Annotated in this window: 75 protein-coding genes, 4 tRNA genes, 6 pseudogenes and 1 other annotated feature; of the genes and pseudogenes, 37 read left to right on the top strand and 48 right to left on the bottom strand. The window is 62.4% G+C overall.

The window, feature by feature from the left end:
- Window positions 1–455, bottom strand: a pseudogene (locus J9893_RS13080) (IS1595-like element ISKpn3 family transposase); the annotation flags it as partial.
- A gap of 133 nt (window positions 456–588) precedes the next feature.
- On the opposite strand from J9893_RS13080, the pseudogene J9893_RS13085 reads away from it, so the two are divergent.
- Window positions 589–1,749 (top strand): annotated as a pseudogene (locus tag J9893_RS13085) (SEL1-like repeat protein); the annotation flags it as partial.
- 200 nt (window positions 1,750–1,949) lie between these two features.
- Window positions 1,950–4,595 (top strand): AAA family ATPase, encoded by a 2,646-nt coding sequence (locus tag J9893_RS13090; RefSeq protein WP_210600570.1) that lies wholly within the window; start codon window positions 1,950–1,952, stop codon window positions 4,593–4,595.
- Between the two features lie 128 nt (window positions 4,596–4,723).
- Here the strand turns inward: J9893_RS13090 and J9893_RS13095 are convergent, their stop codons facing one another.
- Window positions 4,724–5,932 (bottom strand): tyrosine-type recombinase/integrase, encoded by a 1,209-nt coding sequence (locus J9893_RS13095; protein ID WP_210600571.1) that lies wholly within the window; start codon window positions 5,930–5,932, stop codon window positions 4,724–4,726.
- Window positions 5,933–6,497: 565 nt separating this feature from the next.
- Window positions 6,498–9,935 carry an ATP-binding protein gene (locus tag J9893_RS13100; protein ID WP_210600572.1) on the bottom strand — a complete coding sequence of 1,146 codons (3,438 nt, stop codon included), beginning with the start codon at window positions 9,933–9,935 and terminating at the stop codon, window positions 6,498–6,500.
- Between the two features lie 249 nt (window positions 9,936–10,184).
- Between J9893_RS13100 and J9893_RS13105 the strand changes: the two genes are divergently transcribed.
- Together J9893_RS13105 and J9893_RS13110 are read left to right on the top strand one after the other, a co-directional pair.
- A tRNA-Gly gene (locus tag J9893_RS13105) sits at window positions 10,185–10,260 on the top strand.
- Between the two features lie 55 nt (window positions 10,261–10,315).
- A tRNA-Cys gene (locus J9893_RS13110) sits at window positions 10,316–10,389 on the top strand.
- Window positions 10,390–10,452: 63 nt separating this feature from the next.
- On the opposite strand, the gene J9893_RS13115 is transcribed toward J9893_RS13110, so the two are convergent.
- Window positions 10,453–10,740: a hypothetical protein gene (locus J9893_RS13115; protein WP_210600573.1), complete on the bottom strand. Its 288-nt coding sequence runs from the start codon at window positions 10,738–10,740 to the stop codon at window positions 10,453–10,455.
- A gap of 214 nt (window positions 10,741–10,954) precedes the next feature.
- Between J9893_RS13115 and J9893_RS13120 the strand changes: the two genes are divergently transcribed.
- Entirely contained in the window at window positions 10,955–11,155 is a 201-nt protein-coding gene (locus J9893_RS13120) for a YbfA family protein (protein ID WP_010673543.1), read from the top strand.
- A 253-nt stretch (window positions 11,156–11,408) separates the two neighbouring features.
- Here the strand turns inward: J9893_RS13120 and J9893_RS21720 are convergent, their stop codons facing one another.
- The 7 genes and pseudogenes from J9893_RS21720 to J9893_RS13140 form a co-directional block, all read right to left on the bottom strand.
- Window positions 11,409–11,927: a response regulator gene (locus J9893_RS21720; RefSeq protein ID WP_328222956.1), complete on the bottom strand. Its 519-nt coding sequence runs from the start codon at window positions 11,925–11,927 to the stop codon at window positions 11,409–11,411.
- Window positions 11,921–12,268 (bottom strand): HAMP domain-containing sensor histidine kinase, encoded by a 348-nt coding sequence (locus J9893_RS21725; protein WP_246875591.1) that lies wholly within the window; start codon window positions 12,266–12,268, stop codon window positions 11,921–11,923. The genes J9893_RS21720 and J9893_RS21725 overlap by 7 nt, the downstream gene beginning before the upstream one ends.
- Window positions 12,269–12,331: 63 nt before the next feature.
- A pseudogene (locus tag J9893_RS21730) lies at window positions 12,332–12,448 on the bottom strand (histidine kinase dimerization/phospho-acceptor domain-containing protein); the annotation flags it as partial.
- Window positions 12,449–12,557: 109 nt separating this feature from the next.
- Window positions 12,558–14,567, bottom strand: a pseudogene (locus J9893_RS21735) (transporter substrate-binding domain-containing protein); the annotation flags it as partial.
- 143 nt (window positions 14,568–14,710) lie between these two features.
- Window positions 14,711–15,478: a class III extradiol ring-cleavage dioxygenase gene (locus J9893_RS13130; RefSeq protein ID WP_134997292.1), complete on the bottom strand. Its 768-nt coding sequence runs from the start codon at window positions 15,476–15,478 to the stop codon at window positions 14,711–14,713.
- 298 nt (window positions 15,479–15,776) lie between these two features.
- Window positions 15,777–16,247 (bottom strand): FKBP-type peptidyl-prolyl cis-trans isomerase, encoded by a 471-nt coding sequence (locus J9893_RS13135; protein WP_010673545.1) that lies wholly within the window; start codon window positions 16,245–16,247, stop codon window positions 15,777–15,779.
- A gap of 141 nt (window positions 16,248–16,388) precedes the next feature.
- Complete coding sequence (locus tag J9893_RS13140; protein WP_049636607.1) at window positions 16,389–17,543, bottom strand: Na/Pi symporter; 1,155 nt, start codon at window positions 17,541–17,543, stop codon at window positions 16,389–16,391.
- Window positions 17,544–17,794: 251 nt separating this feature from the next.
- On the opposite strand from J9893_RS13140, the gene J9893_RS13145 reads away from it, so the two are divergent.
- Entirely contained in the window at window positions 17,795–18,187 is a 393-nt protein-coding gene (locus J9893_RS13145) for a hypothetical protein (RefSeq protein ID WP_210600574.1), read from the top strand.
- A gap of 75 nt (window positions 18,188–18,262) precedes the next feature.
- Here J9893_RS13145 and J9893_RS13150 read toward each other — a convergent pair whose 3' ends face one another.
- From J9893_RS13150 to J9893_RS13170, 5 genes are all read right to left on the bottom strand, one after another.
- Window positions 18,263–19,606, bottom strand: a complete 1,344-nt coding sequence (locus J9893_RS13150) for an APC family permease (protein ID WP_039039328.1) — start codon at window positions 19,604–19,606, stop codon at window positions 18,263–18,265.
- Between the two features lie 471 nt (window positions 19,607–20,077).
- On the bottom strand, window positions 20,078–21,421 hold the full coding sequence (locus J9893_RS13155) for an APC family permease (protein WP_039039329.1): 1,344 nt from the start codon (window positions 21,419–21,421) through the stop codon (window positions 20,078–20,080).
- Complete coding sequence (locus J9893_RS13160) at window positions 21,421–21,558, bottom strand: hypothetical protein (RefSeq protein ID WP_010673549.1); 138 nt, start codon at window positions 21,556–21,558, stop codon at window positions 21,421–21,423. Before J9893_RS13160 ends, J9893_RS13155 begins: the two co-directional genes overlap by 1 nt.
- A 233-nt stretch (window positions 21,559–21,791) precedes the next feature.
- Window positions 21,792–23,081, bottom strand: a complete 1,290-nt coding sequence (gabT, locus tag J9893_RS13165) for a 4-aminobutyrate--2-oxoglutarate transaminase (RefSeq protein ID WP_039039330.1) — start codon at window positions 23,079–23,081, stop codon at window positions 21,792–21,794.
- Window positions 23,082–23,313: 232 nt separating this feature from the next.
- Window positions 23,314–24,777 (bottom strand): NAD-dependent succinate-semialdehyde dehydrogenase, encoded by a 1,464-nt coding sequence (locus J9893_RS13170; protein WP_210600575.1) that lies wholly within the window; start codon window positions 24,775–24,777, stop codon window positions 23,314–23,316.
- Between the two features lie 309 nt (window positions 24,778–25,086).
- Here J9893_RS13170 and puuR point away from each other — a divergent pair, with 309 nt between their 5' ends.
- Window positions 25,087–25,695, top strand: coding sequence for an HTH-type transcriptional regulator PuuR (gene puuR, locus J9893_RS13175; protein WP_029314011.1), 609 nt, complete (start codon window positions 25,087–25,089; stop codon window positions 25,693–25,695).
- A 49-nt stretch (window positions 25,696–25,744) separates the two neighbouring features.
- Entirely contained in the window at window positions 25,745–27,022 is a 1,278-nt protein-coding gene (locus tag J9893_RS13180) for an FAD-binding oxidoreductase (protein WP_210600576.1), read from the top strand.
- A 100-nt stretch (window positions 27,023–27,122) separates the two neighbouring features.
- Here J9893_RS13180 and J9893_RS13185 read toward each other — a convergent pair whose 3' ends face one another.
- The 5 genes from J9893_RS13185 to J9893_RS13205 all read right to left on the bottom strand — a co-directional run bounded on the left by J9893_RS13185 (window position 27,123) and on the right by J9893_RS13205 (window position 31,502).
- Window positions 27,123–28,316, bottom strand: coding sequence for a transporter (locus J9893_RS13185; RefSeq protein ID WP_042864210.1), 1,194 nt, complete (start codon window positions 28,314–28,316; stop codon window positions 27,123–27,125).
- 63 nt (window positions 28,317–28,379) lie between these two features.
- Window positions 28,380–29,039, bottom strand: a complete 660-nt coding sequence (locus J9893_RS13190) for a hypothetical protein (RefSeq protein WP_010673556.1) — start codon at window positions 29,037–29,039, stop codon at window positions 28,380–28,382.
- A gap of 7 nt (window positions 29,040–29,046) precedes the next feature.
- Window positions 29,047–29,724, bottom strand: a complete 678-nt coding sequence (locus J9893_RS13195) for a C39 family peptidase (RefSeq protein WP_039039335.1) — start codon at window positions 29,722–29,724, stop codon at window positions 29,047–29,049.
- A 52-nt stretch (window positions 29,725–29,776) separates the two neighbouring features.
- Window positions 29,777–30,736 (bottom strand): hypothetical protein, encoded by a 960-nt coding sequence (locus J9893_RS13200; protein WP_010673558.1) that lies wholly within the window; start codon window positions 30,734–30,736, stop codon window positions 29,777–29,779.
- A gap of 187 nt (window positions 30,737–30,923) precedes the next feature.
- Complete coding sequence (locus J9893_RS13205) at window positions 30,924–31,502, bottom strand: hypothetical protein (protein WP_234929129.1); 579 nt, start codon at window positions 31,500–31,502, stop codon at window positions 30,924–30,926.
- A 346-nt stretch (window positions 31,503–31,848) separates the two neighbouring features.
- On the opposite strand from J9893_RS13205, the gene J9893_RS13210 reads away from it, so the two are divergent.
- On the top strand, window positions 31,849–33,150 hold the full coding sequence (locus J9893_RS13210; protein WP_210600577.1) for a sigma-54 dependent transcriptional regulator: 1,302 nt from the start codon (window positions 31,849–31,851) through the stop codon (window positions 33,148–33,150).
- Window positions 33,151–33,248: 98 nt separating this feature from the next.
- Here the strand turns inward: J9893_RS13210 and ybaL are convergent, their stop codons facing one another.
- Together ybaL and ggt are read right to left on the bottom strand one after the other, a co-directional pair.
- Complete coding sequence (ybaL, locus tag J9893_RS13215) at window positions 33,249–34,880, bottom strand: YbaL family putative K(+) efflux transporter (protein WP_139737264.1); 1,632 nt, start codon at window positions 34,878–34,880, stop codon at window positions 33,249–33,251.
- Window positions 34,881–35,254: 374 nt separating this feature from the next.
- Window positions 35,255–37,036 (bottom strand): gamma-glutamyltransferase, encoded by a 1,782-nt coding sequence (gene ggt / locus J9893_RS13220; protein WP_210600578.1) that lies wholly within the window; start codon window positions 37,034–37,036, stop codon window positions 35,255–35,257.
- A 112-nt stretch (window positions 37,037–37,148) separates the two neighbouring features.
- Between ggt and J9893_RS13225 the strand changes: the two genes are divergently transcribed.
- A complete protein-coding gene (locus J9893_RS13225; RefSeq protein WP_210600579.1) occupies window positions 37,149–37,766 on the top strand; it encodes a GDSL-type esterase/lipase family protein in 618 nt (205 codons plus the stop codon).
- 168 nt (window positions 37,767–37,934) lie between these two features.
- Here J9893_RS13225 and rdgC read toward each other — a convergent pair whose 3' ends face one another.
- Window positions 37,935–38,846 (bottom strand): recombination-associated protein RdgC, encoded by a 912-nt coding sequence (gene rdgC, locus J9893_RS13230; protein WP_210600580.1) that lies wholly within the window; start codon window positions 38,844–38,846, stop codon window positions 37,935–37,937.
- A gap of 179 nt (window positions 38,847–39,025) precedes the next feature.
- On the opposite strand from rdgC, the gene J9893_RS13235 reads away from it, so the two are divergent.
- The 3 genes from J9893_RS13235 (at window position 39,026) to J9893_RS13245 (ending at window position 44,543) form a co-directional block, all read left to right on the top strand.
- Window positions 39,026–39,454, top strand: a complete 429-nt coding sequence (locus J9893_RS13235) for a GNAT family N-acetyltransferase (RefSeq protein ID WP_010673565.1) — start codon at window positions 39,026–39,028, stop codon at window positions 39,452–39,454.
- A 110-nt stretch (window positions 39,455–39,564) separates the two neighbouring features.
- A complete protein-coding gene (locus tag J9893_RS13240; RefSeq protein WP_161470657.1) occupies window positions 39,565–40,791 on the top strand; it encodes an exonuclease SbcCD subunit D C-terminal domain-containing protein in 1,227 nt (408 codons plus the stop codon).
- Entirely contained in the window at window positions 40,788–44,543 is a 3,756-nt protein-coding gene (locus J9893_RS13245; RefSeq protein ID WP_210600581.1) for an AAA family ATPase, read from the top strand. Before J9893_RS13240 ends, J9893_RS13245 begins: the two co-directional genes overlap by 4 nt.
- Window positions 44,544–44,625: 82 nt before the next feature.
- On the opposite strand, the gene J9893_RS13250 is transcribed toward J9893_RS13245, so the two are convergent.
- The 5 genes from J9893_RS13250 to cysK all read right to left on the bottom strand — a co-directional run bounded on the left by J9893_RS13250 (window position 44,626) and on the right by cysK (window position 49,420).
- On the bottom strand, window positions 44,626–45,171 hold the full coding sequence (locus J9893_RS13250) for a cytochrome b (RefSeq protein WP_053288243.1): 546 nt from the start codon (window positions 45,169–45,171) through the stop codon (window positions 44,626–44,628).
- A gap of 254 nt (window positions 45,172–45,425) precedes the next feature.
- Window positions 45,426–45,935, bottom strand: coding sequence for a PTS glucose transporter subunit IIA (gene crr, locus J9893_RS13255; protein ID WP_010673569.1), 510 nt, complete (start codon window positions 45,933–45,935; stop codon window positions 45,426–45,428).
- A 43-nt stretch (window positions 45,936–45,978) separates the two neighbouring features.
- On the bottom strand, window positions 45,979–47,706 hold the full coding sequence (gene ptsI / locus J9893_RS13260) for a phosphoenolpyruvate-protein phosphotransferase PtsI (protein ID WP_041213301.1): 1,728 nt from the start codon (window positions 47,704–47,706) through the stop codon (window positions 45,979–45,981).
- Between the two features lie 44 nt (window positions 47,707–47,750).
- A complete protein-coding gene (locus tag J9893_RS13265; RefSeq protein WP_005303128.1) occupies window positions 47,751–48,008 on the bottom strand; it encodes an HPr family phosphocarrier protein in 258 nt (85 codons plus the stop codon).
- 443 nt (window positions 48,009–48,451) lie between these two features.
- A complete protein-coding gene (gene cysK / locus J9893_RS13270) occupies window positions 48,452–49,420 on the bottom strand; it encodes a cysteine synthase A (RefSeq protein ID WP_041213300.1) in 969 nt (322 codons plus the stop codon).
- Between the two features lie 163 nt (window positions 49,421–49,583).
- On the opposite strand from cysK, the gene J9893_RS13275 reads away from it, so the two are divergent.
- Genes J9893_RS13275 through J9893_RS13285 form a run of 3 tightly spaced genes read left to right on the top strand, consistent with a single transcriptional unit; the run spans window position 49,584 to window position 52,764 of the window.
- On the top strand, window positions 49,584–50,426 hold the full coding sequence (locus J9893_RS13275) for a MoxR family ATPase (protein ID WP_210600582.1): 843 nt from the start codon (window positions 49,584–49,586) through the stop codon (window positions 50,424–50,426).
- Window positions 50,427–50,429: 3 nt separating this feature from the next.
- Entirely contained in the window at window positions 50,430–51,587 is a 1,158-nt protein-coding gene (locus tag J9893_RS13280) for a VWA domain-containing protein (RefSeq protein WP_210600583.1), read from the top strand.
- Window positions 51,588–51,642: 55 nt separating this feature from the next.
- Window positions 51,643–52,764 carry a beta-ketoacyl-ACP synthase III gene (locus J9893_RS13285; RefSeq protein ID WP_128273873.1) on the top strand — a complete coding sequence of 374 codons (1,122 nt, stop codon included), beginning with the start codon at window positions 51,643–51,645 and terminating at the stop codon, window positions 52,762–52,764.
- Window positions 52,765–52,833: 69 nt separating this feature from the next.
- Here J9893_RS13285 and tsaA read toward each other — a convergent pair whose 3' ends face one another.
- Entirely contained in the window at window positions 52,834–53,538 is a 705-nt protein-coding gene (tsaA, locus tag J9893_RS13290; RefSeq protein ID WP_201936433.1) for a tRNA (N6-threonylcarbamoyladenosine(37)-N6)-methyltransferase TrmO, read from the bottom strand.
- A gap of 316 nt (window positions 53,539–53,854) precedes the next feature.
- On the opposite strand from tsaA, the gene J9893_RS13295 reads away from it, so the two are divergent.
- Complete coding sequence (locus tag J9893_RS13295; protein WP_210600584.1) at window positions 53,855–54,850, top strand: NAD-dependent epimerase/dehydratase family protein; 996 nt, start codon at window positions 53,855–53,857, stop codon at window positions 54,848–54,850.
- A gap of 70 nt (window positions 54,851–54,920) precedes the next feature.
- Here J9893_RS13295 and J9893_RS13300 read toward each other — a convergent pair whose 3' ends face one another.
- From J9893_RS13300 to cydD, 4 genes are all read right to left on the bottom strand, one after another.
- Entirely contained in the window at window positions 54,921–55,307 is a 387-nt protein-coding gene (locus J9893_RS13300) for a DUF488 family protein (RefSeq protein WP_125117404.1), read from the bottom strand.
- Window positions 55,308–55,315: 8 nt separating this feature from the next.
- Window positions 55,316–55,687 carry an Rcs stress response system protein RcsF gene (rcsF, locus tag J9893_RS13305; RefSeq protein ID WP_010673578.1) on the bottom strand — a complete coding sequence of 124 codons (372 nt, stop codon included), beginning with the start codon at window positions 55,685–55,687 and terminating at the stop codon, window positions 55,316–55,318.
- Window positions 55,688–55,794: 107 nt separating this feature from the next.
- The gene (gene cydC, locus J9893_RS13310; RefSeq protein WP_182957638.1) at window positions 55,795–57,540 is read right to left on the bottom strand and encodes a cysteine/glutathione ABC transporter ATP-binding protein/permease CydC; all 1,746 of its coding nucleotides are present in this window, start codon (window positions 57,538–57,540) and stop codon (window positions 55,795–55,797) included.
- Window positions 57,533–59,308 (bottom strand): cysteine/glutathione ABC transporter permease/ATP-binding protein CydD, encoded by a 1,776-nt coding sequence (cydD, locus tag J9893_RS13315; RefSeq protein WP_210600585.1) that lies wholly within the window; start codon window positions 59,306–59,308, stop codon window positions 57,533–57,535. The genes cydC and cydD overlap by 8 nt, the downstream gene beginning before the upstream one ends.
- A gap of 201 nt (window positions 59,309–59,509) precedes the next feature.
- Between cydD and J9893_RS13320 the strand changes: the two genes are divergently transcribed.
- Together J9893_RS13320 and J9893_RS13325 are read left to right on the top strand one after the other, a co-directional pair.
- Window positions 59,510–59,583: transfer RNA gene (locus J9893_RS13320), tRNA-Gly, on the top strand.
- Window positions 59,584–59,677: 94 nt separating this feature from the next.
- A tRNA-Gly gene (locus tag J9893_RS13325) sits at window positions 59,678–59,752 on the top strand.
- A gap of 136 nt (window positions 59,753–59,888) precedes the next feature.
- On the opposite strand, the gene arcA is transcribed toward J9893_RS13325, so the two are convergent.
- Window positions 59,889–60,608, bottom strand: coding sequence for a two-component system response regulator ArcA (arcA, locus tag J9893_RS13330; protein ID WP_010673581.1), 720 nt, complete (start codon window positions 60,606–60,608; stop codon window positions 59,889–59,891).
- A gap of 385 nt (window positions 60,609–60,993) precedes the next feature.
- Between arcA and J9893_RS13335 the strand changes: the two genes are divergently transcribed.
- Together J9893_RS13335 and J9893_RS13340 are read left to right on the top strand one after the other, a co-directional pair.
- A complete protein-coding gene (locus tag J9893_RS13335; protein WP_201985009.1) occupies window positions 60,994–61,392 on the top strand; it encodes a DUF3293 domain-containing protein in 399 nt (132 codons plus the stop codon).
- 107 nt (window positions 61,393–61,499) lie between these two features.
- Window positions 61,500–61,979 carry a putative 4-hydroxy-4-methyl-2-oxoglutarate aldolase gene (locus J9893_RS13340; RefSeq protein WP_182957642.1) on the top strand — a complete coding sequence of 160 codons (480 nt, stop codon included), beginning with the start codon at window positions 61,500–61,502 and terminating at the stop codon, window positions 61,977–61,979.
- 3 nt (window positions 61,980–61,982) lie between these two features.
- On the opposite strand, the gene J9893_RS13345 is transcribed toward J9893_RS13340, so the two are convergent.
- Complete coding sequence (locus J9893_RS13345; protein ID WP_039039355.1) at window positions 61,983–62,459, bottom strand: hypothetical protein; 477 nt, start codon at window positions 62,457–62,459, stop codon at window positions 61,983–61,985.
- A 166-nt stretch (window positions 62,460–62,625) separates the two neighbouring features.
- On the opposite strand from J9893_RS13345, the gene J9893_RS13350 reads away from it, so the two are divergent.
- Window positions 62,626–63,015, top strand: coding sequence for an META domain-containing protein (locus J9893_RS13350; protein WP_039039356.1), 390 nt, complete (start codon window positions 62,626–62,628; stop codon window positions 63,013–63,015).
- A gap of 102 nt (window positions 63,016–63,117) precedes the next feature.
- Here J9893_RS13350 and aceK read toward each other — a convergent pair whose 3' ends face one another.
- A complete protein-coding gene (gene aceK / locus J9893_RS13355) occupies window positions 63,118–64,845 on the bottom strand; it encodes a bifunctional isocitrate dehydrogenase kinase/phosphatase (RefSeq protein ID WP_210600587.1) in 1,728 nt (575 codons plus the stop codon).
- Between the two features lie 195 nt (window positions 64,846–65,040).
- Between aceK and J9893_RS13360 the strand changes: the two genes are divergently transcribed.
- From J9893_RS13360 to J9893_RS13380, 5 genes are all read left to right on the top strand, one after another.
- A complete protein-coding gene (locus J9893_RS13360; RefSeq protein ID WP_010673587.1) occupies window positions 65,041–65,748 on the top strand; it encodes a tRNA/rRNA methyltransferase in 708 nt (235 codons plus the stop codon).
- Between the two features lie 72 nt (window positions 65,749–65,820).
- Window positions 65,821–65,951 (top strand) — a sequence feature (Thr leader region).
- A gap of 57 nt (window positions 65,952–66,008) precedes the next feature.
- Complete coding sequence (gene thrA / locus J9893_RS13365) at window positions 66,009–68,468, top strand: bifunctional aspartate kinase/homoserine dehydrogenase I (RefSeq protein ID WP_041214768.1); 2,460 nt, start codon at window positions 66,009–66,011, stop codon at window positions 68,466–68,468.
- 1 nt (window position 68,469) lies between these two features.
- On the top strand, window positions 68,470–69,462 hold the full coding sequence (thrB, locus tag J9893_RS13370) for a homoserine kinase (RefSeq protein ID WP_029314022.1): 993 nt from the start codon (window positions 68,470–68,472) through the stop codon (window positions 69,460–69,462).
- The gene (gene thrC / locus J9893_RS13375) at window positions 69,459–70,733 is read left to right on the top strand and encodes a threonine synthase (RefSeq protein WP_049636630.1); all 1,275 of its coding nucleotides are present in this window, start codon (window positions 69,459–69,461) and stop codon (window positions 70,731–70,733) included. The genes thrB and thrC overlap by 4 nt, the downstream gene beginning before the upstream one ends.
- Before the next feature lie 124 nt (window positions 70,734–70,857).
- On the top strand, window positions 70,858–71,256 hold the full coding sequence (locus J9893_RS13380) for an SgcJ/EcaC family oxidoreductase (RefSeq protein WP_210600589.1): 399 nt from the start codon (window positions 70,858–70,860) through the stop codon (window positions 71,254–71,256).
- 264 nt (window positions 71,257–71,520) lie between these two features.
- Here J9893_RS13380 and J9893_RS13385 read toward each other — a convergent pair whose 3' ends face one another.
- Both J9893_RS13385 and J9893_RS13390 read right to left on the bottom strand, forming a co-directional pair.
- Window positions 71,521–72,087 carry a hypothetical protein gene (locus J9893_RS13385; protein WP_210621923.1) on the bottom strand — a complete coding sequence of 189 codons (567 nt, stop codon included), beginning with the start codon at window positions 72,085–72,087 and terminating at the stop codon, window positions 71,521–71,523.
- A gap of 23 nt (window positions 72,088–72,110) precedes the next feature.
- On the bottom strand, window positions 72,111–73,007 hold the full coding sequence (locus J9893_RS13390; RefSeq protein ID WP_210600593.1) for an RNA-directed DNA polymerase: 897 nt from the start codon (window positions 73,005–73,007) through the stop codon (window positions 72,111–72,113).
- A gap of 854 nt (window positions 73,008–73,861) precedes the next feature.
- Here J9893_RS13390 and J9893_RS13395 point away from each other — a divergent pair.
- Window positions 73,862–74,203, top strand: coding sequence for a hypothetical protein (locus J9893_RS13395; protein ID WP_244813003.1), 342 nt, complete (start codon window positions 73,862–73,864; stop codon window positions 74,201–74,203).
- A 160-nt stretch (window positions 74,204–74,363) separates the two neighbouring features.
- On the opposite strand, the gene J9893_RS13400 is transcribed toward J9893_RS13395, so the two are convergent.
- Entirely contained in the window at window positions 74,364–75,512 is a 1,149-nt protein-coding gene (locus J9893_RS13400; RefSeq protein ID WP_244812999.1) for a BCCT family transporter, read from the bottom strand.
- On the opposite strand from J9893_RS13400, the pseudogene J9893_RS13405 reads away from it, so the two are divergent.
- The 6 genes and pseudogenes from J9893_RS13405 to J9893_RS13430 form a co-directional block, all read left to right on the top strand.
- A pseudogene (locus tag J9893_RS13405) lies at window positions 75,454–75,846 on the top strand (DUF2063 domain-containing protein); the annotation flags it as partial. The gene J9893_RS13400 and the pseudogene J9893_RS13405 sit on opposite strands and share 59 nt — an antisense overlap.
- Window positions 75,843–76,298, top strand: coding sequence for a DoxX family protein (locus J9893_RS13410; RefSeq protein ID WP_041213281.1), 456 nt, complete (start codon window positions 75,843–75,845; stop codon window positions 76,296–76,298). The pseudogene J9893_RS13405 and the gene J9893_RS13410, both read left to right, overlap by 4 nt.
- Before the next feature lie 60 nt (window positions 76,299–76,358).
- On the top strand, window positions 76,359–76,823 hold the full coding sequence (locus tag J9893_RS13415; protein ID WP_210600597.1) for a GNAT family N-acetyltransferase: 465 nt from the start codon (window positions 76,359–76,361) through the stop codon (window positions 76,821–76,823).
- A 202-nt stretch (window positions 76,824–77,025) separates the two neighbouring features.
- Window positions 77,026–78,321, top strand: coding sequence for a PAS domain-containing methyl-accepting chemotaxis protein (locus J9893_RS13420; protein ID WP_210600599.1), 1,296 nt, complete (start codon window positions 77,026–77,028; stop codon window positions 78,319–78,321).
- A 144-nt stretch (window positions 78,322–78,465) separates the two neighbouring features.
- Window positions 78,466–79,023 (top strand): DUF3332 domain-containing protein, encoded by a 558-nt coding sequence (locus J9893_RS13425; RefSeq protein ID WP_041213278.1) that lies wholly within the window; start codon window positions 78,466–78,468, stop codon window positions 79,021–79,023.
- An 84-nt stretch (window positions 79,024–79,107) separates the two neighbouring features.
- Complete coding sequence (locus J9893_RS13430) at window positions 79,108–80,481, top strand: HD domain-containing protein (protein ID WP_210600601.1); 1,374 nt, start codon at window positions 79,108–79,110, stop codon at window positions 80,479–80,481.
- Window positions 80,482–80,550: 69 nt separating this feature from the next.
- Here J9893_RS13430 and J9893_RS13435 read toward each other — a convergent pair whose 3' ends face one another.
- From J9893_RS13435 to mobA, 3 genes and pseudogenes are all read right to left on the bottom strand, one after another.
- The gene (locus J9893_RS13435) at window positions 80,551–81,630 is read right to left on the bottom strand and encodes an FUSC family protein (RefSeq protein ID WP_198497489.1); all 1,080 of its coding nucleotides are present in this window, start codon (window positions 81,628–81,630) and stop codon (window positions 80,551–80,553) included.
- 345 nt (window positions 81,631–81,975) lie between these two features.
- Window positions 81,976–82,461 (bottom strand): annotated as a pseudogene (gene mobB, locus J9893_RS22075) (molybdopterin-guanine dinucleotide biosynthesis protein B); the annotation flags it as partial.
- Window positions 82,458–83,072 (bottom strand): molybdenum cofactor guanylyltransferase MobA, encoded by a 615-nt coding sequence (mobA, locus tag J9893_RS13445; protein ID WP_198497516.1) that lies wholly within the window; start codon window positions 83,070–83,072, stop codon window positions 82,458–82,460. The pseudogene mobB and the gene mobA, both read right to left, overlap by 4 nt.
- Window positions 83,073–83,293: 221 nt before the next feature.
- Here mobA and J9893_RS13450 point away from each other — a divergent pair, with 221 nt between their 5' ends.
- Window positions 83,294–85,003, top strand: a complete 1,710-nt coding sequence (locus J9893_RS13450) for an NAD-dependent malic enzyme (protein ID WP_042016259.1) — start codon at window positions 83,294–83,296, stop codon at window positions 85,001–85,003.
- A gap of 117 nt (window positions 85,004–85,120) precedes the next feature.
- Here J9893_RS13450 and J9893_RS13455 read toward each other — a convergent pair whose 3' ends face one another.
- The gene (locus J9893_RS13455) at window positions 85,121–86,290 is read right to left on the bottom strand and encodes a Hint domain-containing homing endonuclease (RefSeq protein WP_198497514.1); all 1,170 of its coding nucleotides are present in this window, start codon (window positions 86,288–86,290) and stop codon (window positions 85,121–85,123) included.
- 317 nt (window positions 86,291–86,607) lie between these two features.
- On the opposite strand from J9893_RS13455, the gene J9893_RS13460 reads away from it, so the two are divergent.
- On the top strand, window positions 86,608–87,846 hold the full coding sequence (locus J9893_RS13460) for a uracil-xanthine permease family protein (protein ID WP_041213272.1): 1,239 nt from the start codon (window positions 86,608–86,610) through the stop codon (window positions 87,844–87,846).
- Window positions 87,847–87,990: 144 nt separating this feature from the next.
- Complete coding sequence (locus J9893_RS13465) at window positions 87,991–88,731, top strand: dienelactone hydrolase family protein (RefSeq protein ID WP_210600604.1); 741 nt, start codon at window positions 87,991–87,993, stop codon at window positions 88,729–88,731.
- Window positions 88,732–88,794: 63 nt separating this feature from the next.
- Here the strand turns inward: J9893_RS13465 and J9893_RS13470 are convergent, their stop codons facing one another.
- From J9893_RS13470 to J9893_RS21740, 4 genes are all read right to left on the bottom strand, one after another.
- A complete protein-coding gene (locus J9893_RS13470; RefSeq protein ID WP_160838014.1) occupies window positions 88,795–89,793 on the bottom strand; it encodes a beta-propeller fold lactonase family protein in 999 nt (332 codons plus the stop codon).
- Between the two features lie 57 nt (window positions 89,794–89,850).
- Window positions 89,851–90,459: a LysE family translocator gene (locus tag J9893_RS13475; protein WP_160838016.1), complete on the bottom strand. Its 609-nt coding sequence runs from the start codon at window positions 90,457–90,459 to the stop codon at window positions 89,851–89,853.
- 120 nt (window positions 90,460–90,579) lie between these two features.
- Window positions 90,580–93,897, bottom strand: coding sequence for a mechanosensitive channel MscK (gene mscK, locus J9893_RS13480; RefSeq protein ID WP_053288265.1), 3,318 nt, complete (start codon window positions 93,895–93,897; stop codon window positions 90,580–90,582).
- 149 nt (window positions 93,898–94,046) lie between these two features.
- The coding region (locus J9893_RS21740) for a pyruvate kinase (RefSeq protein ID WP_246875587.1) at window positions 94,047–94,679 on the bottom strand (633 nt) is incomplete at its 5' end.

A 94,679-nucleotide genomic window follows, 5' to 3' on the forward strand; every position in this document is an offset into this window, starting at 1 on the left:
CGCTCGCCACCCCAGTAGACATCATCGAGCTGAATGATGCCGCTGATGGGCTGCTTGTCATCGGACTCTTTCATGGCTTGCAGCAGCTTGTGCTTGAGCATCCAGGCGGTGTCATATTTGACGCCCAACTGGCGCTTTAGCTCCATCGCTGACAAGCCTGTTTTGGTTTGTGACAACAGGTGCATTGCCAGAAACCACTTGGTCAGTGGGAGCTTGGTGTTTGCGAAAATCGTGTTTCCAGTCAATGACATCTGGTGACGGCAGTGATTGCATTGCCACACACGTGGCCGCCTTCTCAGGCGACAACAGGTCTTGTTGGCACATTCAGGGCAGACAAAGCCGTTAGGAAAACGCCAAGTGAACAGCGCGTTTTCGCACTGAGCCTCAGTGCCATAGTCCTTGAGAAACTCAAACAGGCTGTAGCCTTTCTGGAATTGGATTTTGCTTTTGGCCATGATCTCGCACCTCGATAACTGTACGTAAGATCAGTATAGTTCGTGGTAACTGACTGCTAATCATGGGTAATCAGGAAAGACTTAGACGCAGAACGTACCGATTTGGATGCGCGATTACGTGAAGCCATTGTGACCTTTGGCCGCCGATCAGCAGATCCGTGCTAATGCAGCGTGGCAAGTGGGTGACTGGTATCAGGCTGGGCTCGGTGAGCCAAAGAATCCAGCACTTGCTGCTCAGTGGTGGCAGCGCTCTGCTCGCCTTGGCAACACCCATGCCAGCTATCGGTTGGGATTGATGTGCCAGGAGCAGCATCAGGGCAAGTTGGTCAGTGAATGCCTCGACTGGTTCGAGAAAGCCGCCAAACAGGATCATGCAGAGGCGCAATTGATCCTTGGGCAGTGGTATGCCAAGCAGCAGGGGGCGGATGAGGATGCCGTCAAATGGTTGGAAAAAGCGGCAGAGCTGGGCAATCGAGACGCTCAGTACCAGCTGGGCAAGCGCTATGAGCAGGGGAGAGGGGTGAGCAAACGCCAGGATATTGCCCAGCGCTGGTTTGAGAAGGCTGCCGCCCAGCAGCAGCCGGATGCTTTGCTACAGCAAGCCAGACAGGCCGCCCCTATCTATGCGTTCGCCGCCTATCAACGGGCGGCCAATGCCGGTTCTGCTGACGCCGAACTCTGGCTTGGCAAGGCTTATCTGGCTGGGGAGTGGGTATCTGCAGACCCTGCTTTGGGTCGCTACTGGCTGGAGCTGGCCGCCGCACACGGTTCCCATGAGGCCGAATATCAATTGAGTTTGCAGCAGGTAGACCGGGAGCAGCAGATCCACTGGTTAACGCGTGCTGCTGACGGTGGCGTGACCAAGGCATGGTTCGATCTGGCAGTGCTACAGCAGGGGCAAGGTGAACTGGAGCAGGCCAGAACTAGCTATGCCAAGGCCGCTCGGCAAGGGAATAGGGCTGCACTCTATGCCTATGGTGAAATGCTGCGTTTGGGGCAAGGGGGCAAAGAAGATTACGCACTGGCACTCAAACAGTATCGCTTAGCGGCACAGCAAGGTGACCGCCAGGCCCAATACCGGATGGGAACACTGCGAGAGGAAGGCCTGGGGGCTCCGCGCAACCGGATACATGCCTATGCCTGGCTCTCATTGGCTGCCACAGAAGGGATGCCGGAGGCTATGCAGGCCCGTGATGAACTCGAGGCCACGATGACCAAGCCTGAAGTCAAACAAGCACAGAAACTCTCTGAGCACTGGTTTGGCAAGATGTCATCAACGGCTAAGAAAAGCTAAAAAAGAACATAGGAAAGAAGCGGCCTTGGTGGGCCGCTTCTTTCCTATTTAGTTGGCAAATTGCCAACCACAAATTCAGCCTACACCTACATCAGGCTCTCGAGTGAACGAGCAGGTAATGTCCGAGGATAGTCCCAAATGAGGTGCGATAGGGTAGCGTCGACGATATATTAATCGCTCAATAGATTCAGGGAGGAATTATGACGATATTGCAGGAAATCTTGATCTGGACTCAGGGTCTTCCAGCGTGGCAAAGCGATGCCGTAGCTCGCTTGCTGGCGAAACAAACGCTGACACCACAAGACTATGAGGATTTATATGCTTTGCTCAAACTTGCCCATGGCATCCCAGATCCAAGGAATCGCCAACCCAAGCCGCTAACTGCCGAACAGGTTCCTGCTTCGGTCGAGGCAAACACACATATTGAGCTGCGGTCCATCAAAAATCTGCGTAACGTCAACGCGATTGCAGAAAACCAGCAGTTGGCGGTAGGTCCTGCGGGCATGACTGTCATTTATGGCGATAACGGATCCGGCAAGTCTGGATATTCGCGTGTACTCAAACGTGCCTGTCGTGCCCGCGATCAGTCGGAACCCATTCACCCCAATGCTAATTTACCGGGAGCCAAGACCGGCAATGCTCAGGCGTCCTTCGACATAGGGATTGACGGCACAGTCAAGGAAGTGACTTGGTACCAAGGAAAAGAGCCGCCACCAGAGCTTTCTTCATTCGCTATCTTCGACGCGCATTGCGCGCGTGCCTATCTGGATCGTGAGGATGACTTTTCCTACGTGCCGTACGGCCTAGAAGTATTCGAGGCTCTTGCTAGGGTCTGTCAACAACTAAAAACCTCAGTTGAGATCGAGCAAAAACAGTCGGCGGTGGATCTTACTGCATTCGCGCACCTACAGGGGGAAACTGTTGTCGGCAAGTTGATCGCGGAGCTCTCTGCGAAAACCAACACCGCACATATTGAAGCTCTCGCCACCCTCAAGCCGGAAGAGCTTGAGCTGCGGGAAACGCTGGAGAAAAGCCTTAAGGAAAATAACCCGAAGGAAAAAGCTGGCCTCTTGCGCCTGCGCACGCGACGTGTCGCTGCGATCGCCAAAAATGCTGTAGAGAAAGGACTTGTTGTCGGTCCCGAAGCAGTAGCCAAGTTGAAGGTTCTAGTCGATAGTTTCCGAACAGCTCAGGCTGCTGCTGCTCTTGCAGCGAAGAGTTTCAAGGAAGGTGAAAATCTACTGCCGGGAACCGGTGGAGAAGCGTGGCGGGAATTGTTTGACGCTGCACGAAAGTTCGCTCTTGAAGCTTATTCAGACAAACAGTTTCCTGATTTGGGGATAGGCACTGCATGCCCACTTTGCCAGCAGCCGCTGGCTGCTGGCGCGGAACGGTTATTGCGATTCGAGGTGTTCATACAAGAGGAAGCGGAAAAAACGGCTCAAGCACGCCGCCAGGCGCTTGCCACCGAGTATCGTCCATTCGCTGCCTCTGTCATGATGTTGAACCTAGATGAGGTTACGCAGGCAGAGATAGCTGAAATTGACCCATCGTTAGTGATCGAGACTAAGGCGTTCGAGGCTGCATTGACGGTTCGACACGAAGCGATCAAGGCTGCAATTGTCTCCCATGATTGGACGGGGTTGGATCAGGCTCTAGTCAGCCCTGCAGATCGCCTACAGGCGCTCGCGGACAAGCTGAATGCAGAAGCTGAGTCTTTAGAAAAAGCCTCGAATGAGGATTTTCGCACTGCATTACAGAAGCAACTTAACGAGTTGGATGCACGAGTTAAACTCAGCCAAATCAAAGAGGCCGTGCTTACAGCGGTGACGAAGCTTGGGTATCTGGGAAAGTTGAAAAAATGTCTAACCGCAATTAGGACAAACTCCATATCACTCAAATCATCGGAGCTCACAGAAAAGGTCGTCTCCAAGGAACTGGCTGATGCGCTAAATCGGGAGTTCAAGACCCTTGGGGTGGGGGGGTTGAGTGTTTCTCTCCAAAGCCGTGCCGACCGTGGGAAAGCATTGCACAAGCTGAAGCTACAATTGCCACAGGTCCGTAGCCCTGGTGAAATCCTGAGCGAAGGCGAGCAACGAGCCATCGCAATTGGCTCGTTCCTAGCCGAAGTGAGTCTGAGTGGCAGTAAAGGGGGTATCGTCTTCGACGATCCTGTTTCCTCGCTAGATCATCGGCGGCGCGAGCGAGTGGCCAAGCGTCTTGCTGATGAAGCTGTGCAGCGGCAAGTCATCATTTTCACTCACGACATCTACTTCCTCTGCCTGCTGGCTGAGGAAGCGAAGAAAATCGGGGCAGAAATGGTTACGCAAAGCCTAACGCGGCGTGCAGAAGGCTTCGGTATTGCTGACCCAGAATTGCCGTTCGAAGGGAAAAACGCCAGCAAGCGCATAGGCGCGCTAAAGGCGCAGCATCAGGTGATTACCAAGCTATACAAAGAAGGCAATGAAAAGGACCATCATCACCAGACTATTGATGCGTACTTCCGTCTGCGTATGGCGTGGGAACGAGCAGTGGAAGAAGTCCTCCTGCGCGAAGTCATTCTCCGTTTCCGCAAGGGTGTGGAGACACAGCGACTTGTCGGTGTGAGTGTTGATGATGAGGACTATGCACAGGTCAACGCAGGAATGAGCAAGTGCTCCAACTATGCCCATGACAAAGCTATGATAGGTGGCGTTGCCGTGCCAGACCCGGACGAACTGCTAGCAGACATCCTCGCACTGGAGAACTGGCGCGCACAGGTGCACAAACGTTCTGAAGAGACTGCGAAGAAGCGCAAGGCTGGAAACGTCGCTGTAAGGACTCAAGCACAAGGAACTCCAGTTTGACCCAACTCGAGAGGCTCAACTAAACCGAGTTTATGCGGTCTTATGTAATCTGCAGGATGTTTCGCTCGATAGTAGTTCGTCATCGGCACAAAAAAATAGAAAAGCGGCCTTCGTGGGCCGCTTCCTTCTTATTTAGTTGGCAAATTGCCAACCACAAACTCAGCCCAAGCATCCATCATGGGTCGACGCTGGTCCAGCAAGTCTGTGCGGTGGTATGCAGCTTCGACCTTGTTCTGAACTGTATGGGCTAACGCTCGTTCAGCGAGATCCCGCGCATAGCCCTGCTCGCTGCACCAGTCTCGAAAGCTGGAACGAAAGCCATGGGCAGTCGCCATTCTGCCAGGAGTACAGCTCTCCGCTTTGGCCCTTCTCAGAAACATCGTCAGCACTGTGTCTGAGAGTGGTACTTGGTCTCTGGGAGAAGGGAATACCAATTCGTCATGTAATCCCCTTAACCCCTTCAGGATCTTGACAGCACGAAGAGATAACGGAACACGATGTTGTTGCTTGGCTTTCATACGCTCGGCAGGCAAGGTCCAGATCTTTGCCTCCAAGTCTACTTCTGACCACTTCATGGCTCTGACTTCACCTGAGCGGCATGCGGTCAGGATCAAGAACTCCAGCATTGAGCGGGTTACATCGTACTGTTGCGTTGTTCTCAGATGTTTTTGCACAAATGCAGGGATATCACGCCAAGGCATCGCAGGCTGGTGTTCTACCCGCACAGACTTGCTGGGTTGTGCCGGTAGTAAATGACCCACCACATCTACTGGGTTTGCAGAGGTATAGCCGTGAGCCCATGCCCAAGCCATCACTGCGTGTAGGCGCTGCTTAACACGGCTTGCTGTTTCCGGGATCGTCAGCCATATCGGTTGCAGAACTGAAGCGATATGAGCTGGGGTTATCGCATCAATGGAGATAGCGCCAATGGTAGGAAAGGCATATTGCTCCAATGTGGTGATCCATTGCTTACCGTGTTTGGGGTTCTTCCAACCTGGTAGCAAGCTTTCGTAGACCAATCTGGCAGATGCTTCCAACGTCGGGATCTTCGGCTTGTTCTGCTCCTGCAGTCGGACCTCTAGCGGATCCAGGTTATTCGCCAGCTGTTCCCGCATTGCCTGTGCGTCTCGAGCTGCATCAGCGATGGATATCTCGGGGTAAGTCCCGAGGCCTGCATTCCGCCGTTTCTTTGTCAGTGGGCTGACATAGCGGAATACCCACTTGCCTCTGCCCTTGGCGGTAGAAGGGTGTAGCGTCAAGCCTGTAACGCCACCGTGAGCAAGGGGTTTATCTTCCGGCTTGATGTTACGAGCTTTAGTATCGGTGAGGATTGCCATCAGGGAACCTCCTTGAGAATTGAATATGCCACGCAGTATGCCACCAAGCATGCGCAGTGGTAATATGTGATTGGGATGGATTGGACAATGCTTGGCTCTAACTTACTGATAGTAAATGGCGTGTTGGGTTTGCGTGGAGTTGATTGGACTTGATTGCGGCGGGCTGTCTCTCCGCCATTTATTCCCCTCAAGCCCGCGTCCGTCGCGGGTTTGTCATTTCTATCTCATCTCTGTCCATCCCCCGCCTCAGCCATCTCCCAATGTCTTTTCCGATTTGGGGCCTGTGGTCACGGGGTCGCGAAGTCTCACCCCATTCTCTCGAATGTCCATTCACCTGATTAGCCACTTGCCGGCCCAGACAGGTCTCCCGGGGTCATCACCAACATGGTGATGGGGAATGGGCCCGCACCTGCAGGGTCATCTGGGCGACCCCGCGAGCTCAGCCATCGCGATCCCCCTGATAGGCGCAGAAAGCCTGCTAGTAGATGTGTCCAGAGCTCGCTATTGGTGCTTGGTTTTCTATCCCGCAGCCATCATCAAAGCAACGTGGCTGCGGGTTGGAGACTCATGCCTTGCGGCTGGCGAGCTGGCGAAGGCGCTGGGTGCTCTGGTGCAGACTCTGGTGCTGCACCTCGTTCAGGGCGCAGTGCTTGAGCACGTACTCGGCGCTGGCCACCACCGTCTTCCAGCGCGGTGCCTTGGGCAGGGTGTCGAGGTTCAGGTACTTGTCGAGGGTGCGGGTCTGGGGACTGGATCTGTCCATGTAGACCCGCCACAGCTTGCTCTTCTCCGCCAGCACTATCTTGCCCTTGCCGGTGCTCTGCTGCCAGGCATCCAGGGTGAGGCGCATGGTGTCCACCAGGGCGCGGCGCAGGGGCTCGTCATCCTGCTGGCGAATGAGGTTGTCGGCGAGCGATCTGAATTCGCCGCCGAGCCGGCTCAGTTCCCCCAGCAGATGACCATCCTCGATGATGGCCTGGCGCGACAGGCTCTTGAGGGCGTTCTCCAGTGCAGCCATGCGATTGTCGTCCTGGCGCGGTTCGGTGCCAAGGGTCAGCGCATAGGCGTGCTGCCCCCCCAGGTTGATGGGCAGGGCGCGGGCGTTGAGGGTGTCTCGCTGGCCCGCCACCAGGAAGTCCAGCTCCCGCTCCGGCTGCGCGGTCATGTCGGGCCACTGGCTTGCCAGCGGGGCGGCCAGCCACTCGTCCAGCATCTGCCCCTCCATGGCTTCCGGCTCCTGACCCAGCAGGCGCGCCAGGGCCCGGGAGGCAAACAGCACTCCTCCTTGCTCATCGAGGAAGACCATGGGGTCGGCCCCCTCGCCAAGCAGGGCGAGGAGCCGCTCCTGATCCTGGTGCAGTTGTTCCTGGAGCAGCAGACGGTGCTCTATCTCCTGTTTGAGCAGGCGGTTCTCCACCAGGGAGGCGCGCCCGGCGCTGGCCTCCAGCAGGGCCCTCACCCGGGCGAACAGCTCCTCCTTGCAGAAGGGTTTCACCAGATAGTCGTTGGCCCCGGCGTTGAAACCCTCTTCAATCTCCTTGGGCTGGTTGAGGGCGGTGAGCAGCAGCACCGGCAGCTTCTCCTTGGGGTGCTGCTGGCGCAGACGGCGGCAGACGTCGAAGCCCGAGAGGGTGGGCATCATCACATCAAGCAGGATGAGATCCACCGGCTCCTGAGCCAGCTTGGTCAGGGCGTCGTGGCCGTCGCTGCTGGGCAGGATGCGATAACCGCAGGGCTGCAGCAGGTGGCGCAGTATGTGCAAATTGATGGGCTCGTCATCCACCACCAGGATGACGGGGGCATCTTGCGGCGGGGGCGGCAGATCCTCGCTCTTCCAGTCCGGCAGGATGACGGGCTGCTGGCGCACCAGCTGGTGCTCTATCTGGCGGCTGTCTAGGGTCAGACTGCCTGCCTTGCCGCTGGCCAGCGGCAGGGTGAAGGCGAAGGTGGAGCCGACGCTCGGCTCGCTCTCCACGAACAGCTCCCCCCCCATCAGGTGTACCAGCTGGCGGGTGATGGAGAGACCGAGGCCCGCTCCCTGCTTGCTCACTTCCGGGCTCATCTGCACCAGGGGCTCGAAGATGTGCTCCAGGTGATCCCTGGCGATGCCGATGCCGGTGTCGGTCACCTTGATGCGCAGGAAGTTGCCCTCCACCAGGGCGCTCAGCACCACCTTGCCCTGGGGGGTGTACTTGATGGCGTTGCCCACCAGGTTGTAGAGCACCTGCTCGAGGCGCTGCTCGTCCGCCAGCACAGGGGGCAGCTCGGCGGGGCTCTTGTCCACCAGGGTGAGGGGCTTGGCCTGTACCAGATGCTGGCAGAGATCCAGCACCAGCCGGATGACCCCCTTGGAGGAGACCGGCTGGGGGTGGATCTCCAGCTGGCCGTAGCGCATCTGGTGGTAGTCGAGCAAGTCGTCCACGAGGCGCGCCAGACCGTCGGCGCTCTTGATGATGAGGCCGAGTTGTTTCTGCTGCCCTTCGGTCAGGTCCTGCTGGCTGGCGAGCATGGACTCGGCCATCCCCTTGATGCCGTGGATGGGGGTGCGCAGCTCGTGGGAGGTGTTGGCCAGGAGCTCGTCTTTGAGCTTGTCCGCCTGTTGCAGGCTGAGGTTCTGCTTGTGGGTCAGCTTGACCTGCTGTTGCAGCTCCTGGGTCTGGCGTTCGATGAGCTCGATCTTGTCCTTCACCGAGCGCTGCATGTGGCGAAACGCCTGGGCCAGCCGGTCGATGTCGTCGTCGGTGCGGGGGATGGTGATGGGGTGATCCAGGGCGCCGTCAGCCACCTGTTCGGCGGCGGCGGTGAGGGATCGCAGGGGCGCCGTGATGGAGTGGGAGAGCCAGCGGGAGAAGAGGATCAGCAGCAGCAGTGAGCCTGCCCCCAGCAGGATCACCAGGGTCTCGAGCTGGCGGATGGGGGCATAGGCCTCGCTGGTGGAGATCTCGGCGATGAAGGCCCACTCGGTATCGAACACCTTCACCTGGGTATAGGCGGCCAGCACCTCGTCATCGTGGTAGGAGAGGAAGGGGCCGACCCCCTGCTCCCCGGAGAGGGCCTTGATGATGAGGGGGGTCTGCAGCGGTCGGAAGTCGGGGCTGAAGCTGTTCTCCACGCTGAATTCGGGGGCGAGCCAGGCGTTGGCGCGCATCCGCTTGTCCGGGCCGATGAGAATGGTCTCGCCGGTTGCGCCGAGCCCCTCCCGCTCCGCCATGATCTGGTTGAGCTTGTCCGGCAGCAGCTCGAAGATGACCACGCCGCGCACATAGTCGTACTGCATCACGGGAGCGGCGAGGTAGGCGACCACCTGGCCGGTCAGCTCGTTGCGGCCAAAATCGGTGAACTCGAAGATCTGCTGGGGCTTCTGGCCGCCATCGAGGCGGCGCTTGATCTTGGCGAAGGTGTTGCCAAGACCGCTGGACTGGTAGGGGCCCGAGAGCAGGTTGGTGGCGAAGTTGGCCTGCTTGGTGACCGAGTAGACCACGTCACCGTTCAGATCCACCAGGAAGATGTCGCTGTAGTTGGATTTGCGCACCATGTCGGCGTAGCCGCGATGGAAGCGCTGGTGGACGCGGCCATACATCTCGTCTGCCAGGATGAGGGCGCTGATGGAGGGCTCTATCTCCACCTGACTGTCAGGTTGTTGCAGCTTGTCCCAGGAGCCCGGCACATAGCGGGCCTGGGCGCGGGCACGGGCCTCCTGCGGCGTGGTGCCGAGCTTCTCGAAGGCACCGGTGAAACCGTAGAAGCGACCGATACTGTTGCCGGCAAAGTCCTGCTGGGAGAAGTTGATGATCTGCTCCTTGAGGTTGCCGAAGTAGTCTTGCAGCTGGTTTTTCTTGATGTTGCGCACCGAGACCAGATGGTTGGAGGTCTGGGTGGTGAGATCCTTGCCGTGGCTATAGAGGAAAAACAGGGTGACGACCAGGAAGGGCACCAGGCCCAACATGAAAAAAGCCAGCATCAGCTGCGGTCTGAGCCCCCGAGGCCTGAAGTTCCATTTCATCGCATGATTTTCAATTGAGAATCCAGTTACTAAGCGCGATGAGTTTCTGACTAAAGGCTAACTATTTCAATGGCTTTATCTTAAATTCGCTCGTCGGGTCACAGGGAGCGGTGGGATTTTCGACCAAGGCGTCTAAAGGGTGAGCAAACAGCACGGGAAAGGGCTTAAAGTGAGAAAAAAGGGTTGTGCCCGAGCTCGGGGTACGTATAATGCGCCTCGTTGTCAGGCAACTGGCACGCAAGCAGTCATGCGGGAATAGCTCAGTTGGTAGAGCACGACCTTGCCAAGGTCGGGGTCGCGAGTTCGAGTCTCGTTTCCCGCTCCAATACTCCATGGCACCAACCATGGACATCACTCTCAAGGCAATGCCTTGTCAGCATGGCGCGTTAGCAAAGCGGTTATGCAGCGGATTGCAAATCCGTTTAGTCCGGTTCGACTCCGGAACGTGCCTCCATCTTCTCCCTGTTATCCACGTCACTGACGTTGTCCATCCGCCATGGCGGCACAGGATGATGCTTCATTGCATGTCAGTCAGCCGTGAACAACCCTCCCGTTGCCACGTCTTGTGCAGATGCAGATCCATCTCGGCCAATGCCTCGCCCCTGGATCCGGACCTCTCTTCGCCCCCCTGTTCTGCCAGCGCGGCCATCTCCTTTATCAGCAAACCGCATTGCCACAGGCTGGCGGTGGGGACCCCGTGATAGGGGATGTCGATGGCATCGTCACGATTGAGCCGCCACTCCTGCCACTGGCCCCAGGCGAGCACGCCCAATGCCCCCAGCAGCGCTGCATCTGCAAGTTTCATCCTGTGTTCCTCCGTTCTGGCCCAGTCCTCGTTAACTCTGGAACAGGGGCCGCGTTTTGCCACCTTTGTTGTTTTTTAGTTAAAGAATGTAACCCGGTTTCATTTTTAGGCTTTTAGCCCCATTTTTTATCAAAAAATGGCGCAGTCGGTGTAGTAATCCTACAATGATTGGCGTAATATTTGTTCAGTGGTCTTACCAGTGAGGCGTTACATCATGTTTCATCCCTTCTCCCTGACTCAGATAATCCTTCGCCGCATCTTCGTCCTGATGGCGGGTCTGCTCGCCTTCCCGGTGATGCTGTTTCGCCGGGATCGCGCCCGTTTCTACAGTTACCTGCACCGCATCTGGAGCAAGACCAGCACCAAGCCGGTCTGGCTCAAGATGAGCGAGCGAGGGGAGCGGATCTTCTACTGATCCTCCCCGTGACGCCCGTTTCACCCGGCGCCAGACTGGCGTGACAGGCAGGGCGCACCTCCCGATATAAAAAAACCGACACCCTGGTGTCGGTTTTTTTATGGGGCTCGAACCGCCACCGGCCTTGTATCCATGGCTGGTCCACGTTGTCTCTTGTCTCTGTGGGCGACCCTTTATGCCGCAAACGCGGCGCACTCTCAGCCGCATTCTCAGCCGCGCCCGTGCGACATGACGGGAGGAAGGGTGGCGGTACTCAGGGCGCTGGCCCCAGGGTGGCCAGCGCCGCGCGCAGACGGGCGAGGCCGATGGGCTTGAACAGGCAGTCGTTCATGCCGGCGGCGAGGCAAAGCTCCCGCTCGCGAGGCTGGGCATGGGCGGTGAAGCCCCAGACGGGCAGGTCATAGCCGAGGGCTCGCAGGCTGCGGGTCAGCTCGAAGCCGTCCATCACCGGCATCTGGCAGTCGGTGATGACCAGATCGAAGGGGTGGCTGGCGAGGGCGCGCAGGGCCTCCAGGCCATTGCTGCGTACACTGACGTCGTGTCCCAGGTGCTTGAGCTGCTGGCGCAGCAGGATCTGGTTGGCGTGATTGTCATCGACCACCAGGATATGCAGCCGATGGGGGAGGGGTTGAGCCTGGTGGGGCTGGGGCGCCGGCATTGCCGTGATCGGGGCGGGGGGTTGCTGGGCGAGCGTGAGGGGCAGCCTTATCTCGAGCCGGGTGCCTTCGCCGACCTGGCTGTGAACGGCTATCTCCCCCCCATCATCTAGCACAGGATGCGGGCTATATTGAGGCCCAGCCCGCTGCCGGGGAACTGGCCCTGGCCGTGGGCGCGATAGAAGGGGGTGAAGAGCCGGGGCAGCTTGTCCGCGGGAATGCCGGCTCCGGTGTCGGTGATGGCGACCCGGCCCTGCTCGGTGAACTTGATGGCGTTGCCGATGAGATTGAAGAGGATCTGGCGCAGGCGAAGGGGATCGATCAGCACCCTTGGCATGGGGGTGTCGGGCAGCCTGACCTCATAGATCAGCCCCTTCTGCTCGGCCATGCCCGCAAAGACCCGGGTGACGGACGAGAGCAGGGGGGCGAGATCGCAGGGGGTGGGCGTCAGGGTCATCTGGCCCGCCTCTATGGAGGCGATATCCAGGCTGTCCCCCAGCAGATCCAGCAGGCCGTTGGCGGAGTCGGCGGCGATGCGCAGCAGCTCGCCGCTGTGACGGCTGAGGGCGGGATCCTCGGTGGCCAGCTCCAGCATGCCGAGGATGGCGTTCATGGGGGTGCGGATCTCGTGGCTCATGGTGGCGAGGAAGTCGCTCTTGGCTCGCGGCCTGCTGTTTGGCCTCGCGCAGCGCCTCTTCCAGCCGCTTGCGGTCCGTGATGTCTATCCAGCCGTCGATCACCCCGCTGATGGCCCCCTCCCCGTCGAAATAGGGCACCATCCAGTGATAGATGTCGCTCTGGGTTCCCCTGTGATGGAAGAGGCGATCCGCAAAGATGGGCTGCCCCTCCTGCAATACCCTGGCAAAGTCCTGCTCCAGCACGGCGATGCTGCCTGCATCGAGCACCCCTGACAGCCCCTGGGCGAAGGGCTGACCCAGGATGGCCTTTGGCTCGGCGCCGAGCTGGGTCAGGTATTTGCTGTTGCACAGCAGCACCTTGCCGCTCTTGTCCCGCACGACGATGGGGTGGGGCAGGCTCTCCCCCAGTGCCCGGATGAACCTGACATGGGCCTCCAGTTGCTGGCGGGAAGCCTGCTCGGCGCTGGCCATCCGCTTGAACATGCGGTTGCGATAGAGCAGCACCAGCGCCAGGGTGAGGAGCCCCACGAACACCAGGTAGACGATGTGGGCGTGGCGGTCCATGAAGCCGGGCATCGGCAGTTTGCGGTTGCGCCACTCGTAACTCATCATGGCGAGCTCGTTGGGGGGGATGGCGAGGATGGTCTTGTCGAGGATCCCCATCAGCATCCCCTGTCCGGGCAGGCTGGCAAACCCCATCCGGATTGGCTCCTCATCGGCGGGGCCGGCGATGCGCAGCGGGCTCAGGGGATCATTGTCCAGTGCATGGCGGGCAAAATAGAGGGGCACGATGGCGGCATCCACCCGTCCCTGGGCGAGCACCTCCATCGCTTCTGCGGCACTCTCCACCTGGGTGATGCGGCTGCCCTCCAGTCTCTGTGCGAGGGGCACATGGTGCGTCATCGCCACCGTCTTGCCCGCCAGACTCCGGATGGTGTCGATCCCTTGTTCCTCCTGGCGGGTGAGGATCACATAGATGTTGTCGGTGGCGTAGGGCACCGAGGTGCGCAGCCCGTAGTGTTCGGCCACCTGCTGGGAGATGGCGCCGATGAGGTCGATGGCGCCTGACTGCATGGCTTTTGCCAACTGGCGCTCGGAGTCTGCCCGCACGAACTCGAAGGTGAGGCCGGTGCGTGTGCGGATCTTGTCCAGCATGTCCACCGTCATGCCGACCAGCTGGCCGTCATGATCCAGGGCGCCATAGGGGTAGAGGTTGTCCATCAGCCACACCCTGATGGGGGGTGCTTGCCGCATCCAGGCCCGCTCGGCGGCATCATAGAGATCGGCGCTTCGCTCGTTCATGTCGCGGATGGGCCCGTTCCACTGGGTGAAGAGGGTGTTGCGCGCCCGGTCGTCGATGGCCGCCAGCCCCCGGTTGACCAGGCTGAGCAGGGCGGGCTCGGTGGCCGGGACGGCAAAGCGGAACTCGGCAGGCGCCAGATCGGGCGGGGCCTCGCCCCGCTGGCGAAGGTTGTCGAAGCGCTCGCTGTTGAGGTAGTGGGTGGCGTGGGCATCCCCCAGCAGGATGTCGTCGCGGCCGAAGAAGACTGCATCGAACGCCTCCATGTTGGAGGGATAGGTCACCAGGGTGAGGGTGGGGTAGTAGCGGCCAAAGCGCACCCTGTCTATCTGATCCCGGACGGCGGCCACCCGCTGTCCCGGTGTGAGCAGTGCCCCCCGATAACGTCTGGGCACGGAGAAGACGAGGGGGCTGCTGAAATAGGGGGTGCTCAGGCGGATCGCCCGGGTGTCACTGTCCGCCAGGGTGAGATTGCCGAGGCTGGCGAGGTGTATCTCCCCCCGTGCCAGAGCACGGAGCAGGTGCGCCTTGTCGGGGAAGGCGTTCAGGGCAACGGGTTTGTCCAGCATCCGGGCCAGCAGGTCGATGTAGTCGGCACTGAGCCCCTCGACGCGCTGGCGAGCGATCATGGTGAAGGGGCGGTAGTCCTCTTGCAGGATGCCGACCCGCAGTTGGGACTGCTGGCGCAGCCATCCGAGCTCCGCCTCCGACCAGCGGGGAGGCAGCGGGGCGGGATCGTAGCGGCTGTGCAGGGTCAGGGCCTGCACAGGTTGAAGGCAGAGCAGACAGAGCAGGATCAGTGTTCGATATAGGTTCATCTAGCCACCCGACGCGACAGCCATCCCTGCCAAGCCTCATCCAATGGCGGCCATTCTACCGGAAAATGGCTATAACGAGTCCGCTATTTCTCCACGCGCGTCGGCGAGAGCACGTCAAGCAGGGCGGCCTGGCCGCCCCGCCCTCAACCGAACTGGTAGGCCCCCATGTAGAGGCTGCCGTAATCCCAGCTGTCGTGCAGCTTTCGGGGTCTGTCGGTCCCCGCCGCGCCGAGCGCCACAAACAGGGGGCGCAGGTGATCGTCATGGGGATGGGATTCCACCGCGCCCGGCGCCCGGGCCCGGTAATCTTCCAGCGCCCCCCTGTCTCCCTCTGCCATGGTCTGCTCCAGCCAGCGGGCAAACTGACTGGCCCACTGGGGAACCGGCGAGCCGTCCGGCCCGAGGGCACGCAGGTTGTGGGTGATGGCGCCGGAGGCGAGGATGCCGATCCCTTGCTCGCGCAGCCCCTGCAATGCCTCCCCCAGTTGCCACAGCTGGGCCGGGGTGAAGCTGGCCGGGATGGCGATCTGCACCAGGGGGAGTTCACTGTCCGGATCCATCAGGGAGAGGGGGGACCAGACTCCGTGATCCAGCTCGCGGCGCACCGGGGTGGCGGGCAGGCCGGCCAGCAGCAGCTGATCGCTCACCGCTTCCTGCAACCATTGCGGGCTCGTCGCGGGCCAGCGGATCTGGTAGAGGGGCTCGGGGAAGCCGTAGAAGTCGTACATCAGGGCCGGGCTGGGCTCGACGTTGATCTGCAGCTCGCTTCGGCTGAACCAGTGGGCCGAGATCACCACCAGCCCTCTGGCACCCTCGAGGCGCAGTTGCTTCAGGAACCGGGTCGCGGGCTGATCGCGCAGGACCAGATCCGGGGCGCCGTGGGAGATGAACCAGACAGGGGCGATAGACATGACAGACTCCATATGCGTTGTGCCGATGCGCGCGGCGCACCGACAACCCGAGGCCAGGGCGACATGCCGCTGACGATGTGGTCATTATCTGCCCCTATTTATGGGTTAACAATCAGGCTTTAAGGATAAGCACTCTTCACTTTTGGTTGATAGTCTGGCATCAGGGCGAGGGAGACCGGGGCAGAAACGACAACGCCGGCGCAGTGCGCCGGCGTTGTGATCAGGGTCCGTCGGACGTGGCCTCTGACGGGATGCCCCGCAGCGCCGCCGCCAAGATCAACGCGGGCCCAGGGCGGGTTTATTGAATGCCCAGCAGCTCCACGTCGAAGATGAGGACTGAGCCCGGCGGGATCTTGCCGGCGGCGCGATCGCCATAGGCCAGGTTGGCGGGGATGTAGAAGCGGGTCTTCTCCCCTTCCACCATCAGTTGCACCCCTTCGGTCCAGCCCTTGATCACCTGGTTGAGGCCGAACTCGATGGGTTCGCCACGGGCGACGGAGCTGTCGAACACGGTGCCATCCAGCAGCTTGCCCTCGTAGTGCACCTTCACCTTGCTGGTGGCGGTGGGGTGAACGGTACCGGTGCCCGGGGTCAGCACTTCGTACTGCAGGCCGGAGGCGGTGGTGGTCACCAGGGGTTTTTCCTGGTTGCTGGCGAGGAACTCGGCCCCCTTGCGCACGTTCTCTTCCGCCAGCTTCCGGTTGTTGCTGCTGGAGTAGAAGTAGTAGGCGGCGCCGGCGATAAGAAGGGCTATCAGAATGAATTTCATCGGGTTTTCCTGTTCCTTGAAATCAGAGTGCGAGTGAGGGGGCATCTTATCCCAGCCAGGGGGAGAGGGCGAGGGGAGGCGCCCCGGGATGTGACCTGGCGGGCAAGGGGGCGGGGGCAGCTGAGTGCCCCCGCCGCGGGGTTACTTGACGGCCACCATCATCAGGGCGGGCAGGGCGAAGAAGAGCCCGGCCACGTAACCCAGCGCCAGAAGCTTGTTCTCGCTGCCGACCCGGGCCAGGGCTTCGGCGGCCTTGATGGGCAGCTCCCGCAGGAAGGGTACCCCGTAGATGAGCACCACGGCGAAGAGGTTGAACAGCACGTGGACCAGGGCGATGGTCAGGGCGAGCTGGGCACCGGCACCGCTGATGGCGGTGGCGGCCAGCAGGGCGGTGATGGTGGTGCCGATGTTGGCCCCCAGGGTGAAGGGATAGAGCTGGCGGGTGTTGAACACGCCGCCTCCCGCCAGGGGGATCATCAGGCTGGTGGTGGTGGAGGAGGACTGCACCATCACGGTGACCAGGGTGCCGGAGGCGATGCCGGTGAGCGGGCCACGGCCCAGGGCCTTGTGCAGCAGCTCCTTGGCACGGCCCACCATGACCTGTTGCAGCACCTTGCCAAGGGCGGTGACGCAGAACAGGATGAGCAGAATCCCGATGAGAATGGTGGCGATGGCGCCCCCCTTGCCCGGCAGGAAGGCGACGGCACCGTCGATGAGATCCAGGGACGGGGAGATGAGGGGCTTCATGAAATCCATCCCCTTCATCGACATGTCGGCGGAGCCCAGCAGCAGGCTGGCAATCCCTTCCGCACTCTTTTGCAGCAGACCGAACATCAGCTCCAGGGGCAGGAAGATGAAGACCGCCAGCAGGTTGAAGAAGTCGTGCACGGTGGCGGCGGCGAAGGCGCGGCGAAACTCGCCTCTGTCCCGGATGTGCCCCAGGGAGACGATGGTGTTGGTGATGGTGGTGCCGAGGTTAGCCCCCATCACCATGGGGATGGCCATGGCCATGGGCAGGCCCCCTGCCACCAGGCCGACGATCACCGAGGTGACGGTGCTGGAGGATTGCACCAGGGCGGTGGCCAGGATGCCGAGCAGCAGCGCGACGAAGGGGTTGTTGGCAAAGGCGAAGATCTGGGCCGCGCCCTCGGCGCCGCCGGAGAAGCCCTTGAAGCCGTGGGAGACGGCGCCAACGGCGACCAGGATCAGGTAGATCAGCGTGATCACCGCGAGCCAGTTGAACAGGGGGCCGGGACGACGGATCTGCTGGGGTGCGGAAGATGCGGTGCTGTGCATATGGCCTCTTGGGGTCGTTCTGCGTTGAAAATGGACGGGCGCATTACAACAAGGCCCCATGACAGAAATATGACAACGTGACACTTTTATGATGCTTTGGTGACAGGGCGGCAGGGGGCGTCGCAGACAAAAGGTGTCGGAGCAAACGCCGATATGACGCCATCCGGCTCATCACCGGCCCCCGCCCTTGCACTGGGATCCCAGGGTTATATGCTGCCGGACTTTCCTGTCTTGAAACTGAGGAAGTGATGATGCGTGCATGGGTTTTGTGCCTCTCCCTGGGTCTGCTGTCTGCCGGTGCGCAGGCCAGCGTGTTCAAGTCCGAGTGCAACCTCGACAAGGCGGTCAGGAACGAGGCGATGAACGCCACCCTGGGGGTCAAGGGCAACTGCGATGCCGACAAGCTGGTGCGCAAGCAGAAGGAGAAGGCCAATGCCGAGGTGAAGAAACACACCACGGACGTGCTGGAGAAGAAGACGGCGGGACTGAAAGAGACCAGCCAGAACACCAATGCGGCCCTGAACAAGCAGAGTGCCGGTATGAAGCAGGCGCAGGACAAGGTCAACCAGACCCGCAAGGATGTCAACGCCGTGACCAGGGCTCCGGTCAAGGCGGCCGCCACGGCCGTGCTCAATCAGGGGTGAGGGTCCGCGCACCGGACGTCTGAATGCAAGAAGGGGAGCCATGGGCTCCCCTTCTGTTTGGGCGTGTGTGCCGCCTTACTGGCCGTCGGCCGCTTCCTCGTACTGACGGAAGGGGATGCGGAACACGGCGAGGCGCAGGAAGAGGTAGGTGACCCCGATCCCCGCCCAGATGAGGCCAAGCTCCAGGGAGCTCTGCTCCAGGTTGATCCACAGCGCCCCTATGGTGGCGGCCCCCAGCAGCGGCAGCACCAGGAACAGCAGGTGCTCCTTGAGGCTCTTGTTGCGCTTCTCGCGCACCCAGAACTGGCCGATCACCGAGAGGTTGACGAAGGTGAAGGCCACCAGGGCGCCGAAGTTCACCAGCGCCAGGGCCATGTCCAGATCGAAGGAGACTGCGGAGAGGGCCAGGGCCCCCACCAGCAGCACGTTGATGGCCGGGGTGCGCCAGGTGGGGTGGATATAGCCGAACACCCGCTCCGGGATCATGCGATCGCGCCCCATCACGTAGAGGATGCGCGACACGCCGGCGTGGGCCGCCATGCCGGAGGCGAGCACGGCCGCGGTGGTGCACACCAGCACCACGCTCTGGAACAGGGTGCCACCCACGTAGAGGGCGATCTCCGGCAGCACGGCGTCCGGTTCCTTGAAGCGGGCCAGATCCGGGAAGAAGAGCTGCAGGCTGTAGGAGACGGTGACGAAGATGATGCCGCCGATGAGGGCCGTCAGCACGATGGCGCGGGGGATAACCTTGCCGGCATTCGGGGTCTCTTCGGAGAGAGAGCTCAGGCCGTCGAAGCCCAGGAACGAGAAGCAGAGGATGGTGGCGCCGGTGAACAGCGGCAGCATGCTGGCAGACTCCACATGGAACGGACGGCTGCTCATCAGGGTGCCGGCCCCTTCACCGTGACTCAGGCCCCAGGCGATGAGGCCGAGGAAGGTGACGATGATGGCGATCTGGATGAAGACGATGAAGCCGTTGAGGTTCGCCACCAGCTTGATGCCGCGCAGGTTCAGGAAGGTCATCACGGTCACCAGACCGAAGATGAAGATCCAGGGCTCCACGGTGGGGAACATGGCGGTCAGGTAGATCTTGGCCAGCAGGATGTTGATCATCGGCATGAACATGTAGTCCAGCAGGGAAGACCAGCCCACCATGAAGCCCACGTAGGGGTGGAACACCTTCTGGGCATAGGTGTAGGCGGAGCCTGCAGACGGGAAGCGGCGCACCAGGTGGCCGTAGCTGAACGCGGTCAGCAGGATGCCGCCGAGCGCCAGCAGGTAGGCGGTGGCCACGCGACCATCCGTGATGTCACCGACGATGGCGAAGGTATCGAATACCGCCATGGGCGTGAGGTAAGCCAGACCCATCACCACGACCTGGAACAGGGTGAGGGTCTTGAGCAGCTTGGCACCGGCCATCACGCTTTCTCCTCTGCACAGGCCCCGTGGGCGAGATGGGACGGGATCAGGGACGCGGAAACGCGTCGCTGGACACAGGGGGCGCCCATCTGTGGCACAGATGCGTGGCGCACGCCGGCGGGGACCGGCAGGAAAGCAGTGAAATGCCCCATGTTTTTCCTCACAACGTCGGGAGATTGCTTGGCAATCTGGGTATCAATTCCGGCACATGGCCGGCCTCTTGGTGAATGGTGGTGTGCCCCAGAAAAGCAAAGAACCGATGTTGTTGAAACATCGGCTCTCAAGGGGCGCCGTATTGTGCCCTCAGGGGGGGGGAGGAGACAAGTGAAAAAGGCCGTCAGCGGGGAATTTGTTCCCCCCGTGAGCGATCACTTCGCCACCGCAGCCGGAAAGTCGATGACAACCTTGTCATCAGGCGGGACCCTGCTTTGCCGCCATGTGAAACCGGCGCCCTGAGGGCGCCGGTTTCGCTCAGGAGGCGTCCTGCTCGGGGCGGCCGAGGCGGACCCGGAACACGGTGAGGCGCAGCAGCAGGTAGATGGCACCGAGGGCGGCCCAGATCAGCCCCAGCTCGAAGGAGGCGGGCTCCAGGTTGAGCCAGAGCACCCCGATGCAGGCGGCGCCGCACAGGGGCAGGGCGAGGAACAGCAGGTGATCCTTCAGGGTCTTGTTGTGACCCAGCCTGAGATAGAAGTGGGCAATCACCGCCAGGTTGACGAAGGTGAAGGCCACCAGGGCGCCGAAGTTGATCAGCGCCAGCGCCATCTCCAGATCGAAGACCACCGCCGAGAGGGCCAGCATGCCCACCAGCAGCACGTTGAGAGCCGGGGTCTGCCAGGTGGGGTGGATGTAGCCGAAGACGCGGCTCGGCAGGGCGCGATCCCGGCCCATCACGTAGAGCAGGCGCGACACCCCGGCGTGGGAGGCGAGCCCCGAGGCCAGCACCGCCACCGTGGTGCAGACCAGCACCACCGCCTGGAACAGCTTGCCGCCCACATAGAGGGCGATCTCCGGCAGCACCGCATCCGGCTGCTGGAAGCGGGAGATGTCCGGGAAGAAGAGCTGCAGGAAGTAGGAGACGGAGATGAAGAGCACGCCGCCGATGAGGGCGGTGAGCACGATGGCCCGGGGGATCACCCGATCCGCGTTCGGGGTCTCCTCCGACAGGGTGGTGATGGCGTCAAACCCGAGGAACGACAGGCAGAGGATGGAGGCGCCGGTCAGCAGGGGATTGATGTGCATCTGCTCGGAGAAGAAGGGGCGGCTGCTCGCCACCGTGCCGAGCCCCTCGCCGTGGCTCACGCCCCAGGCGATGAGGCCGATGAAGACGGCGATGATGCTGAACTGCATGATGACGATCAGGCTGTTGAAGTTCGCCACCAGCTTGATGCCCCGCAGGTTCAGGAAGGTCATGACGGCGGCCAGGGCCAGGATGTAGGTCCAGGGGGCCACGCCGGGGAAGAGGGCCTCCATGTAGATCTTGGCCAGCAGCATGTTGATCATGGGCATGAACATGTAGTCGAGCAGGGAGACCCAGCCCACCATGAAACCCACATAGGGGTGGAACACCTTCTGGGCATAGGTGTAGGCGGAGCCTGCCGAGGGGAACTTGCGCACCAGGTGGCCGTAGCTCATGGCGGTGAACAGCATGCCGATGAGGGCGAGCAGGTAGGCGGTCGGCACATGGCCTTCGGTGATCTCGGTGACGATGCCGAAGGTGTCGAACACCGCCATGGGGGTGAGATAGGCCAGCCCCATGATGACCACGTGCCAGAGTTTCAGGCTTTTTTTCAGACCGGCGGGGTGCGGGTGCATCAGGCGATCCCCCGCAGGCAGGCTGACGGGATCAGGCTGACGGTGAGGTCATCCTGCACGGTGGGGGCGCCAGTCCGGGATGCGGACGGATGGCGCAGACCGGCGCGGGCCGGCAGGAAAGCGATGATATGCCCCATGGAGTTCCTCACTAAGAAGCGGGTGTCGTGAGATGGCGTGCCACCTCGTTATCATTTCCGGTCTGTTCCGGCCTCGTTATGGATTTGTTTGGCGCAAAAAAAGAACCGGGCTCCGATGAGCGGACGGTCCTTGAATACGGCGGCGCATTGTGCATTCGTGATGCCCCCTTGACAAGCATATCAAGGGAGCAAAAACGCATTTTTTTGCACGTGGGCGAACGCGGTCTTCCGGATCAGGCCAGGGAGGCGGACAGGGCCTGCTCCAGCAGGTCGAGCCCCTCGTCGACGATGGCTGCCGGGGCGGTCAGGGGGGCGAGGAAACGGATCACGTTGCCACGCACGCCGCAGGCCAGCAGCACCAGCCCCCGCTTGCCCGCCTCGGCCACCAGCCGCTTGGTGAGATCCGGGTCCGGTCTTTCGGCATCCCCCTCCTTCACCAGCTCCATGGCCACCATGGCGCCGGGGCCGCGGATGTTGCCGATGCAGTCAAACCGTGTCGCCAGCTGGTGCAGGCGTGCCTTGATCTGCTCCCCCTGGGCCAGGGCCTTCTGGTTCAGGCGCTCCTCCTCGATCACCTCCAGCACCGCCAGGGCGGCGGCGCAGGCGATGGGGGAGCCCGCATAGGTGCCCCCCAGGCCACCGGGCTTGGCGGCATTCATCACCTCGCTTTTGCCCACCACGGCAGAGAGCGGGAAGCCGCCGGCCAGGCTCTTGGCGAGCGTCATGATGTCGGGTTCGACACCGCTGTATTCGGTGGCGAAGGTCTTGCCGGTGCGACAGAAACCGGTCTGGATCTCGTCGCAGATGAGCAGGATGCCGTGCTGGTCGCACACCTGGCGCAGGCGCTGCATGAAGCTGGCGGAGGCGGGGTAGAAGCCCCCTTCCCCCTGCACCGGCTCGATGATGATGGCGGCCACCCGGGTGGGTTCGATGTCGGCGCTGAAGCAGAGATCCAGCGCGGCCAGGGCATCGTCTTCACTCACTCCCAGGTAGTCGGCGGGGAAGGGGAGGTGATAGACCTCCCCCGGGAAGGGGCCGAAGCCGGTCTTGTAGGGCACCACCTTGCCGGTGAGGGCCATGCCCATCATGGTGCGGCCGTGGAAGCCCCCCTTGAAGGCGATGGTGCCGCTGCGACCGGTGTGGGCGCGGGCGATCTTGATGGCGTTCTCCACCGCCTCGGCGCCGGTGGAGAGGAAGAGGGTGCGCTTGGGGGTGGGGCCGGGCACCAGGGCATTCAACTTCTCCGCCAGCTCGATATAGCCGGAGTAGGGGGTGACCTGGAAGCAGGTGTGGCTGAACTTCTCGAGCTGCTCGCGCACCGCCGCCACCACCTTGGGGTGGTTGTGGCCGGTGTTGAGCACGGCGATGCCGGAGGCAAAGTCGATGTAGCGGTTGCCCTCCACGTCCCACAGCTCGGCGTTGTGCGCCCGGTCGATGAAGACCGGCAGCAGGGTGCCGACCCCCTGGACCACGGCCGCTTCGCGGCGGGCCTGCCACTGCTGGTTGTTGCTTGAATGACTCATCTTTCCTCCCTGAGGGGCATGGGCCCCCGCTGTTCCTGTGCCATCTGGCCATATGTGTGCCGCCAACTGCCCTCGGGCAGGGCGGCCTGTTCGCAAAAGGGGGCCCCGGGCGTGCCCTCAGGGCCCACAAGGCGCTCGGTCGTGACCGGCGACCCCCTCTTTCTATCTGTAAAAGCGATGGGCTGTGTCATAACGCATCTGTTTTAACGATGCTATTGCCCTTTCATTTCCCTCAGCGAATGCAGCCAAAGCAGAGGTATTTGGTCTCCAGGTACTCCTCCAGCCCTTCGGCCGCCCCTTCCCGGCCCAGTCCCGACTCCTTGATCCCGCCAAAGGGGGCCAGTTCGGTGGAGATGATCCCCTCGTTGATCCCCACCATGCCGTATTCGAGCCCCTCGGCCACTCGCCACACCCGGGCGATGTCGCGGCCATAGAAGTAGGCGGCCAGGCCATAGGGGGTGTCGTTGGCAAGCGCAATGGCCTCGGCTTCCGTCTCGAAGCGCACCAGAGGGGCGACGGGCCCGAAGATCTCCTCGTCCAGAATGGGGTTGCCCCGGGTGACCCCGGTCAGGATGGTGGGGTGATAGAAGAGGGGACCGGCGGGGTGGGCGTCGCCCCCCACCAGCACCCGGGCACCGGCGGCGACCGATTGCTGCACCAGCTCGGCCACCTTGCTGGCGGCGGCCGGGTTGATGAGGGGCCCGATCTGGACGCCCTCGCCCATGCCGTCCCCCACCTTGAAGGCCTTGACCGCGGCGGCGAGCTTCTCGGCGAAGGCGTCATAGACGCTGGCCTGCACCAGGATGCGGTTGGCGCAGACGCAGGTCTGGCCGGCGTTGCGGTATTTGGACGCCAGGGCCCCGGCCACGGCGGCGTCGAGGTCGGCGTCGTCAAAGACGATGAAGGGGGCGTTGCCGCCAAGCTCCAGGGAGAGGCGCTTCATGGTGTCGGCGCACTGGCGCATCAGCAGTTTGCCGATGCGGGTGGAGCCGGTGAAGGAGAGCTTGCGCACCACGGGGTTGCTGCACAGCTCGTTGCCCACCGCGCTCGCCTGATGGGAGGTGACGATGTTGATGACCCCGGCGGGAATGCCCGCCTGCTCCGCCAGTACCGCCAACGCCAGGGCGCAGAGGGGCGTTTCGGCGGCGGGCTTGATGACGATGGTACAACCGGCGGCCAGCGCCGGACCCGCCTTGCGGGTGATCATGGCGATGGGGAAGTTCCAGGGGGTGATGGCGGCCACGACCCCCACCGGCTGCTTGATGGTGGCCAGGCGCCGATCGGCGGAGAAGCCGGGGATGGTGCGGCCATAAGCACGCTTGCCCTCTTCCGCGAACCACTGGATGAAGCTGGCGCCGTAGGCCACCTCTCCTTTGGCTTCCGCCAGCGGCTTGCCCTGTTCGCAGGTCATGATATGGGCGAGCTCCTCCTGGTTGGCCATGATGCGCTCGAACCAGGCGTAGAGTTTGCTGCTGCGCTCCTTGGCGGTGAGGGCCGCCCAGGCGGGTTGCGCCGCGTGGGCGGCCGCGATGGCGAGGCGGGTATCCTCCCCGTCCATGTCGGGCACCTGGGTGATGACCTGGCCGGTGGCCGGGTTCAGGACCTTGAACCGGCGCCCGCCCAGGGACTCGCACCAGCGGCCGTCGACATAGGCCAGGGATTTGATCAGGGAGAGAGCAGATTGTGATGCTGACATAAGTAAGGGGCCTCGATAGTGGGTCTGGGTGGCGCGTTTATGTGGGCACCGCCGTATAGAATAATAAGCACGTAACGACCATAAAATGAGCCGAAATGTTTTTCAAGTGTTAAATATATTTGAGTGGACGGGGCGTCACATGCTAGAAATGGGGCTGTGAGCGCGATTGTAGCGGTTTTCATCGCGCAGAGTGTGCAAAATAATGAACGCTCTGGGTTGTGCAGGATAGTGAACGGGGCTGACGTGCCTGACTCACTATATTGACCAGGCTGCACCAGGTATTCGAATGACCATGGAAGGAGATGGGCGATGGAGCAATCCCGTGGCGAGGTCCGGTGGCGGACCATGACGGACAACCCCCTGGCGGAGCACGAGAGAAACATGGGGGAGCGGCTCGCCCGGATCCGCAGGGAGCTCGGGCTCTCCCAGCGCCGGGTGGCGGAGCTGAGCGGCCTGACCCACGGCGCCATCTGCATGATAGAGCAGAACAAGGTGAGCCCCTCGGTGGCCTCCCTGCAAAAGCTGCTGAGCGTCTACGAGCTGCCGTTGTCGCGCTTCTTCGCCGAAGAGGAGGTGGCGAGCACGCCCAGCGTGGTGATCAAGGCGGAGCAGCTCATTGAGCTCGGCAGCCAGGGGGTCTCCATGAAGCTGGTGCACAACGGCAACAATCGGCGCCAGCTCGGCTTCATGCTGGAGACCTATGCCCCCGGCACCGACACCGGCGGCGTGGTGAAGCATCAGGGGGAGGAGGTGGGCACCGTGCTGGAAGGGTCGGTGCTGCTGACCCTGGCCGGCCAGACCTATGAACTGTGCGCCGGGGACAGCTATGTCATCGACACCGGCGAGCCCCACAGTTTCAGCAATCCCTCGGGGCAGGTCTGCCGCATCGTCAGCGCCCACACCCCGGCCAGCTTTTAATGTGAACAACCCGTTGTGTTGGAAACGAACCGGTAAGGAAACAGGGATCATGACCGAACATGTAAACAGTTACTACGCAGCCAGTGCCAACAAACACGCGCCCTATCCCACGCTCACCGAGCAGCTGGAGTGCGACGTCTGTGTCATAGGCGCAGGCTACACCGGCCTCTCCAGTGCGCTGCATCTGGTGGAGAAGGGGTACAAGGTGGTGGTGCTGGAGGCGGCCAGGGTCGGCTTTGGCGCCAGCGGCCGCAACGGCGGCCAGATCGTCAACTCCTACAGCCGCGACATCGACACCATCGAAGCGAACTGCCCGCCGGATCAGGCCAGGCTGCTCGGCTCCATGTTGTTTGAGGGGGGCCAGATCATCCGCGAGCGGATCAAACGCTACAACATCCAGTGCGATCTGCAGGAGGGCGGGGTGTTCGCCGCCGAGACCGAGAAGCAGCTGCACGAGCTCAAGGCGCAGAAGGCGCGCTGGGAGAAGTGGGGCAACGACCAGCTGGAGCTGCTCGATGCCGACGGGGTGCGCGAGGTGGTCGCAAGCGATCGCTACGTCGGCGCCCTGCTGGACAAGAGCGGCGGCCATATTCACCCTCTCAATCTGGCGCTGGGGGAGGCGGAAGCCATCCGCATGCAGGGGGGGCTTATCTTCGAGCAGTCCGCCGTCACCAGCATTACTCCGGGTCAGCCGGCGTTGGTCAAGACCGCCAAAGGGGCGGTGAAGGCACGCTTTATCGTGGTGGCCGGCAACGCCTACCTCGGCAATCTGGTGCCGGAACTGGCCAGCAAGAGCATGCCTTGCGGCACCCAGGTGATCGCCACCGAAGTGCTGGGAGAGGAGCGGGCCCGTTCACTCTTGCCACAGAACTACTGTCTGGAGGATTGCAACTACCTGCTCGACTACTACCGTACCTCCGGCGATCACCGGTTGATCTATGGCGGCGGCGTGGTCTATGGCGCGCGGGATCCGGCGGACATCGAGCGGCTGATCATCCCCAAGATGCTCAAGACTTTCCCGCAGCTGGCCGACGTCAAGGTGGAGTACACCTGGACCGGCAACTTCCTGCTCACCCTGTCGCGCCTGCCGCAGTTTGGCCGCATCGGTCACAACATCTACTACATGCAGGGCTACAGCGGCCACGGCGTCACCTGTACCCATCTGGCGGGCAAGCTGCTCTCCGAGGTGCTGAGCGGTCAGGCGGAGCGCTTCGATGCGTTCGCCAGGCTGCCGCACTACCCCTTCCCGGGTGGCCGCCTGCTGCGCATCCCCTTCACCGCCGCCGGCGCCGCCTGGTACACCCTGCGCGATCGACTGGGGGTGTGATGACAAGGTGGCCCGCCAGGCAGGCTGGCGGCAACAAGAAGAGGGAGGCGTTATGCCTCCCTCGTTTTTTTGCCGTCAACCTGCCGGGGTCCTGACGGGGCTAGAAGCGGTAGGGGAAGCGGATCCCGATGGTGTAGTCCGGTGCGTCCGTGGTGAGCCCGGCAGACCAGTTGACCGCCATGGAGAGGTTGTCGGTGATGGCCCAGGTCGACCCCATGCCAAAGCTGGCGGCGTTGGCATCGGAGCCGGTGACCTTCTCCATGGCAAAGCCTTCGGACCCCTGCTCGGACTCCATGGTGACGCGCTGGTTGATGTTGAAGGAGAGGCTGAAGCGTTCGTTGAGGGCGAATGCGACCCCCAGGCCATATTCATACCAGTCCCCCAGCTGGATGCTGCCGGGCTGGTTGCCGGGCTGGTAGGAGATATCGTCAAAGTCCTGCTTGAGGCTGTGGCCATAGTTGAGGCTGGCAAACAGGATGGCGGGATCCATGGTCTTGACCAGGGAGAAGCCGGTAGAGAGCTGCCAGAGCCCGTTGCCGGTGGCGAGCTCCTTGGGGGTCACCAGGTTGCCCGATTCCGAGGTGTTGATCTCGATGCCGTAAGGATCCTTGCCGGTCGGCGCCTTGGCCCGGAAGTTCCACACCAGATCTGGCCAATCCTCGCTCTCTGCCATGACCCTGTAGTAGATGGCGAGGCTGAGATCCCCCAGACCGCCATCGCTGACGCTCTGCTCCTCGAAGTCGCGGCTGGAGTTCTCCTTGCCGGTGCTCTGGTAGTTGGTGTTGCGGAACATGTAGGGGAGGGCCAGCTCCAGTTGCCAGCGATCGTTGAGGGTGTAGCGGGTGATGACATCCGCCGTCCACTGATCGGAGCGCACCCGATCCAGGTTGATTTCGCCAAGGAAGATGGCGTCCAGGGCGAGGAAGCCGCGCAGGGCGAGATCCTTGCGGTTGTAGTGCTGGTAGGAGAGGCCCACATCGACGGTCAGGGCGCGGTCGAACACATTGTGCTGTTCGATCATCAGGTCTTCGGTGCTGCGGCCGACTTCCGGCGTGCGCCGTGAGGCGTCCTGCTGGGTGGAGGCGACGGCGGCCCCGGCTCCGGCGGTTGCCGTCGTGGCACCGGCGGCCTTGACGGCCTCCAGGCGAGCCTGGAGCTGATGGAGGGCCTGGTTTTGCTGGATCAGTTGCTGGCGCAGGAGATCCAGCTGTTGTTGCAGGGCCTCCTCCTCGGCCGTGGCCCCCCAGCAGGCGAAGGGGGCGAGGGCAATCAACAGCATGCGAGACTGTTTCATCGGGATACGTCCTTGTTGTTTATCATCCTTTCTTATAGTTCAGCCCCGGGAACTCACCTGCTCTCAGCGCGAAAACCAGATGCGGGTCTGATTGAGCGTCTGCAAACCGTCCCCCCTGACCTTGTTGAACTGCAGCAGCCCCCGGCTGAAGTCGGTACCGCGCAGGCTCTGCTCCAGCAGGACCCGGCCGTCGGAAGAGTGTAGTTGCAAGCCGGCATAATTCCCCGAGACCCGATAAGTGGCGGTGCCAAGATCGCCCTGGTGCTCGTAGCTGCCCGCCTGAACCAGGTGTCCCGTCATGGTGGGGGTGGTCAGTTCAATACCGGTCTGGTTGACCGAGCTGTTGCCGCTCCCCTCCAGTTGAACGACCTGCACCAGCCCGGCCCCCTGCACCTGGGCCTCCTTGGCGGGCGTGGCCGCGGGCTTGACCTCATCCTTGACGCGCACATCCAGCTTGGGTTTGTTTTGCACAATGCTCAGCGCCAGGTTCATGGCCGCCGTCTGCTGGGCCTGGGCCGTGGTCAGTGACGAGATGAACTCGATGCCGAAGTAGCTGATGCCATGGCTGCTGACATAGCGGCCGCGCAGGTGGGCCAGCTCCCCGTCCGCCAGTTCGGGCGCAAAGTGGTCTGACAGATGGGCCAGCGGGTCCGGTGCTGCCAGCAGCGGAGAGGCGATGCCACCCAGGCTGCAGAGGAGGCATAGGGCGGGTCGGGTATTCATGATGACCTCACATTAGCTCTTTGTGCTGAAAACCGAATTCCAGCAGGGATGTTTCATTGACCGGGGCGAAGAGCCCATCCTTGCCTCTGACAGAGAGCGGGGGAGAGGGGTTGGCAAGGGGGGCATCGGGACGATAGCCCGCGCCGATGACGGCGAGGAGGATGCCGTTCCAGCTCTCCTTGAACTCCTTGAACGTGATCACCCGGTTGCCGAGGGCCGGGTCTGCCAGATAGACGCGATCGTGGCGATCGATGGCCCGCAGCACGGCAAAGTGCTGATAGCCGCGAATGTTGAGCAGGACGATGGTGGGCACCCTCACCTGGCGCAGTTTTTCATCGCCCAGTCGATACCCTCTGACCCGCATGCCGAGCATTTGCAGGTACTGCTTCATGTCGAGCATGGAGAAGCCGTAGTGCTTGACCTGCTCCGGGTCTGCCATGGCAAGCATGCCATCCATGACCCAGCGTTCATTGGTTGCATGGCCGTAGGCGTAGCGCAAGATGGTGGCGACGGCGGCGGCCCCGCAGCTGAAATCCGTATGTTGGCGCTCGATGTTGGCGTACCGGCGCTCCAGAATGCTCTGCACCGGTTTGTTGAGATCCCCCAGCGCCGGGAGATGCTCCCCCAGTGGCACCGAGCCTGCCCAGACGGCAGGACAGCACAGCAACAGCAACAGCCAGCGCATTCAGACCTCCAGTGTCAGGGAAAAAGGGGGCACTGGGCCCCCTCGCACCGACTTACTTGGCAAACCCTGCGGCCAGCGAGAGATTGTTCGCTTGCAGGTTGTTGGTCCCCGAGGAGACGTTCACCCCGATGTTGCCCACGGCACCGTTGAAGGCGCCGCCATCGATGGTTGCCCGGTTGAAGGTTTCGCGGCTGGTGTAGGTGTTGACCACGGGAATATACCCGACGGCGTACCCACTGAGCTTGATGTCACCCTCTTCCTTGAACTCGAACTTGCCATCATCTTTCGGGTTGTTGTTGCCGTACCTGTCGTTGTCATTGTCGTGGCCATGTCCTTTCTTGACATCATGGCCGGTACCGCCTCCCTCGTAATCGCCCCAAGCCTTGAGACCGAGGAACACACCCGCCTTGTCAACCGTCTTGGTTGCACTCAGGCTTTGGTTTTCGGTCATGTTCTTGGAGACGCTCTGGCTGTTGGCCACGGTGGCCACGGCCATGTTGCCGGTGGACACGGACGCTGCCATGTTGTTGGCCTGGACGTTACCCGAGCCCGAGGTCACGTTGACCCCGATGTTGCCTGCGGCATCCTTGAAGGCCCCATCGCCCACACCGGCCTTGTTCTGATGGCCGTGATTGGTCGTCCAGTTGTTGCTGGCGCTCTGGGTGGAGAAGACCTCGGCATCCGACGATCCGCCAGGGGCGCCATGTTGTTGTTGACCACGACCCATGATGAACTCGGCATCGACCTCGTCATAGGCGGCCAGGGAAGCGCTGTTGCCCTGTACGTTGGAGTCACCGGCTGCGACGTTGGCGCCGATGTTACCGGATGCACCCTTGAACGAGCCGTCGATCTTGCTCGTGTTCTCCGTTCTTGTATTGGCGGTGCCTATCATGGAACTGGACTGCTGGTTGTCCACGACGGCCATGCCGAGTTTGTTGACGTTGATGTAGCCGCCGACATTGACCCTGCCTTCGTATTCCACATCGACTTCTGCCTTGACCTTCTTGGTCAAGGTTGCCCCTGTCTCATCTCTGTCACCGCGGTAATCGGCGGATGCAGTGCCCGACATGGCCATGATGACCGCGGCGGCTAATGAGCTATAAATAAGTCCACGCATAATGAGTCTCTCCATTGAACTTTCAGCGGAAGATATGCCCATCGGCTGATACCCCCGGGCCTGGCTTCCTATCCCTGCGGCATCATGGGGATGCCGTTACTGCGCCAGCCAGGGGCAGGGAAACCATGTTGACTGACTGGTTTCCCTGTCCCGTGACCTGGTTCACCTGAATGACCCCCTTGCTGCCCGTGAGGGCGGTGTCATCCAGATAGATGCTGGTAGTGGTGTTGGCGGGGGGCTTTCCCCCTGGGGTCTTCGCGACGCTGGAGCTGAGATTGATGTCGGTCACGACACCCAGGCCGCTGTCATCGAGGGACAGGGCGAAGGCGTTCAGTTGCTGGTTCCCCTCACCCGCCCCCTGATTGATGCCGACCAGTCCCCGGTTCTGGCTCAGGGCCGAGCCCAGGATGGCGACGCTCTGGCTGCCGTTCAGATTGGTGGTGGATTGATTCAGCTGACCAAATTGAATGACGGCCGGACCCGAAATGGCGATGGCGGCAAGATTGCCTTGTTGGTTGTTATTGCCGGCAACCATATTGACGCCCATGGAACCACGAATATTGCTCAATGCCTGAGCACCGAGATCGACCCGGTTTTGTGCCATTGAGGGGTGGGCCAATGCCAGAAAAGGAAATGCTGCCAATGCAATATATATTTTCATGTTCTGTCTCCATATGCCAGGAGGGCTTATTGGAGAGAGCAACGACCATGCCAATTCACAACTATATGATTTTTAGTTGTTTTTTATTTGATATAATTGTTTTTACGTCTCAATATTGAGAGCGACATATTATGTCGCCAAGTAAGCGCTTATTTATCAATGGATTTATTTTTTCTCACGGATAATTTGGCTGTCTCAATATTGTGGTGCCATCAATCTAAAGGCGGGATGGTTTATAGTTATCATCGTCTGGCCATATTAAATGGCGCCATTTGATGATAAAGGGAGTTATCTGGACAAGTCGTCAGACTCCTTCGTGCAGTGGCGATAACAAGGAGTTGTCCCTATGACAGAAACGGCATTGTTGCTCATCAATTCATGTGCCGTACTGGAAAGCCTGCTGGAACAAGGCGAGTGGCAGGTGGAGCAGGCAAGCTCCCTGGTGGTGGCAGAGAAAAAACTGCAGGAAAAGGACTATCCCCTGGTGCTGGTGGTGATCGAGCATCAGCAGCACGAAGCCCTCTACAACCTGATTGCGCAGCACTCCGGCGCCTTGTGGATCGGCCTCATCCAGCGGGACTGTCTCGCCAGCGAAGCCCTTCGCAATTTGCTGGCAGCCTGTTTTCATGATTTTCACACCTTTCCCCTGGACAGAGACAGGCTCTCCCACAGCCTGGGACATGCCCTGGGGATGGCGCGCCTCATCCGGCGACACCGCCCCCGACTGCAACCCCAGCTGCGTTTCATCCAGGGGGAGAGCGTCCCCATCCGCCAGTTGCGCGACCAGATCGTGCGGTTGCAGCATTGCCGCCTGCCCGTACTGGTGACGGGACCGAGCGGCACGGGCAAGGAGCTGGTGGCCCGGGAGCTGCACTACAGCACGTTCGGGGAGGAGAGCCCCTTCGTCGCGGTCAATTGCGGGGCCATGCCCCATCAGCTCATCCAGTCCGAGCTGTTCGGCCACGTCAAGGGGGCCTTCACCGGGGCACAGCACCACAAGATAGGCAAGATAGAGGCCGCCGATGGCGGCACCCTGTTTCTCGACGAGATAGGGGAGTTGCCACTGGAGGATCAGGCAACCCTGCTGCGCTTCTTGCAGGAGCAGTGCATAGAGGCGGTGGGCAGCCACCTGACGCGTCGTGTGGATGTGCGGATCATCGCGGCCACCAATATCGATGTGGAGCAGGCGGTGGCCAGCGGCGGATTTCGCATGGATCTCTATTACCGGCTCAACGTGGTGCGCCTGCGCACCCCGGCCTTGTGCGAGCGGGCGGAAGACATCCAGCTCCTTGCCGATGACATTCTGGCGGAAGTGCGGGGCGGGCGGGTGCTCAGCTTCACCCGCAAGGCGCGCCAGGCCATGCAGTCCTATGGCTGGCCGGGGAATGTGAGGGAACTGCGCAACCGGGTGCAGCGGGCGGTGGTCATGTGCAGCGGCCCCTTCATCGAAGCCGATGACATGGAGCTGACCAACATGGACAGCCTGCTGCTCGACGGCTCGCTCAAGGCGGTGCGCGAAGCGGCGGAGCGTCAGGCCTTGCAACGGACGCTGGCCCGCTTCCCCGATCAGCTCGAGGAGGTGGCCCGCACGCTCAATATCTCCCGGGCCACCCTCTATCGCCTGCTGGACAAGCACGATCTGCTGTGAGGGGACGGCAGTATCGCCCCGTCATGCAAAAAGCCCGGGCAGCAGGCCCGGGCTGCTTGTCTGGCCCCGTCGTGGGGACTCGTGACTTCCGATGAGCTTCAGGCCATCTCCATGGCGAGGTGACAGAGTCGCCGCGCAGCCTCCTCCTCGCTCTTGACCACCTGATGCACGCCGCGCACGCGCAGATGATGCACCTCCTCGTGCTGGTGGGCACAGGCGGCGATGCGCATCAGGGCGCCGTATTCCTGCGCCCTGATGGCTATCTCACCGGCCAGCAGGCTGTCATCCAGGGTGATCAGCAGCCAGCTGGCGTTGGGCAGCGCCGCCGTCAGCAGATCCTGCTGGATGGGATGGCCCGCCAGACAGGTGATCCCCATGGCGCGCCAGGGGGCCAGCAGTCGCTCGTCGGTGTCGATCACCACCATCTCCCTGCCTTGTTCATGCAACTGCCGGATGAGGTGCTGACCTATCTCGTCGGCGCCCACTACCACCACATGGCCCTGCAAGGGGCAGAGGTGAGGTGACCCATCGGTGCGTGGATCGGGATGGCGCCTCAGCCAGCGCTCCGCCTGGTTGAAGACCAGCGGATTGAGCACGATGGAGAAACAGGCGCCGACCAGCACCAGGTCACGGGCGACTCCGGGGACCAGCTCGAGCATGACTCCGAGACCCATCAGGATGAAGGAGAACTCCCCCACCTGTGCCAGGCTGGCGGAGATGGTCAGCGCCGTGCGCTGGCTGTGGCCAAAGAGCCGCACGATGGCGAAGGCGGCCACGGATTTGCCGATCACGATGACGAACAGGGTGGCCAGCACGGCCAGGGGCTCGCGCAGCAGGATGACGGGGTCGAACAGCATGCCCACGGAGACGAAGAAGAGCACGGCGAAGGCGTCCTGCAGGGGCAGGGTGTCGTTGGCCGCCTTGTGGCTCAGATGTGAGCTGTTCATCACGACGCCTGCGAAGAAGGCGCCGAGGGCAAAGGAGACGCCAAACAGCTTGACGGCGCCAAAAGCGATGCCCAGGGAACAGGAGAGGACGGCCAGGGTGAACAGCTCGCGGGAGCCGGTGGCGGCGGTGCGGGCCAGCAGCCAGGGGATGAGGCGTCGCCCTCCGATGACCATCAGGGCGATGAAGGCAGCCACCTTGGCCAGGGTCAGGCCGATATCCGCCATCACCTGGGCCGGGGTCAGTGCCTCGCCCCCCTGCTGCAGGTTGGCGAGGATGGGGAGCAGTACCAGGGCCAGCACCATCACCAGATCCTCCACGATGAGCCAGCCGATGGCGATGCGTCCCTCGTTGGTGTCGAGCTGGCCGCGGCTCTCCAGGGCGCGCAGCAGCACCACGGTACTGGCGGTGGAGAGGGCCAGGCCAAACACCAGGCCGGCGGTCACGGTCCAGTCGAGCAGTTGGGAGAGGCCAAGGCCGAGCAGGGTCGCAAGGGTTATCTGGACGATGGCTCCCGGGATGGCGATGTGTTTCACCGACAGCAGGTCTTTCACGGAAAAGTGAAGGCCGACACCAAACATCAGCAGGATGACGCCGATTTCGGCCAGCTCGGGGGCGAGCCGCAGGTCGGCGACATAGCCCGGCGTAAAGGGGCCGCATACCACGCCGGCCGCGAGGTAGCCCACCATGGGGGAGATGCGCAGGCGGCTTGCCAGCATGCCGAAGAGGTAGGCCAGCACGAGGCCGCCTACCAGGGTGGTGATAAGGGGGAGTGAGTGGTCCATGTCGTCACCTCGCTAATGGCAGTCAGGGGCTACCAGATCACCCGAAGGCGAAGAGGGCAGCTGTCAATGAGCAGGGGGCGAAAGAGACAGAAGTTGGCCGTATCAAGGGGAAATCTTGAGGGCAACAGATGCCGTTTCTATTGAAAAGTAATGCATTTATATACCATGAGCAACACTGTTCCAGTTTTTGCGTTGGTTTTGATGAAAAGCATCTTTAATGCATTGCGATTGGGTGAAAAGAGTGTGCGGTTAAAGAAAAATTGGCAGGAATAATCAATCGATGATGATATTGGGAGGCAAGGGAGAACACCTATGAGCACACGGCATGGAGGAGGCTGGCCTCCTCCATGGTGAACGAGGGTGCTGAAGGGGCATCACTCTCCCCTGGCGACCCCCTCACGTCTGGGGTCTGCGGCCCCCAGCCAGCCGCCGGCATGGCGCTGGACGCCCTGCAGCCCGGAGGTCTGCTCGTTAAGCAGGACCTCGTGCCCTCTGGCCTTGAGCCCCTGGACCACGGTATCGGGCGTGCGCCCCTGCTCCAGCTCGGTGGGGCCGTTGCGACTGCCGAAATTGGGCAGGTTGATGGCCTGCTGCAGGTCGAGCCCCCAATCCTGGGTGCCGAGCAGCGCCTTGCCCACGTAGTTGATGATGGCCGAGCCTCCCGGGGATCCCAGGCTCATCTCCAGCTCGCCGCTTGCCTTGTCAAACACCAGCAGGGGAGACATGGAGGAGCGGGGGCGCTTGCCGGGCTCCACCCGGTTGGCCACCGGCAGGCCGGCGGCGTCCACCGAGGTGAAGGAGAAGTCGGTGAGCTGGTTGTTCAGCAGGTAGCCGTTGACCATCAGCCGCGAGCCGAAGCCATCCTCGATGGAGCTGGTCATGGCCACCGCCATGCCGCTCTTGTCCACGATGGAGATGTGGCTGGTGGAGGGCAGCTCCGGGGTGGCGTCCCGGCCCCTGGCCAGCGCCCGGGGCGGGTTGCCGGGCTGGGCGACGCCCATGGAGCGGTTGCCGATAAGGTGCCCCCGCTGCGCCAGATAGCCCTTGTCCAGCAGGCCTGTCACCGGCACGTCGACGACGTCGCCGTCGGCCACGTACTGGTTGCGATCGGCGAAGGCGAGGCGTGCCGCCTCGCTGTAGAGGTGAATGGCCTCGCTGGAGGCGGCCAGTTGGCCCTGCTCCCCCTGTACCGGTTTGAGGGCGGCCATGTCCCGGCTTTCCAGCATGCCGAAGATCTGGCCGAGGGCCAGGGTGCCGGAGGAGGGGGTCGGGAAGCCGCAGATCTCGCTCTGGCGATAGTCAAAGCAGAGCCCGTCCCGCAGCTTGGCCCGGTAGCTGGCGAGATCGGCGGCGCTCAGTACCCCGGGGTTGGTCGGGTGGGCGTGCACCTTGGCCACCATGGCCTCGGCCAGCGGGCCGCGATAGAAGGCATCGGGGCCGTCGCTGGCCAGGGTTCGCAGCACCCTGGCCAGGGCAGGGTTGGTGAGCCGGGTACCTGCCGTCTTGGGAGTGCCATCCGCCTGATAGAAGTAGGCGCGGGCGTCCGGATCCCCGGCCAGATAGGGATCTTTTGCCAGCAGGGTGGCGAGGCGGGGGCTTATCACGAACCCTTGCTCCGCGAGGGTGATGGCGGGTTCGAACAGCGTGGCCCAGGGCAGCTTGCCATAGCGCTCGTGCGCCAGGGCCAGAGCGCGCACCGTGCCGGGGGCGCCGACGGAGCGCCCGCCCACCACCCCCTCATAGAAGGCCATGGGTTTGCCCTCCTTCATGAAGAGCTGATCGGTGGCAGCGGCGGGGGCTGTTTCCCGGCCATCCACCGCCGCCACCTGCTTGCCGTCCCACACCAGCATGAGGGAGCCGCCGCCGATGCCCGAGGATTGAGGCTCCACCAGGGTCAATACCAGCTGGACGGCGATGGCTGCATCGACGGCGCTGCCCCCCGCCTTGATGATCTGGTAGCCCGCATCCACCGCCAGCGGGTTGGCCGCCGCCACCATGAAGTCACGGCCTTGCCAGCCGGGTTTGTCAATCCAGCCGCTGGCCGCTTCCGGGGCGATCAGGGTCTGGGGAGGAGGGACATAGTGAAAGCCGTCCTGGGAGGCGCAGCCGCCAAGCAGGCCGAGGGCGACCAGCAGGCCGAGGGGTTTGAGGGACATGACAGGCTCCTTGTCGGTTTCTTGTTCACCTGCCGAAATGTGTCACACTTGGAGCTTGATTAAAAGTTTGTCTTAATACTCATATGGTTACAAAACTATCAAGGAGGCGCTCATGACACACCGGGGGATGCTGGCGAAACCTTGCATGGCGGGGCTGCTCTGCCTGTTGCTGACGGCCTGCGGGGAGCCGACCTTCAGACCGCTGGCCCAGGGGGAGACCCTGCTCGCCTTCGGGGACAGTCTGACCGAGGGGCGCGGGGCGAGCCCGTCCCAAAGCTACCCCAGCGTGCTGGCGACCCTGAGCGGCCATCCCGTGGTCAATGGCGGGGTGTCCGGAGAGCTGAGCCAGGCCGGCAGGGCCCGCCTGCCCGGGTTGCTGGCCCGGCACAGACCCGCTCTGGTCATCCTGCTGGAGGGGGGCAACGACATCCTGCGTGGCAGCGGAGAGGCGGCCCTCAAGGCCAATCTCGCCGCCATGATAGAGGCGGTGCAGGGGAGCGGGGCCCAGATCCTGCTTGTCGGGGTGCCCCGAAAATCCCTGTTTGCCGATGGCGCCCCCCTCTACGAAGAGCTGGCAGATCAGTACGGGCTGGTGCTGGACAACGACAGCATCGGCGAGTTGCTGCGAGACCCGGCCCTGAAGTCCGATGCGGTGCATTTCAATGCCGAGGGTTACCGCACCCTGGCGCAGCGACTTCATCGACTGTTGCAGGAAAGGGGGGCACTCTAGCGAGGTGTCATGCTGTCGGGGTAGTGCATAATGCTGCTAAGGCCTATATGGTCAGGAGATTGAGCTGCGGCGCTACCCCGGAAGGGGCCAGCCCGTGGCGACGATGTCGATGGAGATGAAAAAACCGCCGTGAAGGCGGTTTTTTGCAATCAGGCTGAGCCAATTTGCTTAGATGGACTGCTCTTCACCACCCAGGGCAGCAAACAGGGCCGGGATGAACTGGGAGAGCTCGGCGGTGACCAGGGCGAAGTCGGCGTCCAGGCGGGCGGCGGGATCTTCACTGGTGACGTCGTCGTTCTGCTCGCGCAGCTCTTCGCTGAACTTGAGGCGCTTGATGGAGAGATCATCCCCCAGCACGAAGCTCAGGGTTTCGCCCCAGTTGAGGGCCAGCTTGGTCACCAGCTTGTCGTTGGCCAGGTGATTCTTGATCTCCTCGCTCATCAGATCCTGCTGCTTGCAGCGGATGATGCCGCCGTGCTCCATGGCGCTGCGCAGCTCGGCTTCGTCCTCCAGGGTGAAGGCGGCGGGCAGGTTGCTCTCGTTGAGCCACTCGGTCATGGTGATCTCGGGCGGGTTCTTGAGGGCCACCGGCACCACCGGCAGGGAGCCGATGGATTTGCGCAAGAGCGCCAGCAGATCGTCCGCCTTCTTGGCGGAGCCTGCATCCACCACCATCAGGTTGTCGGCAGGGTTTATCCAGGCGAAGGTCTGGCTGGTGCGGCTGAAGGCGCGGGGCAGCAGAGTGTGCATGATCTCCTCTTTCAGCGCCTCCTTCTCTTTCTTCTTGAGGGCGCGGCCCTGCTCGAATTCAATGGCCTCTACCTTCTCCGCCAGCATCTCCTTGACCACGGTGCCGGGCAGCATCTTCTCTTCCTTGCGAGCGCACAGCAGGATATGGCCAGAGGCGGCGTGGGTCAGGGTGGAGCCGAATTTGCCAAGGGGCTTGACCCACCCGAACCGGGAGATGTCCTGGCTGCCGCATGGGGTGAAGGCGCAGGCTTCCAGCTGGGTTTCCAGCTGCTCAACGGTCAGGTCGAAGGGGCGGGTAAAGCGGTAAATCTGCAGGTTTTTAAACCACATGGCGTCCTCGGTCTCTAGATTGTCCGGCGGGCATTGTACTAGAGAGGCGCTTTGTGATCAGCCAATCATTCTCGCTAAATAAAGGGCGATCGACCTCACAGGGCCCCATCTTGATCCCCCGGGCGCGGGCCCAACTCCCCTAGACTGCGAGTGTTCACATTGCTGACAAGGAGGCGACCATGTTGAGACAGAGTCGGCCGGAAGACATGGAAGAGATCGTCGAAATCTGGCTCCTGGCCTCCCTGCAGGCCCACGATTTCGTCGATGCCTCCTGCTGGTGGCAGGCTCAGGAGGAGCTGCGTACCCGCTACCTCGATCACGCCCGCATCTGGGTGTTCGAGGAGCGAGGGGACCTGCTCGGCTTCATGGCGCTGGTGGATGATTACCTGGCCGCACTCTTCGTGCGCCCCGATAGGCAGGGGCGGGGGGTGGGGCACGCCCTGTTGCAGGAAGCCAGATCCAGATGTGCCGAGCTGCATACCCGGGTCTTCGTGGAGAACGAGCCGGCGGTGCGTTTCTACCGCCGCCACGGCTTTGAAATCGGGGGGGAGGTGCCCGATCCCCTCACCGGCCATCTTCAGTACCAGATGCATTACCAAGCCGTCTGAATCTGACGTCTGGGGCTGCCCCGGTTGAAAACGGGGGGCACCATCCTCATCTTGTCTCCATCCCGGGGCGCCCTCGCCCCCGCTCTCTTCTCCTTATCGAGCCGTTTTCCATGAAGATCCTGCACACCGCCGACTGGCACCTCGGTCATCAGCTTCACGGCCACGACCGTCGCTTCGAACACGACGCCTTCCTCGACTGGCTGGCCGACACCATCAAGCGCCGCGACATCGACGCCCTGCTGGTGGCGGGCGATCTGTTCGACACCGCCAACCCTCCCGCCAGCGCCTGGCAGCAGCTCTACCGCTTCCTGGCGCGGCTGCGCGCCGAGCACCCGGCACTGGAGATGGTGCTCATCGGCGGCAACCACGACTCCCCCTCCAAGCTGGATGCCCCCCATGAGCTGCTGCGCGCCTTCGACCTGCATCTGGTGGGCAGCATCAGTCGGGACGACGAGGGGCGCCTCGAGACTGAGCGCCTGCTGGTGCCGCTGCGAGGCAAAAACGGCGAGGTGGCCGCCTGGTGCGCCGCCGTGCCGTTTCTGCGCAGCAGCGATCTGCGCCCCGACGGGCTCGGCGAGGGGCAGGACAGACTCATCGAAGGGGTACGCCAGGTCTATGAGGCGGTGCTGAGCGAGGGGCGTGCGCGCTGCCATCCGGATCAGGTCCTCATCGCCATGGGCCACGCCTATCTGGCGGCGGGTCAGCTCTCCGAGCTTTCCGAGCGGCGGGTGCTCGGCGGCAACCAGCATGCCCTGCCTGCCGAGCTGTTTGCCGCCGCCGACTACACGGCGCTGGGTCACCTGCACCTGGCCCAGAGTCCGGCCGAGGGAGTGCACTACAGCGGCTCGCCGCTGCCGCTCTCGCTGGCCGAGGCGAATTACAACCATCAGGTGCTGGAGGTGACGTTTGAGGGGGGCAAGCTGGCCCGCCTTGAGCGGATCCCGGTGCCCCGGGCGGTGGAGATGATCCGGCTGCCCCAGAGCGGCCTCGACGAGGCGCTCAAGGCCATCGAGGCGCTGGCGCTGCCCGCTTGTCCGCAGCAGGCGCAGCCCTTCCTCGAGGTGCGGCTGCTGCTGCCCAAACCCGAGGCCCGCATCCGCGAGCGCGTGCTGGCCGCCATCGGCGACAAGCCGGTGCGCCTTGCCCGCATCACGACCAGTTATCAAGGCTCGGGCCAGGGGCTGGCGGATGGTGCCGGCCAGCGCCGGCTCGATGAGCTCTCCCCCACCGAGGTGTTTCGCCTCTGCTATCAGCGTCAGTTCGACGGGGAGCCGGAGGCCGAGCTGGTGGCGTCGTTTGAAGAGATCCTGGAGCAGGTGAAGGAGTCCAGCCAATGAAAATCTTGTCGCTGTCAGGGGAGAATCTGGCCAGCCTGACCGGTCAATTCACCATCGATTTTGCCGGTGGCGCCCTGGGGGCCGCCGGCCTGTTTGCCATCACCGGCAATACCGGCGCGGGCAAGAGTACCCTGCTCGATGCCATCTGTCTGGCGCTATACGACGAGATGCCGCGCTTTATCGCCAATCGCAAGAATGTCGCCGAAGTGGGCCGCATGGATGACGAGGAGAAGCTCAAGGCCAACGACGTGCGCGGCATCCTCAGCCGCGGCCACGCCAGCGGTTTTGCCGAGGTGCAGTTTCGCGGCTGCGACGGCCGCATCTGGCTGGCCCGCTGGGCGGTGCGCCGGGCTCGCAACCGCGCCGAGGGGCGCTTTCAGGCCCAGGAGCGCAGCCTGACCGACGTGGTGTCGGGCCAGGTATTCAGTGGCAGCAAGCGGGAGCTGCAGGATCGCATCGACGAGCTGGTGGGGCTCTCCTGGGAGCAGTTTCGCCGCGCCGTCATCCTGCCTCAGGGGGAGTTTGCCGCCTTCCTCAAATCGAGTGCCGACGAGCGTTCGGCCCTGCTCGAACGGATGACCGGCACCGAGCTCTACTCCGCCATTTCGGTCCAGACCCATGAACGGGCGCGGGAGGAGCTGCAGCAACTCGCCGCCATCAGCCAGCGGCTCGGCGACGTGGCGCTGATGGACGAGGCGACCCGCGAGCAGTGGGTGAGCCAGCAGGTCAGCCTCGCCACCAGCCTCAAACACGAGCAGCAGCAACAGCAACTGATGCAGGACTTGCGCGATCTCAACGGCCGCATCGCTGCGCAGTTGCAGGCCTGTCAGGAGGGAGAGGCGGCCCTTGCCGCGGCGGAGGCTGCCCACGGTGCGGCCGCTCCCGAGCGGGAGGAGTTCGCCCGCGCCGAGCAGGCCCAGGTGGCCCGCGCCGATCACGACGAGCTGGCTCGCCTCACCCTGGAGGTGCAGCAGCAGGAGAAGGCACTGGCCGAGCTTGGCCCCGAACTTGGCAAGCTGGAGGAGCAGACCCAGCAGAGCGCCCTCACCGAACAGCAACTGCTGGCGGAGAAGATCGCCGCCGAGCGCGAGTGGGGAGCCCTGCAGCCTGAACTCAAACGGGCGCAGGAGCTCGACACCCGCATTCGGGAAAAGCAGCAGCAACTGCAGAAGATCCAGCAGGAGGGGTCGCAGGAGCGGGAGGTGCAGCTCACTCTGGAACAGGGCTGGCGCCAGCAGCGCCAGCAGGTGGAGCAGCTCAAGGCCCAGCACCTGCAGTGGGGCGCCTGGCTTGAGGAGCACAAGGAGCTGGCGCCGGTGGCCCGCCAGTGGCAGCCCCTGCTCACCGCCATGCAGGATTGGGCCGAGGATGCCGACAGGCTGCAGCAACTGCTCACCCTGCGCGAGCACAAGCTGCGCGCCCTCAGGCAGTTGCAGCACCAGCTGGAGCAGGGGCAGCAGGAGCGCGACTACTGGCAGCGCGAGCAGGCGCGGCTGCAGCAACAGCAGCACGAATTGCAGGAGCAGCAATGGGAGGGGCACCTGGCCAAGGCGCAGGAGCAGTGGCAAGGGCAGACCGAACAACTGGGCCAGCTGCGCCAGCTGCTGGAGCTGGCGGACTATGGCCGCAATCACGGTGAGCAGCATGGTCGCCTGCAGCAGGAGATCGCCCAGCTGGAGCAGGCGCTCGGCAAGCTGGCCATCCTCGGCGACGAGCTGACGCCGGCCCGCGAGCGGCTCGCCCTGCAACGGGACGAGGCACGCCACGCGCTGGAACAGTCCCGTGCCATCGCCAGTTTCGAGCAGCATCGCCACATCCTGCGCGACGGTGAACCTTGCCCGCTCTGCGGCGCCGAGGAGCACCCCTATCACCAGAGCCAACCACAGGTGGCGGGCATTCTGGGGCAACTGGCGGAGCGTGCCCGCAGCCTGGAGCTTGAGTGGGATCGGCTCAATCACCAATACATTCAGTGCGAGAGCGAGCGCCAGGAGCTGGCCCGCCAGCTGGCGGTGCGTCAGCAACATCTGCCTGAGCTGGAGACGCGCGCCGAGCAACTGACCTTGCGCTGGCAACAGCTGGGAGGCGATACCCTGCTGGGCCATCCGCTGCCGCTGCGTCAGAGCCCGATCGAGTGGAACGAGTTGATGAGTACCCTGCTCGGCCGCGGCCAGAGTCTGGAGCAGGGGCTGGCCCGCAGCCAGCAGCAACTGCGCGAGGCCCAGCAGGGGCAGCAGCAGTTGCAGGCCGTGCGCCAGCAGCTGAGCCAGCTGGCCAGCCAGCACCAGCAGTTCGAGCAGCAGTGGCAGGAGGCCGACCGCCAGCGCATCGCCCTGGAAGGGGAGGTGAAGGGGATGGGCGAGCAGGAAACGACCCTGCGCCAGCGCCTTGAGCAGGGGGGCAGCCGGCTCGACGAGCAGATGGGAGGCCAGCCCTGGCGTCAGTGGCTGGGCAGCCAGCAGTGGCGCGAGTGGCAGCGGGCCTGCGAGGCCTGGCTGCACGGCCAGAGCGAGTGGGAGCGGCTGACCGGCGAGATTGCCAGCCTCACCCCGACCCTGAGTGCTCAGGAGGCGCGCTTGCAGACCCAGCGTGAGCTGCTGCACAAGCTCGAGCGCGACTACAAGGAACATGAACAGCAACGGCAGGGGCTGGTTACCAGTCGTGCCACCTGCCTGGGGGGGGAGGAGATTGCCCTGGTCGAGAGCCGCTGGCAGCAGCGGCTGCAGCAACTGGCCAGCGAGCTGGAGACGATGCAGGGGGCGGCCCGCACCCTGCGCGAGCGCCAGACCGAGCTCAAGACCCGTCTCAGCCATCTGGAGCAGGAGAAGCAGGTGAGCAGCCGGCGGCGACGGGAGGTGCTGGGGCGCTGGGCTGCCCACGCCAGCAGCCTCGGCATCGCCGAATATAATCTGCGCCGCCTGCTGGCCATGAGCCCGGATGAGCTCAAGGGGCGCCGCGCCGCCTTGCAGGCGCTGGAGGATGCCCGCGCCGAGGCGCGTACCCGTTTGACCGAGCGGCAGCGGGCGCTGGCGCTGGAGGAGAGCAAGCGGGATCGTTACCGCGAGCATCACCCCGAGCTGGCCGCGTTGGCGCCACAGGAGCTCGACAGCCGGCTGACGGCGCTGGAGGCGCACTGCCGCGCCCTCGACGAGCAGCTGTTCCAGTGCAAGAGCACGCTGGCCCAGGCCGAGGCGGCGGCCCTCAAGGCGGGCACCTTGCAGGAGGAGCTGGCTGCCCAGCAGGCGGTGGCGGATCATTGGCAGCGGCTCTGTGATCTCATCGGTTCTGCCAGCGGCGCCAAGCTGCGCACCTTCGCCCAGAGCCTCACCCTGGAGCGGCTGCTGCTGGAGGCCAACGCCCAGCTCGCCGAGCTCTCCCCCCGCTATCGGCTGGAGCGGGTGCCCGGCACCGATCTGGCGCTGCAGGTGGTGGATCTCGACATGGGGGACGAGGTGCGCTCGGTGGATTCCCTCTCCGGCGGCGAGAGCTTCCTGGTGTCGCTGGCGCTGGCGCTGGCCCTCTCCAGCCTGTCGTCGCGTCAGACCCAGGTCGAATCGCTGTTCATCGACGAGGGCTTCGGCACCCTCGATCCCGACAGTCTGGATCTGGCGCTCGCCAGCCTCGATTCCCTGCAGGCGGCCGGCCGCCAGATCGGGGTCATCTCCCACGTGCAGACCCTGGTGGAGCGGATCGGTGTGCAGGTGCGGGTGGAGGCCCTCGGCGGAGGTGAAAGCCGGGTGGTGTTGCCCGGCTGACGACGTGTCGCCCATGACCCTCCATGAACAAAAAGGCCCCTGTCACAGGGGGCCTTTTTGTTGGTGTGCAACCCGTTGCTGGTTATTTGCGCTCGGGCAGCATATTGGTCAGGGTGTTGTCCTTGAGCACATGGTGGTGGTAGATGGCTGCCGCTGCGTGCAGGGCAATCAGAGCATAGCCAATGTTGGCCAGCGTCTCGTGCAACTCCTTGATGGTGCCCTTCAGGCCGTCATCGGGGGCGATGAGGGCGGGGAGCGCCAGGCCGAAGAAGGGAATGGGCTTGCCCCCTGCGCTCAACAGCAGCCAGCCCAGCAGCGGGGTGAGGATCAGGAAGCCATAGAGCGCCAGATGGGCGAGCTTGGCCAGCGTGAGCATCAGGGGGGAGAGCTCGGGCACGATACGCGGTGAAGGGCTACCCACGCGCACCAGCAGGCGCACGACCACCAGCGCCAGGATCAGCAGACCCACCATGAAGTGAAACTCCTTCATCAGGTCGCGTCCGGCCGACCCTTTGGGGAAGATGTCCCTGAACTCCATCAGCGCATAGACGGCGATCATCAGCAGCAAGGTCAACCAGTGCAGCCCTATGCTCAGGCTGCCATAACGTTGTTCGGAATTTCTCAGCATCGTTGTCTCCTCGCCACTTAAGCGGCTTATCTCTTTTCATCCCGTCTCATATCGAGCCAAAGGACCCGCAGGTATCCCTCTTGAGGGTACTCGGCTTGCTTATGCCCGTGTTGATCTCGATAACATTTCTGCCTGTTTGCCGTCATGCTGACCTGTGCGGGAGCCCATGGAGTATCGGGGGATGGAAGGGGCAAAAAAAAACCGAAGCACCAGGCTTCGGTTTTTGGCGGTCGCTGGCGTCAGGCCAGGGCGCATTATTTCTTGATGCGGATCACCGGGGTTTCGCCCACGGTCACGGCGCCAGTCATCTTCACCAGCTCTTTGATCTCGTCCATGTTGGAGATGACCACAGGCGTCAGGGTAGACTTGGCTTTGGCTTCCAGAACGGCCAGATCGAACTCGATGATAGTGTCACCGCGCTTGACCTGTTGACCTTCCTGAGCGATACGGGTGAAACCTTCACCCTTCAGCTCGACGGTGTCGATACCGAAGTGAACGAACAGCTCGATACCAGAGTCGGACTCCAGAGAGAACGCGTGGTTGGTCTCGAAGATTTTGCCGATGGTGCCGTCGCACGGAGCAACCATCTTGTTGCCGGCCGGCTTGATGGCGATGCCGTCGCCGACGATCTTCTCGGCGAAGACGACGTCAGGCACATCTTCGATGGGGACGATTTCGCCGGACAGCGGAGCAAAGATTTCGATGCCGCCAGTGTCAGAACTGTCGTCGGAAACCAGTTTCTTCAGTTTGTCGAACAGACCCATAGTAAAAGCTCCTAGAGATGATTGTCGCTGTTTGCAGCCGATCTTAGCAGACTGCCTTCTGCTTAATAAAGTTATCTACGCACGCTTCGATTTCGGCGGCGGTGGCAAAGCTCAGCGCCTGGTCGGCCATGGCCTTCACATCTTCGAAGTTGGTGTTGCGGATAAGCTTCTTGATACGCGGTACAGAGATGGCGCTCATGGAGAACTCATCCAGACCCATACCCAGCAGCAGCAGGGTGGCGCGTTCGTCACCAGCCAGTTCACCGCACATACCGGTCCACTTGCCATTGTCATGGGAAGCGTCGATCACCATCTTGATCAGGGTCAGGACGGAGGGTGACAGCGGGTTGTACATGGCGGAAATCATCTCGTTACCACGGTCGACAGCCAGGGTGTACTGGGTCAGGTCGTTGGTACCGATACTGAAGAAATCCACTTCCTTGGCCAGATGATGAGCCATCACGGCCGCGGCCGGGGTCTCAATCATGATACCCACTTCGATGGATTCATCAAAGGCTTTGCCTTCGGCACGCAGTTCGGCTTTCAGCGTCTCCACGGTAGCCTTCAGGCTGCGGAACTCTTCGACGGAGATGATCATCGGGAACATGATGCGCAGTTTGCCGAAGGCAGACGCACGCAGGATGGCCCGCAGCTGGGCGTGCATGATGTCGGTGCGATCGAAGAAGATACGCACGGCACGCCAGCCCAGGAAGGGGTTCATCTCTTTCGGGAAATTCATGTAGGGCAGTTCTTTGTCGCCGCCGATGTCCATGGTACGGACGATGATCGGTTGATCCGGCATGGCTTCGGCCACTTCTTTGTAAGCCTTGAACTGCTCGTCTTCGGTCGGCAGCGCGTCACGGTCCATGAACAGGAACTCGGTACGGTACAGACCCACGCCTTCGGCGCCGTTGCGTATGGCACCCTCGGTATCCTTGACGGTCCCGATGTTGGCGCACACTTCGACCTGGTGGCCATCCAGAGTGATGGCAGGCAGGTCTTTGAGCTTGGCCAGCTCGTCCTTCTCTGCCTGGAACTGGGCCTGGAACTTCTTGGCTTCGTTCAACTGGTCGGCGGTCGGGTTGATGATGACCTGGTTGTTGATCGCATCCAGCACCAGCATGTCACCGTTCTTGACGCGCTCGGTGATGTCGTTGGTGCCCACGACGGCCGGCAGCTCCAGGGAGCGGGCCATGATGGAGGTGTGGGAGGTACGGCCACCGATGTCGGTGACGAAGCCCAGCACGTATTTCAGGTTGATCTGAGCGGTTTCAGACGGGGTCAGGTCTTTGGCGACCAGGATGACCTCTTCGTCGATGGTGCTCAGGTTGACAACGGCGATGCCCAGTACGTTCTTGACCAGACGGGTGCCGATGTCACGGAAGTCGGTGGCGCGCTCACGCAGATAGGGGTCATCCAGATCGGCCATCATCTTGGCGTACTGTTCGATCACCTCGTGAACGGCTCTGTCGGCAGAGGCCTTGTGTTCTTTGATGAAGGATCTGATATCCCCTTCCAGCTCTTCATCTTCGAGCAGCATGATGTGGCCTTCGAAGATGGCCTCTTTTTCTTCACCGAAGGTGCGACCGGCCATCTCTTTGATGGCTTCCAGCTGTGCGGCTGACTTGGTGCGGGCTTCGAGGAAGCGGTTGATCTCGGCATCAATCTGTTCGGCGGGAATCTTGCCCTGATTGATAACGATTTCATCTTCTTTCAGAAGAAGCGCCTTGCCGAATGCGATACCGGGGGACGCAAGAATGCCAGATATCATAATCCTTCCTATTAAAACGACTGTGGGGGAGGAATAAAGCTGGATTACTCCAGCTCGTCCATCAGGGCAACCAGCTTCTCAACGGCTTTCTGAGCGTCCGGGCCGTCAGCCTGGATGGTCACGTTGGTGCCTTTGGTCAGACCCAGGGTCTGGAGCTTGAACAGGCTCTTGGCGCTGGCGGATTTGCCACCGGAGACCACAGTGATCTCGCTTTGGAATTCTTTGGCTTCTTTCACGAACTGAGCTGCAGGACGGGTGTGCAGGCCGTTTTCAGCAGTAATAACAACAGACTTCTCGTACATGGTTTCACCCCATATTATTGATATTGTTTGGAGAGATGGTCGCCAATGAGGCTTCCTGTCTCACCGTGTCAGTATGGATATGTTGTAAAGTAACGAAATCAGACCTGCAATGGTTTAATCCAGGTCAATTTTCTGTGCAGTATTCGGCGTCGTGGCCAGGTATTTTTTCGCTATCAGGCTGCAAGCCGCGTCAGGCCTGGCCTGAAATTATTTTATAACGAAAAATAACACTTTGTTACCTTGTGATACCTTGCCAGCAAACACCTCGTGACGCCGCACAGGATATGAGATTTATCACAGAATGTCTGCTTTTTTTGTCATATCCAAGTTTGTTATTTTACCCCAAAAAATAAGGGGCCGAGTGGCACTGGTGGCTAGAGAGTTTAGCGCATAATGAAAACGGCGCTCCGAGGAGCGCCGTCGTTTTGGTGTTGGCTGATCAACTACTGCTGCAATTCCTGCTCGCTGAACACACCGGCGAAGAGGGCGCTGGAGAGGTAACGCTCGGCGGCGCTCGGCAGGATGACGACAATCGTTTTCCCTTCGAACTCCGGCAGCTCGGCCAGACGGTTGGCAGCGACCACGGCAGCGCCGGAGCTGATACCGGCCAGGATCCCTTCCTCTTCCATCAGGCGGCGGGCCATCTCGATGGCTTCGTCACTGCTCACCTGCTCGACCCGGTCCAGCAGGCTCAAATCCAGGTTGCCCGGGATGAAGCCGGCGCCGATGCCCTGGATCTTGTGGGGACCGGGCTTTATCTCTTCACCCGCCAGTTTCTGGCTGATGACGGGGGATTCGCTGGGCTCGACCGCCACGGAGACGATGGCCTTGCCTTTGGTCTTCTTGATGTAGCGGGAGACCCCGGTGATGGTGCCGCCGGTGCCGACGCCCGCCACGAACACATCCACTTCGCCATCGGTGGCGTCCCAGATCTCGGGGCCAGTGGTCTGCTCGTGGATTTCCGGGTTGGCCGGGTTTTCAAACTGTTGCAGCAGCACGTACTTGCCCGGCTCGGATTCGAGGATCTCGTTGGCCTTGGCAATGGCGCCCTTCATGCCGAGGGGGCCTTCGGTCAGCACCAGGTTGGCACCCAGGGCCTTGAGCAGTTTGCGGCGCTCCAGGCTCATGGTGGCCGGCATGGTCAGGGTGATGGGATAGCCGCGGGCCGCAGCCACGAATGCCAGGGCAATGCCCGTGTTGCCGCTGGTGGGCTCAATGATCTCCTTGCCCTTGGTCAGCACGCCGCGTTTCTCGGCATCCCAGATGAGGTTGGCACCGATCCGGCACTTGACGCTGAAGCTCGGGTTGCGGCTCTCGATCTTGGCCAGCACGCGGCCCTTGGTAACACGGTTGAGACGAACAAGCGGGGTGTTGCCTATGGTCTGGCTGTTGTCCTCAAAAATTTTGCTCATGGTGCTATCCCTGTGTTTGTTAAGGCGATGAAACAAGATTACCCTGTGGTTTCTGAATGAGAAGTGACGAATCGTTATAACAATATGTTATTACAACATATAGAACTTATTCTCTCTTGCCGAGGGGGCTCCCGCTGCCTGGGCATCCAATGGAAGGGATCTCATGGGATTTGCAGGAAGCGATCGCTATCTCGCATCACAGGCACTGAAGATGGCCGTCGATGCCGCCATCGTGCTGGAGAAGCCGCTGCTCATCAAGGGTGAGCCCGGTACGGGCAAGACAGTGCTGGCGGAGGCGGTGGCCGAATCCCTGGGCGCCGAGCTCATCAGCTGGCACATCAAGTCCACCACCAAGGCCCAGCAGGGGCTCTACGAATATGATGCCGTCGCCCGGCTGCGAGACTCCCAGCTCGGCGACCCCAGGGTAGGGGAGATAGGCCACTACATCCGCCGGGGCAAGCTGTGGCAGGCCTTCAGCGCAGATCAGCGGCCAGTGCTGCTCATCGATGAAATCGACAAGGCGGACATCGAGTTTCCCAACGATCTGCTGCTGGAGCTGGATCGGATGGAGTTCGATGTCTACGAGACCGGCGAGCGCGTGAAGGCGCGCCAGCGCCCCGTGGTCATCATCACCTCCAACAACGAAAAAGAGCTGCCGGACGCCTTCCTGCGCCGCTGTTTCTTCCACTACATCCGCTTTCCCGACAAGGCCGAGATGCAGGCCATCGTCAAGCTCCATTACCCCGACCTCAAGGAGCGGCTGCTGGACGAGGCGATGACGCTTTTCTTTGAGCTGCGTGCGGTAGAGGGGCTGCGCAAAAAACCGTCCACCTCCGAGCTGCTGGACTGGATCCGGCTGTTGTTGGCCGACGATATCGCCCCCGAGGCCCTGCGCACCCGTGAGCCCGGCAAGCTGGTGCCCGCTCTCTACGGTGCCCTGCTCAAGACCGAGCAGGACCTGCATCTGTTTGAGAAGCTCGCTTTTCTGGCCAGACGCGGCAGCTGACCCATGCTGATCGACTTTTTTACCCATCTGCGCCGTCACAAGCTCCCCTGCAGCCTGCGCGAATTGCTGGACTTGCACGCGGCGCTGGCTGCCCAGCTGGCCAGCCTCGACATGGACGAGTTCTACCAGCTATCCCGCTGCCTGCTGGTGAAGGATGAGGCGCACTACGATCGCTTCGATCGCGCCTTCGCCGAGTATTACGAGGGATTGGCCGCCATCCCCCTGTTGCCGGAGAGCCTGCCTGACGACTGGCTGCGCCAGGAGTTCGAGCGACTGTTAAGCCCGGAGGAGAAGGCGTTGCTCCAATCCCTCGGCGGGCTCGACCAGCTGCTGGAGACCCTCAACCAGCGGCTAAGCGAGCAGAAAGCGCGCCACGCGGGCGGCAACAAGTGGGTCGGCACCGGGGGCAGCAGCCCGTTCGGTCACGGCGGCTATCACCCGGAAGGGATCCGCATGGGGGGAGAGGGCCAGCACGGGCGGGCGACCAAGGTGTGGGAGGCGCGCCACTTTCGCAACTTCAGTGACGACTCGCCCCTGGGGCAGCGCGCCATCCAGCTCGCCCTGCGCAAGCTCAGGCGCTGGGTGCGCCGGGGCAATCCCGACGAGCTGGATCTCGACGACACCATCCAAAGCTCGGCCAGGCAAGGCTGGCTCGATGTGAAGCTGCGGCCCGAGCGCCACAACGGGGTCAAACTGCTGGTCTTCTTCGACGTAGGGGGCTCCATGGATGCCCATGTGGCCGAGGTACAGCGCCTCTTCTCGGCCCTGCGCCACGAGTTCAAGCACCTGGTGTTCTTCTATTTTCACAACTGCCTCTACGACTTCGTCTGGCAGGACAATGCCAGGCGCCTTGATGATCGGCTCGATACCCTGCGGCTGCTGCGTACCTACGGCAGCGACTACAGGGTGGTGGGGGATGCGAAGATGGGCCCCTATGAAATCACCTGGCCAGGTGGCAGCGTAGAGTACTGGAACGAGGAGCCCGGCCAGGTGTGGCTCGGGCGCCTGCAACAACATTTCCCCAAGATGGTGTGGGTCAATCCGCTGCCAAGGCAGGAGTGGCTGTGGCACCCCTCCATCAAGTTGATGAACGAATTGATCGGCGGGCGGATGCACCCGCTGACCCTGGCGGGTCTGGCTGCGGCCATCGACCAGCTGTGACCCTCTGAACCCTAAAAAACAGACAAGCCGGGATTGCACCCGGCCAGGAGCAAAGATGACCTCTATCGTAATCAGTGGCTCAGGCCTCTATACCCCTCCTTTTGCCGTCAGCAATGAAGCGCTGGTGGCGGCCTTCAACCAGTACGTGGATCTCTACAACGAGGAGAACGCCTCCGCCATCGATGCAGGGCAGCTGCCTGCCAAACAGCACTCGAGCTGCGAGTTCATCGAGAAGGCCTCCGGCATCAAGAGCCGCTATCTGGTGAGCAGCGAGGGGGTGCTTGATCCCGACATCATGCAGCCGCTCATGGCGGAGCGCCCGGACGATCAGCCCTCCATCATGGTGGAGATGGCGGTGGCGGCCGCCGAGCAGGCGCTGATTGCCGCCGGTCGTGAACCGGGGGAGATCGATCTTGTCATCGTCGCCGCCTCCAACATGCCACGCCCCTACCCGGCGCTGGCCATCGAATTGCAGCACTATCTCGGCGCCAGCGGCCTGGCGTTCGACATGAACGTGGCCTGCTCTTCCGCCACCTTCGGGATCAAGACCGCCGCAGACATGCTGGCGGCAGGCACCGCCCGGCTGGCGCTGGTGGTCAATCCGGAGATCTGCTCGGGTCACCTCAACTTCCGTGATCGGGACAGTCACTTCATCTTCGGCGACGCCTGTACCGCCGTGCTGCTGGAACGGGAGGCCGATTGCCAGGTGGCCAACCCCTGGCAACTGGTGGCCAGCAAGCTGGTGACCCAGTACTCCAACAACATCCGCAACAACTTCGGCTTCCTGAACCGGCTCAGCCCGCGCACCCGCTACGGCGACGACAAGCTGTTCCGCCAGCAGGGGCGCAAGGTGTTCAAGGAGGTGCTGCCCCTGGTGTGCGATCAGATAGCCTCCCAGCTGGCGGAGCAGGGATGGGCGGCCGATGGCTTGAGCCGGCTCTGGCTCCATCAGGCCAACCTCACCATGAACCAGTTCATCGGCCGCAAGTTGCTGGGCCATGACGCCAGCCAGCAGGAGGCGCCTGTCATCCTCGATCGCTACGGCAACACCAGCTCGGCGGGTTCCATTATCGCCTTCCACCTCTTCAACCAGGATCTGCCGAGCGGGGCTCGCGCGGTGCTCTGCTCCTTTGGGGCCGGTTACTCCATCGGCAGCCTGCTGCTGCAGCGGCGCTGAGCACCCTGTTTTGCCCATAAAAAAGCCACCCGGGAGGGTGGCTTTTTTCATGCTGCCCGAGAGGTTTTTTCAAGCAGGTTCGATGGTCAGCACCTGACATTGCGGTTCTTTTATCTGAAATTGCACGTTCACATCGAACAATCTGACACCGTACACCTTGTCATCCGGCTTGCCCTTCTTGTAAGCAGGGCGGGGATCCTGGGCCAGCACCTCCCTCACCAGTTCACGCAGCTCCGGGTGGGCCTTGAGCCAGGGGGCGAGCTGCTGCTCGGCCTGGGCGCTGAAGCTCACCGCCAGCGGCGGGGTAGGGGCATCGGGGGCGAAACCGCCACGGGCGTGGGGCAGGCTGTCGGCATAGGGGACATAGGGCTTGATGTCGACAACGGGGGTGCCGTCGAGCAAGTCCACGGCGCCCAGCTCGAGCCAGAGCTTGCCGCGCTCACGTCCCACCCCGTGCAGTTCGACCACGGAGAGGCCGAGGGGGTTGGGGCGGAAGGTGGAGCGGGTGGCAAAGACCCCGACCCGCTCGTTGCCTCCGAGGCGCGGCGGGCGCACCGTCGGGTGCCAGCCCTGATCCATGGTCTGGTGAAACACGAAGCTGATCCAGAGATGGGAGAATTGCTCGATGCCGCGCAGCGCATCGGGCTGATCGTAGGGAGGAAGCAGTTCGAGGCGGGCGCGAGCCGCGCTGACCAGGCCGGGCTGGCGGGGTATGGCGAACTTCTCCTTGTAGGGAGAGCGGATGATCCCTAGGGTATCGATATCGAACTTCATGGCGGATCCTAGCTGAAAACCCGGGCAATGTAGCACAGGCACGCCGAAAACGCAGGGGGAGCACCAGGACGCGGCCCCTGTGATCCCGATCCCAGACCCGGTGCCCGGGGGCTGTGTCCTGGTGCCAACTTGCGTAGGGTGGGGCGGCAAAAGGGGTGGCGGGGGAGCGGGCAAGGAGCCTGCTGCCCGCACCATGACGATATGCCTGGCGGCATCAGAGCGTGCCTGGGACGTGTACTCACCATGCCAGGCCATGGCCGTTTCGGCTGCCCGTGGAGGGGCTGCAAGGAGAGGGCGCCATAGAGGAGAGACAGGGATGAAATTGTTGATTATCGGCGGCACCGGCTTTCTGGGTCGCCACCTGACCACGCTGGCCCTGGATTGGGGGCACGAGGTGACGCTGTTCAATCGCGGCCACCGCCAGCACCCGGATTGGCGGGAGCTGACCCAGCTTCACGGGGACAGAGACGGGGACCTGGCCCCCTTGCGGGGCGAGGGGCGGCACTGGGATCTGGTCATCGACACCTGCTGCTATCGTCCCGAACAGGCCGAAGGACTCTCTGACGCTCTGCTGGGGCGCTGTGATCGGCTCATCTTCATCTCCACCATCAGTGTCTATCGCGATTTTTCCCAACCCGGCATGGATGAGTCGGCCCCCTTGCACGAGATGGCAGGAGCGCTCACCGACTACGGCCCCCTCAAGGTGCTGTGCGAGTCGGTGTATCGCGCCCGCTGGGGAGATCGCCTGTGCACCCTGCGCCCCGGCGTGCTCTGCGGCCCCTTTGACCCGACCGCTCGTCTTGCCTGGTGGGTGAGGCGGGTGCAGCGGGGCGGGCACTGGCTCTTGCCAGGGCTGGGGGAGGACAGGCTGCAATACCTGGATGTGCGCGACTGCGCCGAGTTCGTGCTGCGGGCTGCCGAGCAGCGACTCGCTGGGTGCTTCAACCTGATCAAGCCCGGCATCGCACTGAACGACTGGGTGGAGCGCCTCGCTGCCCGGCTGACGCCAGCGACCCCCTTGCAGCTCGAGTGGGCTCCCTGGCGTGACCTGATGGCGGCAGGGGTGGCGCCCTGGCAAAGCTATCCCACACTGCTGCCAAACGAGCTGCCGGAGTATGCTGGGTATGGCACCATCAGCGCCGAGGCCGCCATCGTCCATGGGCTGAACTTTCGCCCCCTGGAGGAGACGGTTGACGATCTGGTGGTATGGCTTGCCAGCAACCCCCGGGGGCCGCTGCCGGGCATGACCCCTGATGAGGAACAGGCCCTGCGACGACGAGTGGAGGTTTCCTTGTCATCGAATGCGTACTAGCCGACATCATAAAGAAGAGGGCACCCCGGGGTGCCCTCTTCTCATGTGGGGTGTTCATCCATGACGGGGCTCAGCGCAGCAATGCCCCCGCCTCGGCCAGCAGGGTCCTCAGCACACTGCGATGGCACCGGGACTCCTGTTCGCAGTAGCACCCCACCGAGAAATGGGTGGTGTGGGAGAGGGCAGCCAGCAGGGCCAGATCGTGCCTCGCGGCCGGGGCGGCCATCTCGGCCTTGTACTGCTTGCAGAAGGCGGTCCACCGGGCCGGGGTGTCGGCAGTCTGACCGAGTTTCATGGTCTCGGCGCTGGGGGCCAGATTGGGGAACCAGACGTCGTACCAATCCTGGCTGGCGAACGCCGCTTTGGGCACGCCGCGAGGGGGGCGACGCACGGTGCCGATGCGAAGTCCCTCATCCTCGAGGCGGGGGCTGCCGAGTCGCACGATGGCGATCGCCATGGCAGGACTTACTTCTCTTCGGCCACTTTCAGCGCCTGACCGTAGCAGATCACCTGCTTCAGGCAGCCGGGCACGTCGCTGAACTCGGCGCACTTGTCGAAGCTGACGCCGTTGCCCCCCATGTCCGCCACGCGGCGGCGGGCCAGGGTGCGGGCTTCACCGGCATTGGGCACCGCCTGGTTGGCATCGCTCTGGCAGGATTCCCCCTCGACGGTGCCGAGGTAGAGGTAGTTGAGGTCGGCGAGCTCGCTCTGCTCGTAGATCCGCACGCTCCCCGGCTTGAAGTACTCGTCGAAGTTTTCCTTGTCCAGATTGCTGTTGAAGGCGAAGTCGGCGCAACCGGAGGCAATCAGGGGCATCATCAGGATCAGGCGTTTCATATCGGCATCTTGTTGGGTGGCGAGTGGGCCATTATAGGGGGCAGTCGCCGATGGCGACCAGCCCCATTTTTAGCCATATCAATGGATTGTAGCGAGACGATCCCGGATCAGGCGGGGGCCAGCCGCCGGTGCAGGCTGCGGTAGTGATCATCTTCCAGCAGCTCCTGGTGGGGGGCACACAGACGGATGCGACCCTCTTCCATCAGGGCTACCCTGTCCATCCGTTCCAGCCCCAGCAGGCGGTGGGAGATGAGCAGCAGGGTGCGATCCGCCCCCAGGGTCAGCAGCAGATCCATGATCTCCCGTTCGGTCTGGGTGTCGAGCCCTTCGGTGGGCTCGTCCAGCAGCCAGAGCGGTGCATCGTGGAGCAGGGCGCGGGCGATGCCGATGCGGCGGCGCTCCCCGCCGGAGAGCGGACGCCCGCCATCCCCGAGCCAGGCATCCAGTCCCTGTTCGGCCTGCTCACCCTCATCGCGCAGCAGAGTCCCGAGCCCCACCTGGGTGAGCACCTCGATGAGCCGTTCATCGCTGGCTCCGGGGGCGGCCAGGGTGAGGTTGCCACGCAGGGTATCGGCAAACAGGTGGACCCGCTGGCTCACCACGGAGCAGGAGGCGCGCAGCGCCTCTTCGCTGTAATCGGTGAGGGGCTTGCCATCGAGCAGGATCTCCCCCGATAGGGCCGTCCATTCCCGGGTCAGCAACCCCATCAGGGTGGACTTGCCACAGCCGGTCTGCCCCAGCAGCGCCAGCTTCTCCCCGGCATGCAGTTGCAGGGTGCACCCTTGCAGCACGGGAGCATCCTGGCCTGGATAGGTGAAATGCAGGTCGCTTATGTGCACGGCACCCCGGGCAGCGGGGGCTTGCTGTGCGCCCCACTCCGGCGCCTTGGCCTCTTGCAGGATCTCGTTGAGACGGCGGGCGGAGGTGAGGCTGGTGGAGAGGTGCTGGAAGGCACCGGCCAGCGGCAGCAGCGCCTCGAAGCTCGCCAGGGTAGCGAACACCATGAGTGCCGTGATGGGGTCAGGGGCACTGCCACCGACGCCGTGACCGGCCAGCCAGAGCATCAGGGTCAGAGTCCAGCCGCTCAGCAACTGCACCGAGAAGGCGGCCAGGCCGCTGACGCGGGCCATGCGGGCCTGGGCCCGGATCAGGGCCTGCTCCGCCTGCTGCAATCCGGTGAGCGCCTCGGGAGCGGCGGCGAACATCTGCAGTTCGGCCTGGCCGTCCAGATAGTCCACCATGCGGGTACGCAGGTTGGACTTCTCGGCGATGAGCTGGCGGCCCGGCGCGCGCCCGGCAAAATAGAAGACCAGGGGCAAAGCCAGCATGCCAAAGAGCAGAATGGCTCCCAGCGTCAGCGCCAGGCGACCATCGAAGAAGGAGAGGAAGAAGACCAGCCCGGCGCAGCTCAGCAGCGCCGCCCCAATGGGGGTGATGAGGCGCAGATAGACGTGATCCATGGCGTCGATGTCGGCCACCAGACGGTTGAGCAGGTCAGCCTGGCGAAAACCGGCAAGGGAGCCGGGGGAGAGAGGGGAGAGCTTTTGCCAGAACCAGACCCGCAGCCGGGTCAGCACCCGGAAGGTGGCGTCGTGGCTCACGACCCGCTCGCCCCAGCGACTGGCGGTGCGCACGATGGAGAAGAAACGCACGCCCCCCGCAGGGGTCATGTAGTTGAAGGTGTCTCGGGTGGCGACCGCCAGCCCGGCGACGGCGGCGGCGGAGAGGAACCAGCCGGAGAGGGAGAGCAGGCCCATGCCGGCCACCAGGGTGACCAGGGCCAGCAGCAGGCCGATGGAGAGGCTGAGCCAGTGCTGGCGATAAAGGCGCAGGAACGGCAATAGATCAGTCATCGAGAGAGTCTCCGAAACCTTGGGATTGCGACAGGAGGCGGGCGAAGGGGCCCTCTGCCTCGCCGAGTGCGGCAAAACGTCCCTGCTCCACCAGCTTGCCGTGCGCCAGCACCAGGATGTTGTCCATCTGGCTGAGCTGATCGAGGCGGTGGGTGATCATCAGCAGGGTCTGACCTTGTGCGGCTTGTTCGAGGGCGCTCAAAACGGCCCGCTCAGAATGGCGATCCAGGCTGGCAGTGGGTTCATCCAGCACCATCATCTGGGTCGTCTTGAGCAGGGTACGGGCAAGGGCGATGCGCTGGGCCTGGCCGACGGAGAGGCCGCCCGCCTGATCCCCGACCCGATAGTCCAGCCCTTTCTCATTGACGAACTCCCAAGCCTGGGCGCGCTTGAGCGCGGATTCCAGCTCGGCGTCGCTGGCGGATGGTCTGGCCAGCAGCAGGTTGTCCCGCAGGGAGCTGTGGAAGAGTTGGGGATTCTGGGAGAGCCAGCCTAGCTGTTGGCGCCACTGGCTGATGTCCAGGGTACGAAGCTCCACTCCGTTGACGCGCAGGGAACCGCGATAGGGGGCAAAACCGAGCAGGGCATTGACCAGGGAGCTCTTGCCCGCGCCGCTGATGCCGACCAGGGCGGTGCGCGTGCCGGCTTCCAGCGTGAAATCGAGAGGACCGACCAGCACCTTGCCCTCGGCGCTCAGCACTTCCAGGCTGCGGGCTTCTACCTTGACGGGGCCATCCGCATGGAAGGGGTGCGTCCCGGAGGCGGGTTCGCTCACGTCGGCCTCGAGAAATTCCAGCAGTTGTTCGGCGGCGCCAATGGCCTGTGCCTTGGCGTGATAGTGGGCACCGAGTTCCCGCAGCGGCGCGTAGAACTCGGGGGCGAGGAAGAGCACGAACAGGCCGGTAAAGAGGGTGACCTTGACGCCATAGCTGCCAAAGTTGAGGTGATCGATGTAGGAGAAACCGAAGTAGACGGCCACCAGGGCCACCGCGATGGCGGCGAAGAACTCCAGCACGGCCGTGCTCAGGAAGGCGAGGCGCAGCACCTCCATGGTGCGCTCGCGAAAATCTTCCGATGCATCGCGGATGGCCTCCCCTTCCGCCCGGGTACGCATGAAAAGCTGCAGGGTGCGCAGCCCCTTGAGGCGATCGAGGAAGTGACCTGAGAGGCGCGCCAGCGACTGGAAGTTGCGGCGGTTGGCATCGGCGGCGCCCACCCCTACCAGGATCATGAAGAGGGGAATGAGGGGGGCCGTGCCGAGCAGAATGAGGCCCGCCGCCCAGTTGACCGGGAACACGGAGACCAGGATCACCAGGGGAATAAAGACGGCGATGGCCATCTGGGGCAGATAACGGGAGAAGAAGTCCTGCATCTCTTCGATCTGCTCGAGCAGCAGGCTGGCCCAGCTACCGGCGGGGCGACGCTGGATATAGGCAGGGCCGAGCCTGGCGAGGCGGGTGAGCACCAGCTTGCGGATGGCCTGGCGCACCGCACTGCCCGCCTTGAAACTCGCCACCTCGCGGCCATAGGCCAGTGCCGCCTTGGTCAGGGTCACCAGCAACAGACTGATGAAGAGGGGGGCGGAGTGCTCCGGCGTTGTGCCTTCGATGATGAAACCGTGCAGCAGGGTCGCCAGCAACCAAGCCTGCATCACCATCAGGACGCCCTGACCCAGCCCGAAGGCGATGGAGATGCCGATCCAGCGCCGACCATGGCCCGATTGTTTGCGCAACCAGCCATAGAGATGTTTCTGTCTGTTCTTGTCCATTACCACCCTCCTCAAACGAGTGGCGCAAGACTATCGTCGCCCCCACGGCTTGGCAACCTTGCAGAACCGGGCGGATGAACATCATTGTGTGAAAAATCGGCTTCATGCTCATTAGTTGGCCGAACAGCTTGATTTATGGCAAAAAATGCGAGGTCGGTGATTGCGCTCGGCGGCAAAATGCATATAGTAGAGGCCACTGACGCGGGTGTAGTTCAATGGTAGAACGGTAGCTTCCCAAGCTGCATACGTGGGTTCGATTCCCATCACCCGCTCCACATTCCAGATAGCGGCATGCGCCGTTGTCCATATCAGCCAGATGGCTGTCTGTCGTGGGGATTCCCCATCACACCAAGCAAGTTTTGATGCCTAGCGGGCATCGTATAATGGCTATTACCTCAGCCTTCCAAGCTGATGATGCGGGTTCGATTCCCGCTGCCCGCTCCAGTCTTCACACAAAAAGCCCACTCCTGCGAGTGGGCTTTTTGTTGTGTACTTTTTGAGGGGGCAAGTTGCCTGGGGGCGACTTGCAGACATGGAAAAGGCGCCACAGGGCGCCTTTTCAACTCGGGAGTGGGGAGGATTACTCCTGCTCCAGCTCGCCGCAGAAGCGATAGCCTTCGCCATGGATGGTGGCGATGATCTCCGGGGTATCGCCCACGCTCTCGAAGTGCTTGCGAATACGGCGGATGGTCACGTCGACGGTGCGGTCGTGGGGCTTGAGTTCGCGGCCCGTCATCTTCTTGAGCAGCTCGGCACGGGTCTGGATCTGGCCGGGGTTCTCGCAGAAATGCAGCATGGCGCGGAACTCGGAGCGGGGCAGCTTGAACATGTCCCCTGCCGGGCTGACCAGGGCGCGGCTGTTGATGTCCAGGGCCCAGCCATTGAACAGATAACGTTCCACCAGCTTCTTCTCTTCGCCACCGGCGGCCACGTTCATGGTGCGGCTCAGCAGGTTGCGGGCACGGATGGTCAGTTCACGGGGATTGAACGGCTTGGTGATGTAGTCATCTGCGCCGATCTCCAGCCCCAGGATCTTGTCCACTTCGTTGTCGCGACCAGTCAGGAACATCAGGGCGATGTTGTCATCTTCACGCAACTCGCGCGCCAGCAGCAGGCCGTTCTTGCCCGGCAGGTTGATGTCCATGATCACCAGGTTGATGGTGTGGCTGGTCAGGGCCTGGTGCATCTCGTCACCGTTGTTGGCTTCCAGCACGATGTAGCCTTCGGCTTCGAAGATGCTCTTGAGGGTGTTGCGGGTGACCAGCTCGTCTTCGACGATCAGAATATGTGGTGTTTGCATGAGTATTCCCAGATTCTTATCAGTTAATTATCGAAATTTTAACACTCTTTGGCGTTATCCGACCGGTCCTGAAAATTTATTACGTCATCCTGGGTATGAATATCAGGTCGAATCATCGCGAATTTGGTAACTATGTCGGCAAGCATCCCTGTGCCGTACATGGGCTCTCAACAAGTCTGAACAAGAGAAGCCCGGAGAGGTAGTCCATTACAAAAGTTGCTGCATTTTATCAGTTAACAGGCGCATAACAACACTCTTTGCCGTCAGATAGCAACTTTTTAACTCAGCTTTGATATAAGTCAATCCCCGAGTTCGCTGCATCATACTTGGGCTGACCCGCTTTTTCGCCCTTAATAAATGTAATGGGATGTAACATGTGGTTGACATGACTTTGTGGGAAAACTACAGAAAAGTGTGCTTCATCGCCCCCTTTGCGCCTCCCAGCTGCCCAGCCTATGCCATTGTCACGGCCTGGAACCCGGCCAGCCGGTGGGTGGGGCTGCGCCGCAATGCCCGTCGCCAGCGAGCCCTTGTCCGGCAAGTGGGCGACTGTCCCGTCATGGGAGAGGTCTGGGGGAGCGATGAGGATGAGCGCTGGCAGGAGGCGTCGCTGTTGTTGCCGCTTTCGCAGTCAGAGGCGATCCGGCTGGCCGCCCGATTTGGCCAGAATGCCCTCTATTGGGTGCGTGAAGGAGAGCTCTGGCTGGTGCCCGTGTTGCTGGAAGGGACGCCCTGTCATCTGGGGGCGCTTGCGTCCCGCTGGCGGTTCAGGCCTTCGGGCTGACATGGCCCCCCGCCATCCGGACAGGGCACCCGGCCGGTGGATTGTCAGCGCCCCGACATGATGAAAGAATGAGCGGACACATTTCACTCCATGGAAGGATGATGATCATGCTGGACCTGCTGCCCGACCTTTGCGATGAACATGGCGATGCCCTTAGGATCGCTGACCCCCTGTTTCACGACTATGGCGGCAAGACGCTGTTTTACGGCGAGGCCGTGACCCTCTCCTGCTTTGAAGACAACAGCCTGGTGCGTGATCTGGTCAATCGTCCCGGCCATGGCAAGGTGATGGTGATCGACGGGGGCGGCTCCCTGCGTCGGGCGCTGCTCGGGGATCAGCTGGCCATCAAGGCGGTGGAGCAGGGGTGGGAGGGGATCCTCATCAATGGTGCCGTGCGGGATGTGGGGACGCTGGCGACCCTGGCGCTGGGGGTCAAGGCCTTGGCCCCCTGCCCGGTCAAGACCGAAAAACGGGGCCTGGGCACGCTGGACACCGTGGTCTCTTTTGCCGGTGTGACCATAGCGCCCGGCGACTATGTCTACGCCGACCTCAACGGTGTGCTGGTGAGCGGCGCCAGGCTCCTCTGAACCTCAGAAGTTGAAGCCCACGCCCAGAGTGAGAAAGTGTTCCGTGCTGAAGGCACTGAGTCCGTAATTGGCGGTGATGGCCAGGGAGGGTGTCACCAGCAGGCTGCTGTTGAGCTCAACCAGGGTGCTGGCCTTGCTCACCTCCAGTTGCTTGAGCTGGCTGCCGATGTTGAGTGACGGGGAGAGGCGATAGCGCACCCCAGAGCTGATATTGAACCCGGCCTGCCCGCTTTGGGGGCCGATGGCGGGGCCGGCCTCCATGTAGAGGCTGATGTCATCCTGAAGCGGGTATTGATAGCCGGTATTGATGAGCCAGAGGTCGAAGTTGTCGCCAAGATGGCTCTGGTTGCCGAGCAGTACGCCGGAATAGCTTTTGACGTAGAGCGGGTTGTCCGATTCGGTCTGGAGAAAACTCCAGTCGGCGGCCTGAGCCGAAAAGACGAGGCTGGATGCCATGGCGATGACGAGAGACTTGACCATTCGTTTCCCCTCCCTGGGTCCGAACAGGACTACAAGCATGGCACATGCCAGCGGGGAGTAAAGGGAACCCCGATCACAATAAAAGAGTTTTGATTGACGCCGCAGTCATGGTACACAGGCCCCTCACTCCGTGTCGTTACGACACGCTCCATCACGAGGTGAACTGATGAACAACAAACTGATCCTGCTGGCCGCTCTGGCCCTGGGAGGCTGCGCCATGACTACGGGGTCCACGCTGGCACAATTGCAGGCATCGACCTGGCAACTGCAAGGGGCGAGCGGTGATACCTTCACCCTGCAGGTCGCCGGTGACAAGGTGGCGGGCAAGGGCGGCTGCAACCGCTACTTTGGCGGCATCACAGAGCAGGGTGACGGCGTGTTGACGCTGGGCGCCATGGGTTCGACGCGCATGATGTGTGCGGGGGATCTGGCCGGCAAGGAGATGAACTACCTGCAGACCCTGGAGAAGGTGGCGAGCTTCCAGATCAGCGGCAAACAGCTGGTGCTAAAGGATGCCGACAAGGCCACCTTGCTGACCTTTGACGCCGTGAAATAAGCCGGGAGCTCGTCAAAGGCTGTCGCAGGCGGCCCCTGCGCCAGCGTGCAGAAGAATGTGAAAAGGGACGCCATGGCGTCCCTTTTTGTGCCTGATGCCGGGTCATCCCCCTCGCTGGAAGCGAAACCGCTTCTTGCGCCGGTAGGGATAGACATCCTCGAACATCCCCTCCTTGATGTTGCTCTGCAGCATCTTCCAGTAGTTGGCGTCGAAGAGCTCCTTGTGCAACTGCATCATGATCTCCCGCACCTGGGGTTTTTGCAGCAGGAAGGTGGCGAATTCCTCCGGGAAGATGTCGTTGGGTGCCACCGAATACCAGGGTTCGGCGCTCCACTCGTCCTCCGGGTAGCGCGGCGGCGGGATCTGGCGGAAGTTGCACTCCGTCATGTAGCAGATCTCGTCGTAGTCATAGAAGACCACCCGGCCGTGGCGAGTCACCCCAAAGTTCTTGAACAGCATGTCGCCGGGGAAGATGTTGGCCGCCGCGAGCTGGCGGATGGCGTTGCCGTACTCTTCCAGGGCGAGGCGGGTCTGCTGTTCGTCCGCCTGATCCAGATAGAGGTTGAGCGGGATCATCTTGCGCTCGGTGTAGAGGTGTTTGATCACCAGCTTGTCGGCGGTGAGGGTAAGCGCAGAGGGGGCCACCGCCTTGAGCTCGGCCAACAGCTCCGGCGAGATGCGATCGAGGGGAAACTCGAAGTTGGTGAACTCCTGGGTATCTGCCATGCGGCCCACTCTATCGTGCTGTTTTACCAGCCGGTATTTCTCCTTCACCTGCTCGTGGCTCACCTCCTTGGGCGGGGTGAACTCGTCTTTTATCACCTTGAACACCACATCGTAGGAGGGGAGGGTGAACACGCTCATCACCATCCCCTTGATGCCGGGCGCAATGACAAACTGTTCCCGGCTCTGGGCCAGGTGCTGCTGATAGTGGCGATAGAGCTCGGTCTTGCCGTGCTTCTGGCAGCCGATGGCGTTGTAGATTTCATAGTCCGGCTTGCGGGGCATGATCTGGCGAAGGAAGGCCACAAAGAGCGCCGGTACCGGGGCATAGACCATGAAGTAGGCGCGGGCGAAGCCGAACACGATGGAGGCCAGCTCCGGCTCGAAGATGACGGTGTCCACATAGATGCTCTGACCGGTGCTGAGCAGGGGCAGGATGAAGGGATAGACTTCTCCCTTCACCCGGATGAGCCCCACCAGATAGGCTCCCTTGTTGCGATAGAACACCTCCCTGAGCAGCTCGATGGCGAAGGGCTCCTCGTGCAGGATGGCCGGGCCGCTCTCTGCCAGATGGCGGTGGATGTCCATGATGTCCCGCTGCTTGTCTTCGAAAGGGAGGGTGAAGCTGTAATCTCCGAGCAGCTGGCTCAGGGTCTGGGGCAGGTGGGAAAGATCGGTGCGATAGATACGCAGCAGGGATCCCAGGTCAGGATTGTCACCCCGGCTCACGAAGGGGTGGATATAAAGGTTCTCGTCGCGGATGTTGCGATGGCGGAAGATGCGGCGATAGACGGAATTGAAGAAGGACTCCGCCACCTCGAAGTTCTCGCAGCGGGGCAGGAGATCGCTGAAGGCGCCTTTCACCTGCTTGAGCAGGGCCTGGGTCGGCAGCTGCTCCCCCATCATCTGTTTGATCTGCGCCGTGGTGGCGCCGACATGGTGATCATAGAGGCGGATGCGCTCTCGACCGGCGAGCTGCACCCCCAGCCAGTCGCTGTTCTCGAAACGGCTCTTGCTGCCCTGGGTTATCTCGAGAAAGCGGCTGTAAAACGACTCAAAACGTTGCAGGATCGTCTCGGCGACCGCCTGCTCCAATGGCTGCTGCATCTCTCTCTTCCTTGTGAACTGTCGGGCCCATGGCGTCAGTGCCCTGAGGCGGCGGACTCGCGTCCAAGGCCACTATGGCAACATCCAAACATCTGTTCAAGTGGCAATATTTCGGGATAAACGGTAGATTGCGCCCCTGTTTTGCCGACGGTTCGCCGCAGTTCGCGGCGTCGGCCCCATCCTGGAGAGAACCCGATGAAACTCTATTTTGTGCTGGTGTCGCCCGCCCGTGCCGCCAACGTGGGGGCTGCTGCCCGCGCCATGAAGACCATGGGCTTCGATGCCATGCGACTGGTGGGGAGCCGGGTGCACGAAGAGGAGGAGGCGAGCTGGGTTGCCCACGGGGCGCAGGAGATCCTGACGGATGCGCAAGCCTTCGACACCCTGGAAGAGGCCCTGGCGGACATGGATTTGGTGGTCGCCACCACCGCCCGGCAGCGCGGCCGCTACCAGCACTACCTCACCCCGGCGGACATTCGCGACCAGGTCCGGGCCAAGCCCTCTCTCGAGAAGGTGGCCATCGTGTTTGGCTGCGAGGAGTCCGGACTCTCCAACGAACAGCTCGCCCAGGTGGATCTCATCAGCTACCTGCCTCTCAAGGTCTCATACCCGTCCCTGAACCTGGGTCAGGCGATCATGCTGTATGCCTATGAGCTGAGTCCGCTGCTCGATGACCAGAAAGTGAGCGACGAGCAGGACGTAGCAGAAAATTTCGAGAGTGCCGGGCAGGTTCGCGTGCTGAAATCAAAAACAGCAGAATTGCTTGGTGAACTCGGAGTTTCGCAGGATGAAAAACTGCATCAATGGGTGATGGACCGAGTGCCCATGCTGCCGCAGCGGGATCTCAATATGCTCCATCTGCTCTGCAAAGACCTTGCCCGCAAGTTTGGCAAGGAGGTTTAGGTTGACAGCCCCTCGCCGGGCGCGGTATTGCTAACAACCAGATTCGTTCAAGAGTGTTCGTCATGCAGCTATTCACCAACATCATCACCACCACCATTATTACCGGTACCACCACAGGTGGCACTGGGGCCGGTTGATGCGCTGACGAACAAGCACAGAAATCAGAAAAAGGCCCGTACCCACCCAGTACGGGCCTTTTTTGTTGGATTGTTTTTAGACCAATTAGCAGATCAATTTGCAGGGAATACAGGGAGATAGCGATGAGAGTGTTGAAATTTGGCGGGTCGTCACTGGCCGACGCAGAGCGTTTCTTGCGGGTTGCCGATATCGCGGTGAATACCCACGGCCAATCCCAGGTGGCCCTGGTGCTGTCGGCACCGGCCAAGGTGACCAATCACCTGGTCGCCCTGGTGGAACAGACCAGTCGCGGCATGGATGCAAGCAGTACCCTGTTCGAGATCAACGGCATCTTCTCCCGCCTGCTGGCCGGCTTGAAGGCCGCCTATCCCGCGCTGGATGACAAGGCGCTGCAGGCTCGTTTGACCAGCGAACTGGATCAGGTCGAGCGGCTGATGCAGGGTATCCGTCTGCTGGGGCTCTGCCCGGACAACGTCCAGGCCCGCATCCTGAGCCGTGGCGAGAACCTCTCCATCGCCTTCATGCACGAGCTCTTGCGGGTGCGCGGCCTCGAGCTGGATCTCATCGTGCCCGAGCAGTTGCTGGTCACCGATGGCGGCTACCTCGAAGCCCATGTGGACATCGAAGCCTCCCGGGTGCGCTTCGCCGCCAAGGGCCTGCGCTCTGATTGTCTCTACCTGATGCCGGGCTTCACCGGTGGCAGCGACAAGGGCGAGACCGTGCTGCTGGGCCGCAACGGCTCCGACTATTCCGCCGCCGTCTTGGCCGCCTGCGTCGATGCCGAGTGCTGCGAGATCTGGACCGACGTGGAGGGCTGCTACAACTGCGACCCGCGCCTGGTACCGGATGCCTACCTGCTCAAAACCCTCTCCTATAAAGAGGCGATGGAGCTCTCCTACTTCGGTGCCAAGGTGCTGCACCCGAAGACCATCGCCCCCGTGGCCCAGTTCCACATTCCCTGCCTCATCAAGAACAGCTTCAACCCCCAGGGTCCGGGTACCCTCATCGGGGTCGATCAGGGGGATGACGATCTGAAGGTGAAGGCCATCTCGGATCTCTCCGGCATGTGCATGTTCAACGTCTCCGGTCCCGGCATGAAGGGCATGGTGGGCATGGCCGGTCGCATCTTCTCCGCCGTCTCCCGCGCCGGGGTCAGCATCGTGCTGATTACCCAGTCGTCCTCCGAGTACAGCGTCAGCTTCTGTATCCACAGCTACGACAGCGACAAGACCCGCAAGGTGCTGGAGCGCGAGTTCGAGCTGGAGTTCAAGAACCAGTTGCTGGACCCGCTCGAGATCATGACCGATCTGGCCATCATCTCCCTCATCGGTGACGGCATGCGCACCTCCAAGGGGATGGCGGCGCGCTTCTTTACCTCCCTGGCCCAGGCCTCCATCAACATCGTCGCCATCGCACAAGGGTCGAGCGAGCGCTCCATCTCCGCGGTCGTGCGCTCCGGCAAGGTGGCGGAAGCCATCAAGGCGTGCCACCAGAACTTCTTTGGCAGCCAGCAGTTCATCGATCTCTTCGTGGTCGGGGTGGGCGGCGTCGGTGCAGCCCTGGTGGATCAGATTGCCCGCCAGCAGCCGGTACTGGCCGAGCAGGGCACCGGCCTGCGAGTAGTGGGCATCGCCAACAGCCGTCAGATGGCGGTCAACAAGGATGGCCTGGCCCTCGCCAACTGGCGTGAACAGCTGGTGGAAGCACAAGGCAGTTTCAGCCTGGAGGCGGTGAAGAAGCTGGTGGAAGAGAGCCACCTCATCAACCCGGTGATCGTCGACTGCACCTCGAGCGAAGCCGTGGCCGTCCAGTACGCCGATTTCCTGGGGGCCGGTTTCCACGTGGTCACCCCGAACAAGAAGGCCAACACCGGGTCGCTCGATTACTACAAGGCGCTGCGTCGCACCGCCCGCCAGACCCGCCGCAAGTTCCTGTACGAGACCAACGTGGGCGCGGGCCTGCCGGTCATTGAGAACCTGCAAAACCTCATCAAGGCCGGTGACAAGCTGCGCGCCTTCGACGGCATCCTGTCCGGGTCGCTCTCCTTCATCTTCGGCAAGCTGGACGAGGGGATGGCCTTCTCCGAGGCTACCCAGATCGCCCGCGGCAACGGCTTCACCGAGCCGGATCCCCGCGATGACCTGAACGGCATGGACGTGGCTCGCAAGCTGCTCATTCTGGCCCGCGAGGCCGGCATGGCGCTGGAGCTCTCCGATGTGGAGGTGGAGCAGGCACTGCCGCCGGGCTTTGACGTGAGCGGCGACGTGGAGGCCTTCATGGCCCGCCTGCCCGAGGCCGACGGCTGGTTCCGCGACCAGTTCGCGGCGGCCCAGCGTGAAGGCAAGGTGCTGCGTTACGTCGGCTCCATCGAGGGTGGCAAGTGCAAGGTGGCCATCAAGGCGGTGGGTGGTGACGAGCCCCTGTTCAAGGTAAAAGACGGGGAGAACGCGCTCGCCTTCTTCTCCACCTATTACCAGCCCATCCCCCTGGTACTGCGCGGCTATGGCGCAGGGACCGAAGTGACCGCCGCCGGTGTCTTCGCCGATGTGCTGCGCACCCAGAACTGGAAGCAGGAGCTGTAACATGAGTTCAGAGATGAACCCGAATGTAGAAATCGGCGGCAGCGTGGTGGCCTATGCCCCGGCCTCCAGCGCCAACCTGAGCGTGGGCTTTGACGTCCTGGGGGCGGCGCTTGCCCCCGTGGATGGCTCCCTGCTGGGTGACCGCGTCCAGGTCAAATCGGCAGAGGTGCCTTTCGCTCTCTCTTCCGTGGGCCGTTACGCCCACAAGTTGCCGGACGACCCGAAAAAGAACATCCTCCACGACTGCTGGGTCGCCTATGGCGAGGCGCTTGAGAAGCGCGGCCTTGGTCTCAAGCCGCTGGAAATGGTGCTGGAGAAGAACCTGCCGGTGGGCTCGGGCCTGGGATCGAGCGCCTGCAGCGTGGTGGCGGCGCTGGAAGGACTCAACGCCTTCCACGGTGCGCCCCTGAATGAACACGACCTGCTGCTGTTGATGGGGGAGATGGAAGGGAAGATCTCCGGCTCCGTCCATTACGACAACGTGGCGCCCTGTTATCTGGGCGGCATGCAGCTGGTGCTGGAGGAGGGGGGCGTCATCAGCCAGGGCATCCCGGTGTTTGACGAGTGGTACTGGGTGGTCTGCTACCCGGGCACCGTGGTCTCCACCGCCGCCGCCCGCGCCATCCTGCCGGCCCAGTATCGCCGCCAGGACTGCCTCACCTATGGCCGCCGGCTGGCCGCCTTCGTGCATGCCAGCTACAGCCGCCAGGAAGGGCTGGCCGCCAGCGTCCTGAAAGACGTCATCGCCGAGCCTTATCGCGCGGCCCTGATTGAAGGCTTCAACGAGGTGCGGGCCCAGGGGGCCCAGAACGGGGCGCTGGCCACCGGCATCTCGGGGTCCGGTCCCACCGTGTTCGTGGTGATGAAGGATCTGGCCCAGGCCGAACGCATGAAAGAGTGGATGGAAGCGCACTTCGTGCGCAATGAAGATGGATTTGCCCGGGTCTGCAAACTGGACATGGCCGGGGCACGGGTAACAGGAAGCGAGCTATGAATCTTTACAACATCAAGGACAAGAGTGAACAGGTGAGCTTCGCCCAGGCGGTGCGTCAGGGTCTGGGCCGCGAGCAGGGGCTGTTCTTCCCAGAGACCCTGGAGCCGCTGGCCGATGTGGATGCCCTGCTGGATCTGCCGCTGGCCGAGCGCTCGGCCCGCATCCTGAGCCACCTGCTGGGTGACGAAGTACCGGCTGCCAAGGTGAGCGAGCTTATCGACGCCGCTTTCACCTTCCCGGCGCCCCTGGTGAAGCTCAAAGATGGCACCTATGCCCTCGAGCTGTTCCACGGCCCGACCCTGGCGTTCAAGGATTTCGGCGGCCGCTTCATGGCCCAGTGTCTGGCTGCGTTCAGAACCAATGACAAGATCACCATCCTCACCGCCACCTCCGGCGACACCGGTGCCGCCGTGGCCCACGCCTTCTACGGCCTGGAGGGGATTGAAGTGGTGATCCTCTACCCCAAGGGCAAGATAAGCCCCTTGCAGGAGGCGCTCTTCTGCACCTTGGGCGGCAACATCCGCACCCTCGCCATCGACGGTGACTTCGATGCCTGTCAGGCGCTGGTCAAGGATGCCTTCGACGATGAAGGGCTCAAGACCGCCATCGGCCTCAACTCCGCCAACTCCATCAACATCAGCCGCCTGCTGGCCCAGGTCTGCTACTACTTCGAAGCCGTGGCCCAGTTGCCGAAAGCCGATCGCGCCAAGGCGGTCATCAGCGTGCCGTCCGGCAACTTCGGCAACCTCACCGCGGGTCTCATCGCCAAGGCGCTGGGGCTGCCGGTGAAGCGCTTTATCGCCGCCACCAACGCCAACGACACCGTACCGCGCTACCTGAAAACCGGCCAGTGGGAGCCGCACCAGACGGTCGCGACCCTGTCGAACGCCATGGACGTGAGCCGCCCCAACAACTGGCCGCGGGTGGAAGAGCTGTGCCGTCGCAAGGGCTGGGCGCTGGAAACCTTGGGCTCAGGGATGCGTGATGATGCCCAGACCCGCGATGCGCTCAAACGCCTGCATCAGCTGGATTACCTGTGCGAGCCCCACGGGGCGATTGCCTGGGATCTGCTGAACGAGCAGCTTGGGCAAGACGAGGTTGGGGTCTTCCTCTGCACCGCCCATCCGGCCAAGTTCAAGGAGTCGGTGGACGAGATCCTGAATCTGGATGTGCCGCTGCCGGGCCCGCTCGCCAAGCACGCCGCGCTGCCGCTCCTGTCTCACGATCTGCCCGCAGACTTTGGCCGCCTCAAGGCCTTCCTGCTCGGTTAAGCCGTCATGAGATGCTGACGATCCCCCGCTTTTTCACGAGAGCGGGGGATTTTTTTATGTCCGGTATTGATGTCCGGTATAGGGCGGGTAGCCCGCCCTATACCCCTGAAACAAGGAGCACCGCATGAGCCCGCATCCCCTTCGTACCCTGATCGAGACCTGTGACGCCGCCATCTCCCGGCGCGACTTCGACGCCCTGATGACCTTCTACGCCGAAGACGCCGCCCTGGTGGTCAAACCCGGCATGGTGGTGCGCGGCATTCCCGCCATCCGCCGCGCCTTCACTGCCATCTCCGATTACTTTGACGGTCAGCTTGAGGTGACCCAGGGGGCCATGGAGGTGATCGAGGGGGCCGACAACGCCCTGGTGATCATGGAGACCCGGCTGCGCTACCCGGGCAGGGAGGGGTGGATTGATGAAACCCGGCGCGCCACCTATGTGTTTCGCAAAGAGCCCGATGGCCAGTGGCGTTGCACCATAGATAACTCCTATGGGACTTCATTGCTGGATGTAATCCTATAAGTGACAGACCGCTGCTGGATAAGCCGGACAACCATCTGGGTCACGCTTCGCGCCAACTGCTTATTCAGGTGCTGGCCGACTATCCGGGCACCTTGCTGCTGGTCTCCCACGATCCTGACTTTGTGGCCGGGGTGGGGGTTGAAAGGGAGTATTGGTTGGAGGGATAGGGGCTAAATCGTGAGCCAGCCAAGGAATGGCTGGCTCAGAAAGGGGAGTGTCCCAGATTGTTCTTGTAAGTGGCGGTCCGGTGGAGTGAATACAAGCTCACCCACTTTTGGAGCTTTGTACTTGATTCAATATATCGATAGCAAGATCTTCATTTCGATCAAAGCAAGACAAGATAATATCCCTATGTCGACAATTTCCTACGCCATGCAATGATGCCAGCTCTTTGATATATCTATCTGTAGACTCCATTAACTTTTCCATGTCAAAACCCTTTGAGAATTGCCTCAGCTCATTTGGTATTGTGTCAATGTAATATTCAATCCCATTTATATCCAATATCGCTAGAGATTGCTCTATTACTTTTTGGTTTGAGTCTGTTAAACGTTTTTCATCAATTAATACTGGCGCCGAATCAATAGCTAACAACTGAGCTACAGCCTGTGTTGTATTAGAACCTAATTTTAATATCTCAGTTACATCCCTAGTTATTAAACATTGAATTGATATTGTGATTTGCTGGAATTCGTCAAGTTTAGATAATTTTTCAAATAATTGCTGTAATTCTTCTTGATTAAGAAGGATCAATAACCTACCGGAAATGAATCGTAGTTTTGGTATGTATCTTTTTTTCTCATAGTTATTAGGGAAGGTGCGAATAAGCACCCTCCACAACGAAACTGAAAAAATTAGTTTATTAAATTCAAATGCTTACAAAGGCGCATTTTTATGTTTGGTGACTTATTCGCACCTTCCTTAGCGGTTAACATGAGGGTGATATATTTGCTTGCTGTTTTCAGCATTTCATGCTTACAAGATAAAGCTTGAGAAATAAGGCTCTGGATAGATATTTTTCTAATGGCTTTTGAAGACCAGTGATACTTCTTAATCCAATCAGATAGTTTTTGGAGGGATGATGATTCTTTCATTACAGCAGAGTAATCTAGAACAGGGATTCGTATACTGTTCGCCTTAAATGCTTCAGATAAAATTTCTATTTTATCTGGATTAGAAAAAATAAATCTCTTTATATTCGCTATTAGCTTTATCCAGTCGAGGCTGATTGAGTTGTTGAAGTCGTGTTCTCCTTCTAACCACTCGCTATTAACAACAGAAAAATCCTTTTGACCATCATGTAAATCAAGCCCTAAGTTATCAAACATTTTTTCAAGCTGGCCTCTCCAACTTTTCAGCTCGGGTGGAGATCCTACGAAGATAACATCATCAACATATCTACAATAGCGGCCATTTGTGAGTTCATGCATTTTAGAGTCAATATCGTCAAGAAGAAGGTTTGCTATGACGTGACTGAACATGGGGCCTGTTAATATGCTATGACCGGAAGAATTTTTTGAATTTAACTCGAAATGATTTTCTAATATTTTATTTCCCAGTTGGACGTATCTAGGTTGCAGAGCAGATTTATGACACTTTTCGTTCCAAACGCGTAACGCATCTTCACATTTAATACTGGGATAAAATTTTTTTATGTCAGTGTAAAGGACAGAGCTATTTTCATTTTCCCAACATAAATTTGCTATGAATTTATGCCGTTCTTTGATGCCATCGAAGTATGAAGAAAACAATCCAGTGAAATCATTTTCATCAGCATATCTATAGCTGAAGACATATGGTTTAGGGTGGAACTCTTTATATTTCCTGATTACCCATGATTAGGGAGGGTGCGAATAAGCACCCTCCACAACGAAACAGAAAAATTTAGTTCATTAAATTCAAATGCTTACAAGGGCGCATTTTTATGTCTGGTGACTTATTCGCACCTTCCTTAGAAATCCCTCCGACAAAACCTTTCTCCGCTGGTGTTTTTGCAAGATCTTCTAAATTGTTATTAATTAAAAGTTGTTTCCAAGAACTTACCAAGTTATCAGGTAATCTCATTTCAGAACTATTGGAACACCAGACAGAATCCGGCAAACTTTCGTTGCTAATTAGCCTATCCATTTTTTAACCTTATTATCTTCAACGTTCACCTGCAAAATCGAGTGTTTCCGACCCCAACCCACGCTACCGCCCCTGGATTACAGCTTCCAATGCGCTCCATTAACCAGCGGGCGGGGCCCGGATGGTGCTGTAGGCGCCGAATGGCCAGCATAGCCTCAAGCCTCATACGCAAACCAGTCGAAAATTGACGCAACTGGCGAGAAGCGCTGAATTTTTGCGCCAGCTCACCAATCTTGTCTCTTGTCTCTTGTCTCTTGTCTCTTGGCCGAGTGGAGGCGATCAGGGGGAAGGAAGGCTGTGCGAGTACGGCGGCACTTTGGTTGTCATCAAGCCGGGGGACTATAGTGCAGCGAGGCGAGGGTGCCTCGTTTGGCCCGCGTGAGTGGGGCTAACCACAATGGATAGAACGAAGGGAGTTGGTCATATGAAGCGGATCCTGATGGTGTTGAGTCTGTGTGTGACGGTGTTTGGCATGGGAATGGGGGTGGCCCAGAGTGCAACAATGGCGAGTGATGGCGCGGGGGCGCAGCAGGCGTGCGAGGCCCAGGCCGCGGCCAAGAAGCTGGCGGGCGCCGCCAAGACCAGCTTTGTGGGCAAGTGCGTCAAAGATGCCTCCGCCAGTGCCAAGGCAAGCCAGTGCGAGAAAGCGGCCGCCGACAAGAAGCTGGCTGGCGCGGCCAAGAACAGCTTCGTGCAAAAGTGCCTGAAGACGGACGGGGCTGCCGACAAGGCGACCCAGTGCGAGAAGGCGGCGACGGACAAGAAGCTTGCCGGGGCGGCCAAGAACAGCTTTATCCAGAAGTGCGTGAAAACCGCCTGAGCCGGTTGAGGCTCTGAAATCAACGCAGGTTGAGGCAGTGACGAGAAAGGGGCCCTGGGGCCCCTTTCTCTGTTGTGATGGGTGGTGGGGACAGCCCTCGCCGCCAGTGTGCCCGGCCATAAGCTCTGGGCGGGGAGCTGACTTGATCCCTGCCTGGTCATCACTCTCCCTGGGTTGGCTGGGTATGTTCGGGGGCGCTGCTCAGCAGATCCTGCCCCTCGTCCTGGCTCAGCACCAGATAGCGCTCGTACTGGCGCAAGACGTCGGCACTCAGCTCGTCCCGGGTCAGGTACTGGATGTCGTAACCGGCGCGGCCATCGGCAAAATAGGTGATGGGCTCGAAGATGCGGGCCTCGGGATCGTGGTTGTGGGCCGCCTCCAGGGGGGTGAAGGCGGGGGCGGGGCGGGCTTCGATGCGCACCCCGTAGCAGAAGTCCCGGCGACCTTGCTGGGGTACCAGCAGATGGCACTGATCCGGCCCATCCTCTTCGACCCGGCTGGTGATTCCCCGGGCAGCGAACTCCTGACTCAGGGCCGTCAGGGCGGGCAGGGCGACCTTGTCCATAAAGGCGCGGGCCTCCTGCTCGGTGGAGGGGCGTAGCAGGTGATCCATCCGGGTGCGCCACTGCTTGCCGTTCCAGAAGTCAGTGGCGGGGGAGAGGCGCCTGGCCGAGTGCTCCTTGTCTGCGACAAGGCCGCGGCAGAGTCCGAGGCAGAGCAGGACCATGATGAAGGCAAACGGCAGGGCGGCGATGAGGGTCATGGACTGGAGTGCCGCCAGCCCCCCTGTGCTCATCAGGGTACCCGCGGTGACCCCGAGCAGCAGAGCCCAGAACAGGCGCTGCCAGACCGGTGAGCCCTCCTTGCCCTGGGTGGCGATATTGTCGATGACGAAGGCTCCCGAGTCGGCGGAGGTGACGAAGAAGACGCTGATGAGGATCACCGCGAGGGCCGAGGTGATGTCCGCTCCCGGCAAGAGGTCAAAGAAGTTGAACAGCAGGGTGTCGATGTTGCCGACCGAGTCGATGAGGCTTATGCCCCCCTCATGCTGGCTGGCCCAGATGGCGGCGTTGCCGAACACAGTCATCCAGAGCAGGTTGAAGGCGGTGGGCACGAACAGGACGCCGAGGATGAATTCGCGCAGGGTGCGTCCGCGGGAGATGCGGGCGATGAAGAGGCCGACGAAGGGGGACCAGGAGATCCACCAGGCCCAGTAGAGCAGGGTCCAGTTGCCGAACCAGCCCGCCTGGCGGGTCTCGCTGCTTGCACCAGAGACGCGGCGCTGGCCCGCCGAGCGGCTTGCCGCCATGACCCCTGACCACTGGGAGCGGCTGGTGCTGCATCCTGCCTGCGATCTGCTGCTCCTGGAGAGCCCCCATCCGGTGCTGGCGCTCTGGCAGATGGCCCTGCACGGCGGTGAGACGGTCAGGGAGCTGGATGCTGTCTGCTCCCTGGCACTCAAGAAACGCCCCGGACACCGGGTCGACCCCATTCCCCTGGATGCCGCCGCCTGGCGTCTGCTGCAAGGCTGCCTGCAGGGCAGGCCGCTGGCCAGCCTGCTGGCTCAGGATCCCGCCATGGCCGAACACCTGGCCCCCCTCATCACCCTCGACCTGCTGGTCGATCTGGAGCTTGCCCCATGACAACGCAAACCCTTGCCAGGCCCCTTGGCCCCCTTGTTGAACGAATCTTGCCCTGGTGCAGCGGTGGCCTGTTGCTGCTTGCCAGGCTCTGGGTCGCCACCATTTTTCTGCGATCCGGCTGGCTCAAGTTAACGGCCTGGGACAGCACCCTCTATCTGTTCGAGTTCGAATATCAGGTGCCCCTGCTGCCCTGGCAGTGGGCGGCCTATGCGGGCACGGCGACCGAGCTGTTGCTGCCCCTCTTCCTGCTGGCGGGCCTCTTCACCCGTCCGGTCGCCTTGCTGCTCTTTGGCTTCAACGCCATGGCGGTCATCTCCTACCCGGCCCTCTGGGCGGGAGGCTTTCACGATCACCAGTTGTGGGGCTGGATGCTGCTGACCCTGGCCGTGTGGGGGGCGGGCCCCCTGGGGCTCGACAGCTGGCGCCTTGCCCGTCGCTCGCCTCCGGCGTAAGGTGGCCGCACACGAGCCCTGCCTGACTGACGGGTGGGCAAGGAATGCAAAGGAGAAGAGATGAAGGTTCGCGAGGCCCTGGCGGCCGATATTCCTGCCCTGACGACACTGCGCATGGCGCTCTTTTGCGAGGTGGGGGAACTTGCCCGGCCCGATGAGGATCCGGTCCTCAGGGAGGCGACGCAGGCCTACTTCATTCAGGCGCAGGAAGAGGGTCGCGCCCGTAGCTGGGTGGTGGAGGAGGAGGGCGAGGTGGTGGCGTGCGCCACCCTGGCACTCTTCGTGCGCCCGCCCTACCCGGGCAATCTGGCGGGGCGGGAAGGGTACCTGCTCAACATCTACATCCGGCCGGCCTGGCGCAGACGGGGAATGGCGAACGCCCTGCTGGTGGCCATGGTGGCGTATGCCCGCGAGCAGCAACTGGGCAAGCTGTGGCTCCATGCCAGCAGTGATGGGCGCGCTATCTACGAACGGTTCGGCTTTGCTGGCAATCCCGCCTGTCTCGAGTGCGTACCTGCCCGTTAGCCTCCTCTTTTTCTGCACCGGGCTGATCCTCTTTCACAAGGGCTGCGTACTGGGAGCCCTTGGCGGCATCGCCGCTTTTCTATACACTGCGCGCCCCATTCGTTTCAGTCGTCCGACCACTTATGTCGGCGCTGGCGGTGCCGATACCCTCTGTGGGTGAGGCCGTGGTGCCCATGGGGATGGTCAACGAGGAAGAAGTGTCATGTTCAATCAGAAGCTCAAAGCGCAGTTGCAGGCATGCCAGACCCGGCTCGACGAGGAGCAGGGCATCATAGAGGCGATCAAGGCGGGTGCCGCCACCGTCATCTTCAGCCCGGAGGGGATCATCCAGGAGGCGAGCACCCCTTTCCTGGCCCTGATGGGATATGGTGCCGCCGAACTGATTGGGCAGCCCCACAGCCAGCTCTGTCCAAGGGCCTGGGGGGAGTCCGGTGACTATCGCCAGTTCTGGCGCCGCCTCGCCCAGGGGGAGGTGCAGTCAGGCACCTTCGAGCGCGTGAACCGGCAGGGGGAGACGCGCTGGCTGGAGGCGACCTATTTCCCGGTGAAGCACCAGGGCCGGGTGACCCGGGTACTCAAGATGGCCAGCGACGTCACCGAACAGCACCAGCGGCTGGGGCGGCTCGAGGCGCTCACCGAGGCGCTGGACCGCTCCCAGGCCATGATCGAGTTCACCCCGAACGGCGACATCCTCCATGCCAATGCCAACTTCCTGAGCGTCATGGGCTACACCCTGGGGGAGATCGCGGGCAGGCACCACAGGATCTTCTGTGACGAAACCTTCCTGCGCGAGCAGCCCCGTTTCTGGGAGGAGCTGGCCCGGGGCCAGTTCAAATCCGGCCTCTTCATGCGCCACAACAGCCGGGGGCAGGCCGTCTGGCTGGAGGCGACCTACAACCCCATCCGGGATGGTAGCGGCAAGGTGGTGCGGGTGGTGAAGTTCGCCAGCGACATCACCGCGCGCATCGAGCAGAACCACGCCACCCGGGAGGCCGCCCGCCTGGCCCACAGCACCGCCCAGGAGACCCTGCACAGCGCAGAGGAGGGGGCGGGCTTGCTGCGCGCCGTGGTGCAGACCTCTTCCCTCATCGCCTCCCAGGTGGATGAGGCCATCGCCCTCATCGGCCAGCTCAACGAGCAGTCTAGAAGCATCGAGGCCATCGTCTCGACCATCAGCGCCATCGCCGATCAGACCAATCTGCTGGCCCTGAACGCCGCCATCGAGGCGGCGCGGGCGGGGGAGCAGGGGCGCGGGTTTGCGGTGGTGGCGGACGAGGTGCGCCAGCTGGCCGCCCGCACGTCGCTCTCTACCGACGAGATCGCCAAAGTGGTGCAGAAGAACCGCGAGCTGACCGCCAGGGTGACCGACGACATGGCCGGGGTGGCGGGCAGCGCCGAACTCGGCAAGCAGCAGATAGCCGGGGTGGACAAGCTGATGAGCGAGATCCACCAGGAGGCGGACAGGGTCTCCCAGACGGTGTCGGCCCTCTCCATCTGAGGGGCTGGCCACAAGATTGCCAACAGAGTGAGCGATCGGACGGCCAGGCTGAACCCTGGCTGTATGAGGCCCCCCTTCATCATTGTGCCGCCCGGCCCCCTTGTTTAGGCTGCCGCCTCCTTTTTATTGAGCAGGTAGACAACAATGGCAGTACGACAGAGAGGCAGGGCACTGGCCCTGCTGCTGGGAGTGGGGGCGAGCCTGGGGCTCGGCGGTTGCATGGGCCAGATGGGCCTCTCTTCCATGGTGACCAAGGGCAACCTCAGCGTGGTGGACAACCGCTACGGCCGTGCCGGCGTCTTCGTGCTGCTCTCCCCCGTCTATGGCCTGGCGGCCACGGCGGATCTCTTCGTGTTCAACACCATCGAATTCTGGTCCGGCAAGAACCCCATTACCGGCAAGTCGCCCGCCCTGGTGGATCAGAAGAGCGATGCGATCATCAAGGTGAACCAGCACCTGGATCCTGCCCTCAACCAGGTGCCGCTGGCCCTGCTGCCCCAAGGGGTGCGCGAGGTACAGGTGAGCTACCCGGACGAGCGCACCGCCCAGATGGAGATCCACTACATCGACGGTCAGCGCAGCCTGATGCGGGGAGAGATGCGCGGGGAGCGGCTGGATCTCTATCTGGATGACAAACTGGTCTCGACCCTGAGCCGCGAGCAGCGCGATGCGGCGGCAAGTCGGGGAGCGGTGCAGGCATAATTTGTCGCGCCCCTGATCCTTTACTCCCGACAAATGCTATACATGCCTGCGGGCAAGTACGCCCCGATGTAGAGGGAGTGGGCTATGACGGTAAACGGGTTGCGTTTGGCAGAGCTGATTGGTTCTCTCAGCCATGCCCTGGACATGACGGAAGGGCAGCCGAGAGGCCATTGCATCCGCTGCTGCTGGATAGGCTCTCGTCTGGGGGAGCAACTGGGACTGGATGCCCGGCAGCGCCACGACCTCTACTACACCCTGTTGCTCAAGGATCTGGGGTGCAGCAGCAATGCCGCCCGCATCTGCGAGCTCTATCTCACCGACGATCTTCACTTCAAGCGCGACTTCAAGCTGGTGGATGGCTCCCTCTCCGAGGTGGTCAACTTCGTGCTGGGCCACACCGGCTTGCAGGCGGATCTGCTGGGCCGTTTTCGCAGCCTGTTCCACATCTTTCGCAACGGGGATCAGATAGCCAACGAGCTGATCCTGACCCGCTGCCACCGGGGGGCGGACATCGCCCGCCAGTTGCGTTTCAGCGACGAGGTGGCCCAGGGGATCCTCTCCCTGGATGAGCACTGGAGCGGCAAAGGGCGGCCGCAACAACTGGCGGGGGAGGCCATTCCGCTCTTCTCCCGCATCGCCCTGCTCTGTCAGGTGGTGGACGTGTTTCACGCCGCCGCCGGGCCGGACGCGGCGATGAGGGAGCTGCGCGAGCGCAGTGGAAACTGGTTTGATCCCGCCCTGGTCAATGCCTTCGAGGCGCTGGCCGATGACGCCTTCTGGCAAGGGCTGGCGGATCCCGCGTTGGCGGAGCGGGTCTTCGCCCACCCGGCGGGGCAGGGGGAGGTGGCGCTGGATGAGGATTATCTGGATGAGATTGCTGCGGCCTTCGGCCAGGTGGTGGACTCCAAGAGCCCCTATACCGCGGGGCACAGCGGCAGGGTGGCGCTCTATACCGACATCCTCGCCGCCCAGATGGGGCTGTCCGAGGCGCGGCGACGCTGGCTCAAGCGGGGTGCCCTGCTTCACGACGTGGGCAAGCTCGGGGTGAGCAACGCCATCCTCGACAAGCCGGGCAAGCTTGACGAGCAGGAGTGGGCGGCGGTGCAGATGCATGCCGCCTACACCGAGGAGATCCTGAGCCGCATCGGCGCCTTCGAGGAGCTGGCCCTGGTGGCTGGTGCCCACCATGAGCGACTCGATGGCAAGGGCTACCCCAAGGGGCTCAAGGGGGAGGCGATCACCCTGGAGACGCGCATCATCACCACCGCCGACATCTTCGATGCCATCACCGCCAAGCGTCCCTATCGGGATGCCATCCCGGTGCCGAGGGCCCTGAAGATGATGGCGGAAAACCTGGGCACGGCCATCGACCCCGACTGCTTTGCCGCCCTGAAGGCGGGGATAGAGGACTTCTCCCTCTACCTCACTCCCGAGCAGCCCCTGGCTCGTGCAAGCTAAGGCGCGAGCCCGAGACAAGCAAGCCCCGAATCGGCGGGGCTTTTTTGTGGGCGGTTGCAGGCGGCGCGATCAGGGGCGGGTCGAGGGCTTGGCATAGGGTTGCAGCACCAGCCCCAGCAGGCGATAGAGGTGGGCGAGCTGCTCGATGAGATGGAGATTGAGCCAGAGGTAGCCGCCAAGAGTGGGGTCGTGTCCCTGGCCTGGCGCTTGGCTTGTGTCCCCATCGAGCCGGGCGACGGCGGCTTGCAGGCGGCCGATGGCCTGGTCGGCCGCCGTGGTATCGCCGCTCTTGAGCATGAGGGCGAGTTCGGTGAGCACCGACTCCGTCGCCTGCTGGCAGGCGCGAAGCCCCGGGTGGCTCTGCATCAGGAAGTGGCTCTGGCGATCCCGCCAATAGGTGTTGGCCAGCATCTCCAGGGTGCAGACGCTGTTGCGAAGGGTGGTCTGGGTCGCCTCGAACAGCGGGCTGCCAAGGCGGGTCTCCTTGACCGCCGGGGCCAGCAGGGGGCGCAGGCTGACTATCTTGGCGAGCAGGCGGGCATGGCTTCGGGTGAGCTTGGGGCGCTCCAGCACGTTGGGGGAGAGGTGGGTGTGGTAGAGCCGCCCGGCCTGCTGCAGGGCGTCGTGCATCTGCAGACGCCAGTGGGTATAGGCCCGCTGGGGGTAGATGCTGCAAAACAGCAGGGCCAGCACCGACCCCAGGATGACGTCGCCGCTGCGCCAGAGCGCGGTCTCGATGTCCCCGGGCACCCCGCCGACGATGACCCCCAGGGTGATACCGATGAGCAGCCCCACATAGGGGCGCTTGCCGAGCGCCAGGTAGCCGCACAGGAACATGATGGCGCAGCACCAGGCCAGCATCAGGGGCAGGGAGTAGAGCTCCAGATAGAGGGCCACCACCCCGCAGGCGGCGCCGAAGACGGTGCCCACCACCCGTTGCAGGGCGCGCGACAGCACGTTGCCCCAGAAAGAGATGGGGCCCATCACCACCACCAGGGTGATGAGGGGCCAGGTGCTCTCCGGCAGCTTGAGCTCCCGGGTCAGCAGGAAGGTGAGGGTGAAGGCCAGGGCGATGCGCAGGCCGTGGACCAGGCGGTAGCGGCCATAGATGAGCAGATCGAAGCGGGAGAGCGGGGCATTGAGGCGCAAGGGCGTTCTCTTATCTCGGGTCAGGGTGGTGAGGATAGCAAGGGGGACGGCATTCGCCTTGACCTGCGTCGTTTCTCCGGTTCATGGGGGCGCACCTGTCGGCAGGCGCACCATGACCCGCTCGCCGGGGGGAAGGGCCGCGCTACCCGGTGCCCGTTCGATGCGGCAGTTGGCACTGTCGTGGCCCCCATCCACCGGGCGCACCAGCAGGGTGCCCGCCTCGTCCTGACTGAGCAAGCCAGGCACAACGCCCTGCTCTGCCGATGGGGGCAGGGCCGCCAGCAGCCGGGCGCAGAGGCGAAGGGGCGGCGGGGCCTGACGGGGGGCGTGCGGGGGCAACCGGGCGCAGATGAAGTCGGCGATGGCCTCCAGATCCTCGAAGGGGAACCGGGGCAGGGTCGTGGCCTGGGGGGCGTCGCTCACGAGGGCGACGATGTCAGGATCATCGGGGAAGAGCAGGGGCCGGCCGATGGCGGCGCGATACAGCTCCACTTTGGGAAAGCGCCTGTGCTTGAACCCCTCGACCAACAGCAGATCCAGGGCGCTTGTATCGAAGCGGGCCAGCAGCGCCTCAAAGGGGGGCTCCCCCTCCGGGGTCTCCCGGATCAGGGCGTGGCGCCGCTCGGAGGCCGCCATCACCTGGGTGGCGCCCGCCTGGCGCAGGCGGTGGCTGTCCTTGCCGGGCTGGTCCATGTCAAAGGCGTGATGGGTGTGCTTGAGCACCCCGAGGCGCAGACCGCGCGCCACCAGGCGCGGGATGAGGCGCTCCAGTAGGGTGGTCTTGCCGGTGCCGCTCCAGGCGACGAAGCCGAGCAGGGGCAGGGGGGTCATGGCGCGCCCCCTTCCCGCAGCCTCGCCTCCCAGGCGGCGAGTTCGGCCGGGCTGTTGAGGTTGACGAAGGCGTCGGGCAGGTCGGCAAAGGGCACCACCGCCATCTGGTGGCGGGCAAACCAGGCCCCGGTCTTGCGCTCCCCGTCCGCCAGCGCCTGTTGCAGAGAGGGGCGCAGGGCGCGGCGCAGCAGGGCGACCACGGGCTGGAGGTGCTCCCCGTCGTGGGCCACCACCAGATCGGTGTCCGGGGTGATGGCGGCGCGAAAGCGGGTCATCAGATCAAGGGGCAGGGCGGGGCCGTCACAGGGGACGAACAGCACCCAGTCGTGATGGGCCGCCGTCAGCCCCGCCAGCATGCCGGCCAGCGGCCCCTGGAAGTCGGCCTGCGCATCTCCGATGACGGGAGCAAGCTGCCGGTAGCGAGCCTGGCTGCGGTTGGCGTTGATCAGCACCTCGTCCACCTGGGGGCGCAGGCGGGTCAGCACGTGTTCGATCAGGGGAGTGCCCGCGAGGGGCACCCAGCCCTTGTCATCGCCCCCCATGCGGGTGGCGCGACCGCCCGCGAGGATGACGCCGCTGACGAGAAAAACGGGGGAAGAGGGAGGGGTCATGGTGCTCCGTTGCTCGCAAAGGGATGCCCACAGGGGCGTGTCGGGATCTTGCGCCAAGGCGGGCGCGGGAGCAACCTTCGGCTGCCCCGGCAAAGGCGCCTTTGGCCGCAGGGTTTGTCCAAGCTCACAAAACCGGATCGGCAAACGTCATATGATCCCCAGCATTCTGAGTCTTGCTCTCCTGCCTGATGGCAACTTCATGTAAATCAAAGAGAATGACTATGGCTACCGGACAATATCTGCTGTGGAAAGATGCACAGGGTCACGATTTTCGCCCCGTTGCGCTGACGGGCACCAATCTGCTCAACGATCGCAACCTCAACAAGGGTACCGCCTTCACCGAACAGGAGCGGGCCGATTTTGAGCTGGGCGGCCTCTTGCCGCCTCAGGTGCAGACTTTCGAAGCCCAGCTGGAGCGGGTCTATGAGGCCTTCCTGAGCGCTTGCAGCGACATCGAGAAGTACCAGAACCTGCGAGCCTTGCAGGATCGCAACGAAACCCTGTTCTACGCCCTCCTGTCCCGCCACGTGGAGGAGATGACTCCCTACATCTACACCCCGACCGTGGGCAAGGCGTGCCAGGAGTTCAGCCACCGCTTCCAGAAGCCGCGCGGCCTCTACATCACCCCGAAGAACGTCGAGGACATGGGCTCCCTCGCCCGCCACATGGATGCCAAGGCGGTGCGCATCATCGTCGTGACCGACAGCCAGGGGATCCTCGGCATCGGCGATCAGGGGGTGGGGGGCATGGGCATTCCCATCGGCAAGCTCGCCCTCTATACCCTGGGGGCTGGCATCCACCCCGCATGCTGCCTGCCCATCGCGCTGGACGTGGGCACCGACAACCAGGCGCTGCTGGATGACCCCATGTACCTGGGTCAGCCCCACAGGCGCATTCGCGGCAAGGAGTACGACGACTTCATCGACAAGTTCGTGGCCGGGGTCAAGCGCCACTTCCCCAACGCCGTGCTGCAGTGGGAGGACTTCAGCAAGTCCAACGCCTTCAACAACCTGGCCCGCTATCAGCAGGCGCTGCCGTCGTTCAATGACGACATCCAGGGCACCGGGGCCGTGGTGCTGGCGGGTATCATTGGGGCCGTCAAATCCAAGGGGGAAACCCTGGGCCAGCAGCACTACCTGGTCTACGGGGCCGGGGCTGGCGGGGTCGGGGTGGCGGATCAGATCTGCGCTGGGATGATCCGCGAGGGGCTTGACCCGCAGGCGGCGCGGGATCGCATCTATATCCTGGATACCCAGGGGCTGGTGTGTGACAACCGCGAGGGGCTGGATGAGTACAAGCGCCGCTACGCCAAGCCGGGCCTCTTGCTGGCCCAGTGGGATCTGCAGGGCAAGGCGGGGCTGACCGAGGTGCTGCGCCACGTGCCCATCACAGTGCTGCTCGGCACCAGCGGCGCCGGCGGCGCCTTCCAGGAGGAGCACATCCAGCTGATGCTGACTCACTGCGAGCGCCCCATGGTGTTCCCCCTCTCCAACCCCACCGCCAACTGCGAGGCCCTGCCGGAAGACATCTTCCGCTGGAGCCAGGGGCGCGCCATCGTCGCCACCGGCAGCCCGTTCAAGGATGTGCACCATGAGGGGCAGGATTATCGCATCGGTCAGGGCAACAACGTCTTCATCTTCCCCGGCGTGGGGCTGGCGGCCATCGTCAGCCAGATCCGCGAGATAAGCCCGGACATCTTCACCACCGCCGCCTTTGCGCTCGCGGAGTGCGTGAGCGAGGCGGATCTCGCCCGGGGCACCGTCTACCCGAGGATCAGCGAGCTACGCAACATCTCGGTGCACGTGGCGACCGCGGTGCTCAAGGACATCGTGCGCCGGGATCCCTCCCACCCGCTCATCGGTCAGGATCTGCAAGAGCACATCCTGAGCCATATGTGGGAGCCGGTCTACCTGCCCTATCGCCGGGTCTGAGGTGCGACCTGCCCGCATGTGTCGCGGGCATGACAATGCCATAGAAAAAGAGAGGGTGGCCCAGGCCACCTTCTCTGTTTTCCGCCCTGCTGTGTGTGCGGGGCAGGACGCTGACACCTATTGAGCGGGCGGGGGCACCAGGCGGTCATCGACGCTGCCGTCGCCCCGAAGCTTGTTGCCACTGGCGTCGACGGCGTCCACACCGTTGTCGTCCACGCTGCCATCGCCTCGAAGCTTGTTGCCATTGGCGTCGACGGCGTCCACACCGTTGTCATCCACGCTGCCATCGCCCCGAAGCTTGTTGCCATTGGCATCGACGGCGTCCACACCGTTGTCGTCCACGCTGCCATCGCCTCGAAGCTTGTTGCCATTGGCATCGACGGCGTCCACACCGTTGTCGTCCACCCGGCCACCGGCATGACGCTCCCCGCCTGCATGCTTGTCGCCACCGCCGTGGCGATCGCCGCCAGCGTGCTGGTCGCCACCGGCATGTTCGCCCTGACCACGGTCATCGCCGCCGTGGCCGCTGTCGTCCCCGCCATTGTTTCCGTTATGGCTACTATCGCCTCCATTTCCGCTATTGTTTCCACTGTGGCTACTATTGCCCCCACCGCCGCTGTTGCTGCCTCCACCGCCGCTGTTGCTGCCTCCGCTACCACTGTTGCCGCCGCCTTCCCCCCCTTTGTTGTGCACGATCAGCCCATTGGCCACATAGCTGTGGCTGCCATCGAGGATCAGGTTGAACAGCGCCGTGGCGGGCGGGGCATCAACCCAGGAGAGGGAGGCCACCGGCAGTTCGACAGGGTGCGGCGCCAGCGCCAGGTTGCCCGCGCAGCCCCCCTCTGACCAACCCAGCAGGTGCATGCCAGTAAAGAGCGGCAGCACGGCGAGGGCCGGGTTTTCGGTGCGGGTCATGGCCGGTGCGATGGCCGCCCAGCCCCGGGTGGTGAGGAAGGGGTGCTCGGCGGTAAAGAAGGGGGGCAGATGATTGAGCCCGTAGAGCCTGCGCGCCCCCAGCGCCACCCGCTCGATGGCCTGGATGCGGTTGCTCTGCCCGTGCCTGTCCCGCACCCGATCGCCGACCCGCAGGGTCTCGATGGGGCGTTCGCTGCCATCGGCCATCAGGATGCGGGTACCGGCGATGAAGCAGGACTTGGCATGGGCCTGGTTTGCCTGCCACTGGTGGTGGTCGAAGTCATAGCTCAGCGGGGTGGCGAACAGGGCCAGGGCGATGGCCGAACCCAGCAGCAGTCGGCGCTGGCTGGGTTTGAACGAGGGCAGTGACATGGGGAACTCCTTGTCGGTGTGGTGTCACGCCTTCGAGTATAGAGAGGGGATTGGGGGGGCATCTGCGTCGACCAGTTGAAAGCCTTGTCATGTCAACTCGCCGGAAAAACGATTGGCGTTGGCCATAAAAGTGCGTAAAATCGCTTCCTCGATGCTTGTAGCAGCGAATCCCGCCTAAAAAGCCAGTTTCATGCCCTCCCCAAGCAGTAAAAGGCAACAAATGACGCCGTTTGGCCCGTTGGCTGCCTTGAAAACGTCTTGTGATGACTGAAAAGTGTCAAATATCCCTGTCAGTTATCAAAAAATTAAGGATACCCATGTTTTCCTTGGTCAAGCAAAGCGTCGCCGGGCTGCAAATTCTGTTTGTCGCCTTCGGTGCCATGGTGCTGGTGCCCCTGCTCACCGGTCTGAATCCCTCCATGGCCCTGCTTGGCGCCGGTGTAGGCACCCTGCTGTTCCAGCTCTGCACCCGTCGTCAGGTGCCGATCTTCCTCGGCTCCAGCTTCGCCTTCATCGCCCCCATCATCTATGCCACCCAGACCTGGGGTCTGCCCTCCACCATGTTCGGTCTGTTTGCCGCGGGCTTCATGTATTTCATCCTGGCGGCCATCATCCGCGCTCGTGGCATGGGCTTCGTGCACAAGCTGCTGCCCCCCGTGGTTATCGGTCCCGTCATCATGGTGATCGGCCTGTCGGTGGCCCAGGTAGCCTGCAACATGGCCATGGGCCGTGCCGGCGGTGAGCAGGTGGTGCCTGCCACCACGGCGCTGACCCTGGCGGGGATCTCGCTGGCGGTCACCCTGATTGCCGCCGTGTTCTGCAAGGGCTGGATCAAGCTCATCCCCATCCTGTGCGGTGTCATCGCCGGTTATGTCTCTGCCGTGCTGATGGGCCAGGTGAGTTTCGATGGGATGGTCAACGCCCCCTGGCTGGCGCTGCCCCACTTCGAGACCCCGGAGATCAACTGGGCCGCGGCCCTCTTCATGCTGCCGGTGGCCATCGCCCCCTGCATCGAGCACATCGGCGGCGTGTTGGCCATCGGCGGCGTGACCGGCAAGGACTACACCAAGGATCCGGGCCTGCACCGCACCCTGGCCGGTGACGGCATCGGCGTCTGCTTCGCCGGTTTCATCGGTGGTCCCCCCGTCACCACCTATGCAGAAGTGACCGGCGCCGTGATGATCACCCGCAACTTCAACCCGGTCACCATGACCTGGGCCGCGGTGTTCGCCATCATTCTGGCCTTCTTCGGCAAGTTCAACGCCCTGCTCACCTCCATCCCCATGCCGGTGATGGGCGGCATCATGCTGCTGCTGTTCGGATCCATCGCCGCCATCGGTCTCAAGACCCTGGTGGAGTCCAAGGTGGATCTGGGGCTGTCCCGCAACATCGCCATCGTGGCGGTGACCCTGACCGTGGGTGTCGGCGCCCTGGAGATGAAGATCGGTGACTTCGCCCTGGCGGGCGTGGGGCTGGCCTCGGTGGCGGCGATCCTGCTCAACCTCATCCTGCCCCAGCACTCCGAAACGGGTGCCATGGAGAGCGCCAAGGATTAAGCGCCTGGCTTGCTGTACGTTGAGATGATGAAAAAGAGGCCACCTTCGGGTGGCCTCTCTTTTTTTGCCTGCGTACCACTGAACCCGGGCTCCCATGTGAAGCGGCTACACTCAGGGGCACCATTGACGGGAGAGGATGAAAGGATGAAGAGGGCATGGATCCTGGCCCTGCTGGGGCTGATGGGGAGCGGCGCGGCCGAGGCCGGTGCGGTGCGCTACGAGGTCGAAGGCAAGCCGTTCGAGGGCTATTACCTGGCGGGTGCCGACAAGGAGGCCCCTCTGGTGGTGCTGGTGCACGACTGGGACGGGCTCAACGGTTACGAGATCAAGCGGGCCGAGATGCTGGTGGCCCTGGGCTACAGTGTCTTTGCCGTCGATTTGTTCGGTGCCGGGGTCAGGCCGGGCACGGTGGAAGACAAGAAACGCCTCACCGGGGCCCTCTATCAGGACAGGACCAGGATGCGCACCCTGCTGCAAGGGGGATTGGCGGAGGCGGGCAGGCAGGGGGGGCGGCTCGACAATGCGGTGGCCCTCGGTTACTGCTTTGGCAGCGCCGCCGTACTGGAGCTGGCCCGCAGCGGGGCGGATCTCAAGGGGGTGGTGAGCGTACACGGCGGGCTGGAGACCCCGGCCGGGCAGGACTACAAAGAGGTGAAGGGACAGTTGCTTGTCCAGCACGGCAGCGCCGACGAGGCGGTCTCTCTGGGTCAGTTTGCGGCGCTGGTGGCCGAGCTGGAGAGCGCCGGGGTGAAGCACGAGGCGACCAGCTACAGCGGCGCTCCCCACGCGTTCAGCGTCTTTGGCTCGGACAACTACCGCGCCGATGCCGATGCCAAGTCCTGGCAGCGTTTCACCGGTTTCCTGAAGGAGGTGACCGGCTCCTGAGGGGGCCGGCTCACGCAGGCCATGGCAGTGCCATGGCTTTTTTTATGCCCGTTTTTCGCCATCTCAGGGGAGGGCGAGCACCCTCACCCACATGGCCCCCTTGCCCACCTCGCTCCGTGGGCCCGGGGTGAGCTGGCCGCTTTCGGGGTCGATGGCATGCAGCGCCACCTCGTGGGATTGCTGCCCGGTCGCGATGAGCCAGTGGCCGCTGTGGTCGATGGCAAAGCCCCGGGGACAGGCCTCGGTCGGGAAGTGGCCGAGGGGGGTGAGGGCGCCATCCTGGGGGGAGACGCCGAACAGGGTGAGCAGGCTGCTGGCCCGTTCGCTGGTGTAGAGAAAACGTCCATCCGGGGTCAGGTGCAGGTCGGCGCCCCAGCGCTCCCCCTCATAGCCTGGGGGCAGCATGTCCAGGCTCTCGCGCGCCACTATCTGTCCATCCGCCTCCCTGTGGTAGCGATTGAGGGTGGCATCGAGCTCGTTGAGGCAATAGAGATCGCCGTTGTCCGGGTGCAGTGCCAGATGGCGGGGCCCGGCGCCGGGTGCGGTGTGAATGTCCCCCAACGGGTGGGGAACCAGCCTCTCGTCCACCAGGGCAAAGCGGCGCACCCTGTCCTCTTTCAGGCAGGCCACCAGCAGCTCCTGCTCCCCGTTTTGCCCCGCAAGCCAGGTGACCGAGTGGGCCGCCATCAGGTCGTCGAGACGCTGGTGAGGGGGCTGCATCCGGCCCGCCTGATCCTGGCGGGAGACGGTGACGTGGTTGAAGGCGTAGGAGGCGGCAAAGAAGAGGCGGCCGCTGTCGTCCGTGCAGGTGTGGGAGGCGCTGCCGAGCAGCGGCGCCGAGGTCGGGGCCCCGAGCCGCCCATCGGCGGAGATGGGGAAGCTCAGCACCCGAAAATCGGGGCGCACCCCCGCATGGAGCCAGCGCCGGTCCGGGCTGATGACCAGGGGCTGCACCTCGCCGCCGGTCTGCACTTCCTGCAGCGGGGCGAGGGTGCCTGCCTCGAGGCGAAACACATGGATCAACCCGCTCACCGGGTTGGCCACATAGACCACTTGTTGCATTGCATCTCCTTTGCGACGGCCATCCGTCGGGTCAAGGGAAAGGGGAGTCCCGGCGTCTCAGGCGGGGATCAGGATCTCGCGAATGACGGGCACCACTGACAGTACCAGCAGGGCTGCCATCACCTGGTTGAAGCGGCGACGGGCAAGATCGTTTGCCAGCCAGCGCTTGAGCAGGGAACCGCACAGGAGCCAGAGTCCGACGCAGGGGAAAGAGACGATGAAGAAGGTCAGGGCGATGACGAGGTGCTGCTCAAAGGGGTCGCTTCCCGCGCTGGTGAAGGCGGCGATGGCACCGGTGGCGACCACCCAGGCCTTGGCATTGACCCACTGGAACAGGGCACCCTTGAAAAAGCCGAACGGGCGGGTCCCGTTGCTGTCAGCCATCCCGTCCGTCGGGCGGGCGATGAGCCAGGCAAGATAGAGCAGATAGAGGGTGCCCGCGCACTTGATGAACATGTGGAGTTGGGGGAAGCGGGTAAAGAGCTGGCCAAAGCCCAGCCCCACCAGCAACAGCATCAGGGTGAAGCCGACGCAGATCCCCATGAGCAGGGGCAGGCTCTTGCGTATCCCGACGCTGGCGCCGGCGCTCATCACCATGATGTTGTTGGGGCCGGGGGTGACCGATGCCGAGATGGCAAAGAGCACCACGGCGTAGAGCGAGTCCATTGGGTTCCTCATGCAGACAGTCCGTTGTCTTCCCTATATTGGGGGCGATCTGCGCTTTCCAAGGCGGGGGGCGGGCAGAAAAAAACAGGCCCCGTGACGGGGCCTGTGAAGCGGGCGGGATCAGACGGGCTGGTTCCCTGCCGGCGGCAGCGCCGGGCGGGATTCCACCTTCTGTTCGTCTCCCTGCATGTTCTTGATGTAGACGTCCATCTGGTTGAACGCGATCTCGATGCCATGCTCGCGGAACAGCACGTCGATGCGGCGGTTCAGCTCGTCGATGGCCGGGTTGCGATCCCCCAGCTCGCTCACGAAGAAGCGCAGCTCGTGATCCAGGGTGCTGGGCCCGAAGGTGAGGAAGTAGACGATGGGGGCCGGGTCTTTCAGCACCCGGCTGTTCTCCATGGCGGCCTGCATCAACAGCTTGCGGGTCAGATCCAGATCCGAGCCATAGGCCACCCCGACCCGGGCGATGACCCGGGTGACGGTGTCGGACAGGGACCAGTTGATGAGCCGCTCTATCATCAGCTGCTGGTTCGGGATGATCACCTCCTTGCGGTCGAAGTCGGTGAGGGTGGTGGAGCGGATCCTGATCTTGTTGACCGTGCCCGAGATGGTGCCGATGGTGACGGTGTCGCCGATCCGCACCGGGCGCTCGAACAGAATGATGATGCCTGAGATGAAGTTGGAGACGATCTGCTGCATGCCGAAACCGATACCGACCGAGAGACCGGCGGCCAGCCACTGCAGCTTCTCCCACTGGACCCCGAGCATGGCCAGCGCCGTCAGGCTGCCCACCCCGATCAGGGCGTAGTTGAGCATGGTGGTGAAGGCGTAGGCCGTGCCCTGGGCGAGGCGCAGCTTGGAGAGCACCAGCACCTCCAGCAGGCCCGGCAGGTTGCGGGCCAGCGACAGAGCCGCACCAAACACGAAGAGGCCGGTCAGCACGTCGCTCAGGCTGATGGGATAGAGCACGGCGTTGGCCCCGGTCCCCTCGCTCTTGTGCCACAGCACCACGCTGTCGAGGTAGGTGAAGACCGCCACCAGATCAGACCAGAGCCAGTAGAAGGCGACGCCGAACACCAGCAGCAGCATGATGCGGGTCAGACGCAGGGACTGCTGGCTGACCTCTTCCAGATCCATGGGCTGCTCTTCGATGGCTTCGCCCCCTTCCGCATCCTCCTGGGTCTTGTGTTCCCGCTTGGCGACCGCGCGGCGATAGGCCAGACGACGGGCCGCCAGCTCAAGACCGCGCAGGGCGGTGCGATAGACCAGACCCCAGATGATGATGAGGTAGAAGGACTCGATGAGCCTGCCGGTGAGTTTCAGGGCCGTGTAGTAGTAGCCAAGGGCTGCCAGCACCATCAGGGCCACCGGCGCCAGCGCCAGGGCGACGGCGGTCAGGGTCTGCAACATGCTCGCCTCGCCCTTGATGCGGGCGCGGGAGATGGGCAGCACTAGGTAGGCGGTCAGCCCCAGCAGCAGCATGGTCATGCCCTGGCCGATGACGTCGTTGCCAAGGGAGGAGGGCTCCACCACCGCCTTGGTCGACAGCATGATGAGGGGCAGCAGGGGCAGCCAGAGGTAGCGCATGCTGTTGCGCTTGGCCTGCAGCTCGTCCCGCGGCATGCGGAAGTGGGTCTCGCCGATGCCCCCCGGTCGCATCACCGACAGGTAGACACTGAACACCAGGTAGCCGAGGGCCAGGTTCAGGGTGATCTGGAAGATGAGTCTCGGGCTCAGCAGGCCGCAATAGGCGAGCAGCAGGCCGGCGGCCAGGATGAAGAGGGTGCCCGGCAGGCGTTGCAGCACGGTGAACAGCAGGGCTCGGGGGGTGTGCCACTGGCTGTCCTGACGAAAACGTCCCAGATCCTTGACGATCTTCTTCTGGCGCTCGAGCAGGGTGCCGCGCTTCCACAGCAGCAGGCCGCCCACCAGCAGCAGCGGCAGGGAGAGCAGGGAGACCGCCAGCAGCATGTCGCCCCAGCCGCTCCAGTCCGGTTTCAGCACCCAGTCGGAGGCCTGCTTGAAGGCCTGGGCCGGCCAGGTGATGAACCACTTGGCATCGATGGGCTTGTTGCTGCTCACCCAGAAGATGTGCTGCTGCAGGGTGAACTCGATGGAGGCATAGACCCGGGTCAGCTGCTGCTGGGTCAGTTGCAGGCTGATGGCGTTGGTGAGCTGGGCATCCATCTGGCGGTTGAGCTGATCCAGCAGGCCGATGCGGGTGTCGATGAGCTTGGCAAGGCTGGCCCTGTCTTCGTCGCTCACCGTCTCGCCGCTGCTGGCAATGAGGTTGTCCAGATACTGGTTCTTCTGGAACAGCTGGTCACGCTGCTGGCTCAGTTCGAACTGGGCCAGATGCAGGTCGGCGATCTGCTCCTCCAGGTTCTTCACCAGGGTGGAGGGGGCCGCTTCCAGTTGCTGGTAGAGCTGATAGAGGATGCGCGAGAGCAGCAGGTTGCCCTTGAGCATCTGCACCTGTTCGTTGAGGTTGCGCTCGGTCTGGGTGCCGCGCTCCAGCATGCTCTTCGCCTGCAGGTTCTTCTGGGCCAGGGTGTTGAGGCTGTTGGTGGAGCTGATGAGTTGCTGGCTGAGCTGGTAGTTGAGCTCCTGCTCTTTTTGCACCAGGGGGTTGTCTTCGGCGGCCACCAGTTCGCCGGTCTCTTCGGCGGTCTTCTCGGTATCCCCCAGGCGCTTGGCGCTGCTCTGCTCCTGCAATGCCTGCAGTTTCTGCTCTTCACTGGCAAGACGGGCACTCTGGTAGTCCCGTTGCTTGACCACCAGATCCTGCATGCTGGTGCGGTTGTCCAGCTCCTTTTGCAGGTTGGCCAGTTGCAGATCCAGCAGGGCCAGTTCGGCATTAAGCTTCATTTTCTCGGCGCTGCTCACCCCGTCCCCGGCGTTGAGGCGGGTGCGGATCTCCTGGCTGCGCTGATAGGCGCGGCTCATGCTGGCCTGGGCCCGCTCCGGCAGGGTCTGCAGGTTGGTGATCTGGCTGCCGATGGTGCCAAGGGCCTCCTGGGCCGCCTGCATGTTGGCCATGATCTCGGGTTGGCGGGCATCGAGCTCCGCCAGGCTCATGGTGGCGTATTCGCTCTTGAGCTGCTCCGGGCTCTTGCCCTGGGTCAGGGCGTCGAGCTTGGCGCCGATCTCCTTGAGCTCTGCCGGCAGGGTGCGCAGGCGTTCGCTCTGGGTTTTGGCCTTGCTCTTCTCCTTGTCGATGCTGTCGAGGAGGGAGAGGGTGTCAGTCAGGAACTTCTGGTCCGCCTGCTGGCTGGCCGTGGGGGTGTCCGATTTGCCGAGGGCGTCGAGCGCCCGCTGCACGGTGGCGCGCTGGGGCAGATCCTGCGCCAGGGTGCTCGGGGTCCAGAAGGTAATGAGTAAACAGAGCAGCGGCAGCAGGGTGGCCGAGGCTCTTTTGAAGCGTGTTGAGAGCATAAAGCGTCCGGGTGATTATGCGATGTTCGGGGGATTTTCCACCAGGGTAAAATCCGCGTGGATTCTAGCACCGGCGCAAGAGGGGCAGCAGGGGGAGAGATAAAAAAAAACGGCGCCCGCAGGCGCCGCTTTCATCGGTTCAGGACTGATTACAGTACGTGAACGGAGGCGGTGTTGGTGGTACCGCTCGGTACCAGGGCACCGGAGACCATGACAACCACGTCACCCTTCACGCCCATGCCGATTTCCAGCGCGGCTTCTTTGCCGATGCGATAGAAGTCGTCGGTGGAGGCGATGGAGTCAACCACGTGAGCAACCACACCCTTGGTCAGCACCAGCTGGGCAGCGGTCTTCTTGTTGGTGGTGATGGCCAGGATCCAGGCTTTCGGGAAGTACTTGCGGATGGCCTTGGCAGACTTGCCGCCTTCGGTGGCAACCACGATCAGCGGGGCGTCCAGCTTCTCGGAGGTCTCTACCGCGCCTTTGCAGACCGCTTCGGTGATGCGCAGCTTGTTGCTGTCGTTGGCAGCAGACAGGTTGGACGGCATCACGGCATCGGTACGCTCGCAGATGGTGGCCATGATGGTCACGGCTTCCAGCGGGTACTTGCCCTTGGCGGACTCACCGGACAGCATGACTGCGTCGGTACCGTCCAGGATGGCGTTGGCCACGTCGCCGGCTTCGGCGCGGGTCGGACGCGGGTTCTTGATCATGGAGTCCAGCATCTGGGTGGCGGTGATGACCACTTTGCGGGCTTTGTTGCACTTCTCGATGATCATCTT

Origin of the sequence: Aeromonas sp. MaB10011B (genome assembly GCF_017939325.1) — a bacterium.
In the GTDB taxonomy this organism is placed as follows: Bacteria; Pseudomonadota; Gammaproteobacteria; order Enterobacterales; family Aeromonadaceae; genus Aeromonas; species Aeromonas caviae.

Bases quoted from the DNA above. Each gene is read 5' to 3' on its own strand.
- J9893_RS13090 (WP_210600570.1), top strand. From the start codon at position 1,950: ATGACGATATTGCAGGAAATCTTGATCTGGACTCAGGGTCTTCCAGCG.
- J9893_RS13095 (WP_210600571.1), bottom strand. From the start codon at position 5,932: ATGGCAATCCTCACCGATACTAAAGCTCGTAACATCAAGCCGGAAGAT.
- J9893_RS13100 (WP_210600572.1), bottom strand. From the start codon at position 9,935: ATGAAATGGAACTTCAGGCCTCGGGGGCTCAGACCGCAGCTGATGCTG.
- J9893_RS13115 (WP_210600573.1), bottom strand. From the start codon at position 10,740: ATGAAACTTGCAGATGCAGCGCTGCTGGGGGCATTGGGCGTGCTCGCC.
- J9893_RS13120 (WP_010673543.1), top strand. From the start codon at position 10,955: ATGTTTCATCCCTTCTCCCTGACTCAGATAATCCTTCGCCGCATCTTC.
- J9893_RS21725 (WP_246875591.1), bottom strand. From the start codon at position 12,268: ATGACCCTGACGCCCACCCCCTGCGATCTCGCCCCCCTGCTCTCGTCC.
- J9893_RS13130 (WP_134997292.1), bottom strand. From the start codon at position 15,478: ATGTCTATCGCCCCTGTCTGGTTCATCTCCCACGGCGCCCCGGATCTG.
- J9893_RS13135 (WP_010673545.1), bottom strand. From the start codon at position 16,247: ATGAAATTCATTCTGATAGCCCTTCTTATCGCCGGCGCCGCCTACTAC.
- J9893_RS13140 (WP_049636607.1), bottom strand. From the start codon at position 17,543: ATGCACAGCACCGCATCTTCCGCACCCCAGCAGATCCGTCGTCCCGGC.
- J9893_RS13145 (WP_210600574.1), top strand. From the start codon at position 17,795: ATGCGTGCATGGGTTTTGTGCCTCTCCCTGGGTCTGCTGTCTGCCGGT.
- J9893_RS13150 (WP_039039328.1), bottom strand. From the start codon at position 19,606: ATGGCCGGTGCCAAGCTGCTCAAGACCCTCACCCTGTTCCAGGTCGTG.
- J9893_RS13155 (WP_039039329.1), bottom strand. From the start codon at position 21,421: ATGCACCCGCACCCCGCCGGTCTGAAAAAAAGCCTGAAACTCTGGCAC.
- J9893_RS13160 (WP_010673549.1), bottom strand. From the start codon at position 21,558: ATGGGGCATATCATCGCTTTCCTGCCGGCCCGCGCCGGTCTGCGCCAT.
- gabT (WP_039039330.1), bottom strand. From the start codon at position 23,081: ATGAGTCATTCAAGCAACAACCAGCAGTGGCAGGCCCGCCGCGAAGCG.
- J9893_RS13170 (WP_210600575.1), bottom strand. From the start codon at position 24,777: ATGTCAGCATCACAATCTGCTCTCTCCCTGATCAAATCCCTGGCCTAT.
- puuR (WP_029314011.1), top strand. From the start codon at position 25,087: ATGGAGCAATCCCGTGGCGAGGTCCGGTGGCGGACCATGACGGACAAC.
- J9893_RS13180 (WP_210600576.1), top strand. From the start codon at position 25,745: ATGACCGAACATGTAAACAGTTACTACGCAGCCAGTGCCAACAAACAC.
- J9893_RS13185 (WP_042864210.1), bottom strand. From the start codon at position 28,316: ATGAAACAGTCTCGCATGCTGTTGATTGCCCTCGCCCCCTTCGCCTGC.
- J9893_RS13190 (WP_010673556.1), bottom strand. From the start codon at position 29,039: ATGAATACCCGACCCGCCCTATGCCTCCTCTGCAGCCTGGGTGGCATC.
- J9893_RS13195 (WP_039039335.1), bottom strand. From the start codon at position 29,724: ATGCGCTGGCTGTTGCTGTTGCTGTGCTGTCCTGCCGTCTGGGCAGGC.
- J9893_RS13205 (WP_234929129.1), bottom strand. From the start codon at position 31,502: ATGAAAATATATATTGCATTGGCAGCATTTCCTTTTCTGGCATTGGCC.
- J9893_RS13210 (WP_210600577.1), top strand. From the start codon at position 31,849: ATGACAGAAACGGCATTGTTGCTCATCAATTCATGTGCCGTACTGGAA.
- ybaL (WP_139737264.1), bottom strand. From the start codon at position 34,880: ATGGACCACTCACTCCCCCTTATCACCACCCTGGTAGGCGGCCTCGTG.
- ggt (WP_210600578.1), bottom strand. From the start codon at position 37,036: ATGTCCCTCAAACCCCTCGGCCTGCTGGTCGCCCTCGGCCTGCTTGGC.
- J9893_RS13225 (WP_210600579.1), top strand. From the start codon at position 37,149: ATGACACACCGGGGGATGCTGGCGAAACCTTGCATGGCGGGGCTGCTC.
- rdgC (WP_210600580.1), bottom strand. From the start codon at position 38,846: ATGTGGTTTAAAAACCTGCAGATTTACCGCTTTACCCGCCCCTTCGAC.
- J9893_RS13235 (WP_010673565.1), top strand. From the start codon at position 39,026: ATGTTGAGACAGAGTCGGCCGGAAGACATGGAAGAGATCGTCGAAATC.
- J9893_RS13240 (WP_161470657.1), top strand. From the start codon at position 39,565: ATGAAGATCCTGCACACCGCCGACTGGCACCTCGGTCATCAGCTTCAC.
- J9893_RS13245 (WP_210600581.1), top strand. From the start codon at position 40,788: ATGAAAATCTTGTCGCTGTCAGGGGAGAATCTGGCCAGCCTGACCGGT.
- J9893_RS13250 (WP_053288243.1), bottom strand. From the start codon at position 45,171: ATGCTGAGAAATTCCGAACAACGTTATGGCAGCCTGAGCATAGGGCTG.
- crr (WP_010673569.1), bottom strand. From the start codon at position 45,935: ATGGGTCTGTTCGACAAACTGAAGAAACTGGTTTCCGACGACAGTTCT.
- ptsI (WP_041213301.1), bottom strand. From the start codon at position 47,706: ATGATATCTGGCATTCTTGCGTCCCCCGGTATCGCATTCGGCAAGGCG.
- J9893_RS13265 (WP_005303128.1), bottom strand. From the start codon at position 48,008: ATGTACGAGAAGTCTGTTGTTATTACTGCTGAAAACGGCCTGCACACC.
- cysK (WP_041213300.1), bottom strand. From the start codon at position 49,420: ATGAGCAAAATTTTTGAGGACAACAGCCAGACCATAGGCAACACCCCG.
- J9893_RS13275 (WP_210600582.1), top strand. From the start codon at position 49,584: ATGGGATTTGCAGGAAGCGATCGCTATCTCGCATCACAGGCACTGAAG.
- J9893_RS13280 (WP_210600583.1), top strand. From the start codon at position 50,430: ATGCTGATCGACTTTTTTACCCATCTGCGCCGTCACAAGCTCCCCTGC.
- J9893_RS13285 (WP_128273873.1), top strand. From the start codon at position 51,643: ATGACCTCTATCGTAATCAGTGGCTCAGGCCTCTATACCCCTCCTTTT.
- tsaA (WP_201936433.1), bottom strand. From the start codon at position 53,538: ATGAAGTTCGATATCGATACCCTAGGGATCATCCGCTCTCCCTACAAG.
- J9893_RS13295 (WP_210600584.1), top strand. From the start codon at position 53,855: ATGAAATTGTTGATTATCGGCGGCACCGGCTTTCTGGGTCGCCACCTG.
- J9893_RS13300 (WP_125117404.1), bottom strand. From the start codon at position 55,307: ATGGCGATCGCCATCGTGCGACTCGGCAGCCCCCGCCTCGAGGATGAG.
- rcsF (WP_010673578.1), bottom strand. From the start codon at position 55,687: ATGAAACGCCTGATCCTGATGATGCCCCTGATTGCCTCCGGTTGCGCC.
- cydC (WP_182957638.1), bottom strand. From the start codon at position 57,540: ATGACTGATCTATTGCCGTTCCTGCGCCTTTATCGCCAGCACTGGCTC.
- cydD (WP_210600585.1), bottom strand. From the start codon at position 59,308: ATGGACAAGAACAGACAGAAACATCTCTATGGCTGGTTGCGCAAACAA.
- arcA (WP_010673581.1), bottom strand. From the start codon at position 60,608: ATGCAAACACCACATATTCTGATCGTCGAAGACGAGCTGGTCACCCGC.
- J9893_RS13335 (WP_201985009.1), top strand. From the start codon at position 60,994: ATGACTTTGTGGGAAAACTACAGAAAAGTGTGCTTCATCGCCCCCTTT.
- J9893_RS13340 (WP_182957642.1), top strand. From the start codon at position 61,500: ATGCTGGACCTGCTGCCCGACCTTTGCGATGAACATGGCGATGCCCTT.
- J9893_RS13345 (WP_039039355.1), bottom strand. From the start codon at position 62,459: ATGGTCAAGTCTCTCGTCATCGCCATGGCATCCAGCCTCGTCTTTTCG.
- J9893_RS13350 (WP_039039356.1), top strand. From the start codon at position 62,626: ATGAACAACAAACTGATCCTGCTGGCCGCTCTGGCCCTGGGAGGCTGC.
- aceK (WP_210600587.1), bottom strand. From the start codon at position 64,845: ATGCAGCAGCCATTGGAGCAGGCGGTCGCCGAGACGATCCTGCAACGT.
- J9893_RS13360 (WP_010673587.1), top strand. From the start codon at position 65,041: ATGAAACTCTATTTTGTGCTGGTGTCGCCCGCCCGTGCCGCCAACGTG.
- thrA (WP_041214768.1), top strand. From the start codon at position 66,009: ATGAGAGTGTTGAAATTTGGCGGGTCGTCACTGGCCGACGCAGAGCGT.
- thrB (WP_029314022.1), top strand. From the start codon at position 68,470: ATGAGTTCAGAGATGAACCCGAATGTAGAAATCGGCGGCAGCGTGGTG.
- thrC (WP_049636630.1), top strand. From the start codon at position 69,459: ATGAATCTTTACAACATCAAGGACAAGAGTGAACAGGTGAGCTTCGCC.
- J9893_RS13380 (WP_210600589.1), top strand. From the start codon at position 70,858: ATGAGCCCGCATCCCCTTCGTACCCTGATCGAGACCTGTGACGCCGCC.
- J9893_RS13395 (WP_244813003.1), top strand. From the start codon at position 73,862: ATGGGGGTGGCCCAGAGTGCAACAATGGCGAGTGATGGCGCGGGGGCG.
- J9893_RS13400 (WP_244812999.1), bottom strand. From the start codon at position 75,512: ATGGCGGCAAGCCGCTCGGCGGGCCAGCGCCGCGTCTCTGGTGCAAGC.
- J9893_RS13410 (WP_041213281.1), top strand. From the start codon at position 75,843: ATGACAACGCAAACCCTTGCCAGGCCCCTTGGCCCCCTTGTTGAACGA.
- J9893_RS13415 (WP_210600597.1), top strand. From the start codon at position 76,359: ATGAAGGTTCGCGAGGCCCTGGCGGCCGATATTCCTGCCCTGACGACA.
- J9893_RS13420 (WP_210600599.1), top strand. From the start codon at position 77,026: ATGTTCAATCAGAAGCTCAAAGCGCAGTTGCAGGCATGCCAGACCCGG.
- J9893_RS13425 (WP_041213278.1), top strand. From the start codon at position 78,466: ATGGCAGTACGACAGAGAGGCAGGGCACTGGCCCTGCTGCTGGGAGTG.
- J9893_RS13430 (WP_210600601.1), top strand. From the start codon at position 79,108: ATGACGGTAAACGGGTTGCGTTTGGCAGAGCTGATTGGTTCTCTCAGC.
- mobA (WP_198497516.1), bottom strand. From the start codon at position 83,072: ATGACCCCTCCCTCTTCCCCCGTTTTTCTCGTCAGCGGCGTCATCCTC.
- J9893_RS13450 (WP_042016259.1), top strand. From the start codon at position 83,294: ATGGCTACCGGACAATATCTGCTGTGGAAAGATGCACAGGGTCACGAT.
- J9893_RS13455 (WP_198497514.1), bottom strand. From the start codon at position 86,290: ATGTCACTGCCCTCGTTCAAACCCAGCCAGCGCCGACTGCTGCTGGGT.
- J9893_RS13460 (WP_041213272.1), top strand. From the start codon at position 86,608: ATGTTTTCCTTGGTCAAGCAAAGCGTCGCCGGGCTGCAAATTCTGTTT.
- J9893_RS13465 (WP_210600604.1), top strand. From the start codon at position 87,991: ATGAAGAGGGCATGGATCCTGGCCCTGCTGGGGCTGATGGGGAGCGGC.
- J9893_RS13470 (WP_160838014.1), bottom strand. From the start codon at position 89,793: ATGCAACAAGTGGTCTATGTGGCCAACCCGGTGAGCGGGTTGATCCAT.
- J9893_RS13475 (WP_160838016.1), bottom strand. From the start codon at position 90,459: ATGGACTCGCTCTACGCCGTGGTGCTCTTTGCCATCTCGGCATCGGTC.
- mscK (WP_053288265.1), bottom strand. From the start codon at position 93,897: ATGCTCTCAACACGCTTCAAAAGAGCCTCGGCCACCCTGCTGCCGCTG.